Origin of the sequence: Kribbella sp. NPDC050459, from assembly GCF_040655315.1 — a bacterium.
Lineage (GTDB): Bacteria > Actinomycetota > Actinomycetes > Propionibacteriales > Kribbellaceae > Kribbella.
Map to the genome: position 1 here is coordinate 1 of NZ_JBFAJQ010000003.1, position 114,488 is coordinate 114,488.

The following is a 114,488-nucleotide window of genomic DNA, read 5'->3' on the forward strand; positions in this document are numbered from 1 at the left end:
AAAACGCTCGGCTGGGACACCCCAGCCGAGCGCTTACGTGATCTACTCACCACCTAGAAACCAAGGCGGTGTTGCGACGACCCCTTGAAACCGCCCGCCGGCCGCGGCTGGTAGCTGTTCACCCCGGGCGCACCGCGCAGGTGGAAGGCGCTCGGGTACGGCGACTCCGGGTCGGTGATCCTGGTCGACGTCGGGACGTAGCGGATGGTCAGCCCGCAGCGCCGGTACGGCGACGTGTTGGCGTTGCTGCCGTGCACGATGTTCGGGTGGTGCACCTCGACGTCGCCCGGGGCCAGCACCATGTCGACGGCCTGGGTCTCGTCGATCTCGACCGCGATCTCCTTGCCGAGCACGTTCTCCACCTCGGTGTTGTCGCGCATCCCGGCCACGTCGGAGCGATGGCTTCCCGGGATCACCCGGACGCAGCCGTTCTCCGGGGTCGAGTGGTCGACGGCGAGCCAGAGCGTCACCACCGCCATCGGATCGAGCGGCCAGAACGCCGCGTCCTGGTGCCACAGCACCGGCTGGCCCGAGTACGGCGGTTTGGAGATGTAGTGCGACGCGAACAGGGCGATGTCCGGCCCGATGAACTTCTCGGCGATGTCGACGAGCCGATCGTCGCTGACCAGCCGCACCCAGAACGGGTCGTCGCGCAGGTAGACATGTCCGAGCTGCTCGGGCCGCACCTCGGGGTGCCGGGCCTGCAGCCACTCGACATGATCGTTCACTTCCTTGATCAGGTCTTGGTCGATGACGTCGCGGAAGATGACGTAGCCGTCTGTTTCGAACATGCCTTCAGCGTGCCGGTCCGGCGGACCGGAGGACTAGCAGCGGTGCGACAGGAATTTGTACTGTCTTGATGTGGACCAGATCCTGCGCTTCGAGGCGCACGCGTTCGGCCGGCCGTACCACGCGGCCCGCGTGCGGATCCCGGCCCGGGCCAGGGACACCGAGTTGCACACCCATGCCGACTTCCACGAGTTCATGGGCATCGTGTCCGGCAGCGGCGAACACCTGCTGACCACCGGCGTCGAGCAGTTGCGTCCCGGCGAGGTGCTCCTGATCCGGCCGAGCGACCGGCACGCCGTCCGCGGCTCGGCGCCGGACGGCCTGGAGTTCGTGAACGTCGCGTTCCCGAGCTCGGCCTGGCAGGGGTTCCTCGACCTGACCCGCACCGACCCGACGGCAAGCTGGGCGTCGGCGCGCCGGCCGGTGGCCTTCCGCGGGACGGGGGCGATCGCGGTCTTCGAGCACGCGCTGGAGCGGTTCCAGGACGCGCCCGGCCCCTACGACCTGCTGCGGTTCTGGATCGACCTGCTCCAGTTGGTCTCACCCGACGACGAGACGGCAGGCCCCGGCGTACCCGATTGGCTGGCGAAGGCGTGTACGGCGATGCGCGCCGAGGACAACCTCCGCGGCGGCGTACCGCGGCTGCTGAAGCTCGCCGGCGTCAGCCCCGCCCACCTGTCCCGGTCGATGCGCGCGGCGTACAGGGTCACCCCGACCGCGTTCGTCACCGACCTCCGCCTCGAACACGCCGCATCTTTGCTGGCGGCAACAAACGCCACGGTCGCGAGCATCGCCGCCCGCTGCGGCTTCGGCAGCCAGGCGTACTTCACCCGCTGCTTCACCACGGCCCACACCCTCTCACCCCGGGCCTTCCGCCACCGCTCCCAACGAGCCTTCGTCCCCTGACGACTCGTCGCCGGGCGACAGCAAAGGCACGCGACGCCCATTTCATCCCCGTGCCCGCCCGCGCCGACAGAGGCAACGGACCTCTGTGGCCGAGCCGAGCGGCCTGTCGGCGAGCTGGTGAAAGGTGCCGTTCGGCCCTGCCTCGAAGCGATCCCGGGGACCAGCATGCGTTGAGTAGGGCGACGCCCCTGAGGCACAGGTGCGGAGGTGACCACCATGGGTCAGCAAGTCACGACGACGACCGAGAAGATCGACGTCAAGGGCGGACACCTCGTGGAGAAGGTCAGGGAACTGGTCCACGAAGGTAACGTGCGCCGGATCATCATCAAGAACTCCGACGGCAAGCCCGTGATCGAGGTACCGGTGACGGTCGGCGTGGTCGGATTCCTCGTCGCGCCGACGGTGGCCGCGATCGGCGCCGTCGCCGCGTACGCAGCGGACTACTCGATCGAAGTCGAACGGGAGTCCAAGAACTCGACAGGACGAGAGGCAGCCACAGGAAACTACAGAGAGCTCCTGGAGCAGTACATCGAGAGGTACAACAAGGGCGATCTCGACGGCGTGATGGAGCTGTACGCCGAGGACGCCGTCCAGCTGATGCCCGACGGCTTCTTCGAAGGGCGCAGCGCCATCCGCGAGCGCCTGGGCAAGGAACTCGGCGCGTTCTCGGACCTCGCCCACCGCTACACCAGCTACGTCGAGGAGGGCGACGCGTTCGCGGACGAGTTCGTGTTCGTCGGAACCCACACCGGTCCGGTCACGCTGCCCGACGGCACCGAGCTGCCGGCGACCGGCAAGCGCATCGAGGTGCAGGGCATGGAACTGGTACGAGTCCGCGACGGCAAGGTCGTGCTCGACAACCTGTACTACGACAACGCGGCCGTCGCGGCGCAACTCGGTCTGTCGCCGCTCGGTGTTTCCGGTACGGCATGACGGGAGGTCGACAAATGCCGACAATGCAGCAAGCTGCATCCGCGTTCCTGGCGAACAAGCGGATCGCGGTGACGGGTGTATCGCGCAAGCCGAAGGACCACGGCGCGAACGTCGTGTACAAGCGCCTGCGGGACCGGAGCTACCAGGTGTACGCCGTCAACCCGAACGCCGACTCGGTCGAGGGCGACCGCTGCTACCACGACCTGAAGAGCATCCCCGGAGGGGTCGACGCGGTCGTCATCGCCACGGCGCCGTCGAGGGCCGAGGAGACGGTGCGCGAGTGCGCCGAGCTCGGGATCACCCAGGTGTGGATGCACCGCGGCCCGGGCGAGGGCAGCGTGTCGACCGCCGCCACCGAGTTCGGGCGGCAGCACGGCATCACGGTGATCGACGGAGGATGCCCGCTGATGTTCGACCCGACGTCGGACTTCGGCCACAAGGTCATGCGGCTGATGTTCCGGAGCCACGTACCGAAGAACGTCTGAGGAGGAGGTCATGGCGAACCTGGAAGTCATCGCTCACCTCAAGGTTCGCCCAGGTCAGCTCGAGGGGATCAAGGCCCAGGCGGCCGAGATCCTCCGGCTGACCCGGGAGCAGGACACGCACACCCTTCGCTGCGACTGGTTCGTCAACGAGGACGGCAGCGAGTGCGAGGTCCACGAGCTGTTCACGGACGAACACGGACTGGCCGAGCACAACATGCACATCATGGCGGCGCGGACGATGCTCTTCCGCGACTACGCCTACGACCATCGATCGGCTCTGTACGGCGAGGTTTCGCAAGACTTCGTCGACCTGGTCGAGGCTCGCACGGGAGCGGCCCCGGCCGTCTTCTCGTTCCTGGACGGAATCCAGCCGGCGACGATCGGTTCGGCCCGGGCTCATCTGGAAGTGCACGCTCATCTGAAGATCCGGCCGGGCGAGGTGGAGGGATTCAAGACGCAGGCGGCCGAGCTCCTGCGGCTGACGCGGGAGCTGGACACGCACACCGTCCGTTACGACTGGTTCGTCAACGCAGAAGGAACCGAGTGCGAGGTCCACGAGGCCTACCAGAGCGGTGAAGGGCTGATCGAGCACAACTTGCATGTCATGGCGGCGCGGGCTGTTCTCTTCGAGAAGTACGCCTACGACCACCGCATGACGGCCTTCGGTCAGGTCTCGGACGAACTCAGACAGCTGGGGAAGAAGCACGCCGGAGGACTCGCGGTGTACTCGTTCGTCCAGGGGCTCGAACCGGTCCTGGCCGTGTAGACAATAGGGAGAGGGGCGTTGCGACATGGCCCGCACACGTCACCTTGAACGACTCACAGCGTCGGACCTTTTCCTGCTGCTGTGGGACGACTACGGCTGGTCCACCGACATCGGCGGACTCGCCGTCGTCGACGGCACCAGCCTGCTCGACGAGCAAGGCCGCGTCCGTGTCGACGCGATCCGTCGGCACTTGGAGCCGAGACTGCAGCTCGTCCCTCGATTCCGGCAGGTGCTGTACCGGCCGCGGCTGGGGTTGGGCTGGCCGTTGTGGGTCGACGCCCCCTCCTTCGACATCGCAGACCACGTCAAGGTCCACGCGGTTGCCGACGAATCCCAACTACTGCGGGCGTGTGAGGAACTGGCCAGGCCCCGACTAGATCCAGACCGGCCGCTGTGGGAGCTCTGGCTGCTCCCCGGCCTCCCGGAGCATCGCATCGGCGCATTCTTGAAGGTTCACCACGTCCTCGCGGACGGGCCCGCAGCGATGGCTGCCTTCGCGGCGCTGCTCGACCTGAGCGCCGATGCGTCCACTCCCGCAGCACCGCCGTGGACGCCGAGGCCGATCCCGTCGGCCGGCGAGTTGCTGCGCGACAACCTGCATCGCCGCGGGCAGGAGCTGGCTCGCGGGGTTTCGGGCGTCGTCCATCCGCGGCGGACCGCGCAGCAGGTACGACGCACCCTGCCGGCATGGCGTGAGGTCCTCACCGAGCAGCCTGCTCCACAGACCAGCCTCAACCAACCGGTCGGTGCCGAGCGCCGGTTGTCCGTCGTACGCGGCCGACTCGACCTTGCTCAGCAGATCGCCCACGTCCAGCACGCCAAGGTCAACGACGTGATCCTGGCGGCCGTCGCAGGCGGGCTGCGCCGGCTGCTGGCAAGCCGCGGTGAGAACGTCGACGGCCTGGTACAGCGCGCCATGGTGACGATCTCCCAGCACCAGGAGGGTCCTGCCCAGGCCAAGGGCAACAAGCCTGGCTGGATGATGGTGCCGCTACCGGTCGGCGCGTCCGACCCGGTGCGGCGGCTCGAGTTGATCGCTGCCGAGACCGCCGCGCGCAAGCACGAGGCACGTCCGGAGGCCGGCAGTGGAATCTTCCGGTTCGTCGCGGGGCAACGCGTCTGGTACCGGATGTTCCCGCGGCAGCGGTCGGTGAATCTGGTGGTCAGCAACGTCCCTGGCCCGCCGGTGCCGCTCTATCTCGCCGGCGCACGATTGCTGGAGACGTTCCCCCTGATGCCGCCGATGGGCAATCTGACGCTGGTTGTCGCCGCGCTGTCGTACGCGGGCCAACTGAACGTCACCGCCGCCGCCGACCGGGACAGCTGTCCGGACCTGGAGATCTTCACCCAAGGCGTCCACGACATCCTCGACGCCCTCGCCCGGTCGCTCGCGACCGCTATCCCACCGGGCGAGCTCAGGCACCGCTCCCGGAGTGCGTTCGCGCCGTGAGGTACCGGGCTGCCTCTGACTGCTTGAACCAGGTGGCCCAGCCGAGGACGTCGGCGTTGAAGCGGGGGTCGGTCAGGAACAGGTCCGCGCCGTGCTCGACGAGGAAGCGGAGGGTGTCGAGAGATCCGGTGCCCGCGGCGAGGTGGGCAGCGGTGACGCCGTTCGGTGTGCGCTCGTTGATACCGAAGCCCAGCTCGGCGAGTCGCGGGATGACTTCCCAGCGCTGGGCGGCGGCGGCCTCGGCGAGCAGGGCCGGCCGCTCGGCGGGTGTGATGTCGCCGGCCAGGGCGGGCGCGAACGGGTCCTCGGCGCGCAGGCCCCGGTAGAAGTCGCGGACGGATCCGACCTCGGCGCCGTGATGGATCAGCTCGTCGAGAATGTGCAGCACGAATGCCGTCCCGTCGTGGTCCGCCCACGGGCCCGCGATCTCACCCATGGGCCGATCCAGGTCGTCCTGACTGAACGCCGCGAGCCGTCGGCGCCACACGTCGTACGCGTGTTGGAGTGCGGTCAGGGCCTCCGCCGCCGACGCTGGTACCGGGGGTTGACCGTCGTCGTCCGCGGGCTGGTGCCCGAGCCACGTGGCGGTGCGGTCCTCCTGGAGGATGTCGACGATGTGGGTGATCCGCCACGCCAGGGTGGTGAACGGCGCCGGCTCCGGCGGGATCCAGGCCCAGTCGGCCGCGACGCCCGAATCTGTCTTCCGGACCGTCCAGCAGCCCTCGAAGGGCTCCCAGAAGTACTCCTCGTCGGTGAGCCCGGCGACCCGGTCGCGCAGCCGCTGCCAGGCGAAGTCGGACAGGTCGAGCAAGTTCTCCAGTGTCGTGGTCATGACCTCACCGTAGGACGACCTGCGGACAGGATCGGTCCGCAGGTCGGGGCAGAATGAACAGATCATGGACACCGCGGCCCGCCTGCTCCGACTGCTCTCGCTGCTCCAGTCCCGCCCGCAGTGGGACGGCGCCGACCTGGCAGCCAGGCTCGACGTCACGCCCCGGACCGTACGGCGCGACGTCACCCGGCTGCGGTCACTCGGGTACCCCGTCGACGCCGAGGCCGGAATCGGCGGCGGCTACCGCCTCGGGCCCGGCGGCCGGTTGCCGCCGTTGCTGCTGGAGGACGAGGAGGCGGTCGCGATCGCGGTCGGGCTGCGCGTCGCGACCACCACGACGGTGTCAGGCGTCGAGGAGGCTGCGATCTCCGCGCTGGCGAAACTCCACCAGGTCCTGCCGGCGCGGCTGCGCGAGCAGGTCGCGGCGATCGGCGCACACACCAGTCAGCTGCCGCTGGGGGAGTTGCCGACGGTCGACGGCGAAGTGCTCGTCACCCTCGCCGCGGGGTGCCGAGACGTCGAGGGGATCCGGTTCCGGTACCGCACGCACGGCGGCGACGAGTCCGAGCGCAGCGTCGAGCCGCTGCAGATCGTGCACACCGGCCGGCGCTGGTACCTGGTCGCCCGCGACCGGGACCGGCAGGCCTGGCGGACCTTCCGCGTCGACCGGATCGCGGACCCGGTGCTGACCGGCGCGCGCTACCGGTTCGAGAACCCGCCCGACCCGATCGCCCTGGTGGCCGAGGGGACCGGGGTGGCCCCGTGGGACATCGTCGCCCGGATCCGGGTCGAGGCGGACGCGGACACGGTGCGCAAGGTCTTCCCGGCCCGCGAAGGCATCGTCGACCCGATCGACGCGACCACCTGCGAACTCCGCTTCGCGGCCAACGACGTCGGGCCGCTGATCGCCCAGACCCTGCGGATCCGCTGGTCGTTCGAGATCCTCGAACCGCCCGAGCTACGCACCGCCGTCCACGAACACGGCCGCCGCCTGCTCGGGTCCTAACTCTCGGCCAGCGCCTTGCGGATGCGCTTCTCGGAGACCGGGTACGGCGTGCCGAGGGTCTGGGCGAACAGGCTGATGCGGAGTTCCTCGAGCATCCACCGGACCTCGAGGAGTCCCGGGCTCGGATACTTGCCCGTCGGCACCGCGCGGAGCTTCTTGCGGTACTCGTCGGTGAGCATGTCGACGACCGCCATACCGGAACGGTCGCGCGCCGCGTTGGCGCCGAGCTTGTCCAGCCGCTGCTCCATGCCGCGCAGATACCGGACCAGGTCCGGCAGCCGCTGCGCGCCGGTCTCGGTGATGAAGCCGGGGTGGACGAGACCTTCGAGCTGGCCCCGTACATCGGACAGCGCGGCCAGCAACGCCGGACTCGACGCTCGTGAGATCTGCTTGTCCACGGTCCGCGCGTGCCCGAGTACCTGCTCGACCTGCTGCAGGATCGTCAGCACGGTGTCCGCGAGCTCCGACCGTACGGCGTCTCGCAGGATCGAGAACGCGGTGAGGTTCCACGCCGGACCGCCCGCGGCGGCCATCAACTGGTCCACCGCAGCAGCGATCGCGTCGTCGAGGAGCGCGCCCACGTTGCGATGCGGGCCTGCCATCAACGTCATCTTCTGCTGGTTGCTCAGCTGACGCTGTACGACGTCGATCACCGACGGCATGGTCAGCAGCAGGAGCCGGCGCGTGCCCGCCCACATCGCGGCGGCCTGGTCGCGCTCGGTCTCCTGCAGGCGGATCGCGACGCTCTTCCCCTCGTCGACGAGCGCCGGGTAGCCCGCGACGGTCAGGCCGTTGCGGTGCTCGGAGAAGCTCCGGGGGAGATCGCCGAACGTCCAGTCGGTCAGCCCCGACTTCTCCAGCCCGCTGACCGCCTTCGACGCGACCTGCGAGATCGCGGCCTTCGTCTTCGGCTTCAGCCTCTCCTTCAGCTTCGCGAGGTCCTTGCCCTCGGCCACCGTCTTGCGCTGGTCGTCCTCGACCCGGAACGTCATCCGCAGGTGCTCCGGCACCCGGCTCCAGTCCCAGTCCCCGGGGTCGATGATCACGCCGCGCAGGTCCCGCAGCGCGCGGGCCATCGCGTCGGTCAGCGGCCCGGACGCCGGGTCGAGCTCGGGCAGGATCTGCCGCGCGTGGTCCGGCGCCGGCACGATGTTCCGCCGGACCGCCTTCGGGAGCGACTTGATCAGCGTCGTGACGAGTTCCTCGCGGAACCCGGGCACGCTCCACTCGAAGCCGTCCGCGGTCACCTGGTTCAGGACCAGCAGCGGGATGTGCACGGTGACGCCGTCGGCGTCGGTGCCGGGCTCGAAGGCGTAGGTCAGGTCGAACGTCATCCCGTTCTGCGTCCAGCGCAGCGGGAACTCCTCCTCGCGCACCTCCGCGCCCTCGCGGACGACGAGCGAACGCTCGAAGTCGAGCAGGTCGTGGTCGCGCTGCCGGGCCGTCTTCCACCAGGTGTCGAAATGCCGCCCGGTGACCACCTCGGCGCCGATCCGCTCGTCGTAGAACGCGAACAGCGTCTCGTCGTCGACCAGCAGATCGCGCCGCCGGGTGCGCTCCTCGAGCTCCTCGACCTCCTCGATCAGCTTGCGGTTCTCGTGGAAGAACTTGTGATGGGTGTCCCAGTCGCCCTCGACCAGCGCGTGCCGGATGAACAGCTCGCGCGACACCTCCGGGTCGACCTTGCCGTAGTTCACCTTGCGCCGGGCAACGATCGGTACGCCGTACAGCGTGACCTTCTCGTACGCCATCACGGCGCCGGCCTTGCGTTCCCAGTGCGGCTCGGAGTACGACCGCTTGATCAGGTGCGGGGCGAGGTCCTCGGCCCACTCGGGCTCGATCTTCGCGTTCACCCGTGCCCACAGCTTCGACGTCTCGACCAGCTCGGCGGCCATCACGAACTGCGGCGGCTTCTTGAACAGCCCGGAGCCGGGGAAGATCGCGAACTTCGTGCCGCGCGCGCCGAGGTACTGGTGCTGGTTCGCCGGGTCCTTCATGCCGAGGTGGCTGAGCAGGCCGGACATCAGTGAGATGTGGACACTCTGCGGGTCGGCCGGCTCGCCGCTGTTCAGCTGGACGCCGATCTGCGACGCGACCTGGCGGAGCTGCGCGAAGATGTCCTGCCACTCGCGGACCCGCAGATAGTTCAGGTACTCGCTGCGGCACATCCGGCGGAACTGGTTGCCGGACAGCTCCTTCTGCTGCTTCTTCAGGTAGCTCCAGAGGTTCAGGTACCCGAGGAAGTCGCTGTTCGGATCGCGGAACCGGGCGTGCGCCTGCTGCGCCTGGGCCTCGGCGTCGGTCGGCCGCTCGCGCGGATCCTGGATCGAGAGCGCGGCCGCGATCACCATCACCTCGCGGACACACGCGTGCTTGTCGGCCTCGACGATCATCCGGGCCAGCCGCGGGTCGAGCGGGATCTGCGCGAGCTGCCGCCCGATCGGGGTCAGGCGGCCGCCCTTCGGCGTGTCGATCGCGCCGAGCTCGGTGAGCAGCTGCAGGCCGTCGGTGATGCTGCGCTTGTCGGGCTCGTCGATGAACGGGAACGCGGCGATGTCGCCGAGCCCGATCGCGGTCATCTGCAGGATGACGCTCGCCAGGTTCGTGCGCAGGATCTCCGGATCGGTGAACTCCGGGCGGTTCTCGAAGTCCTCCTCGGAGTACAACCGGATGCAGATGCCGTCGCTGGTCCGGCCGCTGCGGCCCTTGCGCTGGTTGGCGCTGGCCTGCGAGACCGGCTCGATGGGCAGGTGCTGGACCTTGGTGCGGTGGCTGTAGCGCGAGATCCGCGCCGTACCCGGGTCGATCACGTACTTGATGCCGGGGACGGTCAGCGACGTCTCGGCGACGTTCGTGGCGAGCACGATCCGGCGGTTGGCGTGCGGCTGGAAGACGCGGTGCTGCTCGGCGTTCGAGAGCCGGGCGTAGAGCGGGAGGACCTCGGTCGTCCGGCGCTCGCCGCGGAACTTGTCGCTCAGCGCGTCGGCGGTGTCGCGGATCTCGCGCTCGCCGGACAGGAACACCAGGATGTCGCCGTCCGCCTCGTACGCGAGCTCGTCGACGGCGTCCAGGATCGCCTGCGTCTGGTCGCGGTCGATCGTGCTCGGGTCCTCGGGGTCGTTGACCGGGCGGTACCGCACCTCGACCGGGTAGGTCCGGCCGGACACCTCGACGATCGGCGCCGGGGTGCCGTCGGCGGCCGCGAAGTGCTCGGCGAACCGCTCCGGGTCGATGGTCGCCGAGGTGATGATCACCTTCAGGTCCGGGCGGCGGGGGAGCAGCCGTTTGAGGTAGCCGAGGATGAAGTCGATGTTCAGGCTGCGCTCGTGCGCCTCGTCGATGATCAGCGTGTCGTACCGGGTGAGGTCGCGGTCGCGCTGCAGCTCGTTCAGCAGGATGCCGTCGGTCATCAGCTTCACCAGCGAGCGCTCACTCACCTTGTCGGTGAAGCGGACGGCGAACCCGATCGTCTCACCGAGCTCGGTGCCGAGCTCCTCCGCGATCCGCTCGGCGACCGTGCGGGCCGCGAGCCGGCGGGGCTGGGTGTGCCCGATCATGCCGTGCACGCCGCGGCCGAGCTCGAGGCAGATCTTCGGGATCTGGGTCGTCTTCCCGGAGCCGGTCTCACCCGCGACGACGACCACCTGGTGATCGCGGATCGCGGTCGCGATCTCGTCCTTCAGCTGGCTGACCGGCAGCTCTTCGGGGTAGGTGACCTCGGGTACGGCGTTGCGCCGCACCTCGACCCGCCGCTCGGCCTGCTCGACCGCGCCGGCCACACCCCGCAACTCCGCGGCCCGCTTCTTCGCGTCCGACGTCCGCCGGACCCGCTCCAGCCGCCGCCCGAGCTGCTCCCGGTCATAGGCAGTCAGCCCGTCGAGCCGTCCGAGCACCTCCGTCAGGCCGAGACCGCCCTCGGCCGCAGCCTGACCGGAGCCGTGCCCGCCGTCGGCGGACTGGTTGGCGGCGGCCGTGCCCGCGCGGTCACGGCGCCCCGCGCCGCTTGCGGGTTCAGCTGCAGTCGGTCGTTGTCCCTTTCCTCCGCGGCGGCGGCGTCGGCGGGGGGACGGGTCCTGGGAGGGGACTGGGGATGGACTCGGGGACTCGGTCCGGGCATCAGGCATAACCAGACCAGTTTAGGCGGCCAACCCCAGCCGGCTCACCCGGATTACCGGACCATCACAATCGCACCGCAACGCGTGGCACCCGCGGCAGCAGCGCCGCCGGCGCGGATCGTGATGGCCTGGCGGTCCGTCAGTCGTGGGGTGACGGGACCTTCACGGCGAGGACCGGGACGGGGGACTCCAGCAGCACGCGTTGGGCGGTGCTGCCGAGGATGAGCTTGCCGACGGGGCTGCGGCGGCGCAGGCCGAGGACGATCAGGACGACGTCCTCGGCGGCGGCTGCCTTCAGGAGCGCGCCGGCGACGTCGCCCTCGGAGACCGCCTGCTGGATGGTGACCTCGACGCCGTGCTCGCGCAGCTTGGCCTCGGCGGCCGCCAACTCGTCGGCGTTGGCGTAGCGGGCGTCGATGTAGGCGTCGCCGCGGCTGGTGTTCAGCAGCAGGATCGAGGCCCCGCGCAGCTCGGCCTCGATCGCCGCCGCGGCGAGCGCAGCCTCACCCTCGGGCGTTGGTACGTATCCGACGAGAATCTTCACGGCCCCACTCTCCCACGGGCGGACCTGCACCACTCACCAACCGAGCAGACTCCGCGCAGCTCACGCTCGGCCCCGGCCGCGACACCGTCCGCCGCCCTGGTTGGTGAGTGCTGGGCGTCCGCCGCTCCTTCTGACCGGTTAGGGTCGAGCGCATGGTCGAGTTGCAGGTTGTCCTCCCGGACGAGTCGGCGACGATGCCGCCCGAACGACTGGTCGAGCTGGCGATCGCGGCGGAGGACCTCGGCTACGGTACGGCGTGGCTGCCCGATCACCTGCTCCCACCGGGTGAGTTCGGTTCGACGTACGGCGGTGTGTACGAGCCGCTCGTCACGATCGGGTACCTGGCGGCACGCACGACCCGGATCCGCTTCGGCACCTCGGTGCTCGTGTTGCCGTTGCGCAACCCTTACGTGGTCGCGAAGCAGGCCGCGACGCTGCACCGGCTGTCCGGTGAACGCATTGTCCTGGGGCTCGGCGCCGGGTGGGCCAAGGAGGAGTTCGCGGCGGTCGGTGCGGTGTTCGAGGAGCGTGGACGGCGGACGGACGAATCGCTCGGGATCATGCGTGACCTGTTCGAGGGCCGCGATCGGGGCGGGGTGTTCGAGCCTCAGCTCCGGGCGCCGCTGCCGCTGATGATCGGCGGTACGACGCAGCCGGCGCTGCGCCGGGCGGCGCGGTACGGCGACGAGTGGCAGGGCCTCGGCCTGGACGGCGCCGGGTTCGCGGCAGCGGTCAGGCAGCTGCGGTCGTACGGCGACCGGCCGATCAAGGTGGGCACGCGGCTCGACTGGTCCGCCGGCGATCCGGGGCCGGTCGTCGTGGCGGCGGGGGAACTCGTCGATGCGGGCGCCGAGACGCTGGCGGTGTCCTTCGGCGACGAGCGGACCGCGCTCGATCGGATGACGCGGTTCCGCGACCTGTTCACGGCGGGGTGAGCTTGTTGCGCAGGACCTTGCCGGTCGCTGTCCGCGGGAACTCGTCGAGGACGACGATCTGGCGTGGCGCCTTGTAGCGCGCGAGATTCGCCTTCACGTGGGTCAGCAGGTCGTCCTCGGTGGCCGGTTCGCGCAGGACGACGTACGCGACCAGGCGCTGGCCGAACTCGTCGTCGGGGACGCCGGTGACGACCGCCTCGGCGACCGCGTGATGCGCGGCGAGGCACTGCTCGACCTCGACCGGGTACACGTTCTCGCCGCCCGAGACGATCATGTCGTCCTCGCGGCCGTCGACGAACAGCCGTCCGGCCCCGTCCAGGTGACCGAGGTCGCCGGTGCTCATCCGGCCGTCGACGACGGTCTTGGACGAGCCGTCGGAGTACCCGCCGAACACCAGGCCGCCGCCCGCGAAGATCCGTCCGGTCGTCCCGGCCGGCACCGGGCGGTCCTGGTCGTCGAGGATCCGGATCGTGCTCCCGAGGCAAGGGCGCCCGACAGTGCCGGGAGCGGCGAGCAGGTCGGCGGAGGTCGCGATGGTGGCGATGCCGACCTCACTCGACCCGTACGCGTCGCAGAGCACCGGGCCGAAGCGTTCGATGAACCGCTCGGCCAGTGGCGCGCCGAGCTGGGACGCGCCCGAGATCACGGCCCGCAGCGAGCGCAGGTCGTACGCCGCGATCGCGGCCGGCCCGAGCTCGAGCAGCCGGCGCAGCATCACCGGCACCGCCGCCACGGAACCCGCCCGCGTCGCCTCCACATCCGCCAGCAAGGTCGCTGCGTCGAACCGCGGTCGGAGGACGAGCGGTGACCCCAGGAAGAGAGCGAGCATCGAGGTGAGCAGGCCGAGCCCGTGGAACAAGGGCGGACACACGACCATCGGCTCGCCCGCCCGCAATTCGAACCGGCTCAGCGCGCTACCGGTCAATCCCGCCAGCCCCACCGCGGTCGGTACCCGCGGCGCCGCCTTCGGCGTCCCGGTCGTCCCCGAGGTGAGGATCGTGATGTGCCCGGCGCTCGCCGGCGAAGGCGCTGCCGGCGCCGCGGTCTCGGCCAACTCGTCCAGTCCCGGAACACCACCGCCGTGGCCGGAGAGGATCGCCGGAAGGCTCGGGGGTGGGCTGAACTCTTCGTCGTGGACGAGCAGGTCCGGGCGATGGCGTTCGAGGACTGCCGCCAGCTGGGGTGGGGCGAACTCGGTGTTGACGAACAGGACGTCCGCGCCCAGCCGCGACGCCGCGAGGGTCGCCTCGAGGAAGCCCCGGTGGTTGCGGCACAGGACCGCGACCTTGCCGCCGGCACCGATCCCGTACTGCGCGTGCATCCCGGCCGCGATCCGCTCGCAGCGCCGGTCCAGTTCGGCGTAGGTGATCTCGTCGTCGCCGGTGATCACCGCCGCGCGGTCCGGGTAGCGGATCGCGGCGATCACGCCGAGTGCTGCCATCGACTGACCCCAGGTCCGCAGCGCCCGCTCGATCCGCACGAGCTGCGCGGGCCCGGCCGAGCGCCAGACCCCGGATCTGACCAGGGCGACCGACAACTCGCCGACCTCGGCGGCCCCTTGCATCAGCCAGCCCGGTGGCCGCAGCGGCGGGATCGGGCGGATCGTCCTCATCGCTTCTTCCCGCCTCCCGTCCGCCGGAAGTACTGCTCGAGCAGCCGGTCCGTGGGCACCCGCAACAGGTTGCCGAGGGCATCGGCCGGGCGGACGAACGGTGGCGTGATGTTGTGCGGCCGCTCCGCCACCGCCGTACACACCTGATCGGCGGCCTGCTCGGGCGTCAGCCCTGGCATCTTGTTGAGCAGCGGCGTCGGCTCGCTCATCCGCGTGTGCACCAGCCCCATGTAGACCGTCGAGGTCGTCACACCGTCGCCGCGGACCTCCTGCGCCACGCACCGCAGCCAGACGTCGAAGGCGCTCTTCGACGCCAGGTACGCCGACCAGCGCGCCATCGGCGGCGTCCGGACGCCGGCCGTCGACACGTTCACGATGTGACCCGAGCGGTGCTCCCGCATCGACGGCAGCAGCTCGAGCACGAGCTTCGCCGGACCGAGGTAGTTGACCGCGTTCGTCCGCTCGATGTCGTGGAACCGCTGGTAGGTGTCCGCGATCGAGCGCCGGATGGACTTGCCGGCGTTGTTCACGAGGACGTCGACCCGCCTGTGCTCGGCGAGCACGGTCCGGACGAGTTCCTCGACCGCGGCCGGGTCAGCGAGGTTGGCCGGGTAGGCGTACGCCGTGCCGCCGCGCGACCGGATGTCGTCGGCCACGACCTGCAACTGGTCCGCCGTCCGCGCCACGAGCAGCACGGTGGCGCCGGCCGCGGCCAACCGCCGCGCGGTCGCCTCACCGATCCCGTACGACGAGCCGGTCACCAGGACGATCTTGTCCCGGACCGCCGCCGCGAGCCGTTCGTCGGAGACCTTGGTCCGCCCGTTGGTCAGCGCAACGAGCAACGGCCAGCCGATCGGACGCTTCCCAGTCACCATGCGCCCGACATTACCCGCTGGTAGCCGTCAGCGGCAGAGGGTGATTCAGTCGGTCGCGGGCTGCGGAGCGATCCAGCTCGCGAGCAGCCGCAGACCGTCGGCGGTGGGCGAACCGGGCTCGACCTGATACACGCAGAGCGTCTGCTCGGCGTCGCCGGGCGCCTGGAACGACTCGTACGCGAACTCCAGATCGCCGGCCACCGGGTGGTGATAGGTCTTCGCGCCGTGGGTCCGGCGCAGCACCCGATGGTCGTTCCACCAGCCGGTGAATTCGGGGCACTGCAGGGTCAGCTCGCCGACGAGATCGGCGAGCTGACGGTCGTTCGGATGCCGGCCGGCCTCGAGGCGCAGCATCGCGACGGTCTCGGCGGCGATCCGCTCCCAGTCGCCGACCCGCTCGCGAGCCTCGGGATCGAGCAGGTAGTAGCGGGCGAGATTGCGGCGTGTCGCAGGCATCGCGTCGAAGTCCGTCAGCACCGCACGGGCCAGTTGATTGGTCGCGAGGACGTCGGTACGCCGCCCGAGGATGAAGGCCGGAACGTGGTCGAGCGTCTGCAACATCAGGTAGAGACCCGGCCGGACCCGCTGCGGACTGGCCGGCGTACGCCGGATCGGTGCGCGCCGGGTCAGGAGATCGTCGAGGTGCTCGCGCTCGACCGCGTCGAGCCGTAGCGCGCCGCCGAGCGCGTCGAGGACCTCGGTGGACGGGTTGCCGGCGCGTCCCTGCTCGAGCCGCGTGTAGTACTCCGTGCTGACACCCGCCAGCCGCGCCACTTCGTCCCGACGCAGACCGGGGACGCGGCGCTTGCGCCCGTCCTCGGGCAGCCCGGCCTCGGCGGGCGCGATCGCGGCCCGCCGCGAGCGGAGGAAGTCGGCGATCTCGGTACTGCGGTCCATGGCTCCAGTGTGATCGAACGCCGCGGCCGGGGATGCCCGCTGGGTGGCCCTGCGGGTACCAGTCTCGGCGGTGCCTGTCCGCGCAGGGTCAGCTCGAGCGCCCACAACGCCTTCTGCGACTGGTGTTCTGGAGACACGGACGGCAATCGCCGCCCGACTCACTGGAAGGCAGTCAACACATGTCTGTGCAAGCCGAAGTCAAGCCGCTCGCAGGCCGGGTCGCGGTGATCACCGGCGCGTCGAGCGGTATCGGCGAGAGCGCGGCCGAACACCTGGCCGGACTCGGAGCGACCGTCGTCGTCCTGGCCCGGCGCGCCGATCGCCTGCGCGAGCTCGTCACCCGGATCGAGAAGGACGGCGGACACGCCCTGGCGCTGACCGTCGACGTCACCGACGCCGCGGCCGTCCAGGCGGCGGCCGATCGGGTCGCCTCCGAACTGGGCGGCGCCGACCTGCTCTTCAACAACGCCGGCGTCATGCTGCCGGCGCCCGTCGAGGAGCGCGCGACCGAGCAGTGGCAGCGCCAGATCGACCTCAACATCACCGGTCTGATGAACGCGATCGGCGCCTTCACGCCGCAACTGGTCGCCGCAGCCGCCGAACGGGGTATCGCCGACCTGATCAACACGTCGTCGATCGCGGCGCAGAACATCTTCCCGAACTTCGCCGTCTACTCCGGCACCAAGGCGTACGTCACCCACCTGTCCCGGCACCTGCGCGCCGAGCTCGGTCCGAAGAACGTCCGCGTGTCCGCGCTCGAGCCGGGCATCGTGGGCACCGAGCTGCAGAGCCACGTCACCGACGAAGGTGCGCTGCAGTGGCTCGACGGCTCGAAGCAGTCCATGGAGTGGTTGACCCCGGACGACATCGCGCAGGCGGTCGGCTTCATCGCCGTCCAGCCGCCCCGGGTCAACTTTCAGCAACTCACGATCATGCCGACCGCTCAGACCAGCTGAATGCGCTGGAGCCATTCGGTGACCAAGGCCCCGAACAGTGCGGGCTGCTCGATCTGGAGGTTGTGACCGGCGACGTCGAGCACGGCGTACGTCGCGCGCGGGTAGTGGGGGAGCAGGGCCCACTGGTCCGCGTACCCGGTCACGGCGTCCTGCCGGCCGCACACCACGAGGGACGGTCCGTCGTACGGCGGGCCGCTCTCGGGGGCCGTGGTCAGCGCCCAGTTCTTCTGGATCCGCTCGAGCGCGGCCGTGTCGGCGACGGCGAGCCCGGGCGCGACGTCCGAACGGTACGCCGCCAGGGTGGCCGCCGACTGCACGACGGCCAGCTCCGTGAAGTCCTCGCCCTCGGTCAGCGATTCGAGCACGCCGGGCTCGGTCCGCAGCACGGCGTGCTCGGGCAGCACGCGGTCCTTGTGCCAGAGCGTGCCGACCGGGCAGATCAGCCCGAGGCCGAGGATCTGCCCGGGCCGCTCGGCGACCAGACCGCGGGCGAGATAACCGCCGTACGACTCGCCGATCAGCAGGAACGGCTCGTCGCCGATCTGCTCGTCGACGAACGCGCGGACCGCCGCCATGATGCCGTCCGAGCTGTCGATGTCGCCGGCGGGGGACTGCCCCATGCCGGGCAGGTCCGGGTAGAGCCGGCGGTAGCCGGGGAGCTGGGTGAAGATCGGCTCGAGGCAGCCGGTCATCAGTCGGTGGTCCGGAGTCCAGCCGTGCAGAGCGAGGACGGGTACGCCGTCGCCGACGGACACATGGTGCAGGGTCATGGGGGAAGTTGTAGCAACCCGCGCCGACAGTTTTAGAGTCACACCATGGCCCGTCGCTCAGCACTCCCTTCCGTCCCAGATGCCGATGTCCTCCGTGCCCGCCTGGACCGCGCCCGCGAGGCCGCGGCCGGCACCGGTCTGGTGATCGCGCCGGGCTCGGACCTGCGCTACCTGATCGGTCAGCCGGGCGGCTCGTTCGAGCGCCTCACCGCCCTGGTGATCGCGGCCGACGGCGCCCCGGCACTCGTCGTACCGAAGCTCGAGGCCCCGGCGTTCGAGAGGATCGCGGACCTCGGCGTCGACATCGTCACGTGGGTGGACGGCGTCGACCCGTACGGTCTGGCCGCGGAGCGGCTGAGCGGTGCCGACCGCGTCGCGATCAGTGACTTCACGCCGGCGCTCCATGTGCTGGGGATCCGCGACGCGCTGCCGAAGGCCGAGCAGGTGCTCGCCGGGCCGATCGTCCGTGAACTGCGGATACGCAAGGACGCCGCCGAGATCGACGCACTGCGGAAGGCCGGCGCGGCGATCGACCGCGTGCACGCCCGGGTCGGTGAGTGGCTGCGTCCGGGCCGGACCGAGGCCGAGGTCGGCGCCGACATCGCGGCCGCGATCGTCGCGGAAGGCCACACCGAGGCGGACTTCGTGATCGTCGCCGCCGGCCCGAACGGCGCGAGCCCGCACCACGCGCTGTCCGACCGGGTGATCGAGGCGGGCGACGTGGTGGTCGTCGACATCGGCGGCCCGGTTGCCGAGGGCTACAACTCCGACTCCACCCGCACCTACGCCGTCGGCACGCCGCGGGACGCCGACGTCGCCGCGACGTACGCCGTCCTGCAGGAGGCGCAGCAGGCCGCGGTGGACGCGGTTCGGCCGGGCGTGACCGCGGAGTCCATCGATGCGGCCGCGCGGGACGTCATCGCGGCCGCGGGGTTTGGTGACTACTTCATCCACCGGACCGGCCACGGCATCGGCCTGGACGTGCACGAGGAGCCGTACATCGTCGCCGGCAACGACCTGCCGCTGGAAGTGGGTATGGCGTTCAGCGTCGAGCCGGGCATCTACCAGGCGGGTCGCTGGGGCGCGCGGATCGAGGACATCGTCGTGGTGACCGCGGACGGCGCCGAGTCGATGAACAACCAGCCGCACGACCTGGTGGTTCTGACCTAACCGGCCCGGAACGTCTTGCGGTAGGCGAGCGGGGAGACGCCCAGCTCGGACCGCAGGTGGTGCCGCAGGGAGGCCGCCGTACCAAGGCCGGCCTCCTCGGCGACGCGGTCGACCGACAGGTCCGTGGTCTCCAGCAGCTGACACGCGTGCCGCACGCGCTGCTGCAGCAGCCAGGTGCCCGGCGACTGCCCGGTTTCGGCCTTGAAGCGACGGCTGAAGGTGCGCACGCTCATCCGCGCGTGCTCCGCCATCGCCGCGAGGCTGATGTCCTCACTGAGCCGCCCGAGCGCCCAGGCGCGCGTCGGCGACGTACCTTCGCTGCCTTCCTCTGGGACGGCGCGTTCGATGAACTGCGACTGCCCGCCGTCACGCCACGGCGGTACGACGCAGTGCCGGGCGGCCCGGTTGGCGACCTCGCTGCCGAAGTCACGGCGGATCAGGTGCAGGCACAGGTCGACGCCGGCGGCCAGGCCGGCCGAGGTGAGCACGTCGCCGTCGTCGATGAACAGCCTGTCTTCGTCGAGCTTCACCTGCGGGTAGACGCTGCGGAACAGCTCGGCCCGCCGCCAGTGCGTCGTCGCGGGCCGCCCGTCGAGGTAGCCGGCCGCGCCGAGGACGAACGCGCCGGTGCAGATCGAGGCGATCCGCGTCCCCGGCCGGATGGTCGCGAGCGCGGCGGCGAGGTCGGCGGGCAGCGTGCCCTCGTACCGCGGCTGGGCGATGTAGGTTCCGGGCACGATCACGGTGTCGGCGGCTGCGAGTGCCTCGGGTCCGTGATCCGGGACCAGGCTGAACCCGGCGCCCGCGCGGACAGGTCCGCCGAGTCCGCAGATGCGCACGTCGTACAGCTGGGTGCCGTCGGCCGTGGTGGCGGCGCCGAGGACGGTCGGCGGAATGGTCAGGTCGAACCCGACCACGGGCTCGAGCGCGAGGACCGCGACCACGTGCGGCCCGACGGCGGCCAGGTGACGACTCATGGCCATATCTTGACACATGTTGTCTGTCTGGCCACTAGTTCGATGACGGTCGAACCGCCACAGTTGTCCGGTGACGCAAATTCTGGAGACGCGAAGGACGCCCCGGGTGCACCTGGCCTGGGCGGTCGCTGTGGTCGGGTTCGTGACGCTGATCGGTGCGGCCGGGTTCCGGTCGGTGCCGAGTGTGCTGCTGGATCCGCTCCACGAGGAGTTCGGGTGGTCGCACGCGACGATCTCCGCGGCGGTGTCGATCAACCTGCTGCTGTTCGGCGGGATCTCGCCGTTCGCGGCGGCGCTGATGGACCGGCTCGGGCTGCGGAAGGTCGTCAGCGGCGCGCTGGTGCTGATCGCGCTCGGCAGCGGCCTGACGATCTTCATGACCGAGTCGTGGCAACTGCTGCTCTGCTGGGGCCTGCTGGTCGGTGTCGGCACCGGGTCGATGTCGATGACCTTCGTCGCGACGATCACCGGGCGCTGGTTCGTACGGCGTCGCGGCCTGGTGACCGGGATCCTGACCGCGGCCGGCGCGACCGGTCAGCTGATCTTCCTGCCCCTCATCGCCTCCCTGGCAGCCAACTACGGCTGGCGGGTGCCCGCACTCGTCGCAGCCGGAGCGGCGCTGGCCGTCGTACCGCTGGTGCTGTTGTTCCTGCGTGACTACCCGAGCGACGTCGGACTGCGTGCGTACGGCGCTCCGGAGGGTAGTGCTGCTGGCCAGCGCGTGGAAACGACCGGCAGCAGCGCGGTCCGGGCGCTCAACGCACTCCGGATGGCTGCGCGGCGGCCGGCGTTCTGGATGCTGGCCGGCGGCTTCGCGATCTGCGGTGCCTCGACCAACGGTCTGGTCGGGACCCATTTCGTCACGGCAGCACACGACCACGGGATGCCCGCGACGACGGCCGCGTCCCTGTTGGCACTCGTCGGCGTCTTCGACGTGGGCGGGACGATCTTCTCCGGGTACCTGACCGACCGGTGGGACCCGCGGTACCTGCTGATCGCGTACTACTCGCTGCGTGGCCTGTCGCTGCTGGTGCTGCCGTCGCTGCTCGGGCCGACGGCCGCGCCGAGCACCTGGGTGTTCATCATCTTCTACGGACTGGACTGGGTCGCGACCGTGCCGCCGACGGTGGCGCTGTGCCGCGAGTGGTTCGGCGAGGACGGGCCGATCGTGTTCGGCTGGGTGTTCGCGTCGCACCAGGTCGGTGCCGCGCTGGCCGCGACCGGCGCCGGTGCGATCCGGGACGCGCAGGGCAGTTACAACCTCGCGTGGTACCTGGCCGGCGGACTCTGCGCGGCGGCCGCGCTGATGTCCGCGAGCATCGGACGCCGCCTCGTCGCTGCCTGATCCGTTCCGCTAGCCTCGATCTAGGTTGAGGTCGGAGGGACGGCGATGGACATCGAGCCGGGTGAGTTGACGGTCGGGCAGCTGTCGCGGCGCAGTGGCGTCGCGATCTCGGCCCTGCACTTCTACGAGCGTCAAGGGCTGATCGTCAGCCGCCGTACGACGGGGAACCAGCGCCGCTACAAGCGCGACACGTTGCGCCGCGTGGCGCTGGTCCGGATCGCCCAGCGGGTCGGCGTACCGCTGGCCGAGGTCGCTGCGATCCTCAAGCTGCTGCCGGAGAACCGGACGCCGAACCGGGCCGACTGGGAACGCATCTCGGAGTGCTGGCAGGCCGAGCTCGACCGGCGCATCGTGCATCTCGAACAACTCCGCGACGACTTCAAGGACTGCGTCGGCTGCGGCTGCCTGTCCCTGGACCGCTGCGCCCTGGCCAACCCGCACGACAGCCTCGCGTCCGCGGGGCCGGGGCCTCGCCGCCTGATGAGCCCGGCCGGCGAAGCCTGCCATCCGGGCAAGTGCGCCTGACCCGGCGCGGTTTTCCACAGGCCGCGGCCGGCGGCGAGCGAACTGGGGGTGCGGGCGTCTAGGGTCGTCGGCATGGGTGAGACCGACTCGATGCTGACGCTGACCGACGACCGCGCCAAGGTCGCGGGCGACCTGATCCGCGCGATCGCGGGGGAGGACGCGCGGCTGCGGCCGGATCAGGAGACCGCCGTCGCGGCGCTCTGCGAAGCGGCGGCGCGGGTGCTCGTGGTCCAGGCCACCGGCTGGGGGAAGTCCGCTGTGTACTGGGCGGCCACGGCGATCCGCCGGGCCGAGGGGTTCGGGCCGACGCTGGTGGTCTCGCCGCTGTTGTCGCTGATGCGTGACCAGGTGGCCGCGGCGAGTCGCGCCGGGCTGCGCGCCGCAACGCTGAACTCGAACAACATCGACGAGTGGTCCACCATCGAGCACGACCTGCGCTCCGGTGCGGTCGACGTGCTGCTGGTGTCGCCCGAGCGGCTGGCCAACCCGGGCTTCGGCCGGCGCGTGCTGGACAGCCTGGCCGGGGAGATCGGCCTGCTGGTGATCGACGAGGCGCACGCCGTGTCGGACTGGGGCCACGACTTCCGGCCGGACTATCGCCGGGTGTCCGAGGTGCTTCAGCAGCTGAACCCGAAGACCCCGGTGCTGGCCACGACCGCGACCGCCAACTCGCGCGTGACGGAGGACGTCGCGAAGCAGCTCGGTGAGTCGACGCTGGTGCTGCGTGGCCCGCTGGCCCGCTCCAGTCTCCAGCTCGCGGTGGTGGACGCGTTGTCGCCGCTGGACCGGTTCGCGTGGGTCGTCGACGTGCTGCCGAAGCTTCCGGGCTCGGGCCTCGTCTATGCGTTGACGGTCGCGGACGCGCAGCGGCTCGCCGCGGCGATCCAGGAGGTGCACGGGCGGGACGTCCCGGTGGCGGCCTACACAGGCCAGTTGGAGGCGGGGGAGCGGGAGAGTCTCGAGGATGCGCTGCGGGACAACCGGTTGAAGGCGTTGATCGCGACGTCGGCGCTGGGGATGGGCTACGACAAGCCCGACCTCGGATTCGTGGTGCATGTCGGTTCGCCGCCGTCCCCGGTGTCGTACTACCAGCAGGTCGGTCGTGCCGGCCGCGGGATCGACCACGCGGTGGTGGCCTTGCTGCCCTCCGATGCGGATTCCGGTGTGTGGGACTACTTCGCGACGGCGACGATCCCGGTCCCGGAGAACGTGCAGCGACTGCTGCAGGCGCTGGAGGGCTACGGCCCGGACCAGCCGGCATCGGTGCCGGCGCTGGAGGCCGAGACCGGGCTGCGGCGGACCCGCGTCGAGCTGATGCTGAAGCAGCTCGCGGTCGACGGGGTCGTCGAGCGGGTCGAGCGCGGCTGGATCCGGACCGGCGCCGAGTGGACGTTCGACGCGGCGCACTACGACGGGATCGTGTCCGTCCGGCGGCGCGAGGCCGACATCATGCGGGCCTACACCCGCGGTGATCGTTGTCTGATGCAACTTCTCCAGGAGTCGCTGGACGATCCGTCGGCGGAGCCGTGCGGGCGGTGCTCGGTGTGTCTGGGGCGGCTGCCGGAGCCTTTGGTCGCGCGGCCGGAGCCGGACACCGTCGCGACGATCACCCGGTCGCTGCGCGGCGAGGTGCACGTCCTGGAGCCGCGGAAGATGTGGCCGGGCGGTGCGTTCGGCGCGCGCGGGAAGATCCCGCCCGGCCTGTCCGCCGAGCCAGGCCGCATCGTCGTGTACGCCGACGCGCCCGAGTGGCGCGAGGTGTTGCAGGGCGCGTTCAACGGCTCGCCGGTTCCGGAGGCCGTCGAGGCGCTCCAAGCCGGTGCTGTTGCGGCGCTCTCGCGGTGGCGTGGTTCGTGGTCGGCGCGGCCCGACGTCGTCGTACCGCTCGCGGCGGGTGGTCATCCGGACCTCACGTCCGCGATTGCCGATCACGTCGCCGGGGTCGGGCGGTTGGAGCGGGCCGAGCTGACGATCGACCGCACCGGCTACACCGACGACCTGTCATCGGCCGAGGAGGCGAAGGTCTGGCGCGACGGCATCACTGTGGACGGCGCCACCGCCCAGGCCGTCACGGCACGCACAGTCCTACTGCTCGTGGACGCCACGTCATCCCAGTGGCCGGTAACAGTCGCCACAGCCAAACTCCGCGAAGCGGGCGCTGCGGCCGTTCTCCCACTGGTGATCCACAAACGCCCCTGACAGCCCCAGCGAGAGGCTTCCGCGGTAGCGCGTGGCGCGCTGTCACGTGGCGCGGGAGCGCCACGTAGCCAGGGTGTCGGTCCAGGTGTCGTTTGCCCCGAGCAGTGCCGTGAGGACTTCGGGCTGCTCGGTGGCGAGGTTGTGAATCTCGGTCGGGTCATCCCTGAGGTTGTAGAGGTAGGTGCCGGGCGTTTGCGGGCCGCCCAGATGTTCGGCGGGGTCGGTGACGAGTTTCCAGGGGCCGCGGCGGACGGCCTGCTGGCCGGCGTACTCCCAGGTGAGGGTTCGCTCGGGCGCATCGCCGGTGAAGAGCTGGATGCCGTCGAGGTCGGCAGGCGCTGGGATGCCGCCGGCGGCCAGCACGGTGGGTGTCACGTCCATCATCATCGCGGGCTCGGCCGACGTGACTCCGGCGGGCAGCGTCGACGGCCAGGACCAGATGCCGGGCACCCGGATTCCGCCTTCGAACAGTGATCCCTTGTGGCCGCGCAGCCCGCCGGTCGAGCCCCCGGCGTACGCGATCTCCTCGCCGCCGAGCCAGTTGCGTTCCTCCGCCGACGGGCCGTTGTCCGACGAGAAGAAGATGATCGTGTCCTCGAGCCGCCCGGTCCGCTCCAGCACGTCGACGATCCGGCCGACGCCGTCGTCCACCCGGCTGATCATCGCGGCCATCACCTGCTGGTCCCACGGCAGGTGCGCGTACTGCGCCATCGCGTCGGCCGGCGCGTGCATCGGGTAATGCGGCGCGTTGTACGCGACGTAACACAGGAACGGATCGTCGACCGAGGAGATGAACTCCACCGCGCGATCGGTGATCAGGTCGGTCAGGTAGTCACCGTTGTGCCAGACCTCGTCGTCGTCCGACCACAGATCGTGCAACGGATTCCGCACACCCCAATACATGATGTGCGAGTAGTAGTCGACGCATCCGGCCCGGAACCCGAAGTGGTGGTCGAACCCGAAGCGCAGCGGCGCCGACCCTGGCTCGACGCCCAGGTGCCACTTGCCGAACACCGCCGTACGCCACCCCGCCGCCGACAACTCCGACGCGAGTGTGGACTGCGCGGGCAGACCGTGCGTGTCCCGCCGGGCGCCGAGGATCGACTCGACTCCCGCGTGCGCCGGGTGCCGCCCGGTCAGCAGCGCCGCGCGTGACGGCGAGCAGACGGGGGAGTTCGAGTACCACTCCGTCATCCGCACACCGCGCGCGGCGAGCGCGTCGAGGTGCGGCGTCCGGATGTCCGGGCTGCCGTAGCAGCCGAGGTCGCCCCAGCCCAGATCGTCGGTGTAGATGATCACGATGTTCGGACGGGGCACGCGCAACTCCTACCGGTCGACCTACGGCTGGACAGGGACGGACGCCTCCAGCAAGGATTTCAGATCCGCGAGTAGTGCCGGCCAGCCGTCCTGGATCATGGTCCGGATCGTGCTGCCGGGCTCGAAGCCGCTGTGGATCACGGTGAGCTTCACCTGACCGTCGACCGGCTCCAGCTCGAAGGTTGCCGTCGACAACGGCTCCCGGCTGGTCCGCTCGTATGTCGCGTCGTCGAACCCGACCGCCTTCGCGAACTCGGGCGTGATGTGGTGCCAGGTGTAGGACAGCCGCGTGTACGGCGTGTGCTCGACCACCACCTGCCCCGGTCCGTCGATCGTGACGTCGCCCTGGTGCCACACCATCGCGGAGCCGGGCGCCCAGTCGGTCTCGTGGTGGAGCTGCCAGTACTGCTCGGTGAACGCCGGGTCGGTCAGCGCCTGCCACAGCCGCTCGGGTGTGGTCCGGATGTACGTCGTGTAGACAAAGTCGTTCATGTCATCCTCCAAGGCCGTCTTCAGGTCGGCGAACAGTTGCACCCGCCGACGGTCGTACTGATGGATCCAGCGATCGGCGATCGCGTTGATCGGCTCCGCGTTGAGGTGGTGCAGCTTCTCGCGGCCGCGCCACACGGTGGTGACGAGGTTCGCGCTCTCCAGCACGGCGAGGTGCTTGCTGACGGACTGCCGCGCCATGTCCAGCTCGGCGCACAGCTCCCGCAGGGTCTGCCCGTTGCGCGCGTTCAGCAGGTCGAGCAGCCGGCGCCGGCTCGGGTCGGCCAGCGCCCGGAACACCTCGTCGTCCATCGCACTCCGATCGCTTCATGCAGCCGTCTGGCTGCCTTTCCAAGGTAGGCAGCCGGACGGCTGCATGTCAACCAAACCCGATTGACGCACCGGCGAGGATGGTCGCGTGGAGATCGAGAGCCTGGGATTCCGGACGGATCTGTTGCTGCTGAGCATGGGCGGCAGCGAGGTGCACGACACCGGCGCGTACGTCGTGGCGCGGACGCCGGCCAATCCGGGCTTCTGGTGGGGAAACTTCCTGCTCTACCGCACGCCGTTCGCGCCGGGCGACGCCAAGCGCCGGATCGACGACTTCCGCCGCGAGTTCCCGCAGGCGCAGCATGTCGCCCTGGGCATCGACAGCACGGACGGCGAGGTCGGCGTGGAGGACGAACTGACCGCGGCCGGTCTGACTGTCGAGCGCAGCGTGGTCATGACTGCCCAGCGGGTCGTCCAGCCGCAGCGGCCGAACGAGCAGTCGACGTACCGCTTCCTGAGCAGCGACGACGACTGGGAGCAGATGTACCACCACAACCTGGCGTGTGCGGAGATGGAGGTGGACTCGGCGTACGAGGAGTTCACCCGGCGCAAGCTCGTGACGAATCGCGCGCGGGTCGACGCCGGCCACGGGAAGTGGTTCGGGGCGTTCGACGGTGACCGGCTGCAGAGTTCACTCGGCCTGATCTTCGACGGCAACGGGCTGGCCCGGTTCCAGAGCGTGCTGACGTCGCCGGAGGATCGCGGCAGGGGTCTCGCCGGCACGCTCGTCCACCACGCGTCGACGTACGGCCTGACCAGGGCGAAGACCTTCGTCATCGTCGCGGACCCGGACTACCTCGCGATCCGGATCTACCGCGCCGTTGGTTTCGCCGACGCGGAGACCCAGCTCCAGTTCACGCTGCCGCCCGCATGACAGAGTGGGTCCATGACTGACGGACGGCGTGGGGTTGTGCTGGTGACCGGTGGCAGTCGCGGGATCGGCGCAGCGGCGTCGCTCGCGCTGGCGGCGGACGGATGGGACGTCGGGGTCAACTACCGGACCCAGGCCGACGAAGCTGCCCGGGTCGTGAAGGCCTGCGAGGAACGCGGCGGGCGTGCGATCGCGGTGCAGGCCGATGTGGTGGAGGCGGCGCAGATCGAGCGGCTCTTCGACACCGTCACCGCGGAGCTCGGTCCGATCGGTGCCGTGATCAACAACGCGGGCGTCGTCTCGCCGTCCGGCCGGGTCGCGGAGTACGACGCGGAGCGCCTCGACCGGGTGTTCCGGATCAACGCGATCAGCGCGTTCCTGGTCGCCGGCGCCGCGGTCCGCCGGATGTCCACGGCGTACGGCGGGACCGGCGGTGTCATCGTGAACATCTCCTCGCGCGCCGCGGTCCTCGGATCGGCCGGTGAGTACGTCGACTACGCGGCGAGCAAGGCGGCTGTCGACGCGCTCACCACCGGGCTGGCGACCGAGGTCGCGAAGGAGGGCGTCCGCGTACTCGGCGTCCGGCCCGGACTGATCCAGACCGACATCCACGAGCCCGGCCGCCTGGACCGCCTCGGTGCCACGCCGCCTCTGGCGCGTCCCGGCACCGCGGAGGAGGTCGCCGAGGTCATCGCCTTCCTGGCCTCACCCCGCTCGTCCTACATGACAGGCACCACGGTCGACGTCTCCGGCGGCCGCTGATCCCGCGAAGCCGAGGGAGGAGGTAGGGCGTGGGCTTGCGGCCGGTGGATCTGGCGCGGCGGGCGGGGGTGTCGACCCAGCTCGTGCGCAACTACGAGGCGGCAGGGATCCTGCCGCCCGCGCCGCGCTCGGACACTGGGTACCGGCAGTACGGGCCGGAACACGTCCAGGCGCTGCTGACCTACCGCGCGCTCTACCCCGGGTTCGGTGCCGAGACCGCGACGGAGATCATGCGTGCCGTCCACAACGGCGACGAAGCACTCGCGTACAGGCTGGTCGACGCGGCTCACGCCGCGCTGCACGAACAGCGACTCGCGACCGACGCCGCCGACGAGGCGCTCGCCGCGCTGGCCGCGGAGTACGTCGACGAGCAGCCGGTGACCGGCCCGTCCCTTCTCGTCGGAGAGCTCGCGCACCGCCTAGGCATCCGTACGTCGGCCCTCCGGGTCTGGGAAGCCGCGGGCCTGCTCGCGCCGGCGCGCGAGCCCGGCACGAAGTACCGCCGCTACGGCCCGGAGCAGGTGCGGGACGCGCGGATCATCCACATGCTCCGCCAGGGCCGGTACTACTTCGAGCAGATCAAGCCCGTCCTCGAGGGCCTGCGCCGTACCGGCAGCACCGACGCTCTGCGCGCCGCAATCGCCGAGCGCCGCGCCGCCCACGACCGCCAGACCAAGGCGATGCTGCACGGCGCCGCGCTGCTCCACCAACTCATCGACGACCTTGTGCTCGCACCAACCGTTCTAGAGCCGCTCTGATGGTTGGTGGGTGCTCAAGGTCGGTGCGGTACCGCGAGGTGGGTCGGGGTTGATCGGCCGCGGACGGTGACCTCGTCGCCGGGGCGCCAGTTGGCGGCCTCGGCGGGGGCCGACTCGGCGACCGCGCTCATCGACGCGACCAGCCTGCCGGGCGCCGTCTTGGCCAGCTCGCTCAACCGTGCCGCCTCGTTCACCGGGTCCCCGATCACGGTGTATTCGTGTCGCCGTACGTCGCCCACCGTGCCGGCCACCACGACCCCGGCCGTGACGCCGAGGCCCGCCGTTGCTTCCGGCAACTCGTCGGCGAGCCGCCGGGCCAGTTCACGTCCCGCGGCGAGCGCGCTGCCTGCCGGGTCCGCGAGTTCGGCCGGCGTACCGAAGATCGCCAGCGCCGCGTCGCCGGCGAACTTGTTCACAAACCCGCCCTGGCGGTCCACCTCGGAGACCACGATCGCGAAGAACCGGTTGAGCAGCTGCACCACCTCGGCCGGCGGCCGCTCCGCCGCCAGCTCCGTCGAGCCGACCAGGTCGACGAACAGCACCGCGGCGTACCGCTCCTCGCCGCCGAGGCTGTCGCTGCTCAGCGCCTCCTGCACGACGCCCGGCCCGACGTACCGCCCGAAGACGTCGCGGATCCGCTCCCGCTCGCGCAGCCCCTCGGTCATCCGGTTGAAGCCGGCCTGCAGCGATCCCAGCTCGGTGCCGTCGAACACCGGGATGCTCACATCCAGCCGGCCCTCGCCGATCAGGTTGAGCGCGTCCCGCACCGAGCGCACCGGCGCCACCACCGACTTCGCCGACAGCCAGGTCAGCAGGCATCCGTTGCCGAGCGCCACGATGCCGAGGGCAAGGATGACGACCGAGAGCCGGGTCGGCGTGACGTCGCCCTCGATCAGCGCCAGGACGGCGGCCAGCATCAGCCCAGCCACCGGGACACCGGAGCCGACCGCCCAGAAGAACACCATGCGCGCCTTCAGCCCGGCCGCCAGCAGCCGGCGTGGCGGCGGGGAGTCGACGAGCGCCCGCGCCGCAACCGGCCGCAGCGCGAACTCGGTCAGCAGATACGAGACCGAGCAGGTGATGATCGTGCCGTCGACGACCGTCAGTGCGACGCGCAACGCGTTCTCCGGCTGCAGGATCAGCGTCATCACCGTGAAGAAAACGGCGGCGAGCAGCCAGAGCAGCACCTCGATCAGCGTCAGCCGCAGCGGGAGTTGCAGCGTGGCGATCTGCTCGCGACGACTGGCCGGCCGTCCCAGGTCGATCCAGTGCGTCACGCGGCGGGTCAGCCGGGTGCTCCAGACGCAGCCGACGGCCACCGCGACCACGAAGTACGCCGGGATCACGATCGCGTCGACGAGCTGGAGCTGATCGACCAGCGACGGCCCGGGCAGCACGAAGACCGCGAGCACGAACACGACGAGCGCGCCGATCAGGTTGGTCCCGATCGAGAACGTGGTCATCAGGATCTGCAGCCGGACGCGCAGCCTCCGCGGGCTCTGGTCGGCCGGTCCGAGCAGCCAGGATCCGAACGGCCGCCGTTTCAGCACCAGCTCGGGACTCTGCTGCGACATCATGGGACCCAGTCTGCCGTGTCAGGACCGAACGAGGGTTTTGGCACGGTGGTGCGGCTGGCCCAGATTGGCCGTCCGAACCGGCCGGGACGTGGGTAATGTTCCCCGGACGCCTCACCTGCGGAGCTTCCCTTGACGTACGATCGCCACTCCTTTGCCGAGCCGAACGTGGTTCGGACCACCCACCTCGAGCTCGACCTCGCGCTCGACTTCGCCGAGAAAGTGCTGGCCGGCAGCGCCACGCACACGCTCGCCTGGACCGGTGCGACCGACCGGCTCGTCCTGGACACCCGCGACCTCACGGTGCTGGGTGTCGAGGGGGAGACGGCCGACGGCTGGGAGCCGCTGGAATACAGCCTCGCGGTGCCGGACCCGGAGCTGGGTTCCGCGCTGACCATCCGGACCGCGGGTCATCCGCGGGTCAAGGTCAGCTACCGGACGGCGCCGACCGCGACCGGTCTGCAGTGGCTGGAGCCGGCGATGACCGCGGGCGGCGTGATGCCGTTCATGTTCAGCCAGTCGCAGGCGATCCACGCGCGCAGCTGGGTCCCGGTGCAGGACACGCCCGGCGTCCGGTTCAGCTACGCGGCCCACGTGACCGCGCCGCCGGAGCTGATGGTGCTGATGAGCGCCGACAACGGCACGACGTCGCGCCGCACCGGGTCGTACGACGTGGTGATGCCCGAGCCGATCCCGTCGTACCTGCTGGCGATCGCCGCCGGCGACCTGGTGTTCGAGCAGCTCGGCGAGCGGTCGGGCGTGTGGGCCGAGCCCGCGACGGTGCGCCGGGCGGCGACCGAGTTCTCCGACACCGAGGAGATGATGCGGGTCACCGAGGAGCTCTTCGGCCCGTACCGCTGGGGCCGCTACGACCTGCTCGTGCTGCCGCCCTCGTTCCCGTACGGCGGGATGGAGAACCCGCGGATGACGTTCGCGACCCCGACCGTGGTGATCGGCGACAAGTCGCTGGTCAGCGTGATCGCGCACGAGCTCGCGCACAGCTGGTCCGGCAACCTGGTCACGCAGGACAGCTGGGACGACATCTGGCTCAACGAGGGCTTCACGTCGTACGTCGAGAACCGGATCGTCGAGGCCGTGTACGGGACCGAGTTCGCGCTGATGGAGACCGCGATCAAGCAGCACGCGACCGTGGTGAAGCTCGACCCGCTGACGCCGGCCGAGCTCGCGGTCGAGCTGCCCGGGCTGCACCACCGGTCCGAGTACCACGGGAAGACGTCGACCGGCCCGCTCAAGGGGTCGTGGTTCCTGGCATGGCTGGAGCAGCGGTTCACGCGCGAGGTGTTCGACCCGTTCCTGCGCGGGTACTTCGACCGGTTCGCGTTCCGCAGCATCAACACCGACGACTTCGTCGAGCACCTGCGGGACCACCTGGTCGCGGCGCACCCCGGGGTCGTGACGGAGGCCGAGCTGGCGGCTTGGCTGTACGAACCGGGCATCCCCGGGTTCGCGGAGCGGGCGGTGTCGGCGCGGTTCCAGGTCGTCGACGAGGCGCGCGGCCTGTGGCTGTCCACCGGCGAGCTGCCGCACGGCGCGGAGCGGTGGACGACGCAGGAGTGGCTGCGGTTCCTCGACGCGGCTCCCGACGTGCTGAGCCCAGTGCTGCTGCAGCAGCTCGACCGCGCGTTCGGCCTGACCGGTACGGCGAACGGCGAGATCGCGCGGCGCTGGTACCAGATCGTTGCCGCGAGCAGCTACGAGGCGGCGTACGCCGAGATGGCCGAGTTCCTCACCCGGGTCGGCCGGATGAAGCTCGTCCTCCCGGTCTACCAGGCCCTGGCCGGCACCGACCGCGCCTTCGCCGCGGAGGTCTTCGCCAAGGCCCGCCCCGGCTACCACCCGATCACCACCGCGGCCGTCCAGAAGATCCTCGGCCAGTAGACCGGGCAGTAGACTGGGCGGCATGACTCACATTCCTGACGGGAGGATGGATCCCGCTGCTCGATGAGCGGGATCCGGGTGCGGAGCCGCAAGGACCTCAAGCACCAACGCCGCCGCAGGTCCCACTCGTGCTGGGACCATCTGCTGATCGCGCCGCTCTGGCCGATGCACGACGTGAACCTCGGGACCCTGCTCCGGACCTGCGACGCGGTCGGGGCGTGTCTCGCGGTGCCGAAGTTGCCCTGGGTGCCGGACGCACTTGCCAAGGGCAACACGCTGCGGCGCCGGACTTGTGTGCACTGGACCGGCCACGACCCGGTCCGCTGGCTGATCGACCAGCGGAGCAGGCCGGACACGACGGTGATCGGGGTCGAGCTCGCCGACGAGGCGGTCCGGCTGGCCGACCTGCCGCCGGCGCGGAACCGGACGATCGCCGTCCTCGGGCACGAACGCACAGGCATCCCGCCCGAGGCCGTCGACCAGCTGGACGTCGTCGTCGAGATCCCGATGATCGGGACCGGCGCCAGCCTGAACGTCGCGGTCGCCGGCTCACTGGTGCTGTACCGGCTGGCGGGGCTGCTATAGGTCCAGCTTGCGCCGGTGCGTCCGGTACTGCGGGCGGTAGCCGAGGCGATCGTTGGTGCGGCGCATCGCCCTGTTCGTATCGACCGTGTCGGTGCGCAACCCGTCGAGATCGGGGAATCGGCGCCGGGTCTCGTGGATCTGCGCGGCCTTCATCCACAGCGCGAGCCCACGGCCGCGGTGCTCGGGGAGGACGGCGGTGCCGTAGTGCTGCCCGTCCCCCTTCCCGTCACCCGGTACGACGACCTCGGTGAAACCCGCGATGCGGCCGGTGCCGTCCACGGCCGCGACGACGGACAGGTGCTCACCGCGTTGCGCGATCAGCTGCGCGGCGTACCTGGTCCGCTCGACGTCCCAGACGTCCACCGGGGTCGCGATCGTGCCGGACGGCGCATCGTTCATCCCGGCGCGCGCGTCGGTGAAGGTCTGCACCAGTTCGTCCGGTGGCACGCCGTCCCACGACACCAGCCGGTACCCGGCGACCGCCGGTACGTCGGGCGTGGTCGTCGACAGATCCAGCCGCGCGTAGATGAGCGTCAGGCCGATGCTGAACCCGCGCCGCTGGAGGAAGCGATCGCCGACCGAGTCGACGTCGACGTCCGCGACGATCGTCCGTACGTCGTGTTCGCGCGCGCCGTTGACGACCGCGCCGAGCAGCTGCGTCCCGATCCCGCGGCCGCGCTCGGCGGGGTGCACGGTGAGCTCTGCTTCGCCCAGGTGCGCGTGCGCCTTGCGGCTGTGCAGCCGGAGGAACGCGGAACCGACCGGCGTGCCGTCGGTCTCCGCGGCCAGCCACGCGATCCGGCGGCTGAACGGCTTGAAGTCGGGATCTGTCAGCGGAATCACTCTGATGCTCAAGCCGTCAACATAACGCGGTTGCGGGATCAGATGCCGCGCGGAGGCCGATCGGCTAGCGTGGCCCGCAGGCCGAACGGGGAGAGGAGCCCAGGGGTGGAGCAGCTGGACGACGACGTGCGCGTCGTACGCACGATCGGTGCCGACCATGTGGCGCTCCGCGAGCAGGTCCTGGCGGAGCTGCGCCGGCGGATCGTGGACGGTGAGTACCAGGAGGGCGAGCGGCTGACCGAGACCCGGCTCGCGGACGACTTCGGTGTGTCCCGCAACCCGGTCCGGGAGGCGCTGCGCGTGGTCGAGGCCGAGGGCTTCGTGCAGATCCTGCCGCGGCGGGGCGCGGTCGTCGCGACACTCGACGAGACCGCGGTGCGCGATCTCTTCGCCGTACGGCAGCAGCTCGAGACGCTCGCCGCCGGGCACGCGGCGGAGCGGGCGACGCCCGAGGGCATCGCGATGTTGCGCCGCCTGGTCGAGGACGCGAACGCCGCCACGAAGGCCGGGGACTTCGACCGGGTCGCGGAGCTGAACAGCGCCTTCCACCGCGCCGTGATCGAGGTCAGCGGCAACCGGTGGCTGCTCTCGATGTCGGCCGCGATGTACCACCACGTGCACTGGGTGTTCCGCGTCGGCGCCGCCCAGCGTGCACCGCACTCGTCCGAGGAGCACGTCCGCCTGGTCGACGCGATCGAAGCCGGGGACGTGGAGGCCGCCACCGAAGCAGCCCGCCTCCACGTCGAAGCCGCCGCGAAGGCAGCCCTCCGCCCTACGGCGTAATCGGTAGGGATCGCCAGGCCATCACAATTGCCACCCTCCTGCTTTCGTCACGCTCAGCACGTCGGGGGGCGCTGCGATTGTGATGGCCTGCAGATCCGGGCTACCGGCCGACCGCGTAACCCTGCATGCCGCGTGGGTTTGCCGCGGCGGCGAGGATGCCGTCGGCTTCCTTCCGTACGGCGCACAACCGGCCGAGGCTCCACGCATCCGACTCGGTGACGACGTGCCCCCGCCGTGCCAGCTCGTTGACGACGGCGCGCCCGACGCGGGTTTCGACCACCAGGCCGCCCGGCTCCGAGGTGCGCGGGTAGAACGACGACGGGAAGCCGGTCGTGTGCCACGCCGGGGCGTCGATCGCCTCCTGCAGGTCCAGCCCCGCGCCCAGGTGCCGCAGCAGGAACAGCAGCTGCCACTGGTCCTGCTGGTCGCCACCCGGCGAACCACACGCCATCACCGGCTCGCCGTCCCGGAGCACAAGCGTCGGCGTCAGGGTCGTCCGCGGCCGCTTGCCAGGTGCGAGCGAAGCCGGCAGCCCTTCCTCGAGCCAGAACATCTGCGCGCGGCTGCCGAGGCAGAAGCCGAGCTCGGGGATCGTCGGCGACGACTGCAGCCAGCCGCCGCTCGGCGTCGCCGAGATCATGTTGCCCCAGCGGTCGACCACGTCGACATGGCACGTGTCGCCGCGCGTCTCCCCGACGGGCGAGACGGTCGGCTCGCCGGTCGTCGCGTCGCCCGTCTCGTTGCCGGCGGCAATCGACGGCAGCTTCGGCGTCCGTCCGCCGGGGCTGCCCGGGCGCAGCTCCAGCGAGGCGTCCGCGCCGATCAGCTTCGCCCGCTCGGCGGCGTACGCGGGGGAGAGGAGCGTGCCGAGCGGTACGTCGGCGCCGTCGCCGTACCAGGCCTCGCGGTCGGCGTACGACAGCTTCATCACCTCGACCGTGGTGTGCACACCCTCCGCGGTGTCGAGGTCGACGTCCCCGAGCTCCGCGAGTACGGCGAGGGACTGCAGCAGGCCCGGGCCTTGCCCCCACGGGCCGGTCTTGGCGACGGTGTACCCGTTCCAGTCGTACGTCGCCGCGTCCTCCCAGGTCGCCTCGAACGCGGCCAGGTCGTTGCCGGTGATCAGGCCGGCGTGGTCCGCGCCGCTGGAGTCGCGGTGCGGGATCCGCGAGAACTTGTCGATCGCCTCCGCGACGAATCCCTCCCGCCAGGTCTTCCGCGCCTGCTCGACCTGCGTCTCGCGATCCGGCCCGACTGCTGCGGCCACGAGCTTCTCGAGCGTCGCGGCGTACGCCTCGTTGCGGAACCGTCCCGTGACCGGGCGGCCGCCGTCGAGCCACAGTGCGGCGGACGTCGGCCAGTGGTCCTCGAAGAGTTGCTGCACGGTGGCGATGGTGTCGGCGATCCGCGGCACGAGCGGGTGCCCGTTGCGCGCGTAGTCGATGGCCGGCTCCAGTACGACGCTCAGCGGCAGGGTGCCGTGGTCGCGCAGTAAGAGCAGCCAGGCATCGACCGCGCCGGGGACCGTGGCCGCGAGCGGACCCGAGCCGGGCACCAGCGTGAGACCGAGCGAGCGGTAGTGCTCGATGGTCGCGCCGGCCGGGGCGACGCCCTGGCCGGACAGCACCCGCGGCGTCGGGTCGGCGGCGGTCGCGATGATCGCCGGCACCTCCCCGCCGGGCCCGTTGAGGTGCGGTTCGACGACGTGTAGCACGAACCCGGCCGCGGCGCCAGCGTCGAACGCGTTGCCGCCCAGCTCGAGGATCCGCATCGCCGACTGCGACGCCAGCCAATGCGTGGACGAAACCATCCCGAACGTGCCGCGCAGCGTCGGCCGGGTGGTGAAACTCATCGAGCAACTCCTTCAATTGAGCGTACGTCGGGGCCGGTGCCGTCGTCCTCGACCAGGTGGCAGGCGACCTGGTGTCCACCTTCGCCGATCGTGCGCGGTTGCGGGACGACCGTCCGGCATGTGTCCACCGCGACCGGGCAGCGGGTGTGGAAGCGGCAGCCGGGCGGCGGGTCGATCGCCGACGGGAGGTCGTCGCCGAGCAGGACCGGCCGGCGGGCGCGCTGCTCGGCGGGATCGGGGACGGGCGCTGCGGACAGCAGCGCCTGGGTGTAGGGGTGTGCGGGCTTGCCGAAGATCCGCGCCCGCGGTCCCTGCTCCACGAGCTGGCCGAGGTACATCACCGCGACCTCGTCCGCGAGGTACTCGACCGCGGACAGGTCGTGGGTGATGAACAGGCAGGCGAACCCGAGATCACGCTGCAGGTCCGCGAGCAGATTGAGTACGGCGGCCTGCACCGAGACGTCGAGCGCACTCGTCGGCTCGTCCGCGACGAGCAGCCGCGGCTCGGAGATCAACGCGCGCGCGATGCTGACGCGCTGCCGCTGACCACCGGACAGCTCGTGCGGCGCCCGCTGCGCCACTTCGGGCCGTAGCCCGACCCGGCGCAGTGCTTCGGCGACCTTGGCGGGGATGTCCTTGCGGCGCATCAGGCGCAGCGGCTCGCCGACGATGTCCCCGACGGAGAACCGCGGATCGAGTGAGCCCGCAGGGTCCTGGAACACGATCGACACGTCGCGGCGATGCGGGCGGAGCCTGCGGCGATTGAGATGGGTGATGTCGGCGCCGGCGAGCCTGACGGTTCCACCGGTCGGCTCGAGCAGCCGGACGATGCAGCGACCGACGGTCGACTTGCCGGACCCGCTCTCGCCGACGAGCGCGACGACGGAGCCTTGCCGGATCCGCAGCGTGACGCCGTCGACCGCGCGGACCGGCCCGAAGTGCATGACGAGATCCTCGACGTCCAGGGCCGCCTCGGCGGGCTGGGAGACGGCGTCCATCAGACCTCCACTGGTTGGCGAACGGGGTTCCAGCACGCGACCCGATGCGGGGCGCCGGTGAGTTGCGGCTGGGACGACGTACAGGTGTCGACGGCGCGCGGGCAGCGGTCGGCGAACGTGCAGGCGTTGGGTTGCTCGGTGAGGACCGGGACCAGGCCGGGAATCTCGTTCAGCCGCTGGGATTCCGCGTGCCGGCCGGCGGCGGGCGAGGCGCCGAGCAGCCCGACCGTGTACGGGTGCTGGGGGCGCGCGAACAGGTCGTGGACCTCGGCGGTCTCGACGACGCGCCCGGCGTACATCACCGCGACCCGGTCGGCGAGGTCCGCGACCACGCCGAGGTCGTGGGTGATCAGGACGATGCTGGTCCCGAGACGTTCCCGCAGCCCGCGCAATACGTCGAGGATGCCGGCCTGGATCGTCACGTCGAGGGCCGTGGTCGGCTCGTCCGCGATCAGGACCTTCGGGTCGCAGGCGACGGCCATCGCGATCATCACGCGCTGGCGCATCCCTCCGGACAGCTGGTGCGGGTAGTCGCCGACACGGCGCTCGGCGGACGGGATGCCGACGAGTTTGAGCAGCTCGACCGCGCGGGCGCGCGCCGCCTGGCGACTGAGGCCGACGTGCGTCCGCAGTACCTCGCCGATCTGGTGGCCGACGGTGAAGACCGGGTTCAGCGAGGTCATCGGCTCCTGGAAGATGTACGCGACCTCGCGGCCCCGGATCGACTGCAGCGTGCGTTTGCCGGCGCCGATGAGTTCGGTGCCGTCGAGCTCGACCGAACCGGTGACCGTCGCGGTGCGGGGGAGCAGGCCGGCGATGCTCATCGCCGTGACGCTCTTGCCGCAGCCGGACTCGCCGACGACCGCGAGCACCTCGCCGTCCCCGACCTCGAACCCGACCCGGTCGACCGCCGACAGCGGGCCGTCCTCGGTGCGGAAGGTGACGGACAGATCCTTGACTGCCAGAACAGGTTTCACCGGCGGCTCGCCTTCGGGTCGAGAGCGTCGCGGAGGCTGTCGCCGACGATGTTGAACGCCAGTGTGAGCAGCATGATCGCGACACCGGGCATTACCGCGGCCCACGGCGCCCGGGATGCGAACTGCTGCGCGTCGGCGAGCATCGTGCCGAGGCTCGGAGCGGGCGGCTGGATCCCCAGGCCGAGGAACGACAGCACAGCCTCGCCGAGGATCGCCGCCGGGATGCCGACGGTCGCCTGGACGATGATCGCCGACCCCGCGTTCGGGAGGATGTGCCGGCCCAGCACCCAGGCGTCGCCGGCACCCTCGACGACCGCCGCGGCGACGAAGTCGAGCGACTTCAGCCGCAGCGTCTCGGACCGGACGATCCGGATCATGCCCGGGATCTGGGCGATCCCGATCGCGATCGCCGCGTTGCCGAGGCTGGCGCCGCGGATCGCGGCCAGCCCGACGGCGAGGATCAGGAACGGGAACGCCAGCACCAGGTCGGTGAGCCGCGAGATCAGCGCGTCGACGGTCCGGAAGTAGCCGGCGATCAGCCCCAGCGGTACGCCGACCACCAGTGAGAACGCGACCGCGAGGACGCCGACGTGCAACGACGCGCGGAGCCCGAACATGATCCGGGAGAGCACGTCGCGGCCGAGGTCGTCGGTGCCGAGCAGGTACCCGACCGTGCCGGGCGGGGCGAACGCGCGGTCGAGCTGGGTCTGGGTCGGCTCGTGGGGCGCCAGCCAGTTGGCGAACACCGCGAGGAACACGGCGAACGCCAGCACTGCCAGTCCGGTGAGTGCGAGCGGGTTGTGCAGGATCCGGCGGGCCACCCGGCGGCGGTTGCTGCGCAGCGGCGCCGGGTGGTCCGGCGTCACGGCTTCGGCGACGGCCATCACGCCTCACCTCGCACGCGGATCCGCGGATCGATCACGGAGTACAGCAGGTCGACCAGCAGGTTGATCACGATGTACGCCGTCGCGGTCACCAGCACGACCGCCTGGATGACGGGATAGTCGCGCTGGAAGACCGCGTCGACGGTCAGTTTGCCGAAGCCGGGCAGGGCGAAGATCCGTTCCGTGACGACCGCGCCGGAGATGAGCGCGCCGAGTTGGAGACCGACGATCGTGACGACCACGATCAGGCTGTTGCGCAGGGCATGTCTTCCGACGACGGCCCGGGTCGGGAGACCCTTGGCCTCCGCTGTCCGGATGTAGTCGGCGGACAGGGCGTCGAGCATCGACGACCTGGTCTGGCGCATGATCACGGCGGCCAGACCGGTGCCGAGGATCAGCGCCGGGAGGATCAGGTGGTGGAGGTTGGCGACCGGGTCGCTGAAGAACGGCACGAAACCCGAGGCAGGGAAGAGGCCGAGGGCAACCGACAGGTACAGGATCGCCATCAGCCCGAGCCAGAAGTGCGGCACCGACAGGCCGAGCAGTGCCAGCGCGTTCGCGGCCCACTCCGCCGGGCGCCCACGCCGTACGGCGGCCACCACGCCGGCGCCGACCCCGATGACGCTCGCGATCAGGATCGCCAGCACCGACAGTTCGATCGTCACCGGCAACGCGCTGACGATCATCGACCGCACCGGAGCGCCGGTCCGGATCGACTGCCCGAGGTCACCGCGCGCCGCGTGGCTGACGAACTGCCAGAACTGCACGATCCACGACTGGTCCAGCCCGTACTGCTGCCGGATCGCCCGCAACGACTCCGGATCGCGATCCTCCCCGGCCAGCGCCAGTGCCGGGTCGCCGGGCAACGCCCGCACCCCGGCGAACACCACGATCGTCGCGAGCACGAGCGTCACCGCGGACTGCCACAGCCGATTGAGCAGGTACCGCCTCACTGGGCGAATCCTGCGAAGGCGGTGCGGATCACGCCGTCCGGGTAGACCTGGATGCCGAGCAGCTTCTTCGAGACGCCGGTGAGGTTGCGCTGGCGGTACATGTAGATGATCGGGTCGTCCTGCTGCAGCTTGCCGACGACCTCGCCGTACAGCTTCACGCGCTCGGCCTGGTCGGTGGACTGGCGGGCGTCGGTGAGGAGCTTGTCGACGTCGGGGTTGCTGTAGCCGGAGACGTTCTGGCTTCCGGTGGTGCCGACGAAGTTGTAGATGTTCGCGTCCGGGTCGACGCGGCCCGACCAGCCGAGCTGCAGCAGTTCGAAGTCGCCGCGGTCCTGCTGGTCCAGCAGCGCGGCGTACTCGACGGGCTTGATGACCAGGTCGAAGCCGCCGTCCTTCACCATGCCCTGCAAGGCCTGCGCGAGCCGCAGGCTGTCGGGGTTGTTGGAGGTGATCATCTCGACCTTGTACGGCGTGCTGACGCCGGCGTCGGCGAGCAACTGCTTGGCCTTCGCGGGATCGTGCGGCGGGCAGACCTGCGCCGCGTCGGACGTGAACTCGCTCTTCGGGGACACCGGGGAACAGGCGACCGTGTTGAGGCCGTTGAAGATCGACTTCACCAGCGCGTCCCGGTCGATCGACAGCGCCAGCGCCTGCCGCACCTTCGGGTCCTTCGCGATCGGCGTGTCGAGCTGTTTCTGCGGGTTGCCGATCCCGTTGGCGTTCCCGATGTTGATCGTCAGGCCCTGGTAGCCGAGCGACTGCGACTGCAGCACGCTGACGGTGTCGTCCTTCTGCAGCGTGGGCGCGTCCTGCGACGAGAGCGAGTCCGCCACCTGCGCGTCACCGGACTTGAGGTTCGCCGAGCGGATGCTGGAGTCGGTGATGATCCGGTACTCGATCGCGTCGAGATGCACCTTCGCCGCGTCGTAGTACAGCGGGTCCTTGACGACCTTGATGGAGTTCTGCGCGACCCGGCTGGCGAACTTGAACGGGCCGACGCAGACCGGCGCGTTCGAGAAGTTGGCGCCGAGCTTCGCGACGGCGGCGGGGCTGAGCACCATCCCGGCGCGGTCGGCGAGCGCCGCGGTCAGCGGGGCGAACGGCTTCGAGAGCTTGATGACCACGGTCTTCGCGTCCGGCGTCTCGATCGACGTGATCGGCCCGAGCTCGCTCTTGCGGGCCGATCCGGCGAGCGTGAGGTGCCGGTTCAGCGAGGTCTTCACGGCGTTCGCGTCGAACGTGCCGCCATCGGCGAACTTCACGCCCTCCTTGAGCGGGATCGTCAGGCTGAGCCCGTCGGACGAGATCGTCGGCAGTGCGGTCGCGAGCTGCGGCACCACCTTGGCGTCGGAGCCGAGGTCGTACAGCTTTTCGCACATGGTGTGGAACACATACCGCGAGTAGAGGCTGCGCGACAGCGTCGGATCGAGCTTGTCCGGGTCGGCCGACAGCGCGACCGTCAGGGTCCCGCCCTGCTTGACCTGCGCCGGGTCGGCGGCGTCACCGAACACGTCCTGCCCGGCGGCGGTCGACTGGCCGCCGCCGGACTGGTTGTCACTGCCGGCCGGCTCCACCGGCGAGCAGGCGGTCCCGACGAGGGCCAGCGCGGCGACCGCCGCGCCGGCCCCGATGAAACGGTTCAGTGACAGTCGACGAGTCATCACGTGCTCCTAGTAGGCGGGGTACTGTCGACTGTTTCATGTATACAACCGGGGTGCGCAAGTGATTCGGCGAGTTTGACTGAACCTTTTACGACCGCCGCACGGACTGTCAGCCGGTGACCGGGTAGGTCAGAGTTCCGGCCGGTACGGCGTGGTTGCCGAGCGCAAGCGCCATCAGGTTGGGACCGTCGTACTGCGGATGGTGGATGCCGAACTCGGTCGCCTGCCGGAAGCCGAACCGCGGATAGTACTCAGCGTGGCCGAGGACGAGCGCGGCAGGCTCCTCGCGGTGACGCGCCGTCGCCAGCGCGGCCCGCACCGCCGCTCCGCCGGCGCCTTGACGCTGGTACGCCGGGAGTACGGCCACCGGTCCGAGTGACAGGACCGGTACGTCGTCGACGTGACAGCGGGTGAGGAGCGCGTAGGCGATCGGCGTGTCGTCGGACGTGGTCGCGACGAACGAGAGTCCCGGGATCCAGGCGACGGAATCGGCGCGGAGCGCGTCGAGGAAGTCGACCTCGAACTGCCGGCCGAACGCGTCGCGGGTGAGGTCGCGGAGCGGCTCGATGTCGGACGGCGTCTCGACACGGGTGTTCCAGATGTTGGACAACGTGATGCCTTTCGGAGGGTTCAGCGGATGAGTTGATTGACCGAAAGCGCTGCCGGACGTGCGGCAGCGCGGGCTCGCGCGGTCATCAACTCACCTCCTCCTCCGAAGTCGTGACCAACTTTAACTCAGCGTGAGGCGTCCATCATCCTGATTTTCCGTTACGCACCGCTGATCAAAGGAACGCCATGAAAACCAGCTGGAGAAGGCACATCCTGGGGGCCGGTCTGGTAGCCACGGTCCTGACGACCGCGGCGTGCGGGTCGGGCAACACGTCGGACGGGAGCAAGCCGTCGGACCAGCAGCGCGCCACGACCTCGGCAAGCGCAACCACCTCGGCGACCCCGCCGTCCGCGTCGACCGAACCGGCCGCCTCGAGCTCGGCCAGGCCGTCGAGTACGCCGAAGCCGACCAAGACGACCGGTGACGACTCGAGCGTCGAGCTGTGCACCATGGCGGACCTGACGCTCGCCATCACGAACTACGACGCGCAGGGCGAGGAGGTTCGGCACTTGATGCTCGTGGCAACGAACTTGAGCGCCAAGAAGTGCGACGTCCAGAACTATCCCGAGGTCACGCTCGGCGACGCCCAGCGTCCGGCCTCGGTCAAGGAGGGGACCGACTCCGGTGAGGCGATCACCCTCGCGCCGGGCGAGAAGGCGTACGCGGGAGTGCTCACCACCGGCGGCCACATGGACACCTATTCCGTGAAGTACGTCGCCGTCAGCCTCGGCAGCCCCGGTGGTGAGGCGGAGGCCGAGAAGCCCACGAGGGTGAAGATGCCCGTCACCTCGTTCGAGGCCGACGACGGCCAGCGCGTCACCTACTGGGCGGGCACCGAGGGCCTCGCCATGCGCCCGGTCACGCAGTCCTGACGGACTACCACTCGACGACCAGCGGGTCCTTGGACGGCAGACCGGCCGGGACCCAGGTGTCGTCGACGAGCCGGTACGGGTGCCAGCGGCCGTTGCGGTCCAGCCTGAGCTGGGTGTCGGCGCCGAGCGTTAGCCGGTTCGCCGAGGTGCTGATGGTGAGGTCGTCGTCCGCGGCGAGCAGTTCGGTCCGCGCCCGGTTGAGCTCGGCCGGCTCGGGTGTCCAGGTGTGCTCGAGGACGTCGAGGCCCGGCGCGCCGCCGTACCGCCAGGCTTGGATGCCTGGGGCAACGTCCCGGTCGGAGGACTCGGTCAGCGCCGCGACGAGCTCCGGGAAGTCGGTCGCCAGGCGCACGGTGTCCTGCCACTCGTCGAGCGCCTGCGGCTCCGCGGTGCCGTGCAGGAGCGCATTGAGGATCGAGCGTGCGCGGCGGGCGGCGTCGAGCACCAGTAGCTGCAGGACGTGCGGGCCGAGGCCTTCGGGTGGTTCGATCCCGGCGACGGCCAGATCGTCGGCGCTCACCTTCGTCGGCAGATCGGGTGGCTCCGGCAGGTCGCCGGGCGAGGCCGCGACTACGTCGGCGACGGCGACGCCCGGTGCTGTGGGCTGGGACGACGACGCTTGGAGCTCGTCGAGGAGGTCTTCGCGGCTGCGGCCGCGGAGAAGGAGCAGGACGAACGGATCCGCGTCGAGGAGCCACGCGACTTGGTAGCAGAGCGCCGCGGCGTGCTGGCAGGGCAGCTCCCACGCGTCGCACGTGCAGCTGGAGTCGAGGTCGCCGATGCCGGGCAGCAGCGTGACGCCGGCATCGGCCGCGGCCTCCACCAGGTTGTGCGGCATCTCGCCGTCGAGCAACGCCGCGATGTGCCCGGCCCGCGCGGCGAGCTGCTCGCCGAAGCGGTGCCAGTCGTCGTCGGTGAGCTCGTCGACGTGCACCACTGACTCGTAGGTGTCCTCGGGTGCGTACACGGTCGCGGCGATCCGTCCGGGGCTGACCGTGATCGTGCCGACCTGGCCGGAGTTCGCAGAGCGGCGGCCCTTGCGGAGCTGGCCCGCGTCCAGGGACGTGTCCTCCATCGCCTGCACCCAGGCCTGCGCCCACCACGACCTGCCCCGCGTGCTGCGGTGCTGCGCGGCGAACGCCGGGAAACCTCGCGCGGCACTCATCGGGCACCTCCGCGCAGCTCGACGAGATCGGCCAGCTCGGCATCGGAGAGCTCGGTCAGCGCGGCCTCACCGCCGGACAGCACCGCCTCGGCCAGCTCGCGCTTGGCGGCGAGCATGCCGGCGATCCGGTCCTCGATGGTGCCTTCGGCAATCAAGCGGTGGACCTGCACCGGCCTGGTCTGGCCGATCCGGTACGCCCGGTCGGTCGCCTGGTCCTCGACCGCCGGATTCCACCAGCGGTCGTAGTGCACGACGTGATCCGCGCGGGTCAGGTTCAGCCCGGTCCCGGCGGCCTTCAGCGACAGCAGGAAGACCCGCACCTCGCCGGCCTGGAACCGGTCGACCATGTCCTCGCGCCGCGCGACCGCAGTGCCGCCGTGCAGCAGTTGGGTGGGGATGCCGCGCTCGGCGAGATGCCGCTCGAGGAGGCGGGCCATCGCGACGTACTGCGTGAAGACGAGCACGGCGCCGTCCTCCGCGACGATCGTCTCGAGCAGCTCGTCGAGCAGCTCGAGCTTGCCCGAGCGACCGGTCAGCCGGGCGTCGCCGGGCTCCTTCAGGTACTGCGCGGGGTGGTTGCAGATCTGCTTCAGCCCGGTCAGCAGCTTCACGATCAGCCCGCGGCGCGCCATCCGGTCGCTGGCCTGGACCTCCGCCATCAGCTCGCGAACCGTTGCCTCGTACAACACGACCTGCTCGCGGGTCAGCGACACCGGCTGGTCGGTCTCGGTCTTCGGCGGCAGCTCCGGGGCGATGCCCGGATCGGACTTGCGCCGCCGGAGCAGGAACGGCGTGACGAGCTTCGCGAGCCGTGCCGCGACCTCCTCGTCCTTGTCCGCCTCGATCGGCGTCGCCCACCGGCTGCGGAATGTGCCGAGCCGGCCGAGCAGCCCCGGCGTCGTCCAGTCGAGGATCGCCCACAACTCGGAGAGGTTGTTCTCCACCGGCGTGCCGGTCAGCGCCACCCGGGCCTTGGCCGGCACGGTCCGCAACGCCTTCGCAGTACCGGACGAGGGGTTCTTGACATGCTGAGCCTCGTCGGCGACCACGAGCGCCCACGGGTGCTCACCCAGCCGTGCGGCGTCGCGCCGGAGCGTCCCGTACGTCGTCAGCACGAAACCCTCCCGCGCGTCGTCGAGCGAACGGGACGTGCCGTGGAAACGCCGCACCGGAGTGCCGGGGGCGAAGCGCTGCACCTCGCGCTCCCAGTTGCCGAGCAGCGACGCCGGGCAGACCACGAGTGTCGGGCCCGCGGTATCCGCGGACTGCTGGCGGTGGAGATGCAACGAGATGAGCGTGATCGTCTTGCCGAGGCCCATGTCGTCGGCGAGGCAGCCGCCGAGGCCGAGCGATGTCATCCGGGCGAGCCAGCGCAGACCGCGCAACTGGTAGTCGCGCAGGGTGGCCTGCAGACCCGGTGGAGCTTCGGGCGGGTCGTCGGCGCGGTCGGGATCGGCGATCCGGGCGCGCAGGTCGTCGAGCCACCGGGCAGGGGTGACGGTGACCTGCCGGCCGTCGATCTCGGTCGTGCCGGTCAGGGCGACGCCGAGCGCGTCGATCGCGGTGACGGGCTTGAGGATGCGGTCGCGGGCCTTGCGGGCAAGCTCGGGGTCGATCAGCATCCACTGGTCGCGGAGCCGGACGACCGGCCGGGTGGCTTCCGCGAGCCGGTCGAGCTCGGCCTCGGTCAGTGGGTCGTCCCCGAGCGCGACCTGCCAGCTGAAGTCGAGGGTCTTGTCGCCCTGGAAGAAGCCGGGAAGGTCGCTCGGCGGCCCGTCGGCCGAGGTGATCGCGGCGCGTGCGGTGAGCTCTCGCCCGAGGCTGCGCGGCCAGTGCAGGTCGATGCCTGCTGCCGCGAGTCGTTGCGCCGATCCGGCCAGCAGGTCGGCGACGTCGTCGTCGGCCAGGTCCATCCGGTCCGGTACGGCGGAGTCGAGCAGGCGGGTGAGCGGCTGCCAGACGCGGGCGGCGCGGCGGATCGCGAGGGTCGCGTCGATCCGTGCGCGCGGGCCGAACCCGGGGACGTCGTCGGACCAGACATCGTCCGCATCCCTGACCAGGGTCGGGTCCTTCAGGCTGTGCAGCTGGACAACGGCGCTGAACGCGAGCGAGTCGGCGAGCTCGATACGCAGCGAGATCCGTACGCCGGTGTCCAGGCCCACCGACACCTCGTCCGCCCAGGTCCGCAGCCGCTCCGCCCGTTGGGGTGCGGCCGCGGTGAACAGGTCTGTCCGGTGTGCCTTCGCGGCCGCGGGCGACCTCGGCATACCGTCGGCCACCGCGTCCAGGAACTGCCGCAACAACTCCTCGGCCACCGGCAACCGCACCTGGTCGGGGGAGTCGGTGAGGGGGAGTGCGCGGGCCGAGGCGGGCATGGCTTCGGCGAGGGTGAGCAGACGGGTCACGTCATCGGGCTCGAGCGGGCCGACCCGCCAGGCGTCGTGGCCGTCCGGCGTCACGCCGGGAAGCAGCTTGCCCCGGGCAACCAGCTGCAACCCGACCAGCGCGGCCCCGCCCCAGAACGCGGCCGAGGGATGCGCCCCGGCCGCCCACCGCATCCGCCCGAGCACCGGCACCGCCTCGGCCACCGGCAACTCGACCGCCCGGACGTCCTGCAGTTGCCCGCCGACCGTCAGCGTGAGGTCGGCCTGGTCGCCGACGCCGAGGGGGAGTGGGTCGCCGGAGGGATCCCAGAACGCTACCCGGCTGCTGCGTGGTGGATCAGCCGGCCGGAAGACCACCGCGTATCCGGCCAGCTGCTGCCCCGTGTCCACCAAACCGACGACCTCCTGCACGCTCGCGAATGACCAATGAACTTCAGACCGGAACCGCTTCGGCGCCTTCCGCACCGGGCTGCTCGAACTGGGTGCGGTACAGCTCCTCGTAACGGCCACCGGCCGCCAGGAGTTCCGCGTGCCGGCCGCGCTCGACGATGCGGCCGGACTCGATCACGAGGATCTGGTCGGCGGCCCGGATCGTCGACAGCCGGTGGGCGATGACGACGGCCGTCCGGCCGGCGAGGGCCTCGGTCAGCGCTGCCTGTACGGCGGCCTCGTTCGTCGAGTCGAGCGCGGCCGTTGCCTCGTCGAGGATCACCACCCGCGGCTGCGCGAGCAGCAGCCGGGCGATCGTCAGCCGCTGCCGCTCGCCACCGGACAGCCGGTACCCGCGCTCACCGACCACGGTGTCCAGCTGGTCCGGCAACGACCGGATCAACTCACCCAGCCGGGCCCGCTCCAGCGCGTCCCACACCTCGTCCTCGGTGGCCTCGGGGCGTGCGAGCAGCAGGTTCTCCCGGATCGAGTCGTGGAACAGATGCCCGTCCTGCGTGACCATGCCGAGCGTGTCCCGCAACGACTCCGCGGACACGTCGCGGACGTCGACTCCGGCGAGCTTCACCGCGCCCGAGTCCACGTCGTACAGCCGCGGGATCAGCTGCGCGATCGTGGACTTGCCGGCGCCGGACGACCCGACGAGGGCGACCATCTGCCCCGGCTCCGCGCGGAACGAGACGTCGTGCAGCACCTCGACCCCGCCGCGGGTGTCCAGCTTCGCGACCTCCTCGAGCGAGGCCAGCGACACCTTGTCCGCCGACGGGTACGCGAAGCTGACACCCGCGAACTCCACCGCCACCGGCCCCTCGGGCACCCGGCCCGCGTCCGGCTTGTCCTTGATCAGCGGCTCCAGGTCCAGCACCTCGAAGACCCGCTCGAAGCTCACCAGCGCCGTCATCACCTCGAGCCGCGCGCTTGCGAGCGCGGTCAGCGGCGAATACAGCCGGGTCAGCAGCAGCGCCATCGCGACCACCGCGCCGGCGTCGAGCTGGTCGCGCAACGCGTAGAACCCGCCCAGTCCGTAGACGACCGCCAGCGCGAGCGCGGAGACGAGCGTGAGCGAGGTGACGAAGATCCACTGCACCATGGCCGTGCGGACGCCGATGTCGCGCACCCGCCGCGCCCGGACAGCGAATTCGTGCGACTCGCGCGCCGGCCGCCCGAACAGCTTGACCAGCGTCGCACCCGGAGCCGAGAACCGCTCGGTCATCTGCGTGCTCATCGTCGCGTTGTAGTTCGCCGCCTCGCGCTGCAGACCCGCCAGCCTGGTCCCGATCCGGCGCGCGGGGACGACGAAGACCGGGAGCAGAATCAATGCGAGCAGAGTGATCTGCCACGACACCCGCAACATCACCACGAGGGTCAGCACGAGCATCACCAGGTTGCTGACCACACCGGACAGCGTGTCGCTGAACGCGCGCTGCGCACCGATGACGTCGTTGTTCAGCCGGGAGACCAGCGCGCCGGTGCGCGTCCGGGTGAAGAAGGCGATCGGCATCCGCTGGATGTGATCGAACACGGCGGTCCGCAGGTCCAGGATCAGGCCCTCGCCGATGCTCGCGGACAGCCAACGGGTCAGCAGGCTGAACCCGGCCTCGGCGACAGCGATGACGGCGATCAGGAGGGACAGTTGCAGGACGACGCCGACCGCCTTGCCGCCGACGATCGCGTCGACCACCCGCCCGGCCAGCACCGGCGTGGCGACCGCCAGCACCGCCGCGCCGATACTGAGCACGAGGAAGGCGATCAGGTACCGCCGGTGGGGCCGGGCGAAGGCGAGGATCCGGCGCAGGGTGGCGCGCGAGAAGGGCCGCTTCTCGTCCTGGGCGTGCATCGCGTGGTAGAGCGAGTTCCACGCGGTCATTTCCATACTCACGGCTGGACTCCGGTGATTCGATCGATCGGGGACGTCGATGATTCCGTAGACCACCGACAAAACCCGACGCTAGAACCTCGACGTAACTTGAGGTCAACTGCGTACGCTGTACGAAGAATAGCCGCTACGAGAGAATCACGCACATGAACCAGGAGCACAGCGGGAGCGGAGACCCGGCGAAGAGTCTCGAGCTGCTGTGGCGGAGGCGGCCGGCGCCGACGCGTGGGCCGAAGCCGGCGTTGACCGTGGACGGGATCGTCGCGGCCGCCGTGCGGGTCGCGGACGCCGAGGGGCTGGCCGCGATGTCGATGCGCCGCGTCGCCGACGAGCTCGGCGCCGGGGCGATGACGCTGTACCGGTACTTTCCGGGCAAGGGTGAGCTGCTCGACGTCATGCTCGACACGGTGTACGGCGAGTTGCCGCGGCGCGTCGTACCGGGGGACTGGCGAGCTGCCCTGGACGAGGTCGCGCGCGAGAACCGGGAGCTGTACCTGCGCCACCCGTGGCTGCTCCAGGTCGCGATCAGCCGCCCACCGCTCGGCCCCAACGTGATGGCGAAGTACGAATGGGAGCTGGGTGCGGTCGAAGGTATCGGACTCACCGACCTCGAGATGGACGCGACCGTCGCGCTCGTCAACGGCTACGTCCACGGCGCCGTCCGTACGGCGGTGGAGGCGCGCCAGGTGATCCAGCGGTCCGGGATGACCGACAAGGAGTGGTGGCTGGCGCACGTCCCGCACCTGGACCAGATCGGCGACCTGGAGAAGTTCCCGATCTCGGCGCGCGTCGGCACCGCCGTCGGGAATGAGTTCGACGCGCCGTACGACTCCGAACACGCGTTCGAGTACGGTCTGGAGCGGCTGCTCGACGGCGTCTCCGCGCTGGTGGTGAACCGGTCTGCGCCACAGGGGTAATTGCAGTTGTGAGTGAGTACTCACTCAGTTACCTTTGATCTCGTGAGTCCACGAGCCACCCCACTGCCTCCCGAGGAACGGCGCGCCGCCATCGTCGCGGCCGCGCTGCCGTTGCTCGAGGAGTTCGGGCCCGAGGTCAGTACGAAGCAGATCGCCGAGGCGGCCGGGATCGCCGAGGGGACGATCTTCCGCGCGTTCGGCAGCAAGGACGCGTTGATCGAGGCGGCGATGGCGACCGTGTTCGACACCTCCGACCTGGTCAAGGCGCTGGCGGAGATCGACCGTTGCTTGCCGTTGCGGGAGCGCGTGGTGGCGGCGGTCGGGATCGGCCAGCGGCGGCTCGGCAAGGTGTTCAAGCTGCTGTTCGCCCTGCGGATCCAGCGTCCGCCGGACTTCCGGAAGGCGACCGCCCTGGACAAGGCGCGCCAGCAACGGCAGTCCGACCTGGCCAACGCGGCGTTCGCCGAGCTGATCCGGCCCGACGAGGACCAGCTCCGGCTCCCGGCCGAGGAGGTGGTCCGGCGGATCAACCTGCTGACCTTCTCGGCGACCCACCCACTGATTTCCGGCGGCCACGTGCTGACCGCCGAGGAGATCGTCGACTTCGCCTTCGACGGTCTCCTCAAGCACGCCAAGCACCACACCGGTCAGCCGCCGGCCTCCGAGGACATCGCCGAATTCGCGCTCGACGGTGCCCGCCATCACGACTCTGGGGATGATTGATGTTACTTCGCGTCTTGCGTACGCACCTGCGTCCGTACGCAGGAAACCTGTCCCTGGTGGTCGTCCTGCAACTGATCGGGACGATCGCCTCCCTCTACCTTCCCAGCCTGAACGCCGACATCATCGACAACGGTGTGGCCAAGGGCGACACCGCCTACATCATGAGCACCGGCGGCTGGATGCTCGCCGTCAGTCTGCTGCAGATCGTCTGCACGATCACCGCGGTGTACTTCGGCGCGAAGACGGCCGCCCTCTTCGGCCGTGACGTCCGCGCCGCGGTGTTCCACCGGGTCGGGGAGTTCTCCGCCCGGGAGGTCAACCAGTTCGGCGCGCCGACGCTGATCTCCCGTAGTACGAACGACGTGCAGCAGATCCAGATGCTGGTGGTCACGACCTGCACGATGCTGGTTGCGGCCCCGATCACCATGGTCGGCGGCGTGATCATGGCGGTCCGCGAGGACGTCGGGCTGTCCTGGCTGGTCGCCGTCGCGGTGCCGCTGCTCGCGGTCACGATCGGCTTCATCGCGAGCCGGATGGTGCCGCAGTTCCGGAAGATGCAGAAGAACATCGACGGCGTGAACCGGGTGCTGCGCGAGCAGATCACCGGGATCCGGGTGGTCCGGGCGTTCGTCCGCGAGCCGCACGAGGTCGAGCGGTTCGGCGAGGCGAACCAGCACCTCACCGACACCGCGATCCGGGCCGGCCGGCTGATGGCGCTGGTGTTCCCGACCGTGATGCTGATCCTGAACATGTCCAGCATCGCCGTGCTGTGGTTCGGCGCGTCCCGGGTCGAGAACGGGACCATGGAGGTCGGGGCGCTGACCGCGTTCCTGAGCTACCTGATCCAGATCCTGTTCTCGGTGATGATGGGCGTGTTCGTGATGATCATGGTGCCGCGGGCCTCGGTCTGCGCGGACCGGATCTCCGAGGTGCTGGACACCGACTCCTCGGTCCGGCCGCCGGTCACGCCGATCACGAACTTCACCGGGCGCGGCCAGCTCGTGTTCGAGCGCGCCTCGTTCAAGTACCCGGGGGCCGCCGAGCCGGTCCTGCGGGACATCAGCTTCGTGGCGTCGCCGGGTCAGACGACCGCGATCATCGGCAGCACCGGCGCCGGTAAGACGACGCTGCTGTCGCTGGTGCCGCGGTTGTTCGACGCGACCGAGGGGCGGGTGCTCGTCGACGGCATCGACGTACGGGAGATCGAGCCCGAGGCACTCTGGGAGCGGATCGGCCTGGTGCCGCAGCGGCCGTACCTGTTCTCCGGGACGGTGGCCAGCAACCTGCGGTACGGCAACCCGGACGCGACCGACGAGGAGCTCTGGCACGCGCTCGAGATCGCCCAGGGCCGCGACTTCGTCGAGGCGATGCCCGAGGGCCTGGACGCGCCGATCGCCCAGGGCGGCACGAACGTGTCCGGCGGCCAGCGGCAGCGGCTCGCGATCGCGCGGGCGCTGGTCCGCAAACCCGAGATCTACCTGTTCGACGACTCCTTCTCGGCGCTCGACCTGTCGACGGACGCCCGGCTGCGGGCGGCGTTGCGGCCGATCACGCGGGAGGCCTGCGTGGTCGTCGTCGCGCAGCGCGTCTCGACGATCATCGACGCCGACCAGATCGTGGTGATCGAGGACGGCGCGATCGTCGGCAAGGGCACCCACCAGGAGTTGCTCGACACGTGTCCGACGTACGTCGAGATCGTCGAGTCCCAGCGTTCCGCGGAGGAGGCGGCATGAGCGAGCAGAAGCCGTCGCCCAACGGGCAGAAGCCGTCGCCGAACGGGGCGGAGCCGGGCGCGGCGAAGACCGTCAAGGCGACCGAGCGGCCGACCACCGGGCGGGCGTTCGGTCCTCCCGGCGGCATTCCGGGGGACAAGTCGCTCGACTTCCTGCCCTCGGCGAAGCGGCTGCTGAAGCGGCTCCGGCCGCACCGGATGCAGGTGTCGGGCGTCGTACTGCTGGCGGTCTTCAGCGTCGGGCTGTCGGTGCTCGGCCCGAAGATCCTCGGCCGCGCGACCGACATCATCTTCGCCGGCGCGATCGGTAAGCGGCTGCCCAGCGGTATGACCAAGGAGCAGGTCATCGAGCAGACCCGCGCGTCCGGCAACGGGCGGCTCGCGGACCTGCTGCAGGGGATCGACCTGATCCCGGGCGTCGGCATCGACTTCGATGCCCTGCGCAACGTCCTGCTGCTGGTCCTGGCGCTGTACGCCGGGGCGTTCTTCCTGTCCTGGGCGCAGGGCTACATCCTGAACGGCGTCGTCCAGCGGACCATTCTCGACCTGCGGTCCGAGGTCGAGGAGAAGCTGAACAAGCTGCCGCTGAGCTACTTCGACGGCGCGCCGCGCGGTGAGTTGCTCAGCCGGGTGACCAACGACATCGACAACATCTCGACCAGCCTGCAGCAGACCCTGAGCCAGCTGCTGACCTCACTGCTGACGGTGGTCGGCGTGGTCACGATGATGTTCGTGATCTCCCCGCTGCTGGCGCTGATCGCGCTCGTCACGATCCCGATCTCGATGGTGCTGACCGCGGCGATCGCGAAGCGGTCGCAGGTCCGGTTCGTGGCGCAGTGGCGGCACACCGGCGCGCTGAACGGCCAGATCGAGGAGGCGTTCACCGGGCACGAGCTGGTGAAGGTCTTCGGCCGGCAGAAGGAGATCGAGGCGAGCTTCGCGGAGAAGAACGAGGAGCTCTACAAGGCCGCGTTCGGCGCGCAGTTCATCTCGGGCCTGATCATGCCGCTGATGATGTTCATCGGGAACGTCAACTACGTGGTGATCGCGGTCGTCGGCGGTCTGCGGGTCGCCTCCGGCACGATGTCGCTGGGCGACGTACAGGCGTTCATCCAGTACTCGCGCCAGTTCACCCAGCCGCTCACCCAGGTGGCCTCGATGGCGAACCTGCTGCAGTCCGGCGTGGCGTCGGCCGAGCGCGTGTTCGAGGTCCTCGACGCCGAGGAGCAGGTGCCGGACGACGCGACACCGGAGAAGGTGACCGACGCGCGGGGCCGGGTCGAGTTCGAGCACGTGTCGTTCTCGTACGACCCGGACAAGCCGCTGATCACCGATCTGAGCCTGGTCGCCGAGCCAGGGCAGACCGTCGCGATCGTCGGCCCGACCGGCGCCGGCAAGACCACGCTGGTCAACCTGATCATGCGGTTCTACGAGCTGAACGGCGGCCGGATCACGCTCGACGGCGTGGACATCACCGAGCTCACCCGGCACGACCTGCGCTCGCGGATCGGCATGGTGCTGCAGGACACCTGGCTGTTCGGCGGCACGATCCGGGACAACCTCCTCTACGGCAACCTGAACGCCACCGAGGAGGACATGCTGGCGGCCGCGAAGGCGACGTACGTCGACCGCTTCGTCCACAGCCTGCCCGACGGCTACGACACGGTCATCGACGAGGAAGGCAGCAACGTCAGCGCCGGTGAGAAGCAGCTGCTCACCATCGCCCGCGCGTTCCTCGCCGACCCGCAGTTGCTGATCCTCGACGAGGCGACCAGCTCGGTCGACACCCGCACGGAGGTCCTGGTCCAGCGCGCCATGGCCGCCCTGCGCTCCGACCGCACCAGCTTCGTCATCGCCCACCGCCTGTCCACCATCCGCGACGCGGACCTGATCCTCGTCATGGAGAACGGCGCGATCGTCGAACAGGGCAACCACAACGAACTCCTCACCCTGGACGGCGCCTACGCCCGCCTCTACAACGCCCAGTTCAGCGGCGCGGTAGTAGACATCGACGAGGAAGCAGCAGCCCTGACCGCCCCCGCCACCCCAGCCGCCCGCCCGATGGGCCGCTGACCCGGTGGGCGGGGACGCCACCCAGGCATCCCCGCCCACTGCAGCCTGTGGATAACTTCCGCGCCGGTATCGCCTTCTGTGCGGTACTTGACGCATGCCCACGAACTTCGTCCACGAACGCGGCACCCGGACCGCCCACCGGGTCGCGACGCGACTGAGCGTCGACGACCCCGCGGATGTCAGGACGCTGCGGGACGCCTACCTCGTGACCTACGAGTTTCCGGCTCCCCTGATGGTCCGGGTCGCCGACGACATGCTCGCCGACCTTCGGGAGGATGTTGCTGTCCGCAACGTCGATCGGGTGGTCGCGCTCGGCCGCGACGGCCACCATCTCGCTCTGGCAATGAGCCGGCTCGACGGACAGTTCTTCCATCGGCACGGATCGAACGTCGTGCTGTCACGTCTCCTGGTCGAGAACGCGCTCCAGGACCTCGAGCGTCACCAAGGCCTGACTTTCCCGCAGGTGCACGGGTTCCGGGGCACGGCATCCCGGGCGAATCCCGCGAACGCGGTTGGCGGGTATCAGATGCTGACGGACTACTTGCGCGGCGAGCGGGTGCCGGTCGGGCAGCCGGGGAGCCGGGTGGCACTGGTTGACACGAGCTTCAAGGGACGTGCCCAGGAGTTGCTGGCCGCGGTCTACCCGGAGACCGAGTTCGTCGGACGGTATGCGTTCCACGGCGAGTCGCCGGACGACCCGCATCCCGGAAGCAAGAAGGGCTATGAGGTCCACCTGCCCGCAGCGGAGACGCGGTCGGGGCAGGCCCTCGAGGCGCTGCCGGCCGACGAGTCGAAGACATTCGCGCACCGGCTCGCTCTGCACAGCATCGAGAAACTGCTCAACGGACCGATGTCGAGCCCGGAGCGGATCGACGCCACCGGTCCCGTGCAGTCCGGTCAGCGTCACGATCCGGACCCGCTGAAAGGCCTGAGCAGAGCGCGGTTGTCGCCTCGTCTCCGTGACCCTCGGGTGCGGGAGGGCGTGAAGGTGATGAATCTCAAGGCGGTCGCCGACCTGGCCCGGGATGTCGCCGTCCTGCGTGATGCGGGAGGCAACTACCGTCGGGGGCTCGAGGACGGCGCCGGCCGGTACCGCGGCGAGATCCGGGCGTGGATCGAGGGCCGGGCGACTGATCCGCGGCTTGCGGAGTTCCTCGGCTCGTTCGTGTATCGGGCCGACAACCGGCAGGTGGAGGCGCTACAGCAGACCTTGGACCGCGCGCAGGTGCCGGAACGTGACCGGCAGGCGATCTGGGCCGCGTACGAGCGGTGCGGGAGTGACGGCGACAAGCAAGTGTTCGTCGAGAATGTGTTCAGCGCGATGCGGAAAGGTGGAAATGGCGATGGGCGAGGATCGCGAAGAGGATCCCGTGGCGGAATGGATGGCGCTTGCGGGATGGGCCGCGATCTTTGACGAGTCCGACGATCTCGGCTTGATCGTCGGCGGGCCGCCACCGTCGCCCGGCCCGCCGGCGATCGCCACGGCGCCGATGATCATCGACACCGATCTGGGTGGGGATCCGGACGACACGGTGGCGCTGGTGGTGGCGGCTCGGCGGGTGCCGGAGTTGCGGTTGGTGGTGACGAGCGACGAGTACGGCGGGGAGCGGGCGCGGCTCGCGCGGTACCTGCTGGATATGGTCGGACGGCCGGATGTGCGCGTCGTGGCTGGTTCCGATCTGGGGAACAGCCGGATGTGGGTGATGGACGGGGTCTGTCCGGCTGAGGTGCCTCGGCAGGACACCGATGTGGTCGGTGTGATCGACGAGGTCTGCTCGGGAATCGAGGGACGGATTCGCTGGGTCGGCATGGGACCGCTGTCGAACCTTGCGCGGCTGCAACGTGAGGCGCCGGTGCTGATCCCGCGGATGGCGGTCACGCAGATGGGTGGGGCGATCAAGTACCGGGATCCGTCGCGGGCCGAGCACAACTTCCGGGTGGACGCGGAGGCGGCGATCCGGATGGTGCCGGAGCTGGGACGGTGGAATTCGAGGTTCGTGCTGTCGGACGTGACGTTCAACCCGGCGATGGAGATCACCCGCGAGTCCGCGCTCTACCAACGTTGGGGCCGCCCGGACGCGCAACCGTGGGAGCGGGTGCTGCGCGAGCACTTCGACCGCTGGATGGTGAAGTATCCGGGGTCGATGCAGCACGATGCGCTGACACTCGCGGCCGCGATGCTCTGGCCGGGTGTGCGGTTCGTGCGTGAGCACGTCGCGCTGGACGGCATCGGGCGGATGAGTCTGACGGCGGACGGCGAGGAGATCGCGATGTCGATCTCGGCGGACTATGCGGCCTTCATGACCTGGCTGGAGGACGCTTTGCACTAAGGAAGGGCCGCCGTGTGAGCGGCGGCCCTTCTCGGGATCACGTCCTGGGTAGGACGAGGCGGGGGTTTCGGGTCAGCAGGATGCCGAGGGTTGCGTAGCCGATGAGGAGGTGGGTGCCGCCGACCCAGCGGGAGGCCTCGGTGCCGAGGAGGATGTACGACGGGACTGTGACGACTGCCCAGCTCTCCGCGACCAGTGGCCACCAGCGGAGGACGCCTTGCCACCGGCCGGTGACGGCGAGCTTGACGGCGATGACGGCCATGCCGAGCATCGACAGTGGCCAGCAGACGTCCATCGGCGCCAGCCAGGCGGCGGATTGCAGGTCCGTCGGCAGGACGCCGTGCAGCAGGGACCAGAGGCTCGCGATGCCGAGGATCACGGCCTCGGCCTTCAGGAACCTTCGGGCGGCCCGCCCGGTACCGATCGCGCCGGTGCGGTACTGCACCGCCAGCAAGCAGAAGATGCCGATCTGGAACAGCAGCCCGGTCAGGTCGCCGATCCGGCCCGGGATGCCGTGCGGGTCCGTCGTGAACACGAAGATGCTCGCGGCCCACGCCAGCGTCCCCACCGTCAGCCCGAGACCGAGCCGCTGAACCGCCCGCTCCGACATCCCGGAAGCCGCGGAAGCCGCGGAAGCCCCGTGCCGCGGTGGCACTGCGTCGGTACGTGCTCTGGCTGGTGTTGTGGTCATGGTGTCCTCCCCCTGAGGTTCGTTGTCGATCACGAGTCTTCGGGGCGCGCCGACCCGGCCGGCAGGGCCTCGGGTCCTCGCGAGTGTCCCGAATACATTCGGGACAACTGACCCGCGACGCCGGGACACACTCTGAGTCACAATGCAGCGGTGGGGGAGGAGACACGGAGGGGATGGGGGCCGGCTGCACTCGGGGCAGCCGTCCTTCTGCTGTGCGCGGCCACCGTGGTCCTCGACCTGCGCAACGGCACCAACATCCCGTCCGCCGCCGAGTTGGACGCGGGCTGGACGTCCGCCCTCTCGGGTCTGGCCCTGGTCGTCCCCGGCCTGCTGCTCCTTCACCGCCTGCCGAGACACCCGGTCGCGTGGGTCCTGACCGGCTCCGGCCTGCTCTGGGTGATCGACGGCTTTGCCTCGAGCTGGGCGGCGTACGCGGTGTACACGCATCCCGGTCTGCCTGGCGCGTCCGCCGCGTACTGGTTCTACGCCCGGATCGGCGCCTTCCTGTTGCTCGGGCTGCCGCTGCTGATCCTGATCTTCCCGGACGGGCGACTCGTCGCCGGCCGCTTCTGGCGTGCTCTGTCGATCGCCGGCCTCGGCCTCACGACGCTGCTACCGCTGCTCCTGCTCGTTGCGCCGAGCTCCGTGATGGAGCGCTACCACTCGGCGGCCCTGCCACCGGAGATCGCCCGGCTGTCGCTCGATCCGCTAAGTATCGGGCTGCCGTACGACGTCTGGGCCGCGCTCTTGCGGATCGCATACAGCGCCGTGATCGTGAGCCTCGTCGTACCGTTCCTGGTCACCGTGCACCGCTACCGCCGAGCCGGCCGGAGCAATGACCGCGACCGCAAGGCGCAGATCCGTTGGCTGATGTGGGCCGCGCTGGTCGCCATGCTCGTGCTGATCGTGCCCTTCCACAACCCGCCCGCCGTACCGGCCGTCCTGTTCGGTCTCGCGATCGGGCTGACGTCCGCGGCGGTCGTCGTCGCGGTCACCAAGCACCGGCTGTACGCCGTCGATCGGCTGCTCCCGGCCACTTTCCTGTACGGCGTTCTGGCGGTGCTCGTGGTCGGCGTCGACCTGGCGGTGTTCGCGATCGCGGGCGGGGTGCTCGGCGAGCGCGACGCCGCGCTGGTCGCGATCGCGGTGGTCGCGGTGGTCTACGCTCCGCTGCGCGACCGGCTGTGGCGCTGGGTACGGCGCCTGGTCCGCGGCTCGCGCGAGGATCCGTACGCCACGATGTCCACGCTCGCCGAGCGGCTCGAGTCGGCCGCGGATCCGGAGCGGCAGTTGGGTGCGGTGGCCCGGACGGTCGCGGAGGCGTTCCGGTTGCCGTACGTCCGGGTCGAGATCGACCGGCCCGGCGGGGAGCGGGTGACCGTCGAGCACGGCCGCGAAGCCGGCCGGGCGCACGCCCTGCCCGTCGGGTATCGGGGTGAGCCGATCGGGCGGCTGGTGTTCTGCGCGGGCGGCGGTACGGCGTTGTCCGAGCGGGACCAGCGCCTGCTCGGAGACCTCGTGCGCCAGGCGGCCGCCGCAGCGCGGGCGAGCGAGCTCAGTGCCGAGCTGCAGAAGAGTCGCAGCCGATTGGTCGCCGCACGCGAGGAGGAGCGGCGCCGGATCCGGCGGGACCTGCACGACGGCCTTGGCCCGAGTCTGGGCGCTGTGGCGCTGCGCATCGAGACCGCGCGCAACCTGGCCGGGTCGGCCCCCGCGGAGGCTGACCGGATGCTCGACCTCGCGAGGAGCGAGGTGGCGGCCGCGCTGGCCGACGTACGACGGCTGGTGCACGACCTGCGGCCGCCGGCGCTCGACGAGCTGGGGCTGGTGCGGGCGATCGAGCAGCAAGCAGAGCGGTTCCGGCTCGGCGGACTGCGGGTGTCCGTGGACGCCGGCGTCCTCGGACCGCTTCCGGCCGGTGTCGAGGTCGCGGCGTACCGGATCGCGTCGGAGGCGCTGACCAACGTCGAGCGTCATGCGAAGGCGTCGCGGTGCGAGATCCAGCTGCGGCTGGAGGACGCGACGCTGGAGTTGTCGGTGACCGACGACGGTGTCGGGATCGGTGCCGAGGTGAATGCGGGGGTTGGCATGCTGTCGGTGCGTGAGCGAGCCGCTGAGCTCGGGGGAATCTGCAGCGTCAGCTGTCCGCCGGCGGGTGGCACTGTGGTCCAGGTCAGGCTGCCCTTGGACGCTGTACCGGAGGTTGTGAATGGCTGAGACGGTGCGCGTGATGCTGGCCGACGATCACCCGGTCTACCGGGACGGGTTGGCCGCCCTGCTCGGGTCTCTGGACGGCGTCGAGGTCGTCGGTACGGCGTCCGACGGTGTGGAGGCCGTGGACCGGGCGCGCGAACTGCAGCCCGACGTGGTCGTGATGGATGTGCAGATGCCGCGGCTGGACGGGATCGAGGCGACCCGGGCAATCACCTCGGACAGTCCGCACATCGGTGTCGTCGTGCTGACCATGGCCGAGGAGGACCAGACGCTGTTCGCGGCGATGCGGGCCGGTGCCCGCGGCTATCTGCTGAAGGGCGCCAACCAGGCGGAGATCCTGCGGGCGATCACCGCGGTCGCGCAGGGCGAGGCGATCTTCGGTCCGGCGATCGCCCGCCGGGTGGCCGAGTTCTTCGCAGCGGAGCCGGTAGCGACCCCGAACAGTCCTTTCCCGCAGCTGACCGCGCGCGAGCAGGAGATCCTCGCGCTGGTCGCCGCTGGGCGTTCGAACGCCCAGATCGCCGCCGAGCTTTTCCTGTCACCGAAGACGGTTCGCAACAACGTCTCGAACATCTTCGCCAAGCTGCACGTCGCCGACCGGGCCGAGGCGATCATCCAGGCCCGCAACGCCGGCCTCGGCCGCTGACTATCCGGCGGTACGGCGGGCGTAGGCGCGGGCCGCTCGGACCCGGTCGCCGCAGCGGGTGGAGCACCAGTGGCGGCGGCCGTGGCGGATCAGGTAGCGGTTGCAGGGGGTGGCGGCGCAGGCGGTGAGGGCTTCGGCTTCGGGGCTGGTGAGGAGGTCGGCAGCGTCGGCGGCGATGGTGGCCAGGGCGTGCTCGAGGATCTCGTTGGTGGGACAGGGGGCGGCTCGGTACGGCCCGGTCTTGTCGTCCCAGTGCAGGAGGTCGGCGGTCGGGACGCGGGTCAGGGCGTCGTTCACTGCGTCCAACGCCGCGGGCAGGGCCGGCGCGCCAGTGACGCGCGCAGCCAGCAGTGAGCGGACGTGCTCGCGGAGGGCACGGAGCTGGGTCGCGCACATCTCCTGTACGTCGGCGTCCTCGGGCGCGAGGTTGTGGGCTGTGAGCCACTCGTTCACCGAGGCCGGGCTGCCGAGCAGGTCGACGTACTGCCCGCCCGGGAGCGCGATCGCCGTGTTGGCGAAGTCCAGCGCGAGATGAGTGTCGGCGCCGGGTGCGGGCGGCAGCGGTGACTCCATGGATCTCATGGTACAGGTTGCGCTCATCCGTGAGAAAGATCTACCGTTCTCACGGATGCAAATCAATCTATCCGTGAGGTGATCGTGAAGCTGACGGCGTTGCTGGTCTGCGTGTTCGGAGTGACCTCGGGGGAGTTCGTGGTGGCCGGGATCCTCCCGGCGGTGGCCGGGGACCTGGGGGTGTCGATCCCGGCGGCGGGCCTGCTCGTCACGGCGTACGCGCTGGGGATGATCGTCGGCGGCCCGTTGCTGACGGCAATCACTGCCGGGCGGCCGCGCAAGCCGCTGGTCCTCGCGCTGCTGGCGGTCGCCGTCACCGGGAACCTGCTGTCCACGATCGCACCCGGGTACGGCGTGTTGTTCGCCGCGCGGATCGTGACGGCACTCGTCACCTCGACGTTCTTCGCCAACGCGATCGTGATCGCCACCGCCTCCGCGCCGCCGGACAAGAAGGCGTCGACCGTCGCGAAACTTGCCTTCGGCATGAACCTGGCGATGATCCTCGGCGCCCCGCTCGGCACCTGGATCGGTGAAGCGTTCGGCTGGCGGACGACGTTCGCGGCGATCACGGCCTGCTGCGCGACCGGCCTGGTGCTCGTCGCCCGCTTCGTGCCCGACGACCAGCCCGGCGTCCGCACCCGGGCGTTGGGGGAGTTCGCCGTGTTCCGCAGCCGCGAACTGCTCCTCGCGATCGCGATCACCGCCATCGCCAACATCGGCGTACTGATGGTGTTCACCTACCTCGCACCCCTGCTGACGGGCTCCGCATCGTTCCCGGCCGCGGCCGTCGCGCCGATGCTGCTGGTGTACGGCGTCGGCGCGACGATCGGCAACCTGGTTGGCGGCCGTCTGGCGGATCGGGCCCTGCTGCCGTCCCAGCTCGGCGCGCTCGCACTCCTCGTCGTCCTGTTCGTCGTCCTGAGGCTGAGCCCGAGCACGACACTGACCGGCGTGCTCGTGTTCGCCCTGGGCGCGGTCGGCTTCTCCGTGATCCCCGGCATGCAGGCCAGAGTCCTGACCACCGCCGCGACAGCCCCGACGCTGGCGATCGCGGTCAACGCCTCGGCGTACCAGGTCGCGGCGGCCTTCGCCGGCTGGCTGGGCGGTCGCGTCATCGCCGGCCCCGGCCTGCCCGCGATCTACGTCGTCGCGGCGGGCACCACCGTCCTCGGCGCCCTACTCACCGCCGTGGCGTTGCGGAGTCACGCCAGTACACGGCTCACGAACTCCCGGAAGCCGTCCGGCGCCGAGAACATCGGCATGTGATCAGCCTCCGGCAGCACCGTCAGCTCGGCGTACGGCGCGTGCGCGGCCAGCCGCCGTCCCCAGAGCTGAGTGCCGTCGAAGTCGCGGCCACCGATCAGGACGGAGATCGCCGTGGTGAGTTCGGTGAAGCGGTGCTTGACCGGCGGGTCGAGCTCGACGCCGTGGTGAACAGGCATCGTCATGACACGCGAGTTCGCGATCTCCAGGCCGACGAGCAGCCGCCGGTCGTCGCCGCGGACGGCCGGGCACCAGCCTTGGACGTCGTGCTCGGCAGCAGCCGGTATGCCGTCGGACTCGAGCACCTTGGCCTGCTGCGCGAAGTGAGCGCGCATCACGACCCGGGCGGCCTCTTCGGCCGGTGTCGGGTCCGGGAACTCGCCGAACGACCCGCCGACGACGCACAGGTGCGTGACCCGATCAGGATGCCGATGCGCGAACCCGAGCCCGCGCCGCCCACCGTCGGAGACCCCGACCAGCACAGTACGCTCGATACCCGCCGCATCGAGTACGGCGGCCAGGTCGGCGATCTCGTCGTACTCGCGGTCGGCCGGTGACGACAGGCCGGTGTCGCGGTAGTCCCAGGTCGTGACACGGTGAGTCTCCGCGAGCCAGGCCACGGTCGACGACCACATGCGGACATCAGCCAGGCCGCCGTTGAGCAGGACGACATCCGGGCCCGCACCGTGCTGCTCGAAGTACAGGTAACCGTCGGGAACGTTGACGAAGGGCATGCGGGCAGTCTGCTGCAGCGCGGACTGCCCGCCTATCGGGAATTCTCCCTAGCCGGCCCGGTTCAGGCGGCGGACGGCGAGCTCGGCCAGCAGCGCCGCGCCGTCCGGCAGGACCGAGTCGTCGAAGTTCGCCAAGGGGGAGTGGTTGTCGGGTGCCGCATCCGGATCGGCGGAGGCGCAGGCGCTGAGGTTGAGATAGACGCCCGGGACCTCCTGCAGGACATAGGAGAAGTCCTCCGCGCCGCAGCGCGGGTTGGGACGCTCGCGGAACCGGTCGGCGCCGAACACGTCCACGATCGTCTCGCGGGCGAAGTCGAACTCGGCCTCGTTGTTGACCGTCACCGGGTAGCCGACCTGGTACTCGGCCTCGACCTGCACGCCATGCGCGGCCGCGAGCCCTTCGACCAGCTGGATCGATGCCTCCTGCACCTTCGCCCGGGCCGCCTCGGAGAACGTCCGCACGGTCGCGTCGAAGAACGCGTCGTCCGGGATGATGTTCTCCTTCGTGCCACCCGCGATCCGGCCGACCGTGAGCACGACCGGGTCGAACACGTCGAACTGACGCGTGACCAGGATCTGCAACGCGGTCACGATCTCGCACAGCACCGGGATCGGGTCCTTGCCGCGGTACGGCGTCGAGCCGTGCGTGCCCGCGCCGACGACGCGCACGTGCAGCTGATCGGCCGCCGCCATGAACGAGCCGGGCCTGCTGCTCCACATCCCCAGCGGCTGCGAGGACGACCCGACGTGCAGCCCGTACGCCGCGTCGGCCCGCCGGCCCGCCGCATCGAGCACGCCCTCGCGGATCATGATCGGCGCACCGCCGGACGTCTCCTCGCCCGGCTGGAACATGAACACCACGTCGCCCGGCAGCTCGTCGCGCAGCGCCGACAGCACCTTCGCGGCGCCGACCAGGCCCGCGACGTGCAGGTCGTGACCGCAGGCGTGCATCATCCCGGGATGCTGGGAGGAGAACGGCACGTCGGTGCGCTCGGTGACCGGCAGCGCGTCCATGTCGCCGCGCAGCAGCACCACAGGACGCACGGATGACATCTGCCGGGCGCCGCCGCGCAGTACGGCGGTCACCGACGACAGCTCCTTGCCGAGCGTGATCTCCAACGGCAGACCGGCGAGCGCGTCCAGGATCAGCTGCTGCGTCTTGGGCAGGTCCAGGTCGTACTCCGGGACCTGGTGCAGCGCCCGGCGCAGCGTGACGATCTCCTCGCGGAACTGTTCCGCCAGCTCGCGCGTCCTCACGCTTTCGGACCCAGGTCGAGGGCCGACATCACGCGTTGCGCGCTGCTGCCGAGCTCGAGCAGCTCGACGAGGTCCAGCCAGCGCTCCGGGTCCTTGATCTCGCGCGGCATCGTCGCGTCGTACGTCCCGACCGGGGCGTCCTTCGCGACCGCCACCACCTTCGGCGCGACGTCCAGGTAGTCGCTGTCGGCCAGGATCTTCTTCTTCACCCCGGGCGCCATCGGCGTCGACGGGTCGGCGGCCGCGGCGCGGATCGCGTCCAGGTCGCCGTACGACGTGACCAGCGCGGCGGCGGTCTTCTCGCCGATCCCCTTCACGCCGGGCAGGCCGTCGGACGCGTCACCGCGGAGCGTGGCGAAGTCGGCGTACCGCTGGGCGGGGATCTCGTACTTCGCGAGCAGCGCCTTCTCGTCGTACACCTCGGCGCGGCCGACGCCGCGGGCGGCCGTGTAGACGACCCGGACGCCGCGGCTGTCGTCGATCAGCTGGAACAGGTCGCGGTCGCCGGTGACCACGTCGACCGGCATCGTCGCCTGGTGCGACAGCGTGCCGATCACGTCGTCGGCCTCGTGGTCCGGTGCGCCGACGACGGCGATGCCGATCGCCTCCAGGCAGGCGCGGATGTACGGCACCTGGACCTCCAGGCGGTCCGGCACGTCCTCGACCTGCTCGCCCTTCGGCGTCACGAACTCGACCCGCTGCGCCTTGTACGACGGGATCAGCGCGACCCGCCAGGACGGGCGCCAGTTGTCGTCCCAGCAGGCGACCAGGTGGGTGGGCCGGTGGTTCTCGGTCAGCCGCGCGATGAAGTCGAGCAGCCCGCGGATCGCGTTGGTCGGCGTACCGTCGGCGGCCTTCATCGTGTCGGGCACGCCGAAGAACGCACGGAAGTACAACGACGCGGTGTCGAGCAGCATCAGGCGCTGTCCTGTCGCTGAATCTGGTACTGGCATAGGGGGATGCTTTCACAGCCCGCCGACAGGTCGCGATGCACAAGCCCTTGCCACCGGCGCGTGGTAGACCAAGGATCAGTACCGACCCTGGGGAGGGGATGCGGATGCTTCGGTCGTGGTTGTGCAGGCTGATGGTGGTTCTTGGAGTGCTCGCGGTGCCGCTGCACGCGGTGCCGGCGTCGGCGAACGTGGACAAGCCCGTGACAGTGATGACGCGCAACCTGTACCTCGGCGCGGACGTCCAGCGGCCGATCGAGGCCACCGCCGGACTCACCGGTGCGGCGGCGTTCGTCGCGCTGGGCAACGCGAACCACGTGACGCGCGCGATCGTGGACAGGACGAACTTCCCGCGCCGCAGTCAGCTGCTCGCCGAGGAGATCTCCGCGGCGAAGCCGGATCTGGTCGGGCTGCAGGAGGTCGCGCTCTGGAGGCACGGGCCTCTGGAACTGCCCGGGTCGGGGAGTCCGGGCGCGCTGAACGCGACGACCGTGGACTACGACTACCTGGCGATCCTGCTCCAGGACCTGCGCCGGACGGGCGTTCCGTACAAGGCGGTCGTGGTCCAGCAGGAGTCCGACGTGGAAGCGCCGTCCTTCGTCGGGAACCCGTTCACGGGTACGGCGACCGACGGGCGGGACGTGCGGCTCACGATCCGTGACGTGATTCTGCTCCGGGCGTCGAGCAACCTGCGGGTGCTGGACTCGGGCAGCGGTCAGTACAACGCCCGGCTCGTGCTGTCGGTCGCCGGTCTCCCGGCGACGTTCGTGCGCGGGTACAACTGGGTGGACGTCGCGCACGGTTCCGGGCGCCCGTTCCGCTTCGTCAACACGCATCTGGAAGCGTTCAGCTCCGACCTGGCGCTCGCCCAGGCGACCGAGTTGCTCGCCGGGCCCGCGGCCGACCGTGGCCGGACGACGATCATCGGCTGCGACTGCAACTCCGATCCGCTGAACAGCTCGGTGAAGCCGCACGACCATGTTCCGCACAAGGCGCCGTACGACTTCGTCACCGGGCCCGGCGGATTCACCGACCTCTGGCTGACCTGGAGGCCCGCGAACGAGGGCTGGACGTCCGGGCTGAACGAGACGGTCGACGAGCCGGCGCCGCCGTCGTTCGACCACCGCATCGACATGATCTTCGCGCGCCCGGCGCCCGGCGAGCAGGTCCGGGTGATCGCGGGCGCGGTGACCGGGGCGGACAGTTCGGCCAAGGATCCGGTCACCGGCCTGTGGCCGTCGGACCACGCCGGGGTCGTGCTCACCGTCGCGAGATGACGAGCGGGCGGAGGGTTTCCTCAAGTAGTGTCTCCAGGATGGAGGACCTGGACCGCAAGATCGTCGGCCTGCTCGCGTCCGACGGCAGGATGAGCTTCACCGACCTGGGCAAGGCGACCGGCCTGTCCACGTCCGCCGTGCACCAGCGGGTGAAGCGGCTCGAGCAGCGCGGCATCATCCAGGGGTACGCCGCGACCGTCGACCACACGGCGCTCGACCTGCCGCTCACCGCGCTGATCGCGATCCGGCCGATCGACCCGTCCCAGGCCGACGACTCACCGGAGCGGCTCCGCGACGTCCGCGAGATCGAGTCCTGCTACTCGGTGGCCGGCGACTCCAGCTACATCCTCGTGGTCCGGGTCGCCTCGCCGGCCGCGCTGGAAAACCTGCTGGCCGTGATCCGGGCCCGCGCGAACGTGTCCACGACCACGACGATCGTGCTGAGCACGCCGTACGAGCGCCGTCCGCCGGCGCTGTGAAGGTTCTGCTCAGCGACCTGTTCAGCACGCTCGTCCACGGCGGCGACGCTTCTCGTGACCTGGTGAACGCTCGGATGGGTGCGGTGCTGGGCGTCGACGGGGTCGCGTTCCAGCAGGCGTTCGACGCGTGTTCGTACGAGCGGTTCATCGGGGCGTACGGCGATCTGCCCAGCACGCTGCGCGTGATCGCCGAGAGGTGCGGCGGCGCACCCACCGACGAACAAGTGGCGGAGGCAACGAGCCTGCGGCGGGCGGTGGCGCAACGGCTGCTCGCGAGTGTGCCGGCGACGACGCTGGAAACACTGGCCGCCTTCAAGGCCGCGGGTTGGCGGATCGGGTTGGTCAGCAACATCACCGCGGAAACCCAGCTGCAGTGGCCGAGCAGCCCGCTGGCGCAGTACTTCGACGCGACCGCCTTCTCGGCCGAGCTCGGCGCCGCAAAGCCCGAACCAGCCATCTACAAGGCGGCCTGCGCAGCCCTGGACGCAGATCCCCGCGACTGCCTCTACGTAGGCGACGGCAACGACAACGAACTCCCCGCGGCCGCCGCCCTCGGCATGCACGCGATCCGCACGGTGGAACACGCAGACAGCGATCCGACCTGGCAGGGGCCGACCATCAGGACCTTCGCGGACCTGCGTGGTCAACTCGGTCAGTAGCCGCCGGCATCGACGAGTTGGGATTCCAGGGCCACGACCTGGATCTTGCCCTTGCCCTTCGGCGGGATCAGCAGGACCGCGTCGTGGATCGTCGTCGAGGTCAGCGCGCTCTGGTACTTCACCGTCGCCGGGCTGAAAGCGGTCATCGGGAGCTTCGACCACCAGAAGTTGTAGTCCTTCCCGACCAGCAGGGTGTGCTCGCGGACGAGCGAGACGAACACCAACGCGGTGCCGGACTTGGTCACGTAGGCGGGGGATTGCTTCGGGGGCGTGAACACGTCGGTGATGCCACGGACGGAGTTCGGGGGATTCGCCTGCGCTGCCCGGGTCTTCGCGAGGCTCGTGATCAACTTCGTGACGTCGACGTTCGGTTGGAAGGCCGCGGCTCGGGGTGACTTGGCGCCGACGGTCAGGTACGTCGCCAGCGCGGTGACGGCCGCTTGGGGTGCGGCGGCCAGCCGGGTGTCGTCGCGCTTGGTCGCCGGGCGGAGGTCAGCGAGGTCGGGGAGCTTGACAGTGGTCTTCAGGCCGGCGGCGAAGCTGAGCAGCCAGGGGCTGCCGGCGGCCTGGCGCTGCCACAGACCGAGATGGCGGTAGTTCTTGTCGTTGGAGATGCCGGACGAACTGACGAAGCTCATCGGGTAGCTGCCGTACTGCGGTGCGCCGATCGTCGGTTTCGTGTACGTGAAGGCGGTCGTCGGCTTGGCCTTGCCGGCTTTGTCGATCTCGTATCCCGCTTGGCTCTGACGGACGAGGTTGCCGCTTTCAACGGTCGCGATGAGCTTGCTGTCGCGGGTGCGGTTCGCCTTGTTGTTCACCGCGTTGTAGTGCGCGATGACGTCGGTTGCTGCGGAACTGCTGATTGCGGGGCGGGTCAGTACGGTGACCGTGTCGGCCGGCGGGACAGCCGCACACCCGGCCACCGTTCCGAGCGCCAGGCCCACCACGACAACCCGCCGAGCCGTACCGCCGCCGGCCGGCCACCGCGACGGGGGTTGCCCCTGCGACGGCGGTTGGCCGTGCGCGGGCGGGTACTGAGCCGGCGGTCGCTGAGCCGGCGGCTGTTGCGCCGGCGGGTACTGGGCGGGCGGGTACGGCTCGGGTGCAGGCTGAGCCGGTGGGTAGGCCGCCGTCGGGTACTGGGTGCTGTGCTGCGGGTTCTGCTGGACGTACCCGCCGCCATGTGTGGGGGAGCCGAGGGATTTGGCCGGGCGGCGGCGGAAGAGCACCAGAAGGATGCCGAGGGCAAGCAGGACGAGGCCCGCGGCGAAGATCCCCAGCGCGGTGCTGAACGCGCCCTTGATCTCGAGCCCGAGGTCGACCCGCGTGTCCGGTGCCGTCTTGCCGTCGGCGTTCATGACGACGACCTCGTACGGGCCGTCCTCGATCGGCCAGGCGATCGACTGGCTACCGGCACCGTCCGCCTTGGCGACCCACCAGTCAAGCGTCGCAGGCGCGGTCAGTGGCCCCGCCGTACCCTTCACATCCTGCGTCGTCAACGCGATCGGGTACTCGAGCTGGACCAAGCGAGAGTGTGCAGTGCCCTTCAGGTAACTCTCGACGTCGAAGTCCCGGCCGACGCCGACGAACACCGGCGTACCCTTCGTGGATCGTACGTCGACGTGCAGCACGGGCCCGTTCCGGTCGAGCATCTCCGGCGTGCTGGCGATCGCCAGCCCCTTGCTGCTGAGCGGCTGCTCGCCGGTTCGGACGGTGTTGTCCGGCCCGATCAACCAGAACGCCGCGGCCCCGCCGAGCACCGCGACGATCAACCCGATGAGGGCCAGCAGAACACCAAAGATCCGGCGGATCACCCGCACACGAAACTCCCGAGATCGCAGCGTGCCTCAGACACACCGCCCAACAAGCGACCCGTGATGTTAGCGCTTACCAAGCGCACCCCTGGCGCCGCGGTCGAAGACACCGGCCAAGTTGTGACCTCAGCACCCACCTGCCTCGCAGGAAGTTGCAAAGTCTTCGGTGCCGCCCCCTGCGGTGGCACCGAAGACTGATTTGGGGTTAGTTGATATCCAGCAGCTTCTGGGATTCGGCGGCCGCGCGGGAGGCGGCGGCTCGTTGTTCGGCTTCGGCGAGGTGGTTGCCGGCGTGCTGGGTCCACCAGTCCTGGCCCTCGCGGGGGAGGGTGTCGATCGGGTCGTAGTACTCGTAGGTGCGGTTGAGCGCCTCGGGGTCCTGCTGCTCGATGCCGGTGCGGTAGTTCTTCTTCCAGTACGAGATGCCCCGCACCTCGTCGTACTCGGACAGCTGGTGCACCCAGCGCTTGCCGACGTACGGCACGTCGCAGACGATCCGCGGCGTCGCGAAGCCGGGCAGGTATCCGAGGATGCCGTGCTGCAGGTGCTGCGCATCGCGCACCGAGACCCGCCAGTGCTCCGAGAACGGGATCATGTCGCACATGTAGAAGTAGTACGGCGTGATGTTCGCGCCGTCGAGCAACGCGAAGCACAGGTCGAGCAGCTGCGGGATCGAGTCGTTCACGCCGCGCATCAGGACGCCCTGGTTCCGCACGTCGCGCAGACCGGCCTCGAGCATCGCCTTCGACGCCTCGGCGACCAGCGGGGTCACGGACTGCGCCGCGTTCACGTGCGTGTGCATCGCGAGCATCACGCCGCGGCTGCGCGCCACCGACGCGACGCGCTCCACACCCGACAGCACGTCGGACGACAGCCAGTGCTGCGGCATCCCCATCAGCGCCTTCGTGGCCAGCCGGATGTCGCGGATGTTCTCGATCTCCAGCAGGCTGGTCAGGAACGCCTCGAGCCGCGGCCAGGGCATGTTCGCGACGTCGCCGCCGGACACGACGACGTCCCGGACCCCGGGCGTACGGCGCAGGTAGTCGAGCATGTCGTCGAGCCGGGTCTGCGGCTTGGCGACGAACTTCAGCTTGTCGATCACCGGCGTCGAGTTCCCGACCAGGTCCATCCGCGTGCAGTGACCGCAGTACTGCGGGCACGTCGGCAGGATCTCCGCGAGGACCTTGGTCGGGTAACGGTGGGTCAACCCCTCCGTGGCCCACATCTCGTGCTCGTGCAGCGAGTCCCGGGTCGCGTGCGGGTGCGACGGCCAGTCGGTCCGCCGGTCACTGAACACGGGCAGCATGTAGCGGCGGACCGGGTCCGCGTAGAACGCCTCGGTGTAGTCGGCGGCGCCGGCCGGGACGATCGTGTTCAGCATCTGCGGCGGCAGCAGCATCGACATCGTCGCGCGCTCGGCCTGGTCGCGGGTGAGGTCCTCGTAGAACCGCTCCTCGAGCAGGTCGCCCATCACCTCACGCAGCTGCTTCACGTTCTTCACGCAGTGCGACCTCTGCCACTGCACCGACCGCCACTCGTCGGCGGTGACGTCCTTCCAGCCGGGCAGCCGGGTCCAGTCCGGTTCGACCAGCTCGGTGCGCCGGTAGAGGTACGGCTGGCCGTCGCCAGGCTCCGAAGACGCCAGCTCCGGGGTGATCAGGTCGGTCACAGGTCCTCCGCGGGGACGTGGGGTGATGCGGTCTGATGTGAGGATAGCGATAGAACTTCCCTCAGATCCAACAGTACGCCGTAAGAATTCCCGTCACGGCGCGCTGTGAGTAGTATTTTGCCCGACCGCATAGAGGAGGATCAGTGTCATCGAGCCCGGTAGGACTGCACCGCGTACTCGCGCCGTCCGGCGTGTTGCCGCAGGCGGCGGAGAAACTCGACGCCCGTCCCGGTATCTGGCCCGACGAGGTCCGCATCGCGGTCGAGCGCCTGAACCTGGACGCCGCGTCGTACCGCCAGTTGGCCGAGGCGCACGGCGGTGACGGTACGGCGATCCGCCGGGCGGTCCTGGACATCGTCGAGACCCGCGGCAAGATGCAGAACCCGGTCACCGGCTCCGGCGGGATGCTTGTCGGCGTGGTCGACGAGGCCGGTCCGGACTCGCCGCTCGGGCTCCGCAAGGGCGACCGGGTCGCGACCCTGGTGTCGCTGACGTTGACGCCGCTGCAGATCACCGACGGTCTGCAGGACTGGGACGGCAAGAGCGAGCAGGTGCCGGCGCAGGGGCATGCGATCCTGTTCGCCCGGTCGATCGTCGCGAAGCTGCCGGACGACCTGAAGCCGGAGCTCTCGCTGGCAGTCATGGACGTGTGCGGCGCACCGGCGCTGACCGCGCGCGTGGTCGGCTCGTATGTCGACAAAGGCATAAAGCCTGTCGTGTCAGTAATTGGTGGCGCAGGTAAGTCCGGGTCGCTGTCACTGGCCGCGGCGCGGGCGGCGGGTGCAGCGCGCACGATCGGAGTCGTCCCGTTCCAAGCCGAGCACGACCGGCTGACCGAGGCGGGTCTGGCCGATGTCGTCGCGCTGGCCGACGCCCGCGATCCGGTGGCCCTGGCGCAGGCCGTCGAAGCTGCCGGGGGACCTGCGGACATCACTGTCGTGTGCGTCGACGTACCGGGGTGCGAGCACGGTGCGGTCCTGTCGACCGCGGCCGGCGGCACCGTGATCTTCTTCTCGATGGCGACCTCGTTCTCCGCGGCCGCGCTCGGCGCCGAAGGCCTGGCGGCGGACGTCACGATGCTGGTCGGGAACGGGTACGTCCCGGGTCACGCGGACTATGCGATGGAGCTGTTGCGGACCGAGCCGGGTGTCCGTGGTCTGTTCGAGAGCAGGCTGGCGGAGGATTAGGCCGTGCGCACACTTCTGACGAACGGCTCCGTCTACTCGCCCGCCGACCCCCACGCCACCGCGATCGCCTTCGACGACGGGGTGGTGACCTGGCTCGGCGACGACACCGGCGCGGGCTCGTACGCCGACGGCGCCGACGAGGTCGTCGACCTGGACGGCAAGCTGGTCACGCCGGCCTTCGTCGACGCCCACGTCCACGCCGCCCAGGCCGGTGCGCTGCTGACCGGTCTCGACCTCGCCGGTACGACGTCACTCACCGACGCCCTGGACCGCCTGGCGGCCTTCGCGGCCAACCTGCCCGAGGACGCGGTGATCGAGGGCGCTGGGTGGGACGAGACGACGTGGCCGGAGGGCCGGGTGCCGACGGCGCAGGAGCTGGATGCGGCCGGTGGTGGGCGGCGCGTGTACCTGTCCCGGGTGGACGGGCATTCCGGCGTGATCTCCTCCGCCCTGATCCCGACCGCCCACGGAGCTGGCCTGGACAGCACTGGCCGCTTGGAGCGGGACGCACACCATGCCGTCCGGGACGCGCTGAGCGAGCTGATCGGTCCGGAGCAGCGGCGGATGCACATCACCGCCGCGCTGCAGGCGATGGCCGCGAAGGGGATCGGGGCGTTCCACGAGATGGCGGCGCCGCACATCGGGCCGTTGTGGGAGTTGCCGATCGTCCGCGAGGTGGCCGAGGAGCTCGGCCTGTCGGCGACGCTGTACTGGGGCGAGCCGGGCGCGTTCGAGCACATCGGCACCTACGGGCTCGCGGGCCTGGCCGGCGATCTGAACGCCGACGGCGCACTGGGTTCGCGGACGGCGGCGCTGCGCGAGCCGTACGCCGATCACGCCGAGCACCGCGGGCACGCGTACCTGACGCCGGAGCAGATCGCCGAGCACGTGGTCGCCTGCACCGAGCGCAACGTGCAGGCCGGGTTCCACTGCATCGGGGACGAGGCGCTCGACAACATCGCCCGCGGGTTCGAGCTCGCCGCCGAGAAGGTCGGCGCCCAAGCGCTCGTCGCGGCCCGGCACCGGCTCGAGCACGTCGAAATGGTCGACACCGCAACGATCGCCGTCCTCGCCCGCTGCGGTGTCGTCGCGAGCGTGCAGCCGATGTTCGACGGCCTGTGGGGCGGTCCGGACGGCATGTACGCCGGCCGCGTCGGCGACCGCTGGCGGGGGATGAACCCGTTCGGTTCGCTGGCCCGTGCCGGCGTCGTCCTCGCCTTCGGGTCGGACTCCCCGGTGACCGAGCTCGGCGGCTGGGAAGCCGTCCGCGCGGCCGCGTTCCACCACGAGCAGTCCGAGCGGATCACCGTCCGGGCGGCCTTCCAGGCGCACACCCGCGGCGGCTGGCGAGCCGTGGGGATCGACGACGCCGGTGTGCTCGCGCCCGGCGCCGCCGCGACGTACGCGATCTGGGAGAGCGACGCGGACCTCGTCGTGCAGACGCCGGACGAGCGCGTCGCCGCCTGGTCGACCGATCCGCGGGCCGGCGTGCCGGTGCTGCCGGACCTGAGCCAGGGAACACCCACCTGCGTGCGCACGGTCGTGGGTGGCCGTGTCGTCCATCAAGCCGAGGGATTGTGATGCCGAAGAAGCTCGACCTCGATCCGGTCACCGTCCGGAAGGCGCGCAGCCTCGCGCGCAAGGCCGGCAAGCCGATCGTCGACCTCGCCCGTCAGCACACCACGGTGTCGGTCGAGCGAGCGGTACTACGGCTCGCCGGCCTGACCGGCGCCGACACCGAAGGCATCCCGTGGGTGAACCGGCTCGCCGACACCGTGCGCGCCGACGTCGGCCTCGAACACGGGCTCGCGCTGCCGGTCTGGGACGCACTGCTCCGCGGCGAGGCCGAGGACCTGAGCGTGCTGGCGCAGAAGGCTGCGTCCGGCTCCGTCAGGTTCCGGATGCCGGAGGGCCGCGACGCCGTCCGGGCCCGGTCCGCTGCGCGGAAGGTCGCGGCCGCCGGGCTGAAGCGGATCGACGGCCGGCGGCGGGAACGGGACCGGCTCGTCAAGCGGCACGGCGACCCGGAGCAGCGGCCGTGGATCTATCTGATCGTCGCCACCGGCGACATCTACGAGGACATCCCGCAGGCGCAGGCGGCCGCTCGTGAGGGCGCCGACATCATCGCGGTGATCCGGTCGACCGGGCAGTCGCTGCTCGACTACGTGCCCGAGGGCGCGACCCGCGAGGGCTTCGCCGGGACGTACGCGACGCAGGAGAACTTCCGGCTGATGCGGGCCGCCCTGGACGAGTCGTCGAAGGAACTCGGCCGCTACGTCCGGCTGACCAACTACGCCTCCGGTCTGTGCATGCCGGAGATCGCGACGCTGGCCGGGCTCGAGCGGCTCGACATGATGCTGAACGACTCGATGTACGGGATCCTCTTCCGCGACATCAACCCGATCCGGACGTTCGTCGACCAGCGCTTCAGCCGGCAGATCCACGCGCGCGCCGGGATCATCATCAACACCGGCGAGGACAACTACCTGACCACGGCCGACGCGGTCGAGGCCGCGCACACCGTGACGGTCTCGCAGTTGCTGAACGAGTACTTCGCCAAGGAGGCCGGGCTCGAGGACTGGCAGCTCGGGCTCGGGCACGCGTTCGAGATCAACCCGGACCTGCCGGACTCGTTCCGGCTCGAGCTCGCGCACGCGCTGCTCGCCCGGCAGCTGTTCCCGAAGGCGCCGCTGAAGTGGATGCCGCCGACCCGGCACATGACCGGCGACGTGTTCCGCGGCTACCTGCTGGACGGGTTCTTCAACCTGGCCGGCGCGATGACCGGGCAGGGCATCCTGCTGGTCGGCATGATGACCGAGGCGGTCGTGACGCCGTGGATCTCGGACCGGGACCTGGCGCTGCAGAACGTCCGGTACGTGTTGGGTGCCGCGGGCAACCTTCACGAGGACTTCCGGCCGGAGCCGAACGGGTTCATCGCGACCCGGGCGCGGCAAGTGCTGGCCGAGTCGGTCGAGCTGCTGGAGGAGATCGTCGACGACGGCCTGCTGAACGCGATCGGCGACGGCACGTTCGGGCTGATGAAGCGGCCGCAGGACGCCGGGCGCGGCCTCGACGGCGTCGCGCGGAAGTCCGCGGAGTACTACAACCCGGCGATCGAGCTGTTGGAGGAGGGCAAGTGAGCATCATCCGGCCGTACGGCGACACAACGGGCGACGGGATGGTGCAGCTGTCGTTCACGCTGCCGGTCCCGCACGACAAGCGGGCCGAGGGCGCGGCGGTCCAGCTGGCCAACAAGATGGGCATGGACCCCGCGCTGGTCGTGCACTCGAAGGCGATCGGCCCGGACTTCACGTTCTTCGTGGTCTACGGTCCGGTGAACCACCTCGTCGACACGTCGAAGGTCGAGGTGATGGAGCGCGACTACCCGCTGCTGTCGCCGAAGGAGGTCAACCTCGCGATCCGCAAGGGCCTGCGCCGCCGCCTCACCGTGGTCGGCGCCTGCATCGGCACCGACGCGCACACGGTCGGCATCGACGCGATCCTGAACATCAAGGGCTTCGCGGGCGAGAAGGGCCTGGAGTACTACCGCGAGGTGAAGGTGGTGAACCTCGGCGCCCAGGTCGCCGTACCGGAGCTGGTCCGGCGTGCCAAGGCGGACAAGGCCGACGCGATCCTGGTCTCGCAGGTGGTGACGCAGCGCGAGGCGCACGTGCTGAACACCAAGGAGATGTCGGCGGCCTTCCGGGAGGCGTACGCCGAGGACGCGCGGCCGGTACTCGTTGCCGGCGGCCCCCGTTTCACCGAGCAGATGGCCGGCGAGCTCGGTGTCGACCGGGTGTTCGGCCGCGGCACGACGCCGGGTGAAGTGGCCAGTTATCTCGTCGACGCGTTGGTGACCAAGCGCCACGCCTACCGGAGGAGTGCATAGGTGTCGAAGGCAACTGTCGGGCTGACGGTGACGCATCGTCGGTACGTTCCGTACAGCCACGCGCACTACGCCGGCAACCTGGTCGACGGGGCGTACGTGCTGGCCCTGTTCGGGGACGTCGCGACCGAGGTGTGTATCCAGTCGGACGGCGACGAGGGCCTGTTCGCGTCGTACTCCGACGTGCAGTTCCTGCAGCCGCTCCGGGCCGGTGACGTCGTCGAGGTGAAGGCGACGATCAGCCGGGTCGGCAACCGCAGCCGCGACCTCGATTTCAGCGCGTACGTCGTCTGCCGCGGACGTCCGGACCGGTCCGAGTCGGCGGCCGAGGTGCTGGCCGAGCCGCTGGAGATCACCCGGGCCAAGGGAACCGTTGTCGTACCGGTTGCGTGACGATTGGTTGCCCTCGGTAACGATCACGTGGAGTGCCGACACGACTCTGTAACGTGACTACGGTGAGGGATCCTCGTTTTCCTTTGCAGGGCGGGCGATCGTGTTACAACGGGTTCAAAGAGCCGGGGAGAGGTTGACACCGTCGCCCTCAGCGAGCATCGTTTTGGGAGTCGTCAATATCCGTTTGTTCAACGGTCACATGAAGTTCGGCCGCCGGATGATCCCGCGACGCTGACCAGGCCAAAGCCAGGCTTGAGTCGACGGGGGCTGAGATCGCCGGCGGTTAGCCCCCCGCGGGGCAGAGGTGGAAGAGGCTCGGCGGCCAGTAGACAACAGCCGCGCGGTGCGCAGCCAGTGCATCGCCGGTTGGTCCGAAGGCACGCCGAGCCTCTTTCCTCTCTTCCGGCGTGAATTGCAGCGGTGTGACTGGTCGACCCGGGTGATTCGCCCCGGCCTCGGTACCTTCAGCGGCGTCTGCGCGCACAGGTAGAGCGGTGTGCGCCGGCTGATCGAGTGACACCTGATGGCCGCCGGGCGGATACATTGGCGTGTCCCGGACGTTGTACGGTCGGGCGACCGGCGTGCGCCGGTGACGTGAGGACAAGGGGTTGACCGCGTGGACCGGTTGAAGGCGCTGGGACGGCTGCTGCCGCGAGTGGCGGTGGCCGTGGCCGCCGGGGTGCTGCTCGGCTTCGCGTTCGAACCGCACGACCTCCCGTGGCTGACGATCGTCGCCGTTGCGCTGTTCCTGGCCGCGCTGAACGGAATCTCGATGAAGGCCGGCTTCCTGGTCGGCGCCGGGTTCGGCATCGCGTACTACGCCGTGCTGGTGCCGTGGCTGAGCGTCATCGGCGGCGATGCCGCGATCGCCCTGGCGATCCTCGAAGGCCTGTTCTACGCCGTGTTCGGGATGTTCGCGACACAGGTCCTGAAGCTGCGGCTGTGGCCGCTGTGGATCCCTTGTCTGTGGGTGGCGACCGAGTTCGCGACCGCGTCGGTGCCGTTCGGCGGGTTCCCGTGGGGCCGGCTGGCATGGGCGTTCTCCGACGAGTCGCTGGGCAAGCTCGCCGCCTTCGTCGGTATCCCGGGCCTCAGCTTCGTCGTCGCGCTCGTCGGTGTCCTGGTGTACGCCGTCCTGCGCCGCGGGACCGCGCTGCGGTGGCGGGCCGTCGGGCTCGTCGCCGGGCTGGCGATCGTGTTCGGCAGCGCGCTGATCCCGTTGTCGATCGAGGGCGACGGGAAGACCGTGCGGGCCGCGATGGTGCAGGGCAACGTGCCGGGCAAGGGGCTGGAGTTCCTGGGCCGGGCGCGCACCGTCACGCGCAACCACCTGCAGGCCACGCTCGACCTCCAGAAGCGGGTCGAGGCCGGGACCGAGATGAAGCCGGACGTGGTGATCTGGCCGGAGAACTCGACCGACATCGACCCGTACAAGGACGCCGAGACCCGCGCCGACATCGAGGAGGCGGTGAAGGCGGTCGGCGTACCGATCCTGGTCGGAGCCGTCACCGAAGGGCCGGGGGAGAACGAGCGGCAGACCACCGGCATCGTCTGGGACCCGGCCAGCGGCCCGGGGCAGCGGTACGCGAAGCGGCATCCGGTGCCGTTCGGTGAGTACATCCCGTTCCGCGACCAGCTGCTGCCGTACATCAAGCGGCTCGAGATGATCGGCGCCCAGACCGTGCCGGGCGTGGGTCCGGGCGTGATGCCGATCCGCGGCGTCACGTACGGCGATGTGATCTGCTTCGAGCTCGCGTACGACAACGTCATCCAGGACGTGGTCAAGGGCGGCGCCCAGGTGCTGATCGTGCAGACCAACAACGCGACGTACGGCGGGACCGGACAGCCGGAGCAGCAGTTCGCGATCACCCGGATGCGTGCGATCGAGACCGGGCGCACAGTGCTGATCGCGTCGACGAGCGGCATCTCCGGTGTCATCCGACCGGACGGGACGGTCGAGCACAAGTCCGCGCAGTTCGTGCCGGACGTGTACGTCGCGACGGTCCCGGTGCGTGACGGGCACACCCTCGCCACGATCCTCGGCGGGTGGCCGCAGTGGGTCCTCACCGGGCTCGGTCTGCTGGGGCTCGTCCTGGCGCTGATCGAGCGGCGGCGCGGGCGCGCGGATACGACACCGCCGCCGGCGTCGGGGTCCGCCAAGCCGCGGGAGAAGGTTCCGGCCTGAGCCTTCCGGCGGACCTGTAACACTGGAGGGAATCGCCGGAAGGGGCAGGGGACATGGCTTGGTTGATCGGGCTGGCGTTGCTGGTCGTGCCGATCGTGGAGATCTACGTGATCATCCAGGTCGGTCAGGCGATCGGCGGCTGGCCGACGGTCGCCCTGCTGATCGCCGAGAGCGCACTCGGCGCGTGGCTGGTGAAGCGTGAGGGCCGCCGCGCCTGGAACGCCCTGCAGACCTCACTCGAGACCGGCAAGCTCCCCGGCCGCGAGCTCACCAACGGCGCCCTGGTCCTGATCGGCGGCACCCTGCTGCTGACCCCCGGCTTCGTCACCGACATCTTCGGCTTCTTCTTCGTGCTCCCCTTCACCCGCCCGCTGGCCCGCCGCCTCGTCACCCGCTTCGTCAGCCGCCGCGCGACGACCCTCACCCCACCCGCCTTCACGCCCTTCATGCCCGGCAACCCCACCCAACCTCGCCCACCGTCCGGCGACGTCATCCAGGGCGAGGTCATCGATCCCGACAAGAAGTAGGCCGTCAGGGGGTGTAGGTGGATCTGGCGGTCTGAGCGAAGGACTGGATCAGCGGCGTGGTCTCGGTCCACGCGATGACCAGAGGGCTGGGTGGGAGGTCCTCGATGGGGATCGTGACGAGCTCTTTGCCGGGGTTGTGGTGGGTGAGGGGAGCGAGGCCCACGGTGCCGTTCCAGAGGACCGACTGGAGGCATTCCTGGACGGCTCGGACGATGGGGCCCTGGCGGGGTTCGCCGCCGTTCCAGTAGGACTGCCAGTGGGGATCGGTGCCGGCGGGGAACTGGAACCAGCGGCGGTCGGCGAGGTCGGCGAGCTTCAGGTGGTCGTGGCCGGCCAGCGGGTCGTCGGCGCGCAGTACGGCGCCGACCGGGTCGGAGCGCAGGACCTGGACGCGGAGGCCGGTTTCGTCGAACGGACCGCGGGTGAGGGCGACGTCGACGAGGCCGGCGCGGAGACCGCAGGTCGGGTCGGTGAGGTCGGCTTCGCGGATCCGTACGTCGACGTTCGGGTGCCGCCGTCGGTACGCCGCGGCCAGTCGGGAGACGTCCGGGTCGGTGCTGTCACCGAGGATGCCGACGGTCAGCGTGGCGGCGCCGGCCGCGGCGGCGACTCGCGCGCGGAGCTGCTCGGCCTGCTGCAGCAGCTTGCGGGCTTCGGAGAGCAGCGCGGACCCGGCCGGGGTGAGGCTGACGCCGCTCGGTGACCGGTGGAACAGGGGAGTGCCGAGGTCGGCCTCGAGTTGCCGGATCGCGCGACTCAGCGGCGGCTGGCTCATGTGCAAACGGGCCGCGGCCCGCCCGAAGTGGAGCTCTTCGGCGACCGTCACGAAGTACCGCAAGGTCCGCAGTTCCATCACCTGCGACGATACCCGCTGGGTATCGCCGATGCGGGACCGGTCTTGGACGCGCGACGCCGCCCGGTGCTGAGCTGGAGACATGACCGAATATCCGTACGCCGACCCGCTCGTCGACCTGACCGACGTCCAGGAGCTCGGCCGCGACGTCGTCGTGATCCCGAACCGCAACGTCGACCTCGTCCCCAACATCGGCCTGGTCGGCGGCAGCCACTCGGTCCTCGTCGTCGACACCGGCCTCGGCCCGCGCAACGCGGAGCAGGTGCTGCGCTTCGCCACGTCGTACGCGAACGGCCGCCGGCTCTACCTGACCACGACGCACTTCCATCCTGAGCACGCGTTCGGTGCGCAGGTCTTCGCCGGCGAGGCGACGTACCTGGTCAACACGGCTCAGGCCGACGACCTGACGACCAAGGGCGACGGCTACTTGCACATGTTCCGCCAGCTCGGCGAACCGGTCGCCCGCGAACTCGAGAATGTCCGCATCCCTGCCCCGGAGGTCACGTACGACGACACCTACGAGCTCGACCTCGGCGGTCGCACTGTCCACCTCAGCGCCACCGGACGCGCGCACAGCAAGGGCGACCAGGTCGTCACCGTCCCCGACGAAGGCATCCTGTTCACCGGCGACCTGGCCGAGGCGGATCAGTTCGCGATCTTCCCGTGGTTCCCGCCGTACGACGTCGACGTGTCCGGTGTGCGCTGGATCGACGTCATGGACCGCCTGGCCGCGGAGCGCCATCGGATCGTTGTCCCGGGCCACGGCGAGGTCGGCGACGCGGGGCTGCTGGTCCAGGTGCGCGACTACCTCACCGAGTTGCGCGACGAGACTTGGCGCCGGCGGGATTCGGGGGTGTCCGAGGAGACGACGGCCGCCGAGATCCGGGCGCTGATGATCCGGCGTCACCCCGACTGGCGGCTCCCGGAGTGGATCGACCGCGGTGTGGGCTGCCTCTGCTCGGAGCACCCGCGTGACCGGACCGGGCCGGGTGGAGGAGACTGACGCCATCGGGCTCGGCGAGAGGCGGGATGCGGGTGGTGATGCTCGGTCGGCGCCTCGTCGCCTGGCTGCGGGCGCGGGATCCAGGGCTGGGAGCGACGCGGCGGGCGGCGCGCACGGCGATCGTGATGCCGGCGCTGTTCGCGTTCTGTGCCAAGGTTCTGCACGCGCCGACGGTGGCGACGTTCGCCGCGTTCGGGGCGTTCGCGATGCTGTTGCTGGTCGATTTCCCGGGCTCCAAGGTGCAACGGCTCCGCGCACAGGTGCAGCTCACGATCGCGTGGCTCGTGCTGGTCTCGGTGGGGACGTTGGCGGGCCGGTCCGTCTGGACCGCGGTCGTGACCACCGCTGTCGTGGGCTTCGTCGTCCTGTTCTCCGGGGTGGTCAGCTCGGTCCTGGCCGGCGCCGGTACGTCGTTGCTGCTCGCCTTCATCCTCTCGGTGGCCACACCCGGTCCGCTCGCGATGTTGCCGGACCGGCTCGCAGGTGTCGCGATCGCCGCGGCGGGCGCGGTCCTCGCGGTCAGGTTCCTGTGGCCGAGGCCGTGGGTCGATCCGCTCGCGGCGCCGGCCGCCCAGGTCTGCCGAGCCGCGGCGGCACAGCTGCGTTCCGAGGCGCGGGACACGCTCGAGGTGTGCGCCGTACGAACCGAGCGCACCGCGGCTCTCATCGACGAGCTGCGGCGGACGTTCACCGCGACGCCGTACCGGCCGACCGGCCTGTCGACCGGGTCCAGGGCGCTGGTGCGGCTCGTCGACGAACTGACCTGGCTGAGCGCGATCCTCGGCGACTCGCGTCCCGCGGTGCTTCCCGGCAGCGACACGGAGTCGGCCGCGGTTCACCTCGCGGCCGCCGACGTCCTGGAACGCAGTGCGGAGCTGCTCGAGGATCCACGGCTCGCCGTCGAAGGGCTGGCCGAGGCGACCCGTGTACTGCGTGATGCCGTGACGGGACTGGAGGAGGGCGCGGTCGCCCGGCTGCCGTCGGCGTACGGCTCACCGGCCGCCTTGATGGGCAGCCTGAACGTGTCGTTCCGCGCGCAGGAAATCGGCTTCGCGGTCATGCTGATCGCGCAGAACGTGGAGTCCGCCCGCATCGCCGACCAGCGGAGCTGGACCGATCGCCTGCTCGGGCGAGAGCCGCGCTCGCTGACGGGACCGGTCACCAGCGCCGCCGAGCGTGCTGCTGCGCATCTGGAACGGCATTCGGTGTGGCTGCACAACAGCATCCGCGGCGCGGCCGGGCTCGCGGCCGCGGTGGCGCTGGCGAACCTCACCGGCGTCCAGCACGGCTTCTGGGTCATCCTCGGCACGCTGTCGGTCCTTCGATCCAACGCGCTCAACACCGGCCAGAACGCGTACCGCGCCGTCGGCGGCACCGTCGTCGGCTCGCTCATCGGCGCCGGCCTCCTGTTCGTCATCGGCGACAACAGCGTGGTGCTGTGGATCCTGCTCCCCGTCGCGGTCCTGATCGCGGGCATCGTGCCGGCGGCGATCTCGTTCGCGACCGGTCAGGCCGCGTTCACGGTCACGCTGGTGATCCTCTTCAACATCGCGCAGCCGGAGGGCTGGTCGCTGATCCTGTTCCGGATCGAGGACATCGCGCTCGGCTGCGCGGTGAGCTTGCTCGTCGGCCTGCTGTTCTGGCCGCGCGGAGCGTCGACCGCGGTCGGGAAGGCGCTTGCGGAGGCGTACGTCGACAGCGCGCAGTACCTCGTCAGCGTCGTCGGGTACGCCGTGTCCTGCTGCGGGCCCGGACCGTCGGCACCCCAGGACGGCCGCCGGGCAGCGGCCGCGGCGCGCCGGCTGGACGACACGTTCCGCACGTATCTCACCGAGCGCGGAGCGAAGCCGGTGCCGTTGAGCGAGATGACGGCGCTCGTCACCGGTGTGGTCGGGATCCGCCTGGCCGCGGACGCCGTACTCGAGCTCTGGGAACGGTACGCCGACGGCCGCCCGCCGTCGGACGACCGCGCGGCCGCACAGTCCGCACTACTCGCGTCGGCCGACCGGCTGCTGCAGTGGTACGCGACCCTCGCCCGCAGCGTCGACGGCCAAGGTCCCGTACCCGACCCGCTGGAGCACGATCACGAGACCAAGGCCCGCCTGATCGACGCCGTACGGCGCGACCTGTACGACCGCGACGGCCAGGCGACGCCCACCGCGATCAGGATCCTCTGGACACACAGCCACCTCGAAGCGATCCGGCGCTTGCAGCCTGCGCTCGCGTCGGCGGCTGAGCGAACGACTGATCACGGCATGCTTCTGGGTACCGGACCGTCGTACGACCATCGGACCGGGGACGGTGAGCATGCGGCGAGCAGTGGCGATCATGCTGCTGACGATCCTGATTCTGAGCGGTTGCGGTAACCCGGACCAGAAGCTCCGATCGGCCGCCGCCCAGTCGGCGCGTTCCGCCGCCTCCGAAGTGAGCACCACGCGGCTGGCCGTCGAGCAGTTGCGGGCGCAGCACCTGTGGACCCGGTCCGCCGGGCAGATCGTCAAGGACGCCGAGAAGGGCGTCGAGGCGGCGGCCAGCTCGTTCTCCGCGCAACAACCGTCGACGCCGACCTCGACGCACCTCTACGAGCAGGTCACCAAGACTCTCGACGACGCGCAGACCGCGGTGACCGCGGTCCGGATCGCGCTCGGCAACGACGACCTGGCCGCGGCCGAACAGCAACTGCCCGCGCTCCGGCAGTCGGCGACGGACCTGAGCCGGATCGGGGAGCTCGCGCAGTGAAGAAGGTGCTCGGTGTCACCCTCGGGATCCTGACCGCCATCGGCGGCTTCGTGGACATCGGCGACCTGGTCACGAACGCGCTCGTCGGCGCCCGGTTCGGCCTGCACCTGGCGTGGGTGGTGATCGTCGGCGTGATCGGGATCTGCCTGTACGCCGAGATGTGCGGGCGGGTCGTGGCGATGTCCGGGCGGCCCGTGTTCGACCTGATCCGTGAGCGGCTCGGACCGCGCACCGGACTGCTGACGCTGGTGGCGTCGTTCCTGGTCACGCTGCTGACGCTGATCGCCGAGATCGGCGGGGTGGCGCTCGCGTTCGAACTCGCGAGCGGCGTGAACTACCTGCTCTGGATGCCGCTGGCCGCGTTCGCGGTGTGGCTGGTGATCTGGCGGGTGAAGTTCTCCCGGCTGGAGCAGGTCTTCGGGCTGATGGGGCTGCTGCTGGTGGTGTTCGCGGTCGCCTTGTTCAAGCTCGGACCGGACTGGGGCGAGTTGTTGCACCAGGCAACCCGGCCGCATCCGATCGGCCACGAGGACTGGTCGACGTACGCGTACTTCGCGATCGCGCTGTTCGGTGCGGCGATGACGCCGTACGAGGTGTTCTTCTTCTCGTCCGGAGGGGTCGAGGAGAAGTGGACGCGGCGGGACCTGGTGACCGCACGGTCCAACGTGTTCGTCGGGTTCCCGCTCGGCGGGATCCTGTCGCTGGCGATCATGGGCTGCACCGCGGTGCTGTTCCTGCCGGCGGGTATCCAGGTCGGGACCTTGGGGCAGGTGACGCTTCCGGTGGCGGTTGCCCTCGGCAAGATCGGTCTGGCGATCGTGCTGATCGGCGTGTTCGCGGCGACGTTCGGCGCGGCGCTGGAGACGGCGCTGTCGTGCGGTTACACGATCGCGCAGTACCGCGGCTGGCAGTGGGGCAAGCTGGTGCGGCCGCGCGCGGCGTCGCGGTTCCATGTGGTGATGATCGTGTGCATCGTGCTGGCGATGCTGACGCTGCTCACCTCGGTCGATCCGGTGCTGGTGACGGAGTACTCCGTGGTGTTCGCGGCGATGGCGCTGCCGCTCACGTACCTCCCGATTCTGATTGTCGCCAACGATCCTGACTACGTCGGCAAGGAGACCAACGGTCCGCTGCGTAACGCGTTCGGCCTGGTCTACCTGGCCCTGCTGGTCGTTGCGTCGCTGGCGGCCATACCGCTGATGATCATCACGAAGGGAGGGCAGTGACCATGACTCGGACGCCTGACACATCGGGACGGGTGCTGCACGCACAGCTGCACCTGCTCGACCGGCAGCTGATCGACCAGGCCGACGGTCACCTGGCCGGAAAGATCGACGACGTCGAGCTCGACCTGGACGCCGACCCGCCGGTCGTGGCCGCGCTGATCACCGGCCGCGAGCGGATCATGGCACGGCGGATCGCCGCCATCGACACCGCGGTGACGGTCGTCGTCGAGGACCTCGATCTCGACTACTACGACGACTGGGTCGAGAACCACGTGATCGCCAAGATCCCAGGAGCCGGAGATGCGACTGAATGACCTGCTCGGGCGCCGCGTCCTGGACACCCACGGGGACGTGATCGGCGGCGTCGCGGATGTCCGCCTGGTCCAGGACGGACCGATGCTGGTCTCGATGCAGCGCGCGCTGCGCGTCGACGGCCTCATCGTCGTCGAGAACCGCGCCACGCGACTGTTCGGCTACGAGCGCCACGTCGGTCCCGAGCTGCTCCGCCGGCTCGTGCACTGGCGCCTCGGCGAGGTCTGGTACCTGCCCTGGGAAGACGTCGACACCATCACCGCCGACGCCGTCACCACCACCCACGCCCGCCCCGACCTCCACCGCCTGGAGGACTTCGCCCGCTACTGACCGGTCTGACTGGGCCCGACGGACAGGTAGTGCACCGATGAGACGCTGTACGCGGTGAGCGGGATCACGCTCAGATGCACTACTGGCCGACCGACACCTCCTGTCGGGCGGGACGCGCGTCACTGGGTGAACGGGCCCTTGGGGCCGAAGGCGTGGTGGGTGAAGCGGGTGGCCAGTAGTTCGTGGGTGGCGGCGTCGGGGTGGAGGTCGTCGAGGAGCGGGTGGGCGAGGTTGTCCGCTTCGCCGTACAGCTCGCGGCCGTCGAGGTAGTGGAGGTTCGGGTCGGTGAGGGCTCGCTGGGTGACGATGCGGGCGAGCTCGGCGCGGATGACCGACAGCGTGAGCTTGCCCGCGGGGACCTCGTCCGGGTTGCCGGTCGCGGTGAAGCGGAGTTCGCCGGCGGCGAGCGCGGCGAGGTCCCAGCCGGTCGGACCGGGAGTGTCCTCGTGGATCGGGCAGAGGATGGGGGAGACGACCAGGAGCGGCGTGTCCGGGTGACCGTCGCGGATGGTGTCCAGGAAGCCGTGGACGCCCGGGGTGAACGAGCGGAGCCGGAGGCTGTCGGAGTTCACGATGTTGATGCCGAGCTTCAGGCTGATCAGGTCGGCGGGCGTGTCGCGGATCGTGCGCGCGATGAACGGCTGCAGGTACGCGCTGCCGCCGAAGCCGAGGTTGACCAGCTCCACGCCGGACTGTGCGGCGACCAGCGCGGGCCAGGTGCCGGTCGGGTGTGCCGCGTTGGAGCCGTGGCTGATCGAGCTGCCGTGGTGGAGCCAGGTCCGGCGACTCGCCGGGACCGGCTCGACCGCTGCGTCGGTGCGCAGGGCAACGAGTTCGGTGGTCTCGTCGTGCGGGAGCCAGATCTCGACAGTCTCCGGTGCGGCGCTCAGCCCGGTGACTCGCAGCGTCTGCGGCCGGCCTTCGCGGGTCTCGGTGGCGCCGGTCGCCAGGTCGATCGTGATGACGTCGCCGCTCGCTGCCGTCAGCTGGGTGTGGAGCCGGCCGTCGACGAGGACGTCGTACACGCCGTCCGGGCGCGGGGGAGCGCCGGTGTAGTCGCGCTTCGTCGGGAGGGTGTCGAGCTCGATCGCGGTCGCGCTGGTGCGGAAGACGAGGCGTACGCCGGAGGGCTGCGAGTCGACCATCGCCATCTGGCTGTCGTCGTACTGCGCTCGCGCCCAGGTCGGGAGGCGGTGCGGGAGGACGCCGCGGGCGGTCTGCTCGAGGTCCAGGGCGCCGCGGAGCAGGTCGAGGGTGATGGGGGTGGTGATCACGAAGATTGCCTCTCGGGCCAGGTGCGGAGGAGGGTGTCGACGGCGTGCAGGATGCGAGGCCAGCTGTCGGCGCTCGGTGGGCCGCTGTAGCTGAAGGAGCCGGAGAGCTCGAGCGTGACGTAACCGTGGAAGAAGCTGCCCAGCAGTCGTACGGCGTCGGTCTGCGCGGGCTCGTCCAGGTCGTAGCCGCGCAGAACGGCCCGCATGAGCTCCGAATGCCGCTTCCCAGCGGCCACGAAGTCTGTGGTGGTCGCCGGAGCGTCGGGTGGGGTGTAGCGGGAGGCTGCGTAGCGGCCGGGGTGGGACTGGGCGTAGGTGCGGTAGACGTCTGCCAGGGCGGTGAGTGCGTCCTGTCCGGCCCGGCCTGCGACCGCCGCGGCGGCTTGGTCGGCCAGCTCGGTGAGCGCGACGGTGGCGATGCGGGTCTTCAGGTCGTCGGAGTTGCGGACGTGCGAGTAGAGGCTCGCCACCTGGACGCCGAACCGCCGCGCCAGCGCCGACACCGTGACCTGCTCGAACCCGACCTCGTCGGCCAGCTCCACCCCGGTCCGTGCCAGCCGCTCGCCGCTCAACCCCGCTCTTGCCATACCCCATTATGTAATTGCCTAAAGCCTTTAGGCAAATGAGATCAAGAAGAAACCCCCACCGCGCCGTTGCGATGAGGGTTCCCGGGTGGTTCAGGCGGTGCGCTTGGTCCGGTGCAGGTGCGCCGGGCCGATCTCGCCCTTGCGGAGCAGCTCGACCCGCTCGGCCAGCAGCTCCTCCAGCTCCGAGATGCTCCGGCGCTCGCGCAGCATGTCCCAGTGCGTACGGGCCGGCTTCTCCTGCTTCGGCTCCGGCTTCTCGCCGGTGGACCGGGCGGCCTCGCTGCCGCAGTGCGGGCACTCCCAGACCGCGGGCACCTCGGCGTCGTGCGCCATGGTCACCTCGACCACGTGGCCGCGGGGGCAGTCATACGTGATCATCTGGCGCGGCGCGAACTCGACACCACGGTCATCCTCGAAGCTGACCCCACCCAGCCCCGAACCACGCAGTACGCGATTAGACATGTCAAACCTCCGAGATCGTCATCCGTGCCAACGGTCGGCCGGCCCGGATCATTCCCATTTTGGCATGTCCGAGCCATATGTTCGCACCTGACAGCACCGTCGTGACCTGCTGTCATCGACTGTTCACAGATCCCGTACAGATCCCGCACTGTGCCGTCCGTCGCGAACCGCCCGACGTACGACGCACCGAATCGCCACCTGGTTCACAGCCTGTTGCCAGGAATCGAGGATCTCCTCCTCAGTAATCGTCCCTAGCCTCTGCGTCCATGGTGCTACCCCGCCACAAGCTCCGTGGCCTCAGTTTCGTGAACGCGGCCCTGGTGGCCATCGTGCTCGTCATCGCCGTCACCGCCTACTTCCTGTTCTTCAAGAAGGATCCACCGGCCGCGAGCGCGACCCGGCCGACGGCGGCCGTGCAGCGCGGTGAGGTGACGGCGAGCGTCAGTTCGAGCGGCACCCTGCAGAGCTCACAGACCGCGTCGCCGCAGTTCGAGACCTCCGGCACGGTCACCCAGGTGCTGGTGAAGGTCGGTCAGGTGGTGGCGAAGGGCGCCGCGATCGCGAAGGTCGACCCGTCCGCCGCCCAGCGGCAGTTGCGGATCGCCCAGCAGAACCAGATCGCGTCCGCGAACTCGGTCACCGCGGCCGGCGAGACGCTGAGCGACGCACAGGACGCGCTGGAGGAGGCCGAGCAGGCATCGGCCTCGCCGACCCCCACGCCGACCGCCGGTCAGCAGCAGACCCAGCAGTCTCAAGGTCAAGGACAGAGTCAGAGTCCGGAAGTTGCCGTCAGCAACGCCGAGGCGAGCCTGGCGAAGGCGAAGGCGGACAAGGAGCAGGCCGACCAGAACGTCGAGGCCGCCGAGGCCGCGGTCGACGCGACCACGCTGAAGGCGCCGATAGCCGGCACCGTCACGGCGGTCAACGGAGCGGTCGGCTCGGTGGCCGGCGGTTCGAGCTCCAGCTCCGGTTCCAGCTCGGGGAGCGGCGGCCAGGGCTCGACCTCAGGTCAAGGTTCAACCTCAACCTCCACCACCACCTCCGGCACCGGGTTCGTCGACATCGCCGACCTGAAGTCGCTCCAGGTGGTGGCCGCGTTCGCCGAGGCGGACGCGATCAAGATCAAGGCCGGCCAGACCGCGACGGTCACCCTGAACGCCGAGCCCGGTACGACGCTGACCGCCTCGCTGGCGACGGTCTCGCCGACCCCGACCACCACCAACGGCGTGGTGTCGTACTCGGCCACCTTCAGCCTCGCCAAGCTCCCGGCCAACGCCCGGATCGGCCAGACCGCGAACGTCACGGTCCAGACCGCGAAGGCCGCCGACGCCCTCTACGTGCCGAGCACCGCGATCGCCACCAGCGGTACGACGTACACGGTCACGATGGCCGACGGCAGCGGGACGCGTGAGGTGAAGGTCGGCGTCCGCGGCGACAGCTACACCCAGATCACGTCGGGCCTGAACGAAGGCGATCAGATCGAGCTGCTGCAAGGCGCGATCGGCGGCACCGGGACCCAGAACGGCCAGAACCGGCAGGGCCAGCAGCCGGGCGGCGGCCAGTTCCCTGCCGGCGGCCTCGGCCAGGGGAACGGCGCCGGAGGCTTCCGTGGCCGCTGAGTCCCTGATCGAGATCCGCGACGTCACCAAGACGTACGGCCAGGGCGAGACCGCGGTCCATGCTCTCCGGGGCGTGTCGCTGCGGGTCGAGGCGGGCGAGTACGTCGCGGTGATGGGCTCGTCCGGATCCGGCAAGTCGACGTTGATGAACATCCTCGGCTGCCTCGACGTACCGTCTCGTGGGGAGTACTGGCTGGACGGCAGCGACGTGGCCCGGCTGAGCGAGGACCAGCAGGCCCTCGTCCGCGGCCGGAAGATCGGGTTCATCTTCCAGTCGTTCAACCTGATCCCGCGGACCACCGCGCTCGCGAACGTCGAACTGCCGCTCACCTACGCCCATCTGCGCCGGGCCGAACGCCGCCGGCGGGCGAACCGCGCCCTCGAGATGGTCGGCCTGGCCGACCGCACCGGTCACCGGCCCAACCAGCTGTCCGGCGGCCAGCAGCAACGGGTCGCGATCGCCCGGGCGCTCGCGACCGGCCCGCGGATCCTGCTCGCCGACGAACCGACCGGCAACCTCGACGCACACTCGACCGACGAGGTGCTGGGCATGTTCGACGACCTGCACGCGGGCGGCCGCACGATCATCGTGATCACCCACGAGCACGAGGTCGCGGCCCGGGCGCGGCGACTCGTCCACGTCTCGGACGGCCGGATCGTCTCCGACGAGGTGACCCGCTGATGTCACCACGCGACCTGATGGGCGCCGCCCTCCGCGGCCTCACCGCCAACAAGCTGCGATCGCTGCTGACCGTCCTCGGGGTGTCGATCGGCGTCGGCGCCGTGATCGTGCTGGTTGCGGTCGGAAACGGCTCCGGCAAGGCGGTGCAGGACCGCCTGGAGGCGATGGGCACGAACCTGCTGACGGTCTCCACCACCGGCGGTGGCGGCGGCTTCGTCCGCGGCCAGGCCGGCCCGGCCAACCAGCAGTACAGCCTCACGCTCGACGACGCCGCGGCGCTCACCGACAAGAACCTGGCCCCGGAAGTGTCCTCGGTGGCGCCGGTGATGACGAGCTCCGGTACGGCGACCAACGGCGACACGAGCTACACCGTCAACCAGGTGATCGGCACGACTCCGGCGTACCTGCCGGCCACCAACACCCCGGTCCAGATCGGCAGCTCGTTCACGCAGGCGGATGTGGACGGCTCGCGCCGCGTCATCCTGCTCGGGCAGACAGCGGCGACCGAGCTGTTCACCCGGCCCGCGAGCGCGGTCGGCCAGACGATCAAGCTCGGTGCGGTCGACTTCACCGTGCTCGGCGTCCTGGCCAGCAAGGACAGCACCGGGTTCAACGACCCGAACGCGACCGCGATCGTCCCGATCAACACCCTCCGGGCGACCCAGGCCGGGTACGGCGCCCTCAGCCAGATCGTCGTCCAGGCGGCGGGCCAGGACCGGGTCGACGCCGCGCAGACCGAGGTGACGCAGCTGCTGACCGCGCGGCATCAGGTGCCGGCGACCGAGACGTCGCCGTTCCGGATCACGAACTCGGCGCAGATCCTGCAGACCAGCCAGGACACCGCGGCGACGTTCACCGCGCTGCTCGCCACGGTGGCCGCGATCAGCCTGGTCGTCGGCGGGATCGGGGTCACCAACATCATGCTGGTCACGGTCACCGAACGGACCCGGGAGATCGGGATCCGCAAGGCGCTCGGCGCGCGCCGGCGGACCGTGCTCGGCCAGTTCCTGATCGAGGCGACGCTGCTCAGCCTGATCGGCGGTGCGGTCGGCGTCGGGGCCGCGCTGATCGTCACCCGTTTCCAGCTGGCCGGCGTCCAGCCCGTGCTGGTGCCGTCGTCGATCGGACTCGCGCTCGGCGTGTCCGCGGCGGTCGGCCTGTTCTTCGGCAGCATGCCGGCGCACCGAGCCGCCGGCCTCCGTCCCATCGATGCGCTACGTCATGAGTGAGAGGCCTTTGAGATGAGTAACCAGACGCCCGACGAGTTCGCCCAGATCGGGTCCGACGAGGAGGTCGACGCGGCGCTGAAGCCGAAGAAGACCCTCAACCTGCCGCTGGCGACGGCGATCCTGACCGGCATCGTCGTCCTCGCGATCGGGCTCGGCGGCGGCGCCGGGCTGCACGCGGCCTTCGCCTCCGACAGCTCGTCGAACCAGCCGCAGGCCGGTGGGCGCGGCGCCGGCGGGTACGGCGGGTTCCGCGGCCAGAACGCGCCGGGCCAGTACCCGGGCGGTGGGCAGGGTGGCGGCCAGGGCGGTGGCACGATCGGTACGGTCGTGTCGGCGAGCGGCTCCGAGCTGGTCGTGAAGACGCAGTCCGGCAACGTCACGGTCAAGCTCACCGGCGACACGACGTACGAGATCACCGCGAAGGGCACCGCGGCGGATCTGAAGGCCGGCGAGCAGGTCGTCGTCAGCGGCCAGAACTCCAACGGCACCATCACCGCGAACACCGTCCGCCAAGGCGCCTTCGGCGGCGGCTTCCGCAACAACCCGAGCGCGTCCCCGTCGTCGCGCTGACCCGATCACGTGCCTCCGGCCAGCAGGGGCCGCTCGACAGGAGGTGTCCGGTCGCGGCGGGCGTCTGCACGCTCACCCGCGCCTTCGAACGGCTCGGCTCGGTCGACACCTCCTGTCGAACGGTCCACCCCGAGCCCCGACGCCCCGCGGCCGGCAGAGATCGGATGAGTCATTGACGCCGTGGTTTGGAAAGCGCTATCTTGCGACGAAATGAGGCTCAAAAAGTACAAATTGAGCCTCTCGAGTCGGAAGTTGGGCAGGACTGTGTCGGTGATCAGGTCGTTCAGATTCATGGCTGCGGGGGTGGGGCTTGCCCTGGTGGTTGCCGCCTGCGGTGGGGGTGGGGCCGGGAAGGCCGAGCAGGATCCGTCGGCGCCGCTGGAGCTGTGGGCGCGCACCACGCCGGGCGGCGACGGCGAGAAGGGGATGAAGAAGCTGGCGGCGGCCTTCGAGGCAGCCACGGGGCAGAAGGTCGAGGTCACGGCGATCTTCGACGACTTCGAGACCAAGCTGTCCCAGCGGGCGGCGCAGAAGGACCTGCCGGACATCGTGATGAACGATTCGTCCCAGCTGGGCACGATGGTCAGCCAGGGGATCGTCCGCGAGGTCGATCTGTCCGCGATCAAGGGCAGTGACCAGCTGCTCGAGCCGGCGCTGGCCGCGGCACGCGCCACCGACAGCAAGACCTACGGCGTCCCGTACTCCGCGCAGGCCTCCGCGCTGCTGATCCGCAAGGACTGGCTGAAGAAGGTCAACCTGACCGCACCGGCGAACTGGGACCAGATGGTCGCCCTGGCGAAGGCCTTCACCACCCAGGACCCGGACGGCAACGGCAAGGCCGACACGTACGGCCTGGCGGTGCCGGGCTCGACCAAGCGCGGCTACGCGTCGTGGTACTTCTCGAACTTCCTCTGGGCGGCCGGCGGTGACTTCATCGCCAAGCAGAGCGACGGCAAGTACAAGCCCGCCATGTCGACCCCGGAGTCGGTGGCCGCGACCAAGTGGTTCCGCGACCTCGCCTGCACGTCGAAGGTCGTCCAGCCGGGCGCGGCGACGATGGATACGCCGCCGACCAACGAGACGTTCGAGGCGGGCAAGACCGGGATGTACGTCGTCGGCCCGTACCTGATGCCGCGCTTCGATTCCTCGCTCGGCAAGGACAAGTACGAGGTCGTGCCGATGCCCAAGGGCCCGAAGGACTCGACGGTGCTCGCCGAGGGCGGCAGCGTCTACCTGATGGTCGGCTCCAAGAACGAGGCCGCGCAGAACGCCTTCGCGGGCTACGCGATCTCCGCCGAGGGCCAGAAGATCGGCATGGAAGGCGAGAAGGCCTTCATCGTGCAGTTGCCGGTCAACAAGAGCGTCGACATCGCCACGGTCCGCCCCGACCCGCGGTGGAAGCTGTACGCCGATGTGTACCGCGAGCACGGCCGCTACGCCCCGTCCATCCCGAACTGGACGCCGGTCCGCCAAAGCACCGCCGACACGGTGAACGCCCTGATCGCGGACTGCGGCCTGGACGTCGACGCCGAGCTGAAGAAGCTCGACCAGAAGCTGACCGACACGCTCAGCCAACAGGGCGTCAACGCGTCATGAGTGTGCGTGAGGCAACCCGGCTGACGGCCCCGGCGCAGGTCGCGCCGGCGGCCGCCGACCGGCCCCGCCAGAAGCGCCGCGACGGGCAGTGGTGGGTGCCGTGGCTGTTCCTCGCCCCGGCGCTGGTGCTGTTCGTGTACTTCAAGTTCATCCCGATGGCGCAGGCGATCGGGATGTCGGTGCAGGAAGTCCGGCCGTACCTGGGCAACACCTGGGTCGGCGGCGCCAACTACGCCGAGGTCCTGGGCTCGGACGGCTTCCGGTCCGCCGCGTGGAACACGATCGTGCTCGCGGTCGGGCAGACGTTCGGATCGATGCTGCTCGGCTTCTGCCTGGCGCTGCTGGTGGAAGGGCAGACCCGCAAGCTGACCTTCATCCGGTCGGCGGCGTTCCTGCCGGTCGTCGTACCGCTCGCCGTGGTCGCCGAGTTGTGGCGGATCATGTACCACCCGACGGGCGACGGCCTGATCAACCAGGTGATCGGTCTGGTCGGGCTCGGCCCGTCCGGGTTCATCAACGACCCGCACACGTCGCTCGCCTCGATCGCGGTGACCGGCATCTGGCGCGGGGCGCCGTACGACATGATGATCTTCCTCGCCGGGCTGGCGGGGATCGACCGCGGGCTGTACGAGGCGGCGACGGTCGACGGCGCGTCGACGCGGCAGCGGATCCTGCACGTGACGCTGCCCGGGCTGCGACCGGTGTTCGCGATCCTGTTCGTGCTGGCCGCCGTCCGCGGGTTCCGGACGTTCACCGAGGTGTTCCTGCTGACCAACGGCGGGCCGAACGGCTCGACCGAGGTCGTGATGACGCTGATCTACAAGCTGGGCCTGGAGCAGAGCCGTCTCGGTGTCGGGTCGGCCGGCGCGGTGCTGCTCTTCGCGGCCACGCTCGTGCTGACCGTGTGCGTCCAGCTGCTGCGACGAAGGAGGGCCGCATGAGCGCCGCCACCGAGACCGCGCTGGGGCTCACCGAGAGCAAGGGGATCGGCGCCCGGCTCGCGAAGTTCGTGATCTACATCGGGCTGTTCACGGTCTTCGCAGGCCCGTTGCTCGCGTTGCTGGTCGGCTCGTTCAACCACGTCTCGGATCCGACCCAGCTGAGCGTCGTGCCGAGGACGCCGACGCTCGACAACTTCCGGATCGCCTTCGGCCACGGCGTCCTGCGGTACCTGCTGAACTCGTTCTTCGTGGTCGGGTTCGGGCTGCTGCTCCAGGTGGCGGTGTCGGTGTTGGCCGGCTACGCGCTGGCTCGGAAGAAGTTCCCACTGATGACGTTGGTGTTGGTCGCGATCCTGGCCACGATGATGCTGCCCGAGGAGATCCTCGCGCTGCCGCTGACCCTGGTGCTCGCCGACCTGCCGCTGGTGCATCTGAACCTGATGGGCACGCTGGCCGGCATGATCGTCCCGCTCGGCGCCTGGGCGTTCTCGATCCTGGTGATGACCGAGTTCATGAAGGACGTGCCGCGCGAGCTCGAGGAGGCGGCCCGGATCGACGGCGCGGGGGAGCTGCGGATCTTCGGGCAGATCATCCTCCCGCTGTGCAAACCGGCGCTCGGCGTGATCGGGGTCTTCGGCTTCACGATGATCTGGGACCAGTACCTGCTGCCGCTGCTGGTCGCGCAGAACTCGTCGGCGTACACGCTGCCGCTCGCGCTGCGGACCCTGCGGATCGATCCGGCCGTGACACCCGGCGTCGTCCTCGCCGCTTCCTTGCTGGCGCTGCTCCCGTCCGTGCTGGTGTTCCTCTTCTTCCAACGTTCGTTCGCCCGAGGGCTGACCTCCGGCGCACTCAAGGGGTGAGACATGGATCGTCGTACCTTCCTGGCAACCACCGGGGTCGCGGGGGTGACCGGCCTGGTGGCAGCCGTCGGGACGCTGCCCGCGGCAGCCGATGCGCGGAGCCGGCTCGTTCGCTCGCCGGACGAATTGCAGACGGCGATCGGGCACGCCGTGCCGGGCAGCGTCATCACGGTTGCGGACGGCACCTATGAGCTGACCGCGCCGATCGCGATCACCGGAAAGCGCGGTACCCGCGACGAGCCGATCGTCGTCCGGGCGGAGTCCGTCGGCGGGGTCGTCCTGACGGGTGCGCAAAGCTTCGTGCTGAGCGCGTCGTCGGACGTCACGATCAGCGGGTTCGCGTTCCGCGGGCAGACCTCGACCTTCGACGTACCGCCCGACTGCAAGCGGATCCGGCTGACCCGCAACGACTTCCAGCTGGCCGACGTCGAGGGTCTGCACTGGGTGATGATCCGGGGCGACCAGACCGAGTTCGACCACAACGAGATCCACGGCAAGTCCACGCTCGGCATCTACCTGGGCGTCGAGGGCGCCGGTACCGACCAGATGGCGGCCGGGGTTCGCATCCACCACAACTACTTCCGCGACCACTCGTTCCCGGGGGACAACGGCGGCGAGCCGATCCGGCTCGGGGTCAGTCCGCGCGCGCTGTCCACGGCCGGCGCGGTGGTCGAGCGCAACCTGTTCGAGCGCGCGAACGGCGACCCCGAGGCGATCTCGGTGAAGTCGTCCGGCAACACGATCCGGCACAACACGATTCGCGACAGCCTGGGCGGGATCGTGCTGCGGCATGGCAACGGCACCCGGGTCGAGGGCAACTACCTGTTGTCGGGGCAGAACGGGATCCGGATCTACGGCAACGACCACCTGGTCGTGAACAACTACCTCGAGCGGATCAGCGGCTCCGGCGTCGTCCTGGGCAGCGGCAACGTCCGGGACCACTACCCGGGCGAGCCGCCGAAGTCCCGCACCGGCAACGACGCACCGGACCGGGTGCGGATCGCGCTGAACACGGTGCTCGACTGCGGCGCCGCCGTGACCGGTGAGAGTCACCGGACCCTCCCGCCCCTGGAGTGCGCGGTGACGGACAATCTGTTGGTGACAGACAACGGGCAGTTGGTGAACATGCCGTTCCAGGACGGCATCACCTGGTCAGGCAACATCCACTGGGGACAGGGCGCGGACGGCAACGCCCCCGCGGCCGGTTTCACCCGCGCCGACCCGCTACTCGCGGCCGGGCCCGACGGCGTACGGCGGCTCACGGCCGGCAGCCCCGCGATCGATGCGGCATCCCGGTCGTACCCGGAGGTGGCCACCGATCTGGACGGGGACCACCGGACAGGACGGGCAGCAGACGTCGGCGCGGACGAGTACTCGCCGCGGCCTGCGAAGTACCGTCCGCTGACCTCGACCGACGTGGGACCGCACGCCCGATGACCACCAAGACAGCGGTAGGAGAGCAGGAGATCATCCGGACGTATCTCGACCGGCTGCGGCTGGACCTGGTCGTCGCCGCCCGGATCACCAAGGTGCACCGCGAGTGGTCCCGGCCGCTGCAGCCCGATCCGTTCTCGCGGCTGTACCTGATCCTGGAAGGTGAAGGGCGCCTCGTCGTCGGTGACGAGGAGCTGTACCCGCGGCCGGGCGAGCTGGTCTACCTGCCGGCCGAGGTGCCGGTGTCGTACGAGACGATCAGCGACAACGTGTTCCGCAAACACTGGCTGCACTTCAACGCGCTGATCGGCGACCGCGACATCGGCGAGATGCTGACGCTGCCGTACATCGTGCCGAGCAAGGCACCCGACGAGGCCGCGGCGCTGTTCGAACAGGTCGGCGCGGCCGACCGCGACCCGCCCGGACTCGCGACGCCGCTGCGGCTGCGCTCGGCGCTGACGGCGCTGTTCGCGCACTACCTCGACAGCGCGCCGCCCGGCTCGGTCAGGCTGTCGGAGCGGCAGACGAGCGAGTCCGGGATCGTGCAGTACATCCAGGAGAACCTCGCCACGCTGCCGAGCGTCGAGGAGCTCGCGGCCCACTTCGGCTACGACCTGCCGGCGTTCATGCGGCACTTCCGGACCGAGTTCGGCCTGTCGCCGAAGCAGTACATCAAGCGGGCCCGGATCGAATGGGCCCAGCGCGAACTGGTGGCGACCGCACGCCCGATGGAGGAGATCGCGGCCGCCGTCGGCATGGATCAGTCCTATTTCTCGAAGGTCTTCCGACAGGTGAGTTCGGTGACCCCGAGCGAGTACCGAAAGTTGTACCGCCCCAACAGCTAGGAGACTCGTCATGGACCGTCGTACCTTCTTGGCGGGCAGTGGCGTCGTCGCCCTCTCCCTGGTCAGCGCCCGTCCGGCGCTGGCCCGGGAGCAGGCGACAGTGACGTCGCTCGCCGAGTTGCAGCAGGCAATCAACAGCGCGACCGCCGGCACCACGATCACGCTGGCCAACGGCTCGTACGCCGTACCGTCGGGATCGCCGATCACGATCACCAACCGGCACGGCAGCAGCGGTTCGCCGATCACGATCGTGGCGCAGAGCCGCGGCGGCGTGACGCTGACCGGCGCGCAGAGCTTCGTGTTCTCGGGATCGTCGGACATCACGATCAGCGGGTTCGCGTTCCGGCAGAGCACGACGCTGGAGATCCCGGCGGACTGCCCGCGGATCCGGCTGACCCGCAACGACTTCGGCCTCGCCGCGGCCGCGGAGCACTGGGTCGTGGTCCGCGGCGACGACGCGAAGATCGACCGCAACGTCTTCCACGACAAATCCACGCTCGGCGTCTACCTGGTGATCGACGGACCGGGCTCCGAGGCGATGGCACAGCGCACCTACATCCTGCGCAACTACTTCCGCGACCACACGTTCAGCGGGTCCAACGGCGGGGAGCCGATCCGGCTCGGGGTGAGCGGCCGCGCGCTCAGCACCGCCGACGCCACGGTCGAGTACAACCTGTTCGAGCGCTGCAACGGCGACCCCGAGGCGATCTCGGTGAAGTCGTCCGGGAACACGATCCGGTACAACACGATCCGCTCGTCGGCCGGCGGGCTGGTGCTGCGGCACGGCAACGACAACCGGGTCGAGAGCAACTACCTGCTGTCCGGGTCGAACGGCATCCGGATCTACGGCAACGACCACCTGATCGTGAACAACTACGTCAGCGGCATCTCGGGCGCCGGCGTGGTGCTCGGCAGCGGCACGGAGCGGGACCACTACGAGGGCGAGCCGTCCGACTCCCGGCGCGGCAACGATGCGCCGGACCGGGTCACGATCACGCTGAACACACTGCGGAACAACGGGCAGGCGCTCGTCGGCGAGAGCCAGCGCACCGTCCCGCCGCTGGGGTGCGTGGTCTCCGACAACCTGATGGTCGGCGACAGCGGCGACCTGGTCGACATGCCGTACCTCAGCGGCCTGACCTGGTCGGGGAACATCCTCTGGGGTCAGGCGGCCGACGGCAACATCCCGTCCTCCGGGTTCACCCGGGCCGATCCGAAGCTGACCGCGGGCTCCGACGGCGTGTACCGGCTCGGTGCGGGCAGTGCCGCCGTGAACGCCGCCAGCGTCGACCACTCGAGTCAGGTCACCGACGACGTCGACGGGCAGACCCGCACAGCGCCGTACGACGTGGGCGCCGACGAGTACTCGACTGCTACACCAGTGCGTCGTCCGCTGAACGCGGCCGACGTCGGGCCGAACGCGGCCTAACCCCAGGACGCGGAGGCGCCCGTTCACCAGGACGGGCGCCTCCGCCCAGCCAGCTGCCTGGACGACTGCCTAGACGACGGCGGGCTGGGTGTTGCCGGCCTCGTCGATGCCGCGGCGCATGTCGACGCGGGTCAGCAGCGCGAGGCCGATGACGAAGAACAGCCCGAGCGCGACAATCGCGGGACGGTACGAGCCGGTGAGCTGGTGGACCAGCCCGAACACCAGCGTGCCCAGCCACGACGTACCCCGTTCGCCGGCCTGGTAGAGCGAGAAGTACTCCGCCTCGCGGCCCTTCGGGATCAGCTGGCTGAACGCCGACCGGGACAGCGCCTGCGTGCCGCCGAGCACGATCCCGATCGCGACGCCCATGGTCAGGAACGGCGCGATCTGGTGGGCGGGCAGCAGGAACCCGGCGATCACGATCAGGATCCAGACCACCAGGCCGCCGGCGATCGTGCGGTGCGCGCCGTACCGCTGGGCGAACCGGCCGAAGGCGAGCGCGCCGAAGAACGCGACGAACTGGACGAGCAGGATGGTCGCGATCAGCACCTGGGTCTCGAACCCGAGCTGCTTCTCGCCGTACGTCGACGACACCGAGATGACCGTCTGGATCCCGTCGTTGAAGAACAGGTACGCGATCAGGAACAGCATCGTCATCTTGTAGGAGCGCAGGTGCTTCAGCGTCGCCGCGAGCTGCCCGAAGCTCTGGCGGACGAGGCCGGCGCTGCGCACCGGGACGACGCTCACGGGCGGGCGGTCGCGGAGGCGGACGAACGGGAAGAAGGTGAACAGACCCCACCACAGCCCGGCACTGAGAAGGCTGAGCCGCACAGCCGTTCCCTGGGACAGCCCGAGTGCGTCGTGTGCCGTCACCACGGCGAGGTTGACCAGCAGCAGGAGGAATCCACCGGCGTACCCGAAGGCCCAGGCCCGGGAGGAGACCGCGTCGCGCTGATCGGGCGGCGCGATGTCGATCAGGATCGAGTCGTAGACCACCAGCGACGAGCCGAGACACAGGTTGCCGATGAACAGCAGCAGCGCCCCCAGCCCCCACCGGCCGCCGCCGACGAACACCATGCTGGCGGCCGCCAGCGCGCCGGTCCAGGCGAAGCCGCACATCAGGAGCTTCTTGCGGGTCATCCGGTCCGCGATCGCCCCGACCACCGGCAGGAACAGCGCCGACACCAGCGTGGCCACCGTCACGACGTAGAACGCGAGCGAGCCGGGGGAGATCCCGAGGCCGAGCACGTCGAGGTTGGTGTGGCACGGCTTGTCCGTGGTCCCGACGTACCCGCAGGCGGCGGTCTCGGCGACCGAGGTCAGGTACGGCGCGAACAGGACCGTGCCGACCGTGGTGACATAGCCGGAGTTCGCCCAGTCGTACAGGCTGAAGCCCCAGTACTCACGCTTGTCCACGCCGGCCGGAGCGGAGAGGATTCCCATGCGCGGAAGTGTGTCAGGTCCCGGGGACGATCCGGCGTACCCGCGGATAACACTTCAGCTCCACTGACCGCGCTCCCGCAGTACGTCGCGGAGCAGGTCGGTGCGGTCGGTGATGATGCCGTCGACCCCGGCGTCGAGCAGCCGGCGCATCGTGTCCGGGGCGTCGATCGTCCACACGTGGACCTGCTTGCCGCGGGAGTGCGCGCGCCGGATCAGGCCGGGCGTCAGCACGTGGAAGGCGCGGTACCGCTCGGGGATCTGCAGGCAGGCGCCGCGCGACGGCAGCGCGAACGGCAGGAACCGGATCAGCGCCGCCTCCCACTCGCCGTACCCGGTGCACAGCCGGGGGCCGAGCAGTTTGCGGATCCGCCGGACCCGTGACTGGGAGAACGACGACACGCAGATCCGGTCGAGCGCGTTCGCGGCCTGCAGCACCTTCGCGGCCGGCTCCAGGCCGCCCTCGGCCTTGATGTCCAGGTTGAACCGGATGTCCGGGAAGTGCTCGAGCAGCTCGTCCAGGCGGGGGATCGGCTCGTGCCCGTTGATCCTCGCCTTGCTGACCTCCGACCAGGGCAGCTCGGCGATCACCCCGGTGCGGTCGGTGACCCGGTCCAGGACCTTGTCGTGGAACGCGACCACGACCCCGTCGCTGGTCGCGTGCAGGTCGGTCTCCAGGTACTTGTACCCGAGGTCGACGGCGTGCTGGAACGCGTGCAGCGAGTTCTCGTAGCCGATGTTGTCCGGGTGTTTCGCGCCGCCTCGATGAGCCATCGCGATCGGGCCGTCGTGGTCGAGGTAGGGGTACACGTCCAGAAGTATGTACCGTTTGGCTGGTGACGGTACTCAGCCCCCGCCCCGACCTGTGGACCCTCGATCCCGGCGTCCTGCACCTCAACCATGGTTCGTACGGCGCCGTGCCGCGCCGGACGCAGGAGGTGACGAGTGCCCTGCGGACCGAGATGGACGCCAACCCGATGGTCTGGTTCCGCACGGTTGCCGACCGGTTGACGGCCAGCCGGCTCGCGCTCGCCTCGTACCTGGAGACCGATCCGGCCGGGTTCGCCCTGGTGCCGAACGCGAGTGCCGGCGTCACGGTCGCGCTCCAGACGCTGCCGATCCCTGCCGGCAGCCGGATCGTGCTCACCGACCACGCGTACGGCGCGGTGCGCTACGCCGCCGAGCGGTTCGCGAAGGAGCGCGGCGCCGAGGTGGTAACGGTCGGGATCCCGCTCGAGGCGGACGACGAGACCGTGGTCGCGCTGGTCGCGGCCGAGCTGGACGACGCCTCGGTGCTGATCGTGGACCAGATCACCTCCGGTACGGCGAAGGTGTTCCCGATCGACGCGCTGGTGACGACCGCCCACGCGCACGGCGTACCGATCGTGGTCGACGGCGCCCACGCCCCGGCGCTGATCGATGCCCCGGCTGCCGCGGGCGCCGACTTCTGGACGGGCAACTTCCACAAGTGGCCGGCAGCTCCGCGCGCCACGGCCGGGCTGGTCGTCGCCGAGCGGTGGCGGACGGCCGCGATGCCGCTGATCGTGTCCTGGTCCGAGTACGACGAGCGCATGCCGGAGCGGTTCGACATGCAGGGGACGTACGACTACGTGCCGTGGATCGCGGCGCCGGAGTCGCTGCGGGTCCTGGCCGACCTGGACTGGCCGGCCCGTCGTCCGCAGCTGACCGCCCTGGTCGAGGAGGGCGCGAAGATCCTCGCGAAGGCGCTCGGGACCGGCGTCGCCGACGTGGTGCACCCGCCGGCGACGATGCGACTGGTCGAGCTGCCGCCCGCGGTCGACCTGAGCGGCGGCGAGGCGCTGAAGATGCGCGTGTCGCGCGAGCTGAAGGCCGAGATCACCTTCACCGGGTTCGAGGAGCGCAAGTTCGTCCGGCTGTCGGCGCATGCCTACAACTCGCTCGCGGACTACGAGAAACTGTCGGAGGGTCTGCCTAGAGTCCTCGCGTGAACGACATCCAAGGGTCCTACAACGCTGCCGCCGCCGACTACCACGCGATCCTGAAGGACTACCACCGCGACGATCCGTTCGAGATCGGCGCACTGGAGTACTTCACCCGGCTGGTCGAGGACGGGCCGGTGGGGGACCTCGGATGCGGCACCGGGCGCATCACGACGTACCTGGCCGGTCAGGGGCTGGACGTGTTCGGTGTCGACCTGACGCCGGGGATGATCGAGGTGGCCCGGAAGGAGTATCCGGAGCTGCGCTTCGAGGTCGGGTCGTTGTTCGGCCTGGACCTGAAGGACGGTGAGCTGGCCGGGGCCCTCGCCTGGTACTCGCTGGTTCACACGCCGCGCGAGGAGCTCCCGAAGGCTTTCGCGGAGCTGTTCCGGGTGCTGCGGCCGGGCGGCGTCCTGGTGCACGGGTTCAAGGTCGGCGACGGCCATCGGGAGCTCAAGCAGGGCTACGGGCACGACGTCGACCTCGAGGTGTACATGTACGACGTCGCCGATGTCGCCGAGTTGCTCGCCGCCGCCGGGTTCGTCGAGGTCGCCCGCCTGACCCGCGCGGCCCTGCCGGCCGAGAAGGACGCCGCCCAGGCCGCCCTCCTCGTCCGCAAACCCGCTACCCCTTGATCGCTCCCGAGGTCATGCCGGCGACGATCTGCCGGTTGAAGAACAGGAACATGATCAGCGGCGGGATCGTGATCAGCAGGATGTCCATGAACAGCAGGTTGTACTGCGTGGAGAACTGACCGGAGAAGTTGTAGAGCGTGAGCTGGACGGTGGCGTTCTTGTCACCGGGCAGGAAGTACAGCGGGTTCACGAAGTCGTTGAACACGTTGACCGACTGCACCACGACCACGGTGATGATGACCGATCTGAGCAGCGGGAAGATGACGCCGAAGAACAGCCGCAGCGGCCCCGCTCCGTCGATGATCGCCGCCTCGTCCAGCTCCCGCGGGATCGTCGAGACGAACGCCCGGAACAGCAGGATGCAGAACGACAGCCCGAACGCGATCTCGATCATGATCAGGCCCGGCATCGTCCGGAACAGGCCGAGCTTCTGCAGCACCCAGATCGTCGGCACGACGGCCGGCGGGATGATGAGTCCGGACAGCACCAGGAAGTTGATGAATCCGTTCCACTTGCTGGCCCGGCGCTGCAGCACGAACCCGGCCATCGCGGCCAGCACCACCATGCCGGCCACGCTCACGACGGTCAGGATGGTGCTGTTGATGAACGCGATCACCAGCATGTAGTCGCGGGCCTTGACCACGTCGACGAAGTTCTGCACGAACTGGAACTGGTGCGGCCAGGAGAAGTCGAGATCCGCGGCCTGCTGGCGGTCCTTGACCGCGGTCAGCAGCATGAACACGAACGGGATGATGAACACCACGATCGAGGCCAGGATCGCGACCACGCTGAGCGCCCATTTGCGGCCGGGCCGGTGGTTGACGAGTTCGGCGGTGCTCACATGTCCACCTCCTTGCGGTTCAGGAACCAGTTGAGCGGCAGCACGATCGCGGTCACGACCACGAACAGGATCACGTTGCCGGCCGTCGACAGCCCGTAGAAGCCGGCCTGGTACTGCTTGTAGATCACCGACGAGATGACGTCGGAGGTGAAGCCGGGGCCGCCCCGCGTCATCGCCCAGATCAGCTCGAACGACCGCAGGCCGCCGATCAGGGACAGGATGATCACGGTGACCGTGGCCGGCTTGCACAGCGGGAGCACGATCCGGCGGAACGACTCCCACGCCCCGGCCCCGTCGACCCGGGCGGCCTCCATGTACTCGCGCGGGATCGACACGATCCCGGCGATGTAGATCAGGGTCGCCAGGCCGACGCCCTTCCAGACGTCGACCAGGGCGATGGACAGCAACGCCCACTTCGGGTCGGTGAGCCACCCGGGCCCGTCGATACCGATGACGCCGAGAGCCCCGTTGATGATCCCCCGTTCGGGATTCATCATCACCTGGAACAGCAGGCCGACGCCGACGGTACTGACGAGCACCGGGAAGAAGACCACCGAGCGCAGGTAGCCGCGGCCGATGATCTGCGACGTCAGCAGCACGGCCAGCAGCAGACCGAGCACGACCTTGGATCCCGACGTCACGACGGCGAAGACCAGCGTGTTGGTGAAGCCCTTGACCAGCGCCGGCTCCTGGAAGAACAGCTTGAAGTTGTCCAGCCCGATGAACTTCGACTCGAACAGGCTCCAGCGCGTCAGGCTGTAGTAGAACGAGGCGAACGTCGGGATCAGGAACAGCACGGCGTAGATCACCGCGGTGGGCAGGTAGAACCAGAACGAGTACGGGCGGTACACCTTGCTGCCGGTCTTCGCGACCGTCGCGGTCTTGCTGTGCTCCTGGGAGATCGACACAGCCACCGACCTCACCAGCCCTCCAGGCCCAACTGCTGCGCCTGCTTCTTGACGTCCTCGTCGTATCGGGCCGCGCCGTCCTTGGCCTTGCGGATACCGGAGCCGACCTCGACCGTGATCTGCTCCAGCGACGGGCCCTTGACCGGCGAGAGGAACTCGAGCGCGAGGCTCGAACCGCCCGGCTTGTCGAGGTACGGCTGCATGTCCTTGATCGCCTGCGGCACGTTGTCGCCGAGCGTGCAGCCCTTCACGGCGTACGGGCCGGTCGGCGCGCCCGCCTCGGACTGCGACTTGCACCCGTCCGGGCTGGCGACGAAGGCGAGGAACTTCTTGGCCGCGTCGAGCTTGTCGCCGGTCGTGGTCTTCGGGATGTAGAGGCCGCCCGGCGTCCACAGCGTCAGGCCGTTCTTGCCCGCGTCGTCACCAGGCAACGCGAACAGGCCGACCGACTTCGCGGCGTCCGGGTAGGTGGCGATCATGTTCGCGACCACGCCGGACAGGATCGGGTAGTGCGCGCCCTTGCCGGTGGCAAGCATCTTCAGGCCGTCCGGCAGCTTCGCGGAGGCGAAGTCCTTGTTCTCGTAGCCGGCGTCGTGGACGGCCTGGGTGTGCTCGAAGCCCTTGATCGCGGCCGGCGACGTCGCATACTTCGCCTGGTTCTTGGTGTACTTGTCGGCGAAGTCCGGCTCGGCCGCGGAGACGTTGTGGAAGTCGCCGAGCACGAACAGCTGCGACGTCCAGGTCTCGCCGTACGTCTGGATCACCGGTGCGACGCCGGGGTCGCCGGCCTTGATCTTGGCGTTGTTGGCCATGAACTCGGCCCAGGTCGTCGGCACCTTGAGGCCGAGCTTCTGGTAGACCGGGATGCTGTACAGCACCGCACCGCCCATGAACCCGCCGACAGGCGCGCCGTACACCTGGCCGTCGGCGGTCACGGTCTTCTTGAAGTTCTCGTCCAGGTCACCGACGTAAGGCTCGTCGTTGATGGAGAGCAGGTTCTTCTGCGGCGCGATCGCCTGGAACAGCGACCCGGTGTTGTAGTTGAACACCTCAGGCATGTCGCCGGTCGACAGCCGGGTCTTGACGATGTTGTCGCCTTCGGTGCCGCCGGGCCGGCTGTCGACCTTGACGGTGATGTTCGGATTCTTCGCGTGGAAGTCCTTGGCGAGCTGCTCGGCCTCCTTGATGTCCTGATCCTGGTTCGTGGTCAGGTACGTGATCTCGACCGAGCCGCTGCCACCGGCGTCGTCGCTGGATCCGAGACTGCCCGCGCTGCACGCGGAGAGGGTTAGGGAACAGACAGCCAGCAGTGCGAGTCCGCTGGCTCCTGGGCGGAACCTCATCATGACCTCCAAGGGATGTACTTCGCGGCAGCGGGGCGGTCGGTGAGTCGGGCTAGTGGTTGAGCAGGGCGTCGAGCTCGGCCTTCAGGGCCTCGGCGCTCGCGGAGAAGCCGCGCGGGCTGATCGCGTCGACCAGGCCGGCGGCCGGCTGGTCCAGGTACCGCTCGAGCCGGCCGGCGAGCTCTGCGTCATCGGCGACGATCCCGTGCTGGACGGCGGCGGCCGCGAGCGCGGACCAGGTCGGCTCGTGGTCCAGGACGTCGCGGATCGTCGCGTCGGCGGCCAGTTGCGGCGCCTCGGCGTACGGATCGGCGAGGGTCCACTCATGCGTACCGTGTCCGGTCTCGACAGGATCGAGGCCCGGTACGTCGACCTTGGCGCGGGAGCCGACCGGAACGGTGACCTTCAGCGTCACCTGCCCGTCGGCACGGGTCCACGCGACCGACGCCTCGCCGTACGGCGTGAGGTGCCTGGCGGACGCGTTCGTCAGGTGGTCGGTGAACAGTGGGCGGACGTCGATCGTCCGGTAGCCGGGCTCCGCGGCCGCGAGGCCGGCCACCCGCCGGTGCATCCAGTCGGCGACGGCGCCGAGGGCGTAGTGGTTGAACGACGTCATCTGGCCGGGGTTGATGCTGCCGTCGGGCAGCATGCTGTCCCAGCGTTCCCAGACCGTCGTGGCTCCCATGGTCACTGCGTACAGCCAAGAGGGGCAGCCTGTCTGTAGCAGAAGGCGGTACGCCAGGTCAGGATGTCCGGAATCGGCCAGCGCGTCGGCCATCAGCGGCGTCCCGACGAATCCGGTACTGATCCGGAAGCCCGCCGTCCGCACGAGGTCGGCGAGCCGTTCGCCGGCGCGCTGCCGCTGGTTCTCGGTCGGCAGCAGCGCCCACTGCAAGGCCAGCGCGTAGGTCGTTGCCGCGTCGCTCAATACCCGGCCGCCGTCGGTCGCGTACTCGGTCGCGAAGGCCTGCCGGACGCGCGCGGCAAGGTCGGTGTACTCGCGGGCGAGGTCGGTCTGACCGACGACCGCGGCCGCCTTGCCGAACACTTCGGCGGACCGGGCCAGGTGCGCGGTGGCGACGACATCCGGGTCGGCCTTGGCCAGGAACGCGTTCTCCGGCGGCGCGGTCGGGTCGAGCCAGTCGCCGAACTGGAAGCCGCCCGACCAGACCAGGTCCGGGCCGGCCAGGTCGGCCATCTTGTCCACCCAGGCCCGCATGCTCGGCAGTTGCCGGGCGAGCAGCCCGGCGTCGCCGGTGCGCTCGTAGACCACCCACGGAACGATCGTTGCCGCGTCACCCCAAGCCGCAGTCGCCGGTGACTCGTTGCGGAGCACGTCCGGGATGACGAAAGGCACCGAGCCGTCCTTCTGCTGCTCGGCGGCGAGATCGGCGAGCCAGTTGGTCAGGAAGCCCGCGGTGTCGAACAGGAAGCCGGCGCTGGGGGAGAAGACCTGGATGTCGCCGGTCCAGCCCAGCCGCTCGTCGCGCTGCGGGCAGTCGGTCGGCACGTCGACGAAGTTGCCGCGCATGCCCCACACCACGTTCTGGTGGAACTTGTCGAGCAGCTCGTTCGACGACTCGAACCAGCCGGTCCGCCGCAGGTCGGTGCCGATGACGACGGCTTCCAGGTCCTCCTTGCGGAGATCGGTCACGCCGGTGACCTCGGCGTACCGGAAGCCGTGGAAGGTCAGCGGCGAGTCGAGGACGACCTCGTCCGGTCCGGCCAGGACGTAGGTGTCGGTCGCCTTCGCGGTGCGCAGCGGGCGGACGCCGAGCTCGCCGTTCTCCAGCACCTCGGCGTGCCGCAGGACGATCTCGTCGCCCGCGGACTGACCGCGGACCGTGAGGCGGACGCGGCCGACGAGGTTTTGGCCGAAGTCGACGAGCGTCTTGCCGGACGGCGACGTGGTGATCTCGAGCGCCGGGAGCACGTCGGTGATCCGGACCGGCGGGCCGTCGGGTGCGACGAGCAGCGCGAGGTCGGCGTCGAGGACGTCGACGGGTGCCGGCTCGCCGGGCTGCTTGCGCAGGTCGGTGGACTGGCCGTCGTACAGGTCGTCGGCCAGGACGTTGCTCTCCCGGGAGGTCCAGGTGCCGTCGCTCGCGACCGTGTGGACCTGGCCGTCCTCGGTGGTCACCTCGAGCTGTGCGAGGACCGCGAGGCGGTCGCCGTACAGCTGCTTCTGGTCCTGGAAGCCGATCCGGCCGCGGTACCAGGCGTTGCCGAGGAGGAATTCGAGCGTGTTCTCACCAGGTCGGACAAGCTCGGTCACGTCGTACGTCTGGTAGCGGAGCCGGTACTGGTACGCCGTCCAGCCGGGCGCGAGCTCCTCGGTGCCGACCCGCTGCCCGTTGAGCTCGGGGATGTAGATGCCGTACGACGTGGCGTACAGGCGGGCTTTCACGACACCGTCGGGGAGCTCGGCGGAGCCGGCGATCAGCGGCGCGGGGGAGCCGTGCGGGTTGTCCCGCGGGCTGACGAACCGGGCGGTCCAGTCGCCCGGCGTGAGCAGCCCGGCCTCGATGGTCGCGGGCTCGCTCCAGTCACTCCAGTCCCCGGCACCGCGGACGCGGACCCGCACCTGCGCGGCCTGGCGGGACTCCAGCGCGTCACCCGGCCAGGGCACCAGGATCTGGTCGGGGGACTGGACGGTGAAGACCTGCGTGCTGCCGGTGGTGATCTCGACCTCGTACGCCGTCTGCGCGTAGCCGGCGTCCGCGGCCGGGACCTGCCAGGAGATCCTCGGGCTCGCGGTGCCGATGCCCAGGACGGGTGCGGACCGATGCTCGAAGCGGAGGGCGGTGGGTGCGGCGAGTTGCGACATGAGACTCCAACCGAGTGAAACGATTCATTGGGTGCTCTGACAAAACGCTCGATCATTGGCTGATGGATCGGCGAGGACGTTTCGCTTGTTCCCCGATCCTGCGACCGGCAGTCGCCGGTCACTAGCCCGATGTGCACCCGATCTAGCACGATCTGCACTTCGGCTCGTATCGTGACCTCGTGGCAGGCGTGGCCGATGAGCCGGTGCGGACCCGCGGAACCGTGCTGCACTTCGTCGAAGGGACGGTCGTGCACGCGGGCACACACCTGCACGAGAAGTCCCACCCGTTGCACACGCACAGTTTCTTCGAACTGCTGCTCGTCACCGGCGGTGAAGGCGTCCACCACAGCCTCGCGGGGCGCCAGCGGCTCCGCGCCGGCGATGCGATCCTGCTGCGGCCGGGGGTCTGGCACGAGTACGTCGAGTGCGACGATCTCGAGGTCTACAACTGCTGTTTCTCGGCCGACCTGGTGCGCCGCGAGCTCGCGTGGGCGCGCGAAGATCCCTTGCTGGGTTACCTGTTGTGGACCGGACCGTTCTCCGCGCAGCGTCGCGGGATGCTCGCGACCCATCTCGATCCGGGCACCTTCGCCGAGGCCGTCGGGCACCTCGACGGACTGCGCCGGCTCCGCAACCAGCCGCTCAGCCGGCACCGCGGCGAGGTGATCGGCTGGCTGTCGCTGTACCTGAGTTGTGTCGCCCGGACGGTGGCCGAATCCGACGAACGCGGTGAGCACACGCATCCCGCGGTCCTCGACGCGATGCGGCTGATGGAGGCCGACCCGGCGCGGCACTGGACGCTCGCCGAACTCTCCGGCGAGTTGCATCTGGCCCCCGGCTATCTGGTCCGGCTGTTCAAGTCGGTGACCGGAGTCCCGCCGATGGCGTACCTGTCACGGCACCGCGTCGAGCTCGCGGCCGACCGGTTGCTGCACACCGATCTGCCGATCAACCGGATCGGGGAGTCCGTCGGCTGGCCCGACCAGAACTACTTCGCCCGCCGATTCAAATCCCACTACGGGCTATCAGCGACCCTCTATCGGGAACGTTTCAACGCCATCAGGCACAGCTACCCGGCCGCGGACGAGAAGGTCTAGCCCGTCCAGGATCCGCTGCAGACCGAACTCGAGGCCCTGGTTCTCGCTGCCCGCCGACGTCCGCATCGCGGCGGTCAGATGTGGGAAGCGGCCGGCCTCGGTCGTCAGGATCGCGGCGAGCGACTGCTGCATCTCTTCCTCGGTCAGCCCGGTGGTGTGCCCCGGGAAGGTCGTCGACTGCTGGGCGATGTTGCGGACGTGGCTGGTGACGACCAGGATCGAGTCGAACTGCTCGCCGCCGGTGAGGCCGGTGCCGGCGAGCGCGGCCAGGCCGCGTTCCATCCAGAGGAGCTCGTTGGGCCCGAGCAGCCGGCGGCCGATCGTCGACTGGAGCAGCCACGGGTGCCGGGTGAATCCGTCGTACAGATCGAGCGCCCAGGTGTGCAGGGCCTCGCGCCACGGTAGGTCCGCGCGGTCGGGCGGGGGACCCATCGCGATGTCGCTCATCACCGCGACGAGTTCCGTCTTCCCGGGGACGTGCCGGTAGAGCGCCATCTTCGTCACCGGCAGCTCACCCGCGATGCGCTGCATGGAGACCGCGTCCAAGCCCTCGGCGTCCGCGATCGCGATCCCGGCCGCGGCGATCTCGGCCAGCGTGATCGCGGGCTTCGGGCCGCGGCTGCGAGCCGGCGGCCCGCCCCAGAGCAGTTCGGTCATCGGCGTCCTTCCGTCTCGGCTCGAACTGTGTCTACCATACACTTTAATGTGTCTACCGGACACAGTAAGGAGATGGAATGAAGATTCTGGTATCGGGTGCGAGCGTGGCGGGCCCGTCGGTGGCGCTCTGGCTGGGCCGCGCGGGCCACGACGTGACCGTGGTCGAGATCGCGCCGGCACTGCGGCAGGGCGGGTATGCGGTGGACTTCCGGGGCGACGTGTTCACGACGGTCCTCGACCGGATGCGCGTGCTCGACGACCTGCGGGCGCTGCAGACCGGCGGGAACGCGATGCGGTTCGTCGACGAGTCGGGCCGCAAGCTGATGCGGTTGCCGGCCGAGTTCGCCGGCGGCGAGCTGGAGGTGCTGCGGGCGGATCTGTCGCGGGTGTTGTACGAGCACAGCCGGGCGCAGGCGGCGTACCGCTTCGGCGACTCGATCGCCTGGTTGCGCGAGCACCCCGGCGGCGTGGAGGTGCGGTTCGAGAGCGGCGTCGAGGAGACGTACGACCTGGTGATCGGCGCCGACGGGATGCATTCCGTCGTACGGCGGCTCGCGTGGCCGGCGGACCAGGTCGTCGAGCGGCACCTGGAGTACTACGTGGCCGGCTGGGAGGTGCCGAACACGCTGGGCATCTCGGGGGACACGCTGATGTACAACGTGCCGGGCAAGCTGGCGAGCGTCGGCGCAGACCGTCGCGATCCGGCACTGGCGCAGACGCTGTTCGTGTTCAAGTCGCCGCGATTGCAGTACAACCGCCGCGACCTGGACGAGCAGAAGGCGATCCTGCAGGAGCAGTTCGGCGGGCTCGGCTGGCACGTCCCGGAGCTGCTCGAGGCGTTGCCGGCGGCAACGGAGCTGTACTTCGACTCGATCAGCCGGGTGCGTGTGGAGCGCTGGTCGACGGAGCGGATCGTGCTGCTCGGCGATGCGGGGTACGGCGCGACGTTCGGAGCGCTCGGCACCGGTACAGCCGTGGTGGGCGCCTACGTGCTGGCGGGGGAGTTGGCGCAGGCGCGCGGCGACTTCCGGACCGCCTTCGCCCGGTACGAGGCGACGCTGCGCAAGGCCGTGTCGACGACGCAGGACGGCAGCCGCGCGGGGTCGTTCCTGGCGCCGGCGACCCGGTTCGGCATCGCTGCGCGGAACCGGATCCTGGACATCCCGTTCTTCCTCAACCAGATGCTCAAGATGGCCCAGAACATGAGCGAACTGATCGAGCTGCCTGCCTACTCGATCGACACGGCCTCAGGGCAGCAGGGGGAGCTGGTAGAGGAATGACTCCCACGAGTCCGGCAGCCAGCCCGGCACGCCGAGCGCGGCCAGGTAGAGCCAGATCGCGACGAGCACGCAGAGGAACAGCGCGAGGGTCCCGAGCGCCTTGAGCCAGGCGGGCTGCTTGCCGGTCCAGGCGGTGAGTGCCTTCACCCAGTCCTTGACCCGGTACAGCAGCCGCTGCGCCCACTCGAACTCGCTCGCGAGCACGGCGAGACCCGCGATGAACAGCGGGATCCCACCCGGTCCCGGCAGCCACCCCGTCAGCGGCGCCGCGATGATCAGCAGCCCGCCGAGCACCCCCACGCCGATGCGGTAGAACATCAACTTCCGCGGATTCTCGCGGATCCGCCTCCGCCACTCCCACCGGTCGTCCGCAGCATCGAGCGTGATGTTGTGATCGGTGCGGTCGGGACTTTCCTTCTCGGCCACGCACCCAGCCTACCGGGCGATCAGGCAGTAGCCGGGTTGCCGAACTCCCAGTGCCACGGCTCCTCGCGGTTGCCGCCCTGATCGGCCCAGGCCGGGTGCAGCCAGCCGTACGCCGGGGCGTGCGACTTCATCCACTGGTACTGGGTGGTGTTGTACTTGTCGATCCCGCCGCACAGGTCGACGGCCACGCCCCACCCATGGTTGGAGGTGCCGGGGAGCGCGGCCAGCGACGGCTTGCGCTGGTACAGGCTGACCTGCGACGCGTACGAGCGGTAGGAGTCGGTGATGCAGAGCGACTTGCCGAACTGGGCGCGGTAGGCGGCGGCGAGTCGCGCGTACGCCGCCGCGGCGTCGCAGCGGAGCATGTGGCCGCCGGACCCGAGGGCGCACAGCTTGCCGGCGGGGATCATGCCGTTGCTGTAGCCGCCCCAGCCGGTGCTGGCGGATCCGGTCGCCAGGAACGGCATCGGGTTGACCGGGTCGCCGCCGAGCCGGACCTCGAAGTGCAGGTGCGGCCCGGTCGAGTTGCCTTCGGTGCCGACGGCACCGATCTGCTGCCCGGCGGTGACCTGCTGACCGTCCGTCACGTCGACGCGACTCAGATGCGCGTACAGCGTCTCGAGGCCGTTGCCGTGGTCGATGCGCACCAGGTTGCCGGCCCAGGCCGGGTGCTCGACGCGGACGACGCCCGACGTCACCGCGCGCACCGTCGTACCGACCGCGGCCGGGAAGTCCTGGCCGGTGTGCAATCCGGTCGACCACATCGCTCCCGACTGGCCGAACGGCGTGCCGATCTCGTAGGTGCCGTCCGGCAGCGGCCACGTCCAGGAGCCCGAGCCGACGTCGTACGAGGTGGCGGTGTTGCCGCACCGGAACGCGTAGGCCTCGGAGGTCGCCACCGGCGCGACCTGCGGCTTGGCCGGGGCGCCGAGTGTCGGGCGCAGGGCGGCGTACAGGTTGTCGGGGATGGTCGTGACGACCACCGCGCCCTTGGCCTCGTCGGCGGCGATCATCTCGCCGCTGTCGAGCGCGATGCCGATGTGCACCAGGCCGAGCGACTTGCTGCCCATGACGAGGATGTCGCCGGGCTGGATCTGCGCGTTCGGGACAGCTTGGTAGTCCGGATAGACCTTGCCGACGAGGTTCGGCAGCGTCGTGTACGGCTGCCAGGCGACCCGGGCCGCGCCGAGGCAGCCGTACTTGTCGGGGCCGGTGGCGGCGACGCCGTACGGCTTGCCGACCAGGCTGAAGGCCTGGTTGACCGCGCGGATCGTCTCGGCCGACATCACTCGCACGGCCCGGCCGCCGACCGCCACCGAGGCGACACCGGGGATGGCGGCGCCGCGGCGGGTCAGCGGGCCCAGGCCGGCCGGCAGCTTGGCCGGATTCTTGAGGACGGCGGCCGCCGGGGGAGCGACCTTCGTGGCGGCGAGCTCGGTGAGATACGCGCGCCAGCGCGCGAGGGCCTGCTGGTTGCGGGTCTGCTGGAGCTGCTGCGAGAGCGCGGAAGCGACGTCGAGGTCGGCGGTCTGGTCAGCCATCGCGGCCGCGGCGTCGGCCGCCTTCTGCTGCACCTGGTTGCTGAGCTCCTGGGCCTTCGCGGCGGCCTGGTTGGCGGCGGTGCGCTTCGTCGTCGCCTCGCCCCTCAGCCGGTCCGACTCGACCTCGGCGGCCCTCGCCCGCTGGTACTGCGAGACCTGGGTGTTGCCCAGCTGCGTGATCGCGGTCTGCCGGTCGGCGATCTCCTGGAGGTTCTCGGCGACCGGGGCGAGCGACCACAGCATCGACTCGGTGCCCATGACGGTCGGGATGCCGAGCTGGTACGCCTGCGCGGTGATCACCCCGAGGCGCCGGCGCTCCTCGTCGGACTTGCCCTTGGACACGGTCGCGCTGGACTCCGCCTTCTTGGCGGCGGCCTCGGCG

101 protein-coding genes (1 of these 101 running past the window's edge) are annotated in these 114,488 nt (G+C 70.0%); 58 read left to right on the forward strand and 43 right to left on the reverse strand.

Annotated features, from left to right (window positions below; translation table 11 throughout):
* Window positions 1-53: 53 nt before the first annotated feature.
* Window positions 54-791, reverse strand: coding sequence for a phytanoyl-CoA dioxygenase family protein (locus AB0I12_RS11145; RefSeq protein ID WP_359927773.1), 738 nt, complete (start codon window positions 789-791; stop codon window positions 54-56).
* Window positions 792-861: 70 nt separating this feature from the next.
* On the opposite strand from AB0I12_RS11145, the gene AB0I12_RS11150 reads away from it, so the two are divergent.
* From AB0I12_RS11150 to AB0I12_RS11170, 5 genes are all read left to right on the forward strand, one after another.
* Window positions 862-1,695, forward strand: coding sequence for an AraC family transcriptional regulator (locus tag AB0I12_RS11150; protein ID WP_359927776.1), 834 nt, complete (start codon window positions 862-864; stop codon window positions 1,693-1,695).
* 216 nt (window positions 1,696-1,911) lie between these two features.
* Window positions 1,912-2,628 carry a DUF4342 domain-containing protein gene (locus tag AB0I12_RS11155; RefSeq protein WP_359927779.1) on the forward strand — a complete coding sequence of 239 codons (717 nt, stop codon included), beginning with the start codon at window positions 1,912-1,914 and terminating at the stop codon, window positions 2,626-2,628.
* A 14-nt stretch (window positions 2,629-2,642) separates the two neighbouring features.
* Window positions 2,643-3,113: a CoA-binding protein gene (locus tag AB0I12_RS11160; RefSeq protein WP_359927782.1), complete on the forward strand. Its 471-nt coding sequence runs from the start codon at window positions 2,643-2,645 to the stop codon at window positions 3,111-3,113.
* A 10-nt stretch (window positions 3,114-3,123) separates the two neighbouring features.
* A complete protein-coding gene (locus AB0I12_RS11165; protein WP_359927784.1) occupies window positions 3,124-3,879 on the forward strand; it encodes a hypothetical protein in 756 nt (251 codons plus the stop codon).
* Window positions 3,880-3,904: 25 nt separating this feature from the next.
* On the forward strand, window positions 3,905-5,329 hold the full coding sequence (locus AB0I12_RS11170; protein WP_359927786.1) for a wax ester/triacylglycerol synthase family O-acyltransferase: 1,425 nt from the start codon (window positions 3,905-3,907) through the stop codon (window positions 5,327-5,329).
* On the opposite strand, the gene AB0I12_RS11175 is transcribed toward AB0I12_RS11170, so the two are convergent.
* Window positions 5,295-6,161 carry a DinB family protein gene (locus AB0I12_RS11175; protein WP_359927788.1) on the reverse strand — a complete coding sequence of 289 codons (867 nt, stop codon included), beginning with the start codon at window positions 6,159-6,161 and terminating at the stop codon, window positions 5,295-5,297. The two genes, AB0I12_RS11170 and AB0I12_RS11175, sit on opposite strands and share 35 nt — an antisense overlap.
* Before the next feature lie 64 nt (window positions 6,162-6,225).
* Here AB0I12_RS11175 and AB0I12_RS11180 point away from each other — a divergent pair, with 64 nt between their 5' ends.
* Entirely contained in the window at window positions 6,226-7,167 is a 942-nt protein-coding gene (locus tag AB0I12_RS11180; RefSeq protein WP_359927791.1) for a WYL domain-containing protein, read from the forward strand.
* Here the strand turns inward: AB0I12_RS11180 and hrpA are convergent.
* Both hrpA and AB0I12_RS11190 read right to left on the reverse strand, forming a co-directional pair.
* Window positions 7,164-11,060 carry an ATP-dependent RNA helicase HrpA gene (hrpA, locus tag AB0I12_RS11185; RefSeq protein WP_359927794.1) on the reverse strand — a complete coding sequence of 1,299 codons (3,897 nt, stop codon included), beginning with the start codon at window positions 11,058-11,060 and terminating at the stop codon, window positions 7,164-7,166. The two genes, AB0I12_RS11180 and hrpA, sit on opposite strands and share 4 nt — an antisense overlap.
* Window positions 11,061-11,421: 361 nt before the next feature.
* Window positions 11,422-11,826, reverse strand: coding sequence for a universal stress protein (locus AB0I12_RS11190; RefSeq protein WP_359927797.1), 405 nt, complete (start codon window positions 11,824-11,826; stop codon window positions 11,422-11,424).
* Window positions 11,827-11,978: 152 nt separating this feature from the next.
* Between AB0I12_RS11190 and AB0I12_RS11195 the strand changes: the two genes are divergently transcribed.
* Entirely contained in the window at window positions 11,979-12,761 is a 783-nt protein-coding gene (locus AB0I12_RS11195; protein ID WP_359927800.1) for an LLM class flavin-dependent oxidoreductase, read from the forward strand.
* On the opposite strand, the gene AB0I12_RS11200 is transcribed toward AB0I12_RS11195, so the two are convergent.
* The 3 genes from AB0I12_RS11200 to AB0I12_RS11210 are packed head-to-tail and all read right to left on the reverse strand — an operon-like array spanning window position 12,748 to window position 16,145.
* Window positions 12,748-14,373 carry an AMP-binding protein gene (locus AB0I12_RS11200; RefSeq protein WP_359927802.1) on the reverse strand — a complete coding sequence of 542 codons (1,626 nt, stop codon included), beginning with the start codon at window positions 14,371-14,373 and terminating at the stop codon, window positions 12,748-12,750. The two genes, AB0I12_RS11195 and AB0I12_RS11200, sit on opposite strands and share 14 nt — an antisense overlap.
* Complete coding sequence (locus tag AB0I12_RS11205; protein ID WP_359927805.1) at window positions 14,370-15,248, reverse strand: SDR family NAD(P)-dependent oxidoreductase; 879 nt, start codon at window positions 15,246-15,248, stop codon at window positions 14,370-14,372. Before AB0I12_RS11205 ends, AB0I12_RS11200 begins: the two co-directional genes overlap by 4 nt.
* A 45-nt stretch (window positions 15,249-15,293) precedes the next feature.
* The gene (locus AB0I12_RS11210) at window positions 15,294-16,145 is read right to left on the reverse strand and encodes a helix-turn-helix transcriptional regulator (RefSeq protein ID WP_359927808.1); all 852 of its coding nucleotides are present in this window, start codon (window positions 16,143-16,145) and stop codon (window positions 15,294-15,296) included.
* Window positions 16,146-16,324: 179 nt separating this feature from the next.
* Here AB0I12_RS11210 and AB0I12_RS11215 point away from each other — a divergent pair, with 179 nt between their 5' ends.
* Window positions 16,325-17,101: an SDR family oxidoreductase gene (locus AB0I12_RS11215; protein ID WP_359927811.1), complete on the forward strand. Its 777-nt coding sequence runs from the start codon at window positions 16,325-16,327 to the stop codon at window positions 17,099-17,101.
* On the opposite strand, the gene AB0I12_RS11220 is transcribed toward AB0I12_RS11215, so the two are convergent.
* Window positions 17,089-17,871 (reverse strand): alpha/beta hydrolase, encoded by a 783-nt coding sequence (locus AB0I12_RS11220; protein WP_359927814.1) that lies wholly within the window; start codon window positions 17,869-17,871, stop codon window positions 17,089-17,091. The two genes, AB0I12_RS11215 and AB0I12_RS11220, sit on opposite strands and share 13 nt — an antisense overlap.
* 45 nt (window positions 17,872-17,916) lie before the next feature.
* Here AB0I12_RS11220 and AB0I12_RS11225 point away from each other — a divergent pair, with 45 nt between their 5' ends.
* On the forward strand, window positions 17,917-19,041 hold the full coding sequence (locus AB0I12_RS11225) for a Xaa-Pro peptidase family protein (RefSeq protein WP_359927816.1): 1,125 nt from the start codon (window positions 17,917-17,919) through the stop codon (window positions 19,039-19,041).
* Here the strand turns inward: AB0I12_RS11225 and AB0I12_RS11230 are convergent.
* Window positions 19,038-20,018 (reverse strand): helix-turn-helix domain-containing protein, encoded by a 981-nt coding sequence (locus AB0I12_RS11230; RefSeq protein ID WP_359927818.1) that lies wholly within the window; start codon window positions 20,016-20,018, stop codon window positions 19,038-19,040. The genes AB0I12_RS11225 and AB0I12_RS11230 overlap by 4 nt on opposite strands.
* A 70-nt stretch (window positions 20,019-20,088) precedes the next feature.
* On the opposite strand from AB0I12_RS11230, the gene AB0I12_RS11235 reads away from it, so the two are divergent.
* The 3 genes from AB0I12_RS11235 to AB0I12_RS11245 all read left to right on the forward strand — a co-directional run bounded on the left by AB0I12_RS11235 (window position 20,089) and on the right by AB0I12_RS11245 (window position 24,087).
* Window positions 20,089-21,363: an MFS transporter gene (locus tag AB0I12_RS11235; RefSeq protein ID WP_359927821.1), complete on the forward strand. Its 1,275-nt coding sequence runs from the start codon at window positions 20,089-20,091 to the stop codon at window positions 21,361-21,363.
* A 45-nt stretch (window positions 21,364-21,408) separates the two neighbouring features.
* The gene (soxR, locus tag AB0I12_RS11240) at window positions 21,409-21,888 is read left to right on the forward strand and encodes a redox-sensitive transcriptional activator SoxR (protein WP_359927823.1); all 480 of its coding nucleotides are present in this window, start codon (window positions 21,409-21,411) and stop codon (window positions 21,886-21,888) included.
* Between the two features lie 72 nt (window positions 21,889-21,960).
* Entirely contained in the window at window positions 21,961-24,087 is a 2,127-nt protein-coding gene (locus AB0I12_RS11245) for a DEAD/DEAH box helicase (protein ID WP_359927825.1), read from the forward strand.
* A 42-nt stretch (window positions 24,088-24,129) separates the two neighbouring features.
* On the opposite strand, the gene AB0I12_RS11250 is transcribed toward AB0I12_RS11245, so the two are convergent.
* Window positions 24,130-25,404 carry a sulfatase-like hydrolase/transferase gene (locus AB0I12_RS11250; RefSeq protein WP_359927827.1) on the reverse strand — a complete coding sequence of 425 codons (1,275 nt, stop codon included), beginning with the start codon at window positions 25,402-25,404 and terminating at the stop codon, window positions 24,130-24,132.
* A 21-nt stretch (window positions 25,405-25,425) separates the two neighbouring features.
* Window positions 25,426-26,205 carry a metalloregulator ArsR/SmtB family transcription factor gene (locus AB0I12_RS11255; RefSeq protein WP_359927830.1) on the reverse strand — a complete coding sequence of 260 codons (780 nt, stop codon included), beginning with the start codon at window positions 26,203-26,205 and terminating at the stop codon, window positions 25,426-25,428.
* 106 nt (window positions 26,206-26,311) lie between these two features.
* On the opposite strand from AB0I12_RS11255, the gene AB0I12_RS11260 reads away from it, so the two are divergent.
* From AB0I12_RS11260 to AB0I12_RS11270, 3 genes are read left to right on the forward strand one after another with little or no spacing between them, the layout of a single operon-like run.
* Window positions 26,312-27,097, forward strand: a complete 786-nt coding sequence (locus tag AB0I12_RS11260; RefSeq protein ID WP_359927832.1) for a GNAT family N-acetyltransferase — start codon at window positions 26,312-26,314, stop codon at window positions 27,095-27,097.
* A gap of 12 nt (window positions 27,098-27,109) precedes the next feature.
* Window positions 27,110-27,856, forward strand: coding sequence for an SDR family oxidoreductase (locus tag AB0I12_RS11265; RefSeq protein ID WP_359927833.1), 747 nt, complete (start codon window positions 27,110-27,112; stop codon window positions 27,854-27,856).
* A gap of 29 nt (window positions 27,857-27,885) precedes the next feature.
* Entirely contained in the window at window positions 27,886-28,614 is a 729-nt protein-coding gene (locus tag AB0I12_RS11270; RefSeq protein WP_359927836.1) for a MerR family transcriptional regulator, read from the forward strand.
* Window positions 28,615-28,628: 14 nt separating this feature from the next.
* Here the strand turns inward: AB0I12_RS11270 and AB0I12_RS11275 are convergent, their stop codons facing one another.
* Window positions 28,629-30,191, reverse strand: coding sequence for an adenylate/guanylate cyclase domain-containing protein (locus tag AB0I12_RS11275; protein ID WP_359927837.1), 1,563 nt, complete (start codon window positions 30,189-30,191; stop codon window positions 28,629-28,631).
* 129 nt (window positions 30,192-30,320) lie between these two features.
* Between AB0I12_RS11275 and AB0I12_RS11280 the strand changes: the two genes are divergently transcribed.
* Together AB0I12_RS11280 and AB0I12_RS11285 are read left to right on the forward strand one after the other, a co-directional pair.
* Window positions 30,321-32,087: a M1 family metallopeptidase gene (locus AB0I12_RS11280; RefSeq protein WP_359927840.1), complete on the forward strand. Its 1,767-nt coding sequence runs from the start codon at window positions 30,321-30,323 to the stop codon at window positions 32,085-32,087.
* Between the two features lie 63 nt (window positions 32,088-32,150).
* Window positions 32,151-32,672: a TrmH family RNA methyltransferase gene (locus AB0I12_RS11285; RefSeq protein WP_359927843.1), complete on the forward strand. Its 522-nt coding sequence runs from the start codon at window positions 32,151-32,153 to the stop codon at window positions 32,670-32,672.
* Here the strand turns inward: AB0I12_RS11285 and AB0I12_RS11290 are convergent.
* Complete coding sequence (locus tag AB0I12_RS11290) at window positions 32,667-33,527, reverse strand: GNAT family N-acetyltransferase (RefSeq protein WP_359927845.1); 861 nt, start codon at window positions 33,525-33,527, stop codon at window positions 32,667-32,669. The two genes, AB0I12_RS11285 and AB0I12_RS11290, sit on opposite strands and share 6 nt — an antisense overlap.
* 93 nt (window positions 33,528-33,620) lie before the next feature.
* Between AB0I12_RS11290 and AB0I12_RS11295 the strand changes: the two genes are divergently transcribed.
* Window positions 33,621-34,298: a GntR family transcriptional regulator gene (locus AB0I12_RS11295; protein ID WP_359927847.1), complete on the forward strand. Its 678-nt coding sequence runs from the start codon at window positions 33,621-33,623 to the stop codon at window positions 34,296-34,298.
* Window positions 34,299-34,398: 100 nt separating this feature from the next.
* On the opposite strand, the gene AB0I12_RS11300 is transcribed toward AB0I12_RS11295, so the two are convergent.
* The 7 genes from AB0I12_RS11300 to AB0I12_RS11330 all read right to left on the reverse strand — a co-directional run bounded on the left by AB0I12_RS11300 (window position 34,399) and on the right by AB0I12_RS11330 (window position 42,233).
* Window positions 34,399-36,150: a gamma-glutamyltransferase gene (locus AB0I12_RS11300; RefSeq protein WP_359927849.1), complete on the reverse strand. Its 1,752-nt coding sequence runs from the start codon at window positions 36,148-36,150 to the stop codon at window positions 34,399-34,401.
* The gene (locus AB0I12_RS11305) at window positions 36,147-37,148 is read right to left on the reverse strand and encodes an oligopeptide/dipeptide ABC transporter ATP-binding protein (RefSeq protein ID WP_359927852.1); all 1,002 of its coding nucleotides are present in this window, start codon (window positions 37,146-37,148) and stop codon (window positions 36,147-36,149) included. Before AB0I12_RS11305 ends, AB0I12_RS11300 begins: the two co-directional genes overlap by 4 nt.
* Window positions 37,148-38,125 (reverse strand): ABC transporter ATP-binding protein, encoded by a 978-nt coding sequence (locus tag AB0I12_RS11310; RefSeq protein WP_359927854.1) that lies wholly within the window; start codon window positions 38,123-38,125, stop codon window positions 37,148-37,150. The genes AB0I12_RS11305 and AB0I12_RS11310 overlap by 1 nt, the downstream gene beginning before the upstream one ends.
* On the reverse strand, window positions 38,122-39,009 hold the full coding sequence (locus AB0I12_RS11315; protein WP_359927857.1) for an ABC transporter permease: 888 nt from the start codon (window positions 39,007-39,009) through the stop codon (window positions 38,122-38,124). The genes AB0I12_RS11310 and AB0I12_RS11315 overlap by 4 nt, the downstream gene beginning before the upstream one ends.
* Window positions 39,009-39,962, reverse strand: a complete 954-nt coding sequence (locus AB0I12_RS11320) for an ABC transporter permease (protein WP_359927859.1) — start codon at window positions 39,960-39,962, stop codon at window positions 39,009-39,011. The genes AB0I12_RS11315 and AB0I12_RS11320 overlap by 1 nt, the downstream gene beginning before the upstream one ends.
* Entirely contained in the window at window positions 39,959-41,623 is a 1,665-nt protein-coding gene (locus AB0I12_RS11325; RefSeq protein WP_359927861.1) for an ABC transporter substrate-binding protein, read from the reverse strand. Before AB0I12_RS11325 ends, AB0I12_RS11320 begins: the two co-directional genes overlap by 4 nt.
* Before the next feature lie 109 nt (window positions 41,624-41,732).
* Complete coding sequence (locus AB0I12_RS11330; RefSeq protein WP_359927864.1) at window positions 41,733-42,233, reverse strand: N-acetyltransferase; 501 nt, start codon at window positions 42,231-42,233, stop codon at window positions 41,733-41,735.
* Window positions 42,234-42,418: 185 nt separating this feature from the next.
* Here AB0I12_RS11330 and AB0I12_RS11335 point away from each other — a divergent pair, with 185 nt between their 5' ends.
* Window positions 42,419-43,105 carry a DUF4232 domain-containing protein gene (locus AB0I12_RS11335; RefSeq protein WP_359927867.1) on the forward strand — a complete coding sequence of 229 codons (687 nt, stop codon included), beginning with the start codon at window positions 42,419-42,421 and terminating at the stop codon, window positions 43,103-43,105.
* A 4-nt stretch (window positions 43,106-43,109) separates the two neighbouring features.
* On the opposite strand, the gene AB0I12_RS11340 is transcribed toward AB0I12_RS11335, so the two are convergent.
* Genes AB0I12_RS11340 through AB0I12_RS11350 form a run of 3 tightly spaced genes read right to left on the reverse strand, consistent with a single transcriptional unit; the run spans window position 43,110 to window position 48,968 of the window.
* The gene (locus AB0I12_RS11340) at window positions 43,110-44,270 is read right to left on the reverse strand and encodes an SWIM zinc finger family protein (protein ID WP_359927870.1); all 1,161 of its coding nucleotides are present in this window, start codon (window positions 44,268-44,270) and stop codon (window positions 43,110-43,112) included.
* The gene (locus tag AB0I12_RS11345; RefSeq protein WP_359929745.1) at window positions 44,267-47,044 is read right to left on the reverse strand and encodes a DEAD/DEAH box helicase; all 2,778 of its coding nucleotides are present in this window, start codon (window positions 47,042-47,044) and stop codon (window positions 44,267-44,269) included. The genes AB0I12_RS11340 and AB0I12_RS11345 overlap by 4 nt, the downstream gene beginning before the upstream one ends.
* Window positions 47,045-47,087: 43 nt before the next feature.
* A complete protein-coding gene (locus tag AB0I12_RS11350; protein WP_359929747.1) occupies window positions 47,088-48,968 on the reverse strand; it encodes an ABC transporter ATP-binding protein in 1,881 nt (626 codons plus the stop codon).
* Window positions 48,969-49,123: 155 nt separating this feature from the next.
* Here AB0I12_RS11350 and AB0I12_RS11355 point away from each other — a divergent pair, with 155 nt between their 5' ends.
* The 6 genes from AB0I12_RS11355 (at window position 49,124) to AB0I12_RS11380 (ending at window position 56,752) form a co-directional block, all read left to right on the forward strand.
* A complete protein-coding gene (locus AB0I12_RS11355; RefSeq protein ID WP_359927872.1) occupies window positions 49,124-49,894 on the forward strand; it encodes a TetR/AcrR family transcriptional regulator in 771 nt (256 codons plus the stop codon).
* Window positions 49,895-49,936: 42 nt separating this feature from the next.
* Window positions 49,937-50,617 carry a TetR family transcriptional regulator gene (locus AB0I12_RS11360; protein WP_359927873.1) on the forward strand — a complete coding sequence of 227 codons (681 nt, stop codon included), beginning with the start codon at window positions 49,937-49,939 and terminating at the stop codon, window positions 50,615-50,617.
* On the forward strand, window positions 50,617-52,350 hold the full coding sequence (locus AB0I12_RS11365; protein WP_359927876.1) for an ABC transporter ATP-binding protein: 1,734 nt from the start codon (window positions 50,617-50,619) through the stop codon (window positions 52,348-52,350). The genes AB0I12_RS11360 and AB0I12_RS11365 overlap by 1 nt, the downstream gene beginning before the upstream one ends.
* Window positions 52,347-54,422, forward strand: a complete 2,076-nt coding sequence (locus AB0I12_RS11370) for an ABC transporter ATP-binding protein (RefSeq protein WP_359927878.1) — start codon at window positions 52,347-52,349, stop codon at window positions 54,420-54,422. The genes AB0I12_RS11365 and AB0I12_RS11370 overlap by 4 nt, the downstream gene beginning before the upstream one ends.
* Before the next feature lie 94 nt (window positions 54,423-54,516).
* The gene (locus AB0I12_RS11375) at window positions 54,517-55,836 is read left to right on the forward strand and encodes a hypothetical protein (RefSeq protein ID WP_359927880.1); all 1,320 of its coding nucleotides are present in this window, start codon (window positions 54,517-54,519) and stop codon (window positions 55,834-55,836) included.
* Entirely contained in the window at window positions 55,793-56,752 is a 960-nt protein-coding gene (locus tag AB0I12_RS11380) for a nucleoside hydrolase (protein WP_359927882.1), read from the forward strand. Before AB0I12_RS11375 ends, AB0I12_RS11380 begins: the two co-directional genes overlap by 44 nt.
* Before the next feature lie 37 nt (window positions 56,753-56,789).
* Here AB0I12_RS11380 and AB0I12_RS11385 read toward each other — a convergent pair whose 3' ends face one another.
* Window positions 56,790-57,362 (reverse strand): hypothetical protein, encoded by a 573-nt coding sequence (locus AB0I12_RS11385; protein ID WP_359927883.1) that lies wholly within the window; start codon window positions 57,360-57,362, stop codon window positions 56,790-56,792.
* Between the two features lie 231 nt (window positions 57,363-57,593).
* On the opposite strand from AB0I12_RS11385, the gene AB0I12_RS11390 reads away from it, so the two are divergent.
* Both AB0I12_RS11390 and AB0I12_RS11395 read left to right on the forward strand, forming a co-directional pair.
* Window positions 57,594-59,660 carry a sensor histidine kinase gene (locus AB0I12_RS11390; protein WP_359927885.1) on the forward strand — a complete coding sequence of 689 codons (2,067 nt, stop codon included), beginning with the start codon at window positions 57,594-57,596 and terminating at the stop codon, window positions 59,658-59,660.
* Window positions 59,653-60,303: a response regulator transcription factor gene (locus AB0I12_RS11395; protein WP_359927888.1), complete on the forward strand. Its 651-nt coding sequence runs from the start codon at window positions 59,653-59,655 to the stop codon at window positions 60,301-60,303. Before AB0I12_RS11390 ends, AB0I12_RS11395 begins: the two co-directional genes overlap by 8 nt.
* Here the strand turns inward: AB0I12_RS11395 and AB0I12_RS11400 are convergent, their stop codons facing one another.
* Window positions 60,304-60,876, reverse strand: a complete 573-nt coding sequence (locus AB0I12_RS11400) for an ABATE domain-containing protein (protein WP_359927890.1) — start codon at window positions 60,874-60,876, stop codon at window positions 60,304-60,306.
* Window positions 60,877-60,954: 78 nt separating this feature from the next.
* Between AB0I12_RS11400 and AB0I12_RS11405 the strand changes: the two genes are divergently transcribed.
* Complete coding sequence (locus AB0I12_RS11405; protein WP_359927893.1) at window positions 60,955-62,142, forward strand: MFS transporter; 1,188 nt, start codon at window positions 60,955-60,957, stop codon at window positions 62,140-62,142.
* Here AB0I12_RS11405 and AB0I12_RS11410 read toward each other — a convergent pair.
* The 3 genes from AB0I12_RS11410 to AB0I12_RS11420 are packed head-to-tail and all read right to left on the reverse strand — an operon-like array spanning window position 62,079 to window position 65,047.
* On the reverse strand, window positions 62,079-62,873 hold the full coding sequence (locus tag AB0I12_RS11410; RefSeq protein ID WP_359927895.1) for an alpha/beta hydrolase: 795 nt from the start codon (window positions 62,871-62,873) through the stop codon (window positions 62,079-62,081). The two genes, AB0I12_RS11405 and AB0I12_RS11410, sit on opposite strands and share 64 nt — an antisense overlap.
* 48 nt (window positions 62,874-62,921) lie before the next feature.
* Complete coding sequence (locus AB0I12_RS11415; protein WP_359927898.1) at window positions 62,922-64,130, reverse strand: M20 family metallopeptidase; 1,209 nt, start codon at window positions 64,128-64,130, stop codon at window positions 62,922-62,924.
* Window positions 64,127-65,047 carry a 5'-3' exonuclease gene (locus AB0I12_RS11420; protein ID WP_359927901.1) on the reverse strand — a complete coding sequence of 307 codons (921 nt, stop codon included), beginning with the start codon at window positions 65,045-65,047 and terminating at the stop codon, window positions 64,127-64,129. The genes AB0I12_RS11415 and AB0I12_RS11420 overlap by 4 nt, the downstream gene beginning before the upstream one ends.
* 167 nt (window positions 65,048-65,214) lie before the next feature.
* On the opposite strand from AB0I12_RS11420, the gene AB0I12_RS11425 reads away from it, so the two are divergent.
* From AB0I12_RS11425 to AB0I12_RS11435, 3 genes are read left to right on the forward strand one after another with little or no spacing between them, the layout of a single operon-like run.
* Entirely contained in the window at window positions 65,215-66,357 is a 1,143-nt protein-coding gene (locus AB0I12_RS11425) for an endonuclease/exonuclease/phosphatase family protein (RefSeq protein WP_359927904.1), read from the forward strand.
* A gap of 38 nt (window positions 66,358-66,395) precedes the next feature.
* Entirely contained in the window at window positions 66,396-66,836 is a 441-nt protein-coding gene (locus AB0I12_RS11430) for an AsnC family transcriptional regulator (protein WP_355480903.1), read from the forward strand.
* Window positions 66,833-67,495 (forward strand): HAD family hydrolase, encoded by a 663-nt coding sequence (locus AB0I12_RS11435; RefSeq protein ID WP_359927907.1) that lies wholly within the window; start codon window positions 66,833-66,835, stop codon window positions 67,493-67,495. Before AB0I12_RS11430 ends, AB0I12_RS11435 begins: the two co-directional genes overlap by 4 nt.
* Here the strand turns inward: AB0I12_RS11435 and AB0I12_RS11440 are convergent.
* Together AB0I12_RS11440 and AB0I12_RS11445 are read right to left on the reverse strand one after the other, a co-directional pair.
* Window positions 67,489-69,315, reverse strand: a complete 1,827-nt coding sequence (locus tag AB0I12_RS11440) for a hypothetical protein (RefSeq protein WP_359927910.1) — start codon at window positions 69,313-69,315, stop codon at window positions 67,489-67,491. The genes AB0I12_RS11435 and AB0I12_RS11440 overlap by 7 nt on opposite strands.
* A gap of 199 nt (window positions 69,316-69,514) precedes the next feature.
* Window positions 69,515-70,978 carry a lysine 2,3-aminomutase gene (locus AB0I12_RS11445; protein WP_359927913.1) on the reverse strand — a complete coding sequence of 488 codons (1,464 nt, stop codon included), beginning with the start codon at window positions 70,976-70,978 and terminating at the stop codon, window positions 69,515-69,517.
* 143 nt (window positions 70,979-71,121) lie between these two features.
* Between AB0I12_RS11445 and AB0I12_RS11450 the strand changes: the two genes are divergently transcribed.
* From AB0I12_RS11450 to AB0I12_RS11480, 7 genes are all read left to right on the forward strand, one after another.
* Window positions 71,122-72,165, forward strand: a complete 1,044-nt coding sequence (locus AB0I12_RS11450; RefSeq protein WP_359927916.1) for an L-erythro-3,5-diaminohexanoate dehydrogenase — start codon at window positions 71,122-71,124, stop codon at window positions 72,163-72,165.
* 3 nt (window positions 72,166-72,168) lie between these two features.
* Complete coding sequence (locus AB0I12_RS11455) at window positions 72,169-73,746, forward strand: amidohydrolase (protein WP_359927919.1); 1,578 nt, start codon at window positions 72,169-72,171, stop codon at window positions 73,744-73,746.
* Window positions 73,746-75,305, forward strand: a complete 1,560-nt coding sequence (locus AB0I12_RS11460; RefSeq protein ID WP_359927921.1) for a lysine 5,6-aminomutase subunit alpha — start codon at window positions 73,746-73,748, stop codon at window positions 75,303-75,305. The genes AB0I12_RS11455 and AB0I12_RS11460 overlap by 1 nt, the downstream gene beginning before the upstream one ends.
* Complete coding sequence (locus AB0I12_RS11465) at window positions 75,302-76,054, forward strand: OAM dimerization domain-containing protein (RefSeq protein WP_359927924.1); 753 nt, start codon at window positions 75,302-75,304, stop codon at window positions 76,052-76,054. The genes AB0I12_RS11460 and AB0I12_RS11465 overlap by 4 nt, the downstream gene beginning before the upstream one ends.
* Window positions 76,055-76,444 (forward strand): hotdog domain-containing protein, encoded by a 390-nt coding sequence (locus AB0I12_RS11470; protein ID WP_359927927.1) that lies wholly within the window; start codon window positions 76,055-76,057, stop codon window positions 76,442-76,444.
* 616 nt (window positions 76,445-77,060) lie between these two features.
* The gene (gene lnt, locus AB0I12_RS11475) at window positions 77,061-78,629 is read left to right on the forward strand and encodes an apolipoprotein N-acyltransferase (protein ID WP_359927930.1); all 1,569 of its coding nucleotides are present in this window, start codon (window positions 77,061-77,063) and stop codon (window positions 78,627-78,629) included.
* A 53-nt stretch (window positions 78,630-78,682) separates the two neighbouring features.
* Window positions 78,683-79,156, forward strand: a complete 474-nt coding sequence (locus AB0I12_RS11480; RefSeq protein WP_359927932.1) for an FxsA family protein — start codon at window positions 78,683-78,685, stop codon at window positions 79,154-79,156.
* Window positions 79,157-79,160: 4 nt separating this feature from the next.
* On the opposite strand, the gene AB0I12_RS11485 is transcribed toward AB0I12_RS11480, so the two are convergent.
* Window positions 79,161-80,009 carry a LysR family transcriptional regulator gene (locus AB0I12_RS11485; RefSeq protein ID WP_359927935.1) on the reverse strand — a complete coding sequence of 283 codons (849 nt, stop codon included), beginning with the start codon at window positions 80,007-80,009 and terminating at the stop codon, window positions 79,161-79,163.
* 82 nt (window positions 80,010-80,091) lie between these two features.
* Between AB0I12_RS11485 and AB0I12_RS11490 the strand changes: the two genes are divergently transcribed.
* From AB0I12_RS11490 to AB0I12_RS11515, 6 genes are read left to right on the forward strand one after another with little or no spacing between them, the layout of a single operon-like run.
* A complete protein-coding gene (locus tag AB0I12_RS11490) occupies window positions 80,092-81,012 on the forward strand; it encodes an MBL fold metallo-hydrolase (RefSeq protein ID WP_359927937.1) in 921 nt (306 codons plus the stop codon).
* A gap of 26 nt (window positions 81,013-81,038) precedes the next feature.
* Window positions 81,039-83,378, forward strand: a complete 2,340-nt coding sequence (locus tag AB0I12_RS11495) for an FUSC family protein (protein ID WP_359927940.1) — start codon at window positions 81,039-81,041, stop codon at window positions 83,376-83,378.
* Window positions 83,320-83,751 carry a hypothetical protein gene (locus tag AB0I12_RS11500; protein WP_359927942.1) on the forward strand — a complete coding sequence of 144 codons (432 nt, stop codon included), beginning with the start codon at window positions 83,320-83,322 and terminating at the stop codon, window positions 83,749-83,751. Before AB0I12_RS11495 ends, AB0I12_RS11500 begins: the two co-directional genes overlap by 59 nt.
* Window positions 83,748-84,977 carry a divalent metal cation transporter gene (locus tag AB0I12_RS11505; protein WP_359927945.1) on the forward strand — a complete coding sequence of 410 codons (1,230 nt, stop codon included), beginning with the start codon at window positions 83,748-83,750 and terminating at the stop codon, window positions 84,975-84,977. Before AB0I12_RS11500 ends, AB0I12_RS11505 begins: the two co-directional genes overlap by 4 nt.
* Window positions 84,978-84,979: 2 nt before the next feature.
* The gene (locus AB0I12_RS11510) at window positions 84,980-85,291 is read left to right on the forward strand and encodes a hypothetical protein (protein ID WP_359927947.1); all 312 of its coding nucleotides are present in this window, start codon (window positions 84,980-84,982) and stop codon (window positions 85,289-85,291) included.
* Window positions 85,278-85,619, forward strand: a complete 342-nt coding sequence (locus AB0I12_RS11515) for a hypothetical protein (protein WP_359927950.1) — start codon at window positions 85,278-85,280, stop codon at window positions 85,617-85,619. Before AB0I12_RS11510 ends, AB0I12_RS11515 begins: the two co-directional genes overlap by 14 nt.
* Window positions 85,620-85,738: 119 nt before the next feature.
* Here AB0I12_RS11515 and AB0I12_RS11520 read toward each other — a convergent pair whose 3' ends face one another.
* The 3 genes from AB0I12_RS11520 to AB0I12_RS11530 all read right to left on the reverse strand — a co-directional run bounded on the left by AB0I12_RS11520 (window position 85,739) and on the right by AB0I12_RS11530 (window position 87,942).
* Complete coding sequence (locus AB0I12_RS11520; protein ID WP_359927953.1) at window positions 85,739-86,893, reverse strand: GDSL-type esterase/lipase family protein; 1,155 nt, start codon at window positions 86,891-86,893, stop codon at window positions 85,739-85,741.
* Entirely contained in the window at window positions 86,890-87,480 is a 591-nt protein-coding gene (locus tag AB0I12_RS11525) for a WHG domain-containing protein (protein ID WP_359927956.1), read from the reverse strand. The genes AB0I12_RS11520 and AB0I12_RS11525 overlap by 4 nt, the downstream gene beginning before the upstream one ends.
* Before the next feature lie 90 nt (window positions 87,481-87,570).
* Window positions 87,571-87,942 carry an RNA polymerase-binding protein RbpA gene (locus AB0I12_RS11530; RefSeq protein WP_130448290.1) on the reverse strand — a complete coding sequence of 124 codons (372 nt, stop codon included), beginning with the start codon at window positions 87,940-87,942 and terminating at the stop codon, window positions 87,571-87,573.
* A 266-nt stretch (window positions 87,943-88,208) separates the two neighbouring features.
* Between AB0I12_RS11530 and AB0I12_RS11535 the strand changes: the two genes are divergently transcribed.
* The 10 genes from AB0I12_RS11535 to AB0I12_RS11580 all read left to right on the forward strand — a co-directional run bounded on the left by AB0I12_RS11535 (window position 88,209) and on the right by AB0I12_RS11580 (window position 99,150).
* Window positions 88,209-89,561, forward strand: coding sequence for an HlyD family efflux transporter periplasmic adaptor subunit (locus AB0I12_RS11535; RefSeq protein ID WP_359927959.1), 1,353 nt, complete (start codon window positions 88,209-88,211; stop codon window positions 89,559-89,561).
* Complete coding sequence (locus tag AB0I12_RS11540; RefSeq protein WP_359927960.1) at window positions 89,551-90,243, forward strand: ABC transporter ATP-binding protein; 693 nt, start codon at window positions 89,551-89,553, stop codon at window positions 90,241-90,243. The genes AB0I12_RS11535 and AB0I12_RS11540 overlap by 11 nt, the downstream gene beginning before the upstream one ends.
* On the forward strand, window positions 90,243-91,472 hold the full coding sequence (locus AB0I12_RS11545; RefSeq protein WP_359927962.1) for an ABC transporter permease: 1,230 nt from the start codon (window positions 90,243-90,245) through the stop codon (window positions 91,470-91,472). Before AB0I12_RS11540 ends, AB0I12_RS11545 begins: the two co-directional genes overlap by 1 nt.
* A gap of 12 nt (window positions 91,473-91,484) precedes the next feature.
* A complete protein-coding gene (locus tag AB0I12_RS11550; protein WP_359927965.1) occupies window positions 91,485-92,042 on the forward strand; it encodes a hypothetical protein in 558 nt (185 codons plus the stop codon).
* A gap of 291 nt (window positions 92,043-92,333) precedes the next feature.
* On the forward strand, window positions 92,334-93,638 hold the full coding sequence (locus tag AB0I12_RS11555; RefSeq protein ID WP_359927968.1) for a sugar ABC transporter substrate-binding protein: 1,305 nt from the start codon (window positions 92,334-92,336) through the stop codon (window positions 93,636-93,638).
* On the forward strand, window positions 93,635-94,579 hold the full coding sequence (locus AB0I12_RS11560; RefSeq protein WP_359927971.1) for a sugar ABC transporter permease: 945 nt from the start codon (window positions 93,635-93,637) through the stop codon (window positions 94,577-94,579). Before AB0I12_RS11555 ends, AB0I12_RS11560 begins: the two co-directional genes overlap by 4 nt.
* A complete protein-coding gene (locus AB0I12_RS11565) occupies window positions 94,576-95,442 on the forward strand; it encodes a carbohydrate ABC transporter permease (protein WP_359927974.1) in 867 nt (288 codons plus the stop codon). Before AB0I12_RS11560 ends, AB0I12_RS11565 begins: the two co-directional genes overlap by 4 nt.
* Before the next feature lie 3 nt (window positions 95,443-95,445).
* Window positions 95,446-96,879: a polysaccharide lyase 6 family protein gene (locus tag AB0I12_RS11570; RefSeq protein ID WP_359927977.1), complete on the forward strand. Its 1,434-nt coding sequence runs from the start codon at window positions 95,446-95,448 to the stop codon at window positions 96,877-96,879.
* Window positions 96,876-97,721, forward strand: coding sequence for an AraC family transcriptional regulator (locus tag AB0I12_RS11575; protein ID WP_355692682.1), 846 nt, complete (start codon window positions 96,876-96,878; stop codon window positions 97,719-97,721). Before AB0I12_RS11570 ends, AB0I12_RS11575 begins: the two co-directional genes overlap by 4 nt.
* Before the next feature lie 10 nt (window positions 97,722-97,731).
* A complete protein-coding gene (locus AB0I12_RS11580) occupies window positions 97,732-99,150 on the forward strand; it encodes a polysaccharide lyase 6 family protein (RefSeq protein ID WP_359927981.1) in 1,419 nt (472 codons plus the stop codon).
* Between the two features lie 69 nt (window positions 99,151-99,219).
* On the opposite strand, the gene AB0I12_RS11585 is transcribed toward AB0I12_RS11580, so the two are convergent.
* Together AB0I12_RS11585 and AB0I12_RS11590 are read right to left on the reverse strand one after the other, a co-directional pair.
* On the reverse strand, window positions 99,220-100,593 hold the full coding sequence (locus tag AB0I12_RS11585) for an MFS transporter (RefSeq protein WP_359927984.1): 1,374 nt from the start codon (window positions 100,591-100,593) through the stop codon (window positions 99,220-99,222).
* 54 nt (window positions 100,594-100,647) lie between these two features.
* Window positions 100,648-101,400, reverse strand: coding sequence for a glycerophosphodiester phosphodiesterase (locus AB0I12_RS11590; protein ID WP_359927987.1), 753 nt, complete (start codon window positions 101,398-101,400; stop codon window positions 100,648-100,650).
* 26 nt (window positions 101,401-101,426) lie between these two features.
* On the opposite strand from AB0I12_RS11590, the gene AB0I12_RS11595 reads away from it, so the two are divergent.
* A complete protein-coding gene (locus AB0I12_RS11595) occupies window positions 101,427-102,560 on the forward strand; it encodes an aminotransferase class V-fold PLP-dependent enzyme (RefSeq protein WP_359927989.1) in 1,134 nt (377 codons plus the stop codon).
* A complete protein-coding gene (locus AB0I12_RS11600) occupies window positions 102,557-103,186 on the forward strand; it encodes a class I SAM-dependent methyltransferase (RefSeq protein WP_359927992.1) in 630 nt (209 codons plus the stop codon). Before AB0I12_RS11595 ends, AB0I12_RS11600 begins: the two co-directional genes overlap by 4 nt.
* Here AB0I12_RS11600 and AB0I12_RS11605 read toward each other — a convergent pair.
* Genes AB0I12_RS11605 through AB0I12_RS11620 form a run of 4 tightly spaced genes read right to left on the reverse strand, consistent with a single transcriptional unit; the run spans window position 103,176 to window position 109,105 of the window.
* Complete coding sequence (locus AB0I12_RS11605) at window positions 103,176-104,027, reverse strand: carbohydrate ABC transporter permease (protein WP_359927995.1); 852 nt, start codon at window positions 104,025-104,027, stop codon at window positions 103,176-103,178. The two genes, AB0I12_RS11600 and AB0I12_RS11605, sit on opposite strands and share 11 nt — an antisense overlap.
* Window positions 104,024-104,950 carry a sugar ABC transporter permease gene (locus AB0I12_RS11610; RefSeq protein WP_359927998.1) on the reverse strand — a complete coding sequence of 309 codons (927 nt, stop codon included), beginning with the start codon at window positions 104,948-104,950 and terminating at the stop codon, window positions 104,024-104,026. Before AB0I12_RS11610 ends, AB0I12_RS11605 begins: the two co-directional genes overlap by 4 nt.
* The gene (locus AB0I12_RS11615; RefSeq protein ID WP_359928001.1) at window positions 104,947-106,278 is read right to left on the reverse strand and encodes an extracellular solute-binding protein; all 1,332 of its coding nucleotides are present in this window, start codon (window positions 106,276-106,278) and stop codon (window positions 104,947-104,949) included. The genes AB0I12_RS11610 and AB0I12_RS11615 overlap by 4 nt, the downstream gene beginning before the upstream one ends.
* A 52-nt stretch (window positions 106,279-106,330) precedes the next feature.
* A complete protein-coding gene (locus AB0I12_RS11620) occupies window positions 106,331-109,105 on the reverse strand; it encodes a family 78 glycoside hydrolase catalytic domain (RefSeq protein WP_359928003.1) in 2,775 nt (924 codons plus the stop codon).
* Window positions 109,106-109,284: 179 nt separating this feature from the next.
* Between AB0I12_RS11620 and AB0I12_RS11625 the strand changes: the two genes are divergently transcribed.
* Window positions 109,285-110,202 (forward strand): AraC family transcriptional regulator, encoded by a 918-nt coding sequence (locus AB0I12_RS11625; RefSeq protein WP_359928006.1) that lies wholly within the window; start codon window positions 109,285-109,287, stop codon window positions 110,200-110,202.
* On the opposite strand, the gene AB0I12_RS11630 is transcribed toward AB0I12_RS11625, so the two are convergent.
* Window positions 110,131-110,859: a TetR/AcrR family transcriptional regulator gene (locus tag AB0I12_RS11630; RefSeq protein WP_359928008.1), complete on the reverse strand. Its 729-nt coding sequence runs from the start codon at window positions 110,857-110,859 to the stop codon at window positions 110,131-110,133. The genes AB0I12_RS11625 and AB0I12_RS11630 overlap by 72 nt on opposite strands.
* A 77-nt stretch (window positions 110,860-110,936) precedes the next feature.
* Here AB0I12_RS11630 and AB0I12_RS11635 point away from each other — a divergent pair, with 77 nt between their 5' ends.
* Window positions 110,937-112,139 carry an FAD-dependent monooxygenase gene (locus AB0I12_RS11635; protein ID WP_359928011.1) on the forward strand — a complete coding sequence of 401 codons (1,203 nt, stop codon included), beginning with the start codon at window positions 110,937-110,939 and terminating at the stop codon, window positions 112,137-112,139.
* Here the strand turns inward: AB0I12_RS11635 and AB0I12_RS11640 are convergent.
* Both AB0I12_RS11640 and AB0I12_RS11645 read right to left on the reverse strand, forming a co-directional pair.
* Entirely contained in the window at window positions 112,107-112,565 is a 459-nt protein-coding gene (locus AB0I12_RS11640) for a PGPGW domain-containing protein (protein WP_359928014.1), read from the reverse strand. The genes AB0I12_RS11635 and AB0I12_RS11640 overlap by 33 nt on opposite strands.
* 20 nt (window positions 112,566-112,585) lie before the next feature.
* Window positions 112,586-114,488, reverse strand: partial view of a peptidoglycan DD-metalloendopeptidase family protein gene (locus AB0I12_RS11645; protein ID WP_359928017.1) — the 3' portion only. It continues 236 nt past the right edge of the window; only the last 1,903 of its 2,139 coding nucleotides appear in the window; the start codon falls outside the window, past its right edge; it ends in the stop codon at window positions 112,586-112,588.

Coding starts and splice junctions, on each gene's coding strand:
- AB0I12_RS11145 (WP_359927773.1), bottom strand. CDS start 791: ATGTTCGAAACAGACGGCTACGTCATCTTCCGCGACGTCATCGACCAA.
- AB0I12_RS11155 (WP_359927779.1), top strand. CDS start 1,912: ATGGGTCAGCAAGTCACGACGACGACCGAGAAGATCGACGTCAAGGGC.
- AB0I12_RS11160 (WP_359927782.1), top strand. CDS start 2,643: ATGCCGACAATGCAGCAAGCTGCATCCGCGTTCCTGGCGAACAAGCGG.
- AB0I12_RS11165 (WP_359927784.1), top strand. CDS start 3,124: ATGGCGAACCTGGAAGTCATCGCTCACCTCAAGGTTCGCCCAGGTCAG.
- AB0I12_RS11170 (WP_359927786.1), top strand. CDS start 3,905: ATGGCCCGCACACGTCACCTTGAACGACTCACAGCGTCGGACCTTTTC.
- AB0I12_RS11175 (WP_359927788.1), bottom strand. CDS start 6,161: ATGACCACGACACTGGAGAACTTGCTCGACCTGTCCGACTTCGCCTGG.
- AB0I12_RS11180 (WP_359927791.1), top strand. CDS start 6,226: ATGGACACCGCGGCCCGCCTGCTCCGACTGCTCTCGCTGCTCCAGTCC.
- AB0I12_RS11195 (WP_359927800.1), top strand. CDS start 11,979: ATGGTCGAGTTGCAGGTTGTCCTCCCGGACGAGTCGGCGACGATGCCG.
- AB0I12_RS11200 (WP_359927802.1), bottom strand. CDS start 14,373: ATGAGGACGATCCGCCCGATCCCGCCGCTGCGGCCACCGGGCTGGCTG.
- AB0I12_RS11205 (WP_359927805.1), bottom strand. CDS start 15,248: ATGGTGACTGGGAAGCGTCCGATCGGCTGGCCGTTGCTCGTTGCGCTG.
- AB0I12_RS11210 (WP_359927808.1), bottom strand. CDS start 16,145: ATGGACCGCAGTACCGAGATCGCCGACTTCCTCCGCTCGCGGCGGGCC.
- AB0I12_RS11215 (WP_359927811.1), top strand. CDS start 16,325: ATGTCTGTGCAAGCCGAAGTCAAGCCGCTCGCAGGCCGGGTCGCGGTG.
- AB0I12_RS11220 (WP_359927814.1), bottom strand. CDS start 17,871: ATGACCCTGCACCATGTGTCCGTCGGCGACGGCGTACCCGTCCTCGCT.
- AB0I12_RS11225 (WP_359927816.1), top strand. CDS start 17,917: ATGGCCCGTCGCTCAGCACTCCCTTCCGTCCCAGATGCCGATGTCCTC.
- AB0I12_RS11230 (WP_359927818.1), bottom strand. CDS start 20,018: ATGAGTCGTCACCTGGCCGCCGTCGGGCCGCACGTGGTCGCGGTCCTC.
- soxR (WP_359927823.1), top strand. CDS start 21,409: ATGGACATCGAGCCGGGTGAGTTGACGGTCGGGCAGCTGTCGCGGCGC.
- AB0I12_RS11245 (WP_359927825.1), top strand. CDS start 21,961: ATGGGTGAGACCGACTCGATGCTGACGCTGACCGACGACCGCGCCAAG.
- AB0I12_RS11255 (WP_359927830.1), bottom strand. CDS start 26,205: ATGGACGACGAGGTGTTCCGGGCGCTGGCCGACCCGAGCCGGCGCCGG.
- AB0I12_RS11265 (WP_359927833.1), top strand. CDS start 27,110: ATGACTGACGGACGGCGTGGGGTTGTGCTGGTGACCGGTGGCAGTCGC.
- AB0I12_RS11275 (WP_359927837.1), bottom strand. CDS start 30,191: ATGATGTCGCAGCAGAGTCCCGAGCTGGTGCTGAAACGGCGGCCGTTC.
- AB0I12_RS11285 (WP_359927843.1), top strand. CDS start 32,151: ATGAGCGGGATCCGGGTGCGGAGCCGCAAGGACCTCAAGCACCAACGC.
- AB0I12_RS11300 (WP_359927849.1), bottom strand. CDS start 36,150: ATGAGTTTCACCACCCGGCCGACGCTGCGCGGCACGTTCGGGATGGTT.
- AB0I12_RS11305 (WP_359927852.1), bottom strand. CDS start 37,148: ATGGACGCCGTCTCCCAGCCCGCCGAGGCGGCCCTGGACGTCGAGGAT.
- AB0I12_RS11315 (WP_359927857.1), bottom strand. CDS start 39,009: ATGGCCGTCGCCGAAGCCGTGACGCCGGACCACCCGGCGCCGCTGCGC.
- AB0I12_RS11325 (WP_359927861.1), bottom strand. CDS start 41,623: ATGACTCGTCGACTGTCACTGAACCGTTTCATCGGGGCCGGCGCGGCG.
- AB0I12_RS11335 (WP_359927867.1), top strand. CDS start 42,419: ATGAAAACCAGCTGGAGAAGGCACATCCTGGGGGCCGGTCTGGTAGCC.
- AB0I12_RS11340 (WP_359927870.1), bottom strand. CDS start 44,270: ATGAGTGCCGCGCGAGGTTTCCCGGCGTTCGCCGCGCAGCACCGCAGC.
- AB0I12_RS11350 (WP_359929747.1), bottom strand. CDS start 48,968: ATGACCGCGTGGAACTCGCTCTACCACGCGATGCACGCCCAGGACGAG.
- AB0I12_RS11355 (WP_359927872.1), top strand. CDS start 49,124: ATGAACCAGGAGCACAGCGGGAGCGGAGACCCGGCGAAGAGTCTCGAG.
- AB0I12_RS11365 (WP_359927876.1), top strand. CDS start 50,617: ATGTTACTTCGCGTCTTGCGTACGCACCTGCGTCCGTACGCAGGAAAC.
- AB0I12_RS11370 (WP_359927878.1), top strand. CDS start 52,347: ATGAGCGAGCAGAAGCCGTCGCCCAACGGGCAGAAGCCGTCGCCGAAC.
- AB0I12_RS11375 (WP_359927880.1), top strand. CDS start 54,517: ATGCCCACGAACTTCGTCCACGAACGCGGCACCCGGACCGCCCACCGG.
- AB0I12_RS11385 (WP_359927883.1), bottom strand. CDS start 57,362: ATGTCGGAGCGGGCGGTTCAGCGGCTCGGTCTCGGGCTGACGGTGGGG.
- AB0I12_RS11395 (WP_359927888.1), top strand. CDS start 59,653: ATGGCTGAGACGGTGCGCGTGATGCTGGCCGACGATCACCCGGTCTAC.
- AB0I12_RS11400 (WP_359927890.1), bottom strand. CDS start 60,876: ATGGAGTCACCGCTGCCGCCCGCACCCGGCGCCGACACTCATCTCGCG.
- AB0I12_RS11410 (WP_359927895.1), bottom strand. CDS start 62,873: ATGCCCTTCGTCAACGTTCCCGACGGTTACCTGTACTTCGAGCAGCAC.
- AB0I12_RS11420 (WP_359927901.1), bottom strand. CDS start 65,047: ATGCTGCTCGACACCGCGTCGTTGTACTTCCGTGCGTTCTTCGGCGTG.
- AB0I12_RS11425 (WP_359927904.1), top strand. CDS start 65,215: ATGGTGGTTCTTGGAGTGCTCGCGGTGCCGCTGCACGCGGTGCCGGCG.
- AB0I12_RS11430 (WP_355480903.1), top strand. CDS start 66,396: ATGGAGGACCTGGACCGCAAGATCGTCGGCCTGCTCGCGTCCGACGGC.
- AB0I12_RS11460 (WP_359927921.1), top strand. CDS start 73,746: ATGCCGAAGAAGCTCGACCTCGATCCGGTCACCGTCCGGAAGGCGCGC.
- AB0I12_RS11480 (WP_359927932.1), top strand. CDS start 78,683: ATGGCTTGGTTGATCGGGCTGGCGTTGCTGGTCGTGCCGATCGTGGAG.
- AB0I12_RS11485 (WP_359927935.1), bottom strand. CDS start 80,009: ATGGAACTGCGGACCTTGCGGTACTTCGTGACGGTCGCCGAAGAGCTC.
- AB0I12_RS11490 (WP_359927937.1), top strand. CDS start 80,092: ATGACCGAATATCCGTACGCCGACCCGCTCGTCGACCTGACCGACGTC.
- AB0I12_RS11495 (WP_359927940.1), top strand. CDS start 81,039: ATGCGGGTGGTGATGCTCGGTCGGCGCCTCGTCGCCTGGCTGCGGGCG.
- AB0I12_RS11500 (WP_359927942.1), top strand. CDS start 83,320: ATGCGGCGAGCAGTGGCGATCATGCTGCTGACGATCCTGATTCTGAGC.
- AB0I12_RS11510 (WP_359927947.1), top strand. CDS start 84,980: ATGACTCGGACGCCTGACACATCGGGACGGGTGCTGCACGCACAGCTG.
- AB0I12_RS11515 (WP_359927950.1), top strand. CDS start 85,278: ATGCGACTGAATGACCTGCTCGGGCGCCGCGTCCTGGACACCCACGGG.
- AB0I12_RS11525 (WP_359927956.1), bottom strand. CDS start 87,480: ATGGCAAGAGCGGGGTTGAGCGGCGAGCGGCTGGCACGGACCGGGGTG.
- AB0I12_RS11530 (WP_130448290.1), bottom strand. CDS start 87,942: ATGTCTAATCGCGTACTGCGTGGTTCGGGGCTGGGTGGGGTCAGCTTC.
- AB0I12_RS11535 (WP_359927959.1), top strand. CDS start 88,209: ATGGTGCTACCCCGCCACAAGCTCCGTGGCCTCAGTTTCGTGAACGCG.
- AB0I12_RS11545 (WP_359927962.1), top strand. CDS start 90,243: ATGTCACCACGCGACCTGATGGGCGCCGCCCTCCGCGGCCTCACCGCC.
- AB0I12_RS11550 (WP_359927965.1), top strand. CDS start 91,485: ATGAGTAACCAGACGCCCGACGAGTTCGCCCAGATCGGGTCCGACGAG.
- AB0I12_RS11555 (WP_359927968.1), top strand. CDS start 92,334: ATGGCTGCGGGGGTGGGGCTTGCCCTGGTGGTTGCCGCCTGCGGTGGG.
- AB0I12_RS11560 (WP_359927971.1), top strand. CDS start 93,635: ATGAGTGTGCGTGAGGCAACCCGGCTGACGGCCCCGGCGCAGGTCGCG.
- AB0I12_RS11565 (WP_359927974.1), top strand. CDS start 94,576: ATGAGCGCCGCCACCGAGACCGCGCTGGGGCTCACCGAGAGCAAGGGG.
- AB0I12_RS11570 (WP_359927977.1), top strand. CDS start 95,446: ATGGATCGTCGTACCTTCCTGGCAACCACCGGGGTCGCGGGGGTGACC.
- AB0I12_RS11575 (WP_355692682.1), top strand. CDS start 96,876: ATGACCACCAAGACAGCGGTAGGAGAGCAGGAGATCATCCGGACGTAT.
- AB0I12_RS11580 (WP_359927981.1), top strand. CDS start 97,732: ATGGACCGTCGTACCTTCTTGGCGGGCAGTGGCGTCGTCGCCCTCTCC.
- AB0I12_RS11585 (WP_359927984.1), bottom strand. CDS start 100,593: ATGGGAATCCTCTCCGCTCCGGCCGGCGTGGACAAGCGTGAGTACTGG.
- AB0I12_RS11615 (WP_359928001.1), bottom strand. CDS start 106,278: ATGAGGTTCCGCCCAGGAGCCAGCGGACTCGCACTGCTGGCTGTCTGT.
- AB0I12_RS11620 (WP_359928003.1), bottom strand. CDS start 109,105: ATGTCGCAACTCGCCGCACCCACCGCCCTCCGCTTCGAGCATCGGTCC.
- AB0I12_RS11630 (WP_359928008.1), bottom strand. CDS start 110,859: ATGACCGAACTGCTCTGGGGCGGGCCGCCGGCTCGCAGCCGCGGCCCG.
- AB0I12_RS11635 (WP_359928011.1), top strand. CDS start 110,937: ATGAAGATTCTGGTATCGGGTGCGAGCGTGGCGGGCCCGTCGGTGGCG.